Source organism: Variovorax sp. GW821-FHT10D07 (genome assembly GCF_059415325.1).
This window is the reverse complement of sequence record NZ_JBWKMZ010000004.1, coordinates 168,459-279,855: the sequence shown is the minus strand read 5'-3', so window position 1 is coordinate 279,855 and position 111,397 is coordinate 168,459. Positions and strand designations below refer to the sequence as shown.

The following is a 111,397-nucleotide window of genomic DNA, read 5'->3' as shown; positions in this document are numbered from 1 at the left end:
CCGCTGGCCCTCGCGCTGGCGCTTCCGCTGGCCTTCGGCGCCGCCTCCACCGCCCAGGCCCAGGCCTGGCCCGCCAAGCCGATCCGCATGATCGTGCCCTTCCCGCCCGGCGGCGGGACCGACATCCTGGCGCGCCTGGTGGCCCAGAAGCTCACCGAGACCAACCACTGGACCGTGGTGCCCGACAACCGCGCGGGCGCCGGCGGCACCATCGGCATCGCCGAGGCCGCGCGCGCCGCGCCCACGGGCTACGACATCGTGATGGGCCAGAAGGACAACATGGTCGTCGCGCCCTGGCTCTACAAGAACCTCAGCTACGAGCCGACCAAGGACCTGGCCGCGGTGGCCCACGTGGCCTTCACGCCCGTGGTGATCGTCACGCAGGCCAACTCCAAGTACAAGACGCTCGACGACGTGGTGAAGGCCGCGCGCGCCGCGCCCGACACCATCACCTACGGCTCGCCCGGCAACGGCACCACCATCCACCTGGCCGGCGAGATCTTCAACGGCGCGGCCAAGATCAAGATGCGCCACGTGCCCTACAAGGGCTCGAACGCGGCCATGATGGACGTGCTCGCGGGCAACGTCGACCTGATGGTGTCGTCGGTGCCCTCGGCCATGGCCCAGATCAAGGCCGGCAAGCTGCGCCCGCTGGCCGTGACCTCGGCCAGGCGCAGCAGCTCGCTGCCCGACACGCCCACGGTGGCCGAGCTCGGCTACAAGGGCTTCGACGTGAGCACCTGGTATGGCCTGTTCGTGCCGGCCAAGACGCCCAAGGACGTGATCGCCACCCTGAACGCCGAGGTCAACAAGCTGCTGGCCACGCCCGAGATGCAGGCCGCGATCATCGCGCAGGGCGCCGAGCCGCAGAGCATGACGCCCGAGCAGTTCGGCGCGCTGCTGAAGACCGACTACGAGAAGTGGAAGGGCATCGTGCAGGCCTCGGGCGCGACCATCGAGTAAGCGCGCGAGCGCCCGCGAACGAAGAAGGAGGGCGCGCTGCGCCCTCTTTTCGTTGGAGGACCGCGCCTCAACGCGCGGACACGGGCATCGGCGCGGCCGGCAGCACCAGCGATGCGCCGGAGCGCGAAGCCCGTTCCCAGCCCGGATGCTGCTGTGCGCGCTCAAGCTCGGCCGTCACTTCGGCGCGGGTCTTCGGCTTGGCATTGGTCACCGGAACCGGCGCGCCATAGGCCAGGAAGCCCTTCCATTTCGGATCGTTCTGCGCGGTCGCCAGCTCCTGGTCGACCTGGCCCGTCGACTTGCCCGCGCCGGCCAGTTCCGCATGGGTCCTGATGCCCGTTTCGTTGGCCGCGAAGTGCGAGGGTGCATCGACGTGCTGCGAGCTCTGCTGGGCGGAGGCCATGAGCGGCATGAAGCCGGCCATGGCGGAGGCGGCCGCGAGCGCGGCGATTCTTCTGTTCGACATGCATATCTCCTTGGGGTGTTCCCCGCGGCTGGATGTCAGGCGCGGGGGTGGAGATACGGCGATGCGTTCTGGCTTGCCATGGGCGGGGCGTCGATCTCTCCACGCCCACACACTAGAAACGGAAACCGACGCGGACTTATCCGCCCGGTTACGTTCTCGTCATCCGAGGCCTGGCTCAGTCCGGCACGAACTTGCGGTTGAACACCGCCACGTCCGACTCCAGCTCGAAGGCCGCGAGCTGGCCCATCTTGCCGTCGCTCAGGCGGCAGGCCGCGAACAGGCTGTGGCGGCCCTGGAAGCCGAACTCGTCCATCACGATCAGTGCGTAGGGGTACGGCACGAAGACCTGGTGCGTGAAGACGATACGGTGCTGATTCCTCGGCGAGGGAAAGAGCTTGTACTCGCCGGTGTCGATGCCCTGGGCAGTGGCCATGGCGCGGGGGCTCAGTCCGGATCGCGCACGTCGGCCACCGGCTTGGCGCCGAAGTCCGCGCGCGCGAGGTACTTGAGCACCTTCGCGGCCGCGCTCGCGGGGCTGTCGAGCAGGCCCTCGCTCTTGAGCTTCTCGAAGCGCGTGCGGTCGGGGAAGTTCTCGGCCGAGGCGCCACGCAGTTGCACCTGCATGTCGGTGTCGATCACGCCGGGCGCCAGCGACACGATGCGCGCGCCGTTCGGCAGGTTCGCTTCCTCGAGCGCGACCGCGCGCGAGTAGTGGTCCATGCCGGCCTTGGCCGCGCAGTACGGCGCCTGGCTGCCCATCGCGTTGCGGCCCAGGCCCGACGAGATGTTGAGCACCTTGCGCGCGCCGCGCCAGCCGCGCGTGCCGCCGAGGAAGGCCGCGGTCAGTAGCAGCGGTGCCTCCAGGCCGATGCGCAGCGCCTGCGACAGCTCGGCATCGACCGCGGTCGCGAGCGGCGCGGGATTGCCGACCGTGCCCGCGTTGTTGATCAGCGTGACGGCGTCGAAGCGCTGCGCGTCCTGCGCGGCCAGCCATTCGCGCAGGCGCGCGGCCGAGGCGACGGGGTCGGACAGGTCCTGTTCCCATTGCACGAGTTCGACGCCGGCCGCCTTCGCCTGTTCGGCGAGTTCGGGGCTCTGGCGGCGCGAGATGCACAGCAGGACGTGGCCGGGTTGCAGCAGCTGTTCGGCCATGGCGCGGCCGAGGCCGCGCGATGCGCCGGTGATGAGGTAGAGGTGGGAGGTGGGCATGGGGGCGATGATAGTGAAGCCCCGCGAGTTGCGTGGAATGCGGGCTGCCGAACGCAGAAATCGCGAAGGTTTCGCAGAAGTCGCAAAAGGAAAACCTGAAGGTGGGCTGCGCTCGCACCACCGCCGCGCCCGGAAGGCTTCGCATGGGGCACAACGCCCATCGAGGCACGGCCCACACATCTCCTTGGCTGTTCTTTTCTGCGACTTCTGCGAAACCTTCGCGCCCTCTGCGTACGGCTGTCCGATCCCGATTTCTACCGCGCCTTGCGCCGATCGATGAAGGCGATGATCTCGCCCATGATCCCCTTGCGGAAGGCCAGCACGCAGATCACGAAGATCAGGCCCGTGACCATGGTCACCGACTCGCCCAGCGTGTTGAACCAGTCGATGGTGGTGATGCGCGCGAGCAGGTTGCCCAGCTCGCCGATCTTGTTCTCCAGCAGCACGACCACGGCCGAGCCCACCAGCGGCCCCGACAAGGTGCCCAGCCCGCCCACCAGCGTCATCAGGATCACCTGGCCCGACGCGGTCCAGTGCACGTCCGACAGGGTCGCGAAGCCCAGCACCAGCGTCTTGAGCGAACCCGCCAGGCCCGACAGCGCCGCCGAGATCACGAAGGCCAGCAGCTTGAAGCGCGCCACGTCGTAGCCCAGCGACAGCGCGCGCGGCTCGTTCTCCTTGATGCCCTTCAACACCTGCCCGAACGGCGAGTGGATGGTGCGCACGATCAGCAGGAAGGCGGCTGCCACGATCGCGAGCGCGACGTAGTACATCGTGAGGTCGTTGCTCAGGTCGAGCAGGCCGAACAGCTTGCCGCGCGGCACGCCCTGCAGGCCGTCCTCGCCGCCGGTGAACCTCGCCTGCAGCGCGACGAAGAACATCATCTGCGCCAGCGCCAGGGTGATCATCGCGAAATAGATGCCCTGGCGGCGGATGGCCAGCACGCCGAACAGCCAGCCCAGCAGCGCACCCACCAGCGTGCCCGCGATCAGGCCCAGTTCGGGCGTGAGGCCCCAGACCTTGATCGCATGGCCGGCCACGTAGGCCGAGCCGCCGAGGAAGGCCGCATGGCCGAAGGACAAGAGCCCGGTGAAGCCCAGCAGCAGGTTGAAGGCCGAGGCGAACAGCGCGAAGCACAAGAGCTTCATCACGAACACCGGGTAGGCGCCGAAGAACGGCGCCAGCACCAGCGCGACGAGCAGCAGGCCGTAGAAGACGGTGGAGATCTTTTTCATGTTCATGCCGCCTGCTCTCACTTCTCTTTGCCGAACAGGCCGGCAGGACGCACCAGCAGCACGATGACCATGATCACGAACACGACGGTGGACGAGGCCTCGGGATAGAAGACCTTGGTGAAGCCCTCGATCACGCCCAGCCCCAGCCCGGTGAGGATGGCGCCCATGATCGAGCCCATGCCGCCGATCACGACGACGGCGAACACCACGATGATCAGGTTCTGTCCCATCAGCGGCGAGACCTGGATCACCGGCGCGGCCAGCACGCCCGCGAAGGCCGCGAGGCCGGCGCCGAAGGCATAGGTCAGCGTGATCATCAGCGGCACGTTGACGCCGAAGGCCTCGACCAGGCGCGGGTTCTCGGTGCCCGCGCGCAGGTAGGCGCCGATGCGGGTCTTCTCGATCACGAACCAGGTGGCGATGCACACGACCAGCGAGGCCACGACCACCCAGGCGCGGTAGTTGGGCAGCACCATGAAGCCCAGGTCGGTGGCACTCGACAGCGCCTCGGGCGCGTCGTAGGCCAGGCCCGAGACGCCGTAGATGGAGCGGAACACGCCCTCGATGAGCAGCGTGAGGCCCAGGGTGAGCAGCAGGCCGTAGAGGTGGTCGAGCTTGTAGATCCAGCGCAGCAGCAGCCGTTCGATCAGCACGCCAAACAGGCCGATGACGATGGGCGCCGCGATCAGCATCACCCAGTAGTTGATGCCGAAATATTCCATCGCCATCCAGGTGAGCACCGCGCCGAGCATGAACAGCGCGCCGTGCGCGAAGTTGATGACGTTGAGCAGGCCGAAGATGACGGCCAGCCCGAGGCTCAGGATGGCATAGAAGGAGCCGTTGACCAGCCCCAGGAGGAGCTGGCTCAACAAGGCGGGAAGGGAAATGGTCATAGGGGATTCAGCAAGCGCGGGCCCGAGCGGGCCCGCGGGGGTCGGTCATTTCCAGAGCGCGCACTTGCTCTCGGCCTTGGTCGTGAAGATCTGGTCGCCCGGCAGGGTCTTGAGCACCTTCAGGTAGTCCCAGGGCTTCTTCGACTCGGACGGCGACTTCGCCTCCACCAGGTACATGTCGTGGATGAAGCTGCCGTCGGCGCGGATCTGGCCCTTGCCGTAGAAGTCGTCGATCTTCATGCTCTTGAGCTGCGCCATCACATTGTCGGCATCGGTGGTCTTGGCGGCGGCCACGGCCTTCAGGTAGGTCATCGTGGCCGAGTAGTCGGCGGCCTGCACGTCGGTCGGCATGCGCTTGGTCTTCTCGTAGAAGCGGTTGGCGAACTTGCGCGTGTCGTCGTTGAGGTCCCAGTACCAGCTCGTGGTGTGCAGCAGGCCCTCGGTGTTCTTCAGGCCCAGGCTGTGGATGTCGGTGAGGAACACCAGCAGGCCGGCGGTCTTCATGGTCTTGTTGATGCCGAACTCCCTGGCGGCCTTGATCGAATTGATGGTGTCGCCGCCGGCATTGGCCAGGCCGAGGATCTGCGCCTTGGAGTTCTGCGCCTGCAGCAGGAAGGACGAGAAGTCGGAGGCGTTGAGCGGATGCTTGACGCCGCCCACCACGGTGCCGCCCTTCTCCTTGATCACCGTGGTGGTGTCGGCCTCGAGCGCGGCGCCGAAGGCGTAGTCGGCCGTCAGGAAGAACCAGCTCTTGCCGCCGCGGTCGACCACCGCCGCGCCCGTGCCCTTGGCCAGCGCGACCGTGTCGTAGGCGTAGTGCACGGTGTAGGGGCTGCACTGCTCGTTGGTGAGCGCGGAGGACGCGGCGCCGTTGTTGAAATGCACGCGCTTCTTCTCGGTGGCCACCTTCGCGGTCGCGAGCGCGGTGCCGGAGTTGGTGCCGCTGAACACCATGCTCAGGCCCTGCGTGTCGATCCACTCGCGCGCCTTCGAGGCGGCGATGTCGGCCTTGTTCTGGTGGTCGGCCGTCAGCAGCTCCACAGGCTGGCCATTGACCTTGCCGCCGAAGTCGTCGATCGCCATCTGGATCGCCATCGCGGCGTTCTTGCCCTCGAGGTCGGCGTAGAGGCCGGACATGTCGGTGATGAAGCCGATCCTGACCTTCTCCTGCGCCTGTGCCGCGCTGGCCGCGCCGAGCGCCAGGATGCCGAGGCCGATGGCGGTGGCGATGAATGGGTTGCGTTGTTTCATGGGATTGCCTCCTTGGTGGATGAATGGGGATCGCTAGACACCGAGCAGTTCGGTGAGCACGGGCATCCGGGCTTCGAGCTCGTCGGCGCCGAATGTCAGGGCGATGCGGCCGTGCTCCATCACGTAGAAGCGATCGGCCAACGGCGCCGCGAAGCGGAAGTTCTGCTCCACCATCACGATGGTGTAGCCCTTGGAACGCAAGGTCGTGATCATTCGCGCGAGCGCCTGCACGATCACCGGCGCCAGGCCTTCGGAGATCTCGTCGAGCAGCAGCAGCTTGGCGCCCGTGCGCAGGATGCGCGCCACCGCCAGCATCTGCTGCTCGCCGCCCGACAGTCGCGTGCCCTGGCTGTGGCGGCGCTCCGCCAGGTTCGGGAACATCGCGTAGATCTCGTCGACCGACATGCCCTGCCCCGCGCCCTTGAGCTCGGGCGGCAGCATCAGGTTCTCCTCGCACGACAGGCTCGCGAAGATGCCGCGTTCCTCGGGGCAGTAGCCGATGCCCAGGTGCGCGATGCGGTGCGTGGGCATCGCGATCGTTTCCTTGCCGTTGACCTCGATGCTGCCCTTGCGCGCGCCGGTCAGGCCCATGATCGCGCGCAGCGTGGTGGTGCGGCCCGCGCCATTGCGGCCCAGCAAGGTGACGACCTCGCCCGGCTGCACGACCATGTCGACACCGTGCAGCACATGCGATTCGCCGTACCAGGCCTGCAGGCCCTTGATCTCGAGTGCGGCGGTCATCAGTGGGCTCCCTGCAGTTGGCCGTCCGTGGTGCCCATGTAGGCCTCCATGACCTGCGGGTTCTTCGAGACTTCCGCATACGGGCCTTCGGCCAGCACGGCGCCACGCTGCAGCACGGTGATGGTGTCGGCGATGGTCGAGACCACGCTCATGTTGTGTTCGACCATCAGGATGGTGCGCCCCGCCGACACGCGCTTGATCAGCTCGGCCACGCGGTGCACGTCCTCATGGCCCATGCCCTGCGTGGGCTCGTCCAGCAGCATCAGCTCGGGCTCCATCGCGAGCGTGGTCGCGATCTCGAGCGCGCGCTTGCGGCCATAGGGCAGGTTCACGGTCTGCTCTTCGGCGAGTTCTTCGAGGCCCACCTCGGCGAGCAGCTCGCGCGCCCTCGCATTCAAGGGCTCGAGCGACTTCTCGCTCTTCCAGAAGTGGTACGAGGTGCCCAGCCTGCGCTGCAGCCCCAGGCGCACGTTCTCCAGCAGCGTGAGGTGCGGGAACACGGCCGAGATCTGGAACGAGCGGATGATGCCGCGCCGCGCGATCTGCGCGGGGCGCTCGCCCGTGATGTCCTGGCCGTTGAACAGGATCGTGCCACTGGTGGGTTCGAGGAACTTCGTGAGCAGGTTGAAGCAGGTCGTCTTGCCTGCGCCGTTGGGTCCGATGAGCGCGTGGATCGAACCGCGCACGACCGAGAGGTCGACCTTGCTGACCGCGGTAAAACCCTTGAATTCCTTGGTGAGCTGGCGTGTTTCGAGAATGCAGCCGCTCATCGACGGACCTCTTCGCGCGGCGTGGTCTGGTTCATGCGCGCCTCGTTCATTCGTTGACGCACGAGAAGCTCGCCGCTGCATTGACATCGCCACTGCCCTTGTACTTGGGCCAGGCCGGGTAGTCGCAAAGCGGCCGGGTGCGGCGGGGCACGCTCGCGGTCATGGTCACGGGGTCGATCGGGGCGTCGGTCACGGTCATCGCGGTCGGTGCCGTGCCCTTCTCCACCCAGTTCTCGAGCGCGCTCAGCGAATCCCAGCTGGCGTTGAACACCGTTCCCACGGCATGCGCGTAGCCCGGGATCTGGTAGTAGCGCATGAAGCCCTTCACGCGCTCCGCACCCATGGTGGCGCGCACCCGGTTGAAGTACTGGTCGGTGGCGCGCGTGCTGACCAGTTGATCGGCCGTGCCATGCGCCATCAGCAGCTTGCCGCCGTTCGCGGCGAACGCCGAGAGGTCGGCCTGGTTGATGTCCTGCAGCCCCGTGAGCTCGGCGATGCGTGCCTGCCAGGGGCCGGGATTTTCCGGGTCGAGCGTCAGCGAATCGAAAGCGGGGTTCTTCGTCACGAAGAAGCGCACCCACTGGTCCCAGAAGTTCGAGTGGAAGGGCGCGAACGCGGGCATCGGCGAGGCGGGCGGCTGCGCTCCCAGGCCCAGGTAGGCGACGGTCGTCTGGCCGATGCCGGACCGACCGAACTCGGCGCCCCAGGCATTGAAGCCCGGATACTGGTTCTCGCCGCTGCCGAGCGGGTAGTTGAAGACGGCCGACGTGTCGATCACCTTGAAGGCGGCGATCTGCGCATCCGACAGGCAGTCGTCCGCCATGTCGGCACCGCCCGGGCAGCGCAGTGGCTTTCCGTCGAGCAGCGCGGTCGCGGGATCGAAGCGCTGGTTGCAGGCGTTCTGGTTGCCGATCAGCCCGTCCTTCACGCCATCGAGGGCATCGCAGGCCTGCATCGCCGCATCGAACAGCGCGCCGCGCTTCGCGAGGCTGGGGTAGGCGCCGGGCTGGGCCAGCGCGCGCGTGATGCGGCCGAACTGCAGGTCGAGGCTGGCCGCGTTGAAGGCCGGGTAGAGCACGATGGCGCCGTTGAAATCGGTCGGCCATTTCTGCACCACCGCGAGCGCTTCGCGGCCGCCCGACGAGCCGCCCGCGAAGTAGCTGCGCTGCGGGCGCTGGGCATAGCGCTGCTCGATCAGGAACACGGCCGCGTCGCGCGTCTTCTTCAGGGCCTCGAACGAGAAGTTGCGCAAGGCCTCCGTGTTGAGCGCGAAGGCCCCGAGGTTGGCGGGATCGGTGGTCGCGTCGTGGCCCGAGTCGCTTCCGAACACCGCATAGCCGCGCCCGACCGGGTCGAGTGCGTCGACGGGACCGGCGGGCACGTTGCCGGCGACAACGGGAATGCTGCCGTCGTAGCCGCCACCGCCGTACATCATGGCCTTGCGGTTCCACTCGGTGGGCAGCAGCAGCGTCAGCTTGATCGGCGGCGCGGCCGGGTCGACCGGTGCGATCTCGGCGCTGAGCTGGCAGTACTCGCCGTGGCTCTTCGGCGCCTTGCCGCCCGCGGGCACCAGCGTGGCCGCCGTCACCTTGGCGCCGCCGGTGGCGAGCGCGATCGCCGAGGCGGGCACGGAGAGCTTCGCCATCTGCTCGCAGTTCAGCGGCGTGGCCGCGGCCGGCGCGGGTGCCGGCGCCGGTGCTGGCGCTGGCGCTGGCACCGCTGCCTGCGGGACGAAGGCCACGCCATCGCCGCTCCCGCCGCAGGCGCTCAGCAAGGCCGCGGCGGCGAGCGTCGCGGCGAAGGAGATACGTGGCACGGCGCTCTTCGCGCGGCGTTGCAATGAAAACTGGATGCTTCTGTTCATGCTTGTCTCTCTTTGTGGTGGAGTCGAGAAATCGCCATGCGTGCATGGCCTGCGGGATTCACGGCGACGGGCGCCGATCGATACGGCGGGCGCTACCGCGCCAACATGCCATGCCGGCGTTCGCGCACCGATTGCCAATGCGCGTCGGTCCATTCGTAGAAGCCGTGGCCGGTGGTCGCGCCGCATCGGCCGGCCGCCACCAGGGTCTGCAGCAGCTGCAGCACCGATTCGTTCTTCTCGAGCTGCGGCATCAGGTGGCCGCCGATGTCGAGGAAGGTGTGGAGGCCGCCGAGATCGGCCGTCTCGAGCGGACCGAAGGACGCATAGCGCTTGCCGATGCAGGCGCGCACGACCGCGTCGACGGTGGCCGCGTCGGCCACGCCGCTTTGCACCAGGTGGAGCGCTTCGCGCAGTACCGCGAACTGGATCCGGTTGCCGACGAAGCCGGGCGCCGCCTTGCTCAGCAGCACGGCCTCGAAGCCCGCGCTTTCGAGCCGGCCGCGAAGGGCCGCGCAGGCCTCGGGCGCGGTGGCTTGCGCCGGCACGAGTTCGACGAACGGGATGACGTGCGGCGGATTCCAGAAGTGCGCGACGAGAAAGCGCTCGGGATGCGCCATGCGCTCGCACAGCACGTCCGGCATGAAGCCGCTGGTGTTGCTCGCGATCAAGGCATAGGAGGGCAGCACGGCCTCGAGCTCGGCATAGAGCGCATGCTTGACTTCGAGTCGCTCGACGACGGCCTCGAACACGAGCGATGCATCGGCCAGCGCCGCAAGGTCGGCCACGACGCGAATCCGCGTGCGGGCCGCGTCGCGCTCGGCCACCGCGATGCGGCCCGCGGCCATCAATTCCTCGAAGATTTTGTCCGCCAGCGCGGGCAGTTCGGCGCGTCGCGCTTCGCTGAGATCGAACACATCGACCGCTTCACCGGCGAGTGCCAGGCAGCTCGCGATGCCCACGCCCATGAGGCCCGCTCCCACCACGGCCACGCGTCGATTGATCTCGTTCATGCAACTTGTCTCCAGCATCTTGTGGCGCCGAAATCGCTCGGCCCTTGGCGCTGGTTTTGCAGAAAGCGTGCCCGTCGATCGCGGCTGTCGCGGCGCGCGTGTTTCTCATTCGGGCGCTTCGCGTAAACCCGAATGCCGCGAGCGCGCGCGACGCTGTGCAAGCGATGTCCAATACTGTCCAGGCAAATGCACACCACGTCCAACAACTGGACATCGATTCGGAGCGTCTAAAGTCACGCCCCTGCGCGCCACCGCCGCGCGTCATGGACATTCGCACCCGCGAACCAAGGGAGTCAGCCATGCTGCAGATCAAGGGAGACCAGGCCTTCGACCTGGCGAGCATCCGGGGCCAGGCCCTGCAGTCCTTCTTCGAGCTGTTCGGCCAGCTCGCCGAGGGCGCCTTCGTGATCGGGCGCGATGGCAAGGTCATCTGGGCCAATGCGCGCTACCTGGCCTTCATCGGCCTGGAGCCCGACCGGCCGGTGGTCGGCCAGCACATCTCGACGGTGGTGCCCGCGACGCGCATGCCCGAGGTGGTCGAGACCGGCCGCTCGATCCCCTTCGACCTGGTCGAGGTCAACGGGCGCTGGGCCGTGGTGTCGCGCTTCCCGATCAAGAACGACGCGCAGGAAGTCATCGGCGGTTTCTGCTTCGTGCTGTTCGACGAGCTCGATCCGCTGCGGCCGATGCTCGCGCGCATCCAGCAGCTGCAGAACGAGCTCGAGCGCACGCGCTCGAAGCTCAACCAGCTGCGCCGCACGAAGTACGAGTTCAGCCACTTCGTCGGCTCGAGCCCGCAGGCCGCGCAGGTGCGGCGCAGCGCGCGGCAGGTGGCGGCCACCGACTCCACGGTGCTGCTGCTCGGCGAAACCGGCACGGGCAAGGAGATGGTCGCGCAGGGCATCCATGCGGCCTCGCGGCGCGCGCGGCAGAACTTCATCGGCGTCAACGTGGCGGCCATTCCCGAGGAACTGATGGAGGCCGAGTTCTTCGGCTCCGCGCCGGGCGCCTACACCGGTGCCCATCCCAAGGGCCGCACCGGCAAGATGATGCTGGCCGACAAGGGCACCTTGTTCCTCGACGAGATCGGCGACATGCCGATGCGCATCCAGGTCAAGCTGCTGCGCGCGCTGCAGGAGCGCGAGATCGAGCCGATCGGCGGCAACACCGTGATCCCGCTCGACCTGCGCGTGATCGCGGCCACCAGCCGCGACCTCCGGCAACTGGTCGAGACCGGCCAGTTCCGCGCCGACCTCTACTACCGCCTGAGCGTGGTGCCGATCCAGATTCCGCCGCTGCGCGAGCGGCTCGAGGACCTGCCCGAGCTGGTCGACCTGCTGCTGGCCGAACTCTGCGCCACGCTCGGCATGCGCGAGAAGGACATCGCGCCCGACGCGCTGGCGCTGCTCGCGAAGTTCGGCTGGCCCGGCAACGTGCGCGAACTGCGCAACGTGCTCGAACGCGCCTGCGTGGTGTCTGGCGATGCCTCGGAGCTGCGCGCAGAGCACATGCTGCTCAACGACGGCGCGCGGCCGGCCGCGACGGCCTCATCGACCGCAACGGCCACCGCGGTCCGCCACGACCTGCACGCCGCCGTGAACGAGACCGAACAGAAGGCCTTGCTCAATGCGCTGCAGGAGACCAAGGGCAACAAGCTGCTCGCGGCCCGCCTGCTCGGCATCAGCCGCTCGACGCTCTACAACAAGCTCAAGCAGATGGCGCTCGAGCGCTAGCGGCCCGCGCGTTCAGCCGCCGCGGAACTGCCCGCGCAGGAAGTTGCGGTGCCGCGCGATGTGCCCCATCTGCGCGGGCGCGATCGTGCCGCCCAGGTCGTTCTCGTCCGCGCCGTTGAGCACCGCGTTCGCATGCGCGAGCGCGCGCGCCACGATCTCCTCCTCGCTCACGCCGAGCTGCGCGCCCAGGTCCAGCGCCACGCGCCGCATCGCGCGCTGCGACAGCATCCACATCGCGCCGAAGCGGTCCCACGCGAGCGCGGACTCGCCGGCCTTCTCGTGCTCGGCGAGGATGTCCTTGAGCGGCTTGGCGAGCAGCTCGTCCATGGCCTCGAGCCGCTCGCTCAGCGCGGCATTGCGCTCGGCCAGCTGCTCGGGCGTGGGCCCCGGCTCCGCCGCCTTGGGCGCGGGCGGCGGCGGTGGCACGAAGCCGGCCACGTGGACATCGGCGGGAACGATCTGGAGTTGGTCTTGCAGGCTCATGATTTCTTTCCGTGGCCGGTGTCTGTCGAGGAAGTCTTGCGGCTCGTCATCGCCGTCGCGCGCAGCCCGGGCAGGTCGAGCACGCGCAGGCCGCCGTATTCGACGCGGATCAGGCCCTGCGCCGACAGCCCGTTGAGCGCCTCGTTCACGCGCTGACGCGACAGGCCCACCAGATAGGCGAGCTCCTGCTGCGTGATGCGCAGGACCTCACCCACGCCCGGATAGAGCACCGGGTTGAACAGCGAGACCAGGTTGCGCGCCACGCGCGCGTCGGGGTTGTTGAGGCGGTCGATCTCGAGCGCGGCGATGAACTGGCCCAGGCGCTCGTTGAGCTGGTTCATCACGAAGCGGTTGAAGCCGATCGAATGGTCGAGCAGCCAGTGGAAGCTCTCGATCGGCAGGCCCGCGACGAGGCTGCGCCGCAGCGCCTGGATGTTGTAGCGGTAGGGCTCGCGCTTCATCACCGTGCCTTCGCCGAACCAGCCGCCGGGCGGCACGCCGGTGTAGGTGACCGAGCCGCCGTCGGCGTTGTCGTTGCTCATCTTGAGCAGGCCCTCGACCACGCCGAACCAGTAGGTGGGCGAGCGCCCCACGCGGCACACCAGGTCGCCGACCTCGGCCTCGCCGACCACCAGCGCGGCCTCGGCGCGGCGGCGCTCGGGCGCGGTGAGCGTGAGCAGCCAGGGGATGCCGTCGAGCTCGGCGGCATTGGGCGGACGCACGCGGTCCTTGATCGAACTGCCCGCGGCGAGGGGGAGGTTGAGCGAGGGGCTGCCGGTCGGCATCGGGAAACTCCGGGGAGTAGTGTCCCTAGGATTGTCGTTGGAACGACAACTGGACGTCAAAGTGCGGCCCTACGATCCGCGCACCGTGCAAACAAACGCCCTCACCTTTCCCCGCCTGCTGCTTGCGCATGCGCAAGCGCAGCCCGAGTCGCCCGCGGTGCGGGAGAAGGACCTCGGCATCTGGCAGACCTGGACCTGGCGCGCCGTGGCGCAGGAAGTGCGCGAGATCGCGTGCGGCCTCGCGAGCCTGGGCTTCCAATCCTTCGACAACCTCGCGATCGTCGGCGCCAACCGGCCGCACCTGTACATGGCGGTGGTCGCGGCGCAGAGCCTGCGCGGCGTGCCGGTGCCGCTGTACCAGGACGCGGTGGCCAACGAGATGGTGTTCATGCTCGACGACGCGGCCATCGACTTCGTGGTGGTCGAGGACCAGGAGCAGGTCGACAAGCTGCTCGAATGCCGCGACCTGCAGGCCGAGCGCGTGGCGCGCGGCGAGGGCCGCCAGGGCATCCGCCATATCATCTACGACGACCCGAAGGGCCTGCGCCACTACGACCAGCCCGGGCTGATCGGCTACGAGCAGCTGCGCGAGCTCGGCCGCGCCTACGACCAGGCGCATCCCGGCGTGTTCGACGCCGCGGTGGCCAGCGGCGAGGCCACCGACGTGGGCGTGATCCTCTACACCTCGGGCACCACCGGCCGCCCCAAGGGCGTGTGCCAGACGCATGCGAGCTTCATCGCGGCGGGCCGCGGCGGCGTGGAAACCGACAGGCTCGGCCCCGGCGACAACATCATGAGCTACCTGCCGATGGCCTGGGTCGGCGACCACCTGTTCTCGGTGGCGCAATGGCTGGTGGGCGGCTTCACGCTCAACTGCCCCGAGTCGGCCGCCACGGTGATGAACGACATGCGCGAGATCGGCCCGAGCTACTACTTCGGCCCGCCGCGCACCTTCGAGGGCCTGCTCACCGCGGTGTCGATCCGCATGGAGGACGCGGCGGCTCCGAAGCGCTGGCTCTATGCGAAGTTCATGGCGCTCGCGCAGCGCGTGGGCGCCGACATCCTCAACGGCCAGCCCGTGGGCGCCGGCGACCGGCTGCTGTACGGCCTGGGCAACCTGCTGGTCTACGGCCCGCTGCGCAACGTGCTGGGCATGAGCCGCATCCGCGTGGCCTACACCGCGGGCGCGGCGATCGGGCCCGACCTGTTCCGCTTCTACCGCTCGATCGGCGTCAACCTCAAGCAGTTCTACGGCCAGACCGAGACCTGCGCCTATGTCTGCCTGCAGCAGGACGGCAAGGTCAAGCTGCAGACCGTGGGCACGGCCGCGCCGGGCATCGAACTCAAGATCGCCGACGACGGCGAGGTGCTGGTGCGCGGCGTCTCGGTGCTCAAGGAGTACTACAAGCGCCCCGACGCCACGGCCGAGGTGCTCGATGCGAACGGCTACTTCCACACCGGCGACGCCGGCGTGCTCGACAGCGAGGGCCACCTGCGCATCATCGACCGCGCCAAGGACGTGGGCCGGCTCGCGGGCGGTGCGATGTTCGCGCCCAACTACATCGAGAACAAGCTCAAGTTCTTCCCGCAGATCAAGGAAGCCGTGTGCTTCGGCCATGCGCGCGACGAGGTCAGCGCCTTCGTCAACATCGACTTCGAGGCCGTGGGCAACTGGGCCGAGCGCCGCGGCCTGGCCTATGGCGGCTACGTCGACCTGGCCGGCAAGCCCGAGGTGCTGGCGCTGATCGCCGAGTGCCTCGGCAAGGTCAACGCTGACCTGGCGGCGGAAGCCGGCATGGGCGAGACGCAGATCGCGCGCTTCCTGGTGCTGCACAAGGAGCTCGACCCCGACGACGACGAGCTGACCCGCACGCGCAAGGTGCGTCGCGGCTTCATCGCCGAGAAATACGCGGTGCTGGTCGAGGCGCTGTACGGCGGCAAGACCGAGCAGTTCATCGAGACCCAGGTGAAGTTCGAGGACGGCCGCACCGGCGCGGTGAGCGCGACCCTGAAGATCGTCGAGGCGAAGCGCTTCCCCGGCATGGCAAAGGCGGCCTGACATGGCAAGAAAAACCGGCGACGTCATCCTGGACGTGCAGAACATCTCCCTGAGCTTCGGCGGCGTGAAGGCGCTGACGGACATCAGCTTCAACGTGCGCGAGCACGAGGTGCGGGCCATCATCGGCCCCAACGGCGCGGGCAAGAGCTCGATGCTCAACTGCATCAACGGCGTGTACTGGCCCCAGCAGGGCTCGATCACCTTCCGCGGCCAGACCTTCAAGCACATGAACTCGCGCCAGGTGGCCGAGATGGGCGTGGCGCGCACCTTCCAGAACCTCGCGCTGTTCAAGGGCATGAGCGTGCTCGACAACATCATGACGGGGCGCAACCTCAAGATGAAGAGCGGCCTGCTCGCGCAGGCGCTGCGCTGGGGCCCGGCCGAGCGCGAGGAGCTCAAGCAGCGCGAGTTCGTCGAGCACATCGTCGACTTCCTCGAGATCCAGGCGCACCGCAAGACGCCGGTGGGCCGCCTGCCCTACGGCCTGCAGAAGCGCGTGGACCTGGGCCGCGCGCTCGCGATGGAGCCGCAGGTGCTGCTGCTCGACGAGCCGATGGCCGGCATGAACGTGGAGGAGAAGCAGGACATGAGCCGCTTCATCCTCGACGTGAACGACGAGTTCGGCACCACCATCGTGCTGATCGAGCACGACATGGGCGTGGTGATGGACATCTCCGACCGCGTGGTGGTGCTCGACTACGGCAAGAAGATCGGCGACGGCACGCCCGACGAAGTGCGCAACAACGAAGACGTGATCCGGGCATACCTGGGCGTGGAGCATTGATATGGGCTTTTTTCTTGAGACCCTCTTCGGCGGCCTGATGGTCGGCATGCTCTATTCGCTGATAGCGATCGGCTTCGTGCTGATCTACAAGGCCTCGGGCGTGTTCAATTTCGCGCAGGGCGCGATGGTGCTGTTCGCGGCGCTCGCGATGGCGCGATTCGCCGAATGGATCCCGCAGTGGCTGGGCTTCCAGAGCCTGATCCTCGCGAACATCCTGGCCTTCATCGCGGCGATGGCGATCATGGTGGTGGTGGCCTGGCTGATCGAGCGGCTCGCGCTCAGCAAGCTCGTGAACCAGGAAGGCATCACGCTGCTGATGGCCACGCTGGGCATCGCCTACTTCCTCGACGGCCTGGGCCAGACGCTGTTCGGCAACGACATCTACAAGATCGACGTGGGCATGCCGAAGGAACCGCTGATGGTGCTCGAGAGCACCTTCCAGGGCGGCCTGCTGCTGAGCCAGGAGGACCTGATCGCGGCGCTGGTGGCGGCGGCACTGGTGGTGGTGCTCGCGATCTTCTTCCAGAAGACCGCCACCGGCCGCGCGCTGCGCGCCGTGGCCGACGACCACCAGGCGGCGCAGTCGATCGGCATTCCGCTCAACCGCATCTGGGTGATCGTGTGGTCGGTGGCCGGCTTCTCGGCGCTGGTGGCCGGGATCATCTGGGGCTCCAAGCTCGGCGTGCAGTTCTCGCTCTCGCTGGTGGCGCTCAAGGCACTGCCGGTGGTGATCCTCGGCGGCCTGACCTCGATCCCGGGCGCGATCATCGGCGGCCTTTTGATCGGCGTGGGCGAGAAGCTCTCGGAGATCTACCTCGGGCCGATGCTCGGCGGCGGCATCGAGATCTGGTTCGCCTATGTGCTGGCGCTCGTGTTCCTGCTGGTGCGGCCGCAGGGGTTGTTCGGCGAGAAGATCATCGATCGGGTCTGAAAGATGTTTTACAGAGAAAACGGCCAGTTCAAGTCGACCTACCGCGCCGACCAGCAGATCTTCCCGATCCTGCAGGACCGCGTGGCGATCCTCGCGCTGCTCGCGGTGGCCTTCATCGCGGTGCCGCTGGGCGTGTCGGACTACTGGATGCGCGCCATCCTCACGCCCTTCCTGATCCTGTCGCTCGCGGCCATCGGCCTCAACGTGCTGGTGGGCTACTGCGGCCAGATCTCGCTGGGCACCGGCGCCTTCATGGCGGTGGGCGCCTACGCGGCCTACAACTTCCACGTGCGCATCGACGGCATGCCGCTGATCGCCTCGCTGCTGCTGGGCGGCCTGTGCGCCACGGTGATCGGCGTGCTGTTCGGCATCCCGAGCCTGCGCATCAAGGGGCTCTACCTCGCGGTGGCCACGCTGGCGGCGCAGTTCTTCACCGACTGGGCCTTCCTGCGCATCCAGTGGTTCACCAACAACTCGTCGTCGGGTTCGGTCAGCGTGGCGGGCCTCAACGTGTTCGGCATCCCGATCGAATCGCCGGTGCAGAAGTACCTGTTCTGCCTCGCGCTGGTGGTGATCTTCGCGCTGCTCGCGAAGAACCTGGTGCGCAGCGCGATCGGCCGCGAATGGATGGCGATGCGCGACATGGACGTGGCGGCCGCGGTGATCGGCATCCGCCCGGTCTACGCCAAGCTCACGGCCTTCGCGGTCAGCAGCTTCATCGTCGGCGTGGCCGGCGCGCTGTGGGGCTTCGTGCACCTGGGGGCCTGGGAGCCTGCGGCCTTCAGCATCGACCGCTCGTTCCAGCTGCTGTTCATGGTGATCATCGGCGGCCTCGGCTCGATCATGGGCTGCTTCTTCGGCGCCGCCTTCATCGTGCTGCTGCCGCTGCTGCTGAACCAGCTGCCGGGCTGGCTGGGCTTCTCGATCTCGACCGCCCTGGCCTCGCACCTCGAATACATGATCTTCGGCGCGCTCATCGTGTTCTTCCTGATCGTGGAACCGCACGGCCTCGCGCGGCTGTGGTCCACGGCCAAGGAGAAGCTGCGGCTGTGGCCCTTCCCCCATTGAGCTTTTCAAGCGTTTTTTCGGCGTTGACAACCCGGCACCGCGGTGCCCCCAAAAAGGAGACAGGCATGAAACTGAAATCGCTCGCTCTGACCGCCGCCCTGGTGGCCGGCACCCTCGGCACCGCGCTGGCGCCCTCGCTCGCACAGGCACAGGCCAAGGAGCAGTTCTTCCCGCTGCTGGTCTATCGCACCGGCCCCTATGCACCCAACGGCACGCCCTGGGCCAACGGCAAGCAGGACTACCTGAAGCTGGTGAATGCGCAAGGCGGCATCAACGGCGTGAAGATCTCGTATGAAGAGTGCGAGACCGGCTACGCCACCGACAAGGGCGTGGAATGCTACGAGCGCCTCAAGGGCCGCCCGGGCGTCGCGCTGTTCGACCCGCAGGCCACCGGCATCACCTTCGCGCTGACCGACAAGGTGCTGACCGACAAGATCCCGCTGATCACGCTGGGCTACGGCCTCGCGGCCTCGCAGGACGGCGGCGTTTTCAAGTGGAACTTCCCGCTGATGGGCAGCTACTGGACCGCGGCCGACATCCTGATCCAGCACATCGGCAAGAAGGAAGGCGGCCTCGACAAGCTCAAGGGCAAGAAGATCGCGCTGGTCTATCACGACTCGCCGTTCGGCAAGGAACCGATCCCGCTGCTGCAGGAGCGCGCGAAGCAGAACGGCTTCGAGCTCTCGCTGATCCCCGTGACCGCGCCCGGCGTCGAGCAGAAGTCGGCCTGGCTGCAGGTGCGCCAGCAGCGGCCCGACTACGTGCTGCTGTGGGGCTGGGGCGTGATGAACTCCACCGCGCTCAAGGAAGCCGTGGCCACGGGCTACCCGCGCGAGAAGATGTACGGCGTGTGGTGGGCCGGCGCCGAGCCCGACGTGAAGGACGTGGGCGCGAATGCCAAGGGCTACAACGCGCTGGCGCTCAACACCTCGGGCACGCAGCCCAAGGTGATCCAGGACATCCTCAAGCAGGTGCACGAGAAGGGCCAGGGCACGGGTCCGAAGGACGAGGTGGGCTCGGTCCTCTACACGCGCGGCGTGATCATCCAGATGCTGTCGGTCGAGGCCGTGCGCCGCGCGCAGGAGCGCTTCGGCAAGGGCAAGGTCATGACCGGCGACCAGGTGCGCTGGGGCTTCGAGAACCTCGCGCTCGACCAGAAGAAGCTCGACGCGCTGGGCTTCTCGGGCGTGATGCGTCCGGTGAGCACCTCGTGCCAGGACCACATGGGCTCGACCTGGGCCCGTGTCCACACCTGGGACGGCGCGCAGTGGGGCGGCATGTCGGACTGGTACCAGGCCGACGAGCAGATCATCAAGCCGATGGCGAAGGCCGCAGCCGACAAGTACGCGACCGAGAAGAAGCTCACGCGCCGCGACGCGGCTGACTGCCAGAGCTGACGCTCTGGCAGGTGCCAGGGACTGACGGCACCCTCCCCCTACCCCCTCCCGCCGAGCGGAAGGGGGCCTGCCTCCCCTGCACGGGAAGGCGGCATCCGCAAAGGCATCGCTTCGTATGTCTTTGCGGATGTCCGAAAGAACACCATGAGCCAACCCAACATCCTTCTCGACGTCAACGGCATCGAGGTCATCTACAACCACGTGATCCTGGTGCTCAAGGGCGTGTCGCTGAGCGTGCCCGAGGGCGGGATCGTGGCGCTGCTGGGCGGCAACGGCGCGGGCAAGACGACGACGCTGCGCGCGGTGAGCAACCTGCTGGCGGGCGAGCGCGGCGCGGTCACCAAGGGCACGATCGAATTGCGCGGCGAGCGCATCGAGGCGCTGTCGCCGGCCGAGCTGGTCAAGCGCGGGCTGATCCAGGTGATGGAAGGCCGTCACTGCTTCGCGCACCTGACCATCGAAGAGAACCTGATGACGGGCGCCTACACGCGCACCGATGGCAAGGCCGCGGTGCAGCAGACGCTCGAGAAGGTCTATGCCTACTTCCCGCGCCTGAAGACGCGGCGCACCTCGCAGGCGGCCTACACCTCGGGCGGCGAGCAGCAGATGTGCGCGATCGGCCGCGCGCTGATGGCCAACCCGACGATGGTGCTGCTCGACGAGCCCTCGATGGGCCTGGCGCCGCAGATCGTGGAGGAGGTGTTCGAGATCGTGAAGGACCTCAACACCAAGGAACGCGTGACCTTCCTGCTGGCCGAGCAGAACACCAACATGGCGCTGCGCTACGCCGACTACGGCTACATCCTCGAGAACGGCCGCATCGTGATGGACGGCGCGGCGCAGAGCCTGCGCGAGAACGAGGACGTGAAGGAGTTCTACCTCGGCGTGGGGGGGGCGGATCGCAAGAGCTTCCGGGATGTGAAGAGCTACAAGCGGCGCAAGAGGTGGCTGGCTTGATGCTCTTTCCTGCCGTCTGTGCTGTCCCTGCCGTCTACGGGTGGGGGTGGGGACGGGCTCGCGCCGACGGGGTACTCCCCTCCGCGAATGTCCCCCGCCCTTCGGGCTCCTCCTTTATTTCGCTGCGGGGAGTACCCCATCGACGCGAGCCTGGGCACGACCGTCGAACCGGCCGCACCACCCGAGCGTTTCTCGTGCACAGGGTATCGGGTGCTTCCCGCAGCGAAATAAAGGAGGAGGCCGAAGGCCGGGGGACATTCGCGGAGGGAAGTACCCGATGCCCTGTGCACGCGCCCCTGACGTCCCTCCCGAAACAAGCCAGCGGAAAAACGAACTGAACAGATGAAGGGTACGGACATGACCGACCACTACGACGCACTAGAGATCCGCGACCCTGCCGAACGCGAACGCGACCTGCTGGCCGCGCTGCCCCGACAGATCACCCAGGCCCAGACCGCCGCGCCCGCCCTCTCGAAGATCCTCGACGGCATCCAGGCCGCCGACGTCACCACGCGCGAGGCCCTCGCGAAGCTGCCGGTCACGCGCAAGTCGGAACTGCTCGAGCTGCAGAAGCAAGGCCGCGAGAACGATCCCTTCGGTGGCTTCTCGGCCATTGCGCGCGGCACCCGCATGCCGCGCATATTCGCGAGCCCCGGCACCATCTACGAACCCGAGGGCGAGGCGCGCGACTACTGGCGCACCGCGCGCGCGCTGCATGCCGCGGGCTTTCGAAGCGGCGAGCTGATCCACAACAGCTTCAGCTATCACATGACACCGGCCGGCTCCATCATGGAGAGCGGCGCGCGCGCCGTCGGTTGTACCGTGTTCGCGGGCGGCACCGGCCAGACCGAACAGCAGCTCGAGGCCATGGTCGACCTCAAGCCCGAAGGGTATGCCGGCACCCCGAGTTTTCTCAAGATCCTGCTCGAGAAGGCCGAGGAGAAGGGCCAGAAGCTGCCCTGGCTCACCAAGGCCCTGGTCTCGGGCGAGGCCTTTCCGCCGAGCCTGCACGACTGGATCGCCGCGCGCGGCGTGAAGGGCACCCAGTGCTACGCCACCGCCGACCTCGGCCTCATCGCCTACGAGACCAGCGCGCGCGAAGGCCTGGTGCTCGACGAGGGCGTGCTGGTCGAGATCGTGCGTCCTGGCACCGGCGACCCCGTGCCCGACGGCGAGGTCGGCGAGATCGTCGTGACCACCTTCAACCCCGACTATCCGCTGGTGCGCTTCGGCACCGGCGACCTCTCGGCCGTGCTCGCGGGCACCTGCCCCACGGGTCGCACCAACAAGCGCATCAAGGGCTGGCTCGGCCGCGCCGACCAGACCACCAAGGTGCGCGGCATGTTCGTGCATCCCTCGCAGGTGGCCGAGATCGCGCGGCGCTTTCCCGAGATCCAGCGCGCGCGGCTCGTCGTGTCGGGCGAGATGGGCGACGACCAGATGAACTTCCGGCTCGAATGCGCGGGCGCGCCCGAGGGCCTGGTGGTGCGCATCGCCGAGGCCGTGCGCGAAGTGACCAAGTTGCGCGGCACCATCGAGCTGGTAGCCCCCGGCAGCCTGCCGAACGACGGCAAGGTGATCGAGGACGCGCGCAGCTACAAGTAGCGCCGGTACAGCCGGCGCGTCATGGCACGCGCCAGCAGCACCGTCAGCACCGCGTAGAGCGCGATCAGCACGGCCATGAAGCCGGCCATCGCGCCGATGCCCTGCAGCGCCTTGATGGCGCCCACCGCGAGCGCGAACCACAGGAACGCGAAGACGATGCAGCCGAGCTGCACCAGCACGAAGCTCAGCACCGCGGCCGACACCGCACGGAACGGGCGCACCGGCCACAGGCCCGGCCGCGTGCCCAGCCAGCCGCCCCAGACCGCGAGCGCGCAGACCACGACCGGCGGCAGGGCCCAGGTCAGCAGCAGCGCCCAGGGCCCGCCATCCTGCGAGGCACCGGCCCAGCGCGCCACGGCGAGCGCGCTCCAGACCTGCAGCGACGCGAACAGCGCGCCCACCAGCAGCGCCACCGCCGCGCGCGGCGAGGCACCGGCCGGCACCGTCGAGACTTCATCGGGCGCGCGCGCATCGAGCGCCTCGGCCGTTGCGGAACGGCTGCGGCGCAGCGCGAAGCGGGCCGCGAGCCAGAGGCCCAGCACCAGCACCGCAAGTTGCACCAGCGACTGCAGCAGCGCCGCCAGCCCCAGGCTCAGGCGCGGCATGGCCTCGGCATAGCGCCCGCCCGGCATGAACATCAGCTGCAGCTCGTAGAACAGCGGCGTGAGCGCGAGGTGGTTGAGCACCAGCACCAGCAGCCAGGCACCGCCGAAACGCAGCCGCGCGCCGCCCGACAGCGCCACCCGCGGCACGCCCAGCCGTTCGAGCGCCTGGCGGCCATGGCTCCAGGCCAGGCCGCCGATCAAGGCCCACGACATCGCCGTGCTCGCGACCAGCAGGATCCACACGCCGGCCTGCGCATAGGCGCGGCGGATCTGCGCCGCATCGTCGGTGGTCGGCAGCAGCAGCATCGACAGGTTGAGCACCAGCAGCACGGCATCGAGGCCGACCGCGATCAGCGCGAAGTCGCGCGGCAGGCGCAGCGCGCGGGCATGGGCGGGGTCGGCGGTCGTCATCGGTCGGTACGTCGTGTCGCTGGAAATGGCAGTCGACACGAGCGTATCGGAGGACGGCGGGACCGCCGTGTAGGCTCAGTGCGCGAGTGCGGGCTCCCGCGCGGCGGGTTCGGGGCCCACGTAGACCGACTGCGGCCGGATCAGCCGCCCCTTCTTCACCTGTTCGCGCGCATGCGCGAGCCAGCCCGCGGTGCGGCCGGCCGCGAACACGCAGGTGAAGCTCTCGCGGCCGAAGCCCAGCGCCTCGAGCAGCAGCGCCGTGTAGAACTCGACGTTGGTCTCGAGCGGCCGATCGGGCTTCTTCTCGCGCAGGATCGCGAGCGCGGCCTGCTCCGCGGCCTCGGCCAGCGCGAAGCGCGCGGCATCGACCCCGCCCTCGGCGCTGAGCCGCTTCAGCGCGGCCTTGAGCGCATCGGCGCGCGGATCGCGCACGCGGTAGATGCGATGGCCGAAGCCCATCAGGCGCTGGCCCTCGTCCACGGCCGCCTCGAGCCAGGCGCGCGCGCGATCCGCGCTGCCGATGGCGTCGAGCGCATCGAGCACCGGCCCGGGCGCGCCGCCATGCAGCGGCCCCTTGAGCGCGCTGATGCCCGCGAGCACCGCCGAGGCCAGGCCCGCGCCCGTGGAGGCCACCACGCGCGCCGCGAAGGTCGAGGCATTGAGGCCGTGGTCGCAGACGGTGACGAGGTAGGTGTCGAGCGCCGCCGCCTGCGCGGCCGTGGGCGCGCGGCCATGCAGCATGCGCAGCATGTCGGCCGCGTGGCCCAGGCCTTCGTCGGGCGCGAGCGCCGGCACGCCGAGCCGCCAGCGCATCACCGCGCCGGTGTAGACCGCCGGGCCCGCGAGCAGGCGCAGCGCGGTCGCGAGGTCGTCGCCGTCGGGCAGCCGCGCGAGCAGCGCGCGCACGGCCTCGATCGCCGGCAGCCGGCGCAGCTGCGCTTCGTCGCCGGGCTGCAGCCGTTCGAAGGCCTCGCGCCGCGCGCGCCCCAGCGCGACGCGCAGGCTGGCGGCATCGGGCGCGCGTTCGAAGAAGCCCTCGAACAGCGCGGCCGCCACGTCCTCGAACTGCCAGCGGCGCGCGATCTCGTCGAGCGTGTGGCCGCGGATCACCAGCCGGCCCGCCGCGCCATCCACTTCCGACAGCACGGTGTGCGCCGCCACCACGCCTTCGAGTCCATCGTCGTTCATCGTTTCATGCTCCATCTGTGTTCACGATGCGGACGATTCTGGCGCCGCTAACATTGACGTCAATCTTGATCCATTCCATCAACATGACCCGCTCCTCGCCCTGGCTTCCCGCCGCCGAAGCGCTCGCCCTGATGCAGGTGCGGCCCCAGACGCTCTATGCCGGCGTGAGCCGCGGCCGCATCCGCGCCAAGCCCGATGCCGCCGACCCGCGGCGCAGCCTCTACCACCGCGACGACGTGCAGCGGCTCGCGGCGCGCGCGCAGGGGCGGCGCAGCAGCGAGGCGGTGGCGAGCGAGGCGATTCAGTGGGGCGAGCCGGTGCTGCCCTCGGCCGTGTCGACCGTGGCCGGCGGGCGGCTCTGGTACCGCGGGCAGGACGCCTGCGCGCTGTCGATCGAGGCCACGCTCGAGGACGTCGCGGGCCTGCTGTGGGAATGCGCGCCGCCGCGCCTGTCTTCGGATGAGGCCGAAGCGCGCGACGGCATGCCGCCGCTGCAGGCAGGCCTGCGCGCGCTCGCGCTGCGCGCGGCGATCGACCCGCCCTCGCGCGGCCGCTCGCCGCAGGCCTTGCGCGCCGAGGCCGCCGAGGTGGTGGGCACGCTGGCCGATGCGCTGATCGGCAAGGTGCCCGCAAGCGCCGCCGCGCAGCCGCTGCATGCGCGCCTCGCCGCGGCCTGGCGCCGGCCGCGCGCCGCTGCGCAACTGCGCCGTGCGCTGGTGCTGCTGGCCGACCACGAGCTCAATGCCTCGACTTTCGCGGCGCGCGTGACAGCCTCCACCGGTGCCTCGCTCGCGGCCTGCCTGCTGACCGGCCTTGCAACGCTGACCGGCCCGCTGCATGGCGGCGCGGCGCGCGCGGTGCAAGCGCTGGTGCGGCAAGCCGAGCAATCGAGCGCCGACACGGCCGCGCGCGAGTGGCTCGCGCACGACCGGCCGCTCGCGGCCTTCGGCCATCCGCTCTATCCGGCCGGCGACGTGCGCTGTGCCGCGCTGCTTGAGGAACTCGAACTACCACCGGCCTTCGCGGACCTGCGCGAGGCCGGCGAGCGCCTCGTGGGCGAGCCCGTCAACATCGACTTCGCGCTGGCCGCGCTCGCGGCCGTACACAAGCTGCCGGCCGATGCGCCACTGGTGCTGTTCGCGCTCGCGCGCAGCGTGGGCTGGACCGCGCACGTGCTCGAGCAGGCGGCCACGGGGCACCTGATACGGCCGCGGGCGCGCTACACGGGGCCGGCCGTCGCGCAGGACTGAAGCGCGGACTCAGTGGTGCTGCAGCGCCGCCTCGTGCGCCAGCTCGAACAGCCGCACCATCTCGCGGTTGAAGGCCGGCAGGTCGTCGGGCTTGCGGCTGGTCACGAGCTCATGGTCGACCACGACCTCCTGGTCGCTCCAGCGCGCGCCCGCGTTGCGCAGGTCGGCGCGCAGCGAGGGCCACGAGGTCATGCGCCGGTCCTTCACGCCGCCGGCATCGATCAGGGTCCAGGGCCCGTGGCAGATCGCCGCGATCGGCTTGCCGGCCTCGACGAAGGCGCGCACGAACGCGACCGCCTTCTCGTCGATGCGCAGGGCATCGGGATTGACGACGCCGCCGGGCAGCAGCAGCGCATCGAAGTCGCCGGGGTTCGCGGTCTTCAGCGGCACGTCGACCTCGAAGCTATCGGCCGGGTCGTGATGGTTCCAGCCGCGCACGCTGCCGTCGAGCGGCGAGACGACCTGCGTCTTCGCGCCCGCAGCCTCCAGCGCCTTGCGCGGCTCGGTCATCTCGACCTGCTCGAAGCCGTCCGACACGAGGATCGCGACCGTCATTCCGTCCAGTGAAGAGGTGGTGATGGTGGGCATGGTGAATCACTCCTTGGGTGGGTTTCTCGAGGCAATGAAACTTCACCCTAGGCCCGTGCCACGCATGCCGCATCGGCCGGCGCCGGCCGCCGTTGTCGGACAGTTCGACGGCCGGCAACCTCCGCTTACCAGTTCGTGGAGATTGCGCGTATCCGTTGAATGGATTGCTGGCGCGCCGCCGTCGACGCCCCTCGCGCTCACAGCGCAGGAATCACTTCAACGATTGCGTTCTCCGTTGGAACACGTTTCACGGCCCCGGATTCAGGGTCGTAGAGGATGAGCACCTTACTCAAGGCAAAGACAACACGCCCTTTGACTTGAAGGTCGCCTTCGGTGAAGGTAACGGATACGCATTGCACGCCAATTTCGGTGCTTCCTTGATCCGGCTTCGACTGCAACTCCAGGCGTCGGGCTCGATTTGCAAGGGAAACACATTTCTCCGGCGCGACGACGAAGTTGTCGATGTGCGTCTTGCCGGCAGACATTCCTACGATGGGAACAATCGTGAGCATCGCCGCGGCAACAAGGATCAGCACGACGCCGAGCAACATCACCAGTGGAGCGATCAGAATGCTGACCGGCATCCACCACGTCTTGTTGATGACGTATCGAACATCACTGACTTCCTGCTTCCGACTCTTCTGCTTCGTGGAACGTCTAGTGAAGATCTTTCTTTTGCGATAGAGATAGAGGACGACCAGCGCTATCAGCCAGCCCGTGAAAAGCATGCCCAATGCATATCTGGTTTCCCAGAGGGTTTTCTTATAGAAGGCGAAGGTCCCAAGAGCTTCGAATCCCTTGGTGACAACCTGCAAGATGACCCAACTCGAAAGATTCAACATATCCATCGTTGAATCGATCAATTGCGCTCTTGGCATTCCGAATCGAGCTTCCGTCGCCAGCGCAACGCCGTAGCCCAACAGTGAAAGAACCACACCTGCGAATGATGCAATCGCAAGAAAGCGCCCAATGAACGCAGAGAGGCCGATTTCCGAATCGTCACTCGCCTCTCTTCCTCGCGATTGCGCCTCCTCCTCTTGATTGCGCGTGACGCTAACTGCCTGCGCCACCCCTTTTTGCGAATCCACTCTGTTGTTCATCGATTGGCCCTCCCAAGCCTCGCATGTCCGCCCAAATCAGGCAGTTCTGCGAGTTTGCCAATCGACGACTCATCTGCAACCTATTCTTTGGCTACTTGTCCAATCCCGCGAGACAGACGTACTTGACCTCGAGGAAGTCGTCGAGCCCGTACTTCGAGCCCTCGCGCCCCAGCCCCGACTGCTTGACGCCGCCGAACGGCGCCTCGGCGGTCGACACCAGGCCGGTGTTGACGCCCACGATGCCCGACTCCAGCGACTCGGCCACGCGCATGATCCGGCCGATGTCGCGGCTGTAGAAGTACGCGGCGAGGCCGAACTCGGTGTCGTTGGCCGCGGCAACGGCCTCCTCCTCGGTGTCGAAGGCGAAGATCGGCGCCAGCGGGCCGAAGGTCTCCTCGCGCGCGAACAGCATGTCGGCGGTGGCGCCGCCGATCACGGTGGGTTCGTAGAACAGGCCGCCGAGCGCATGGCGCTTGCCGCCGGCCAGCACCTGGCCGCCCTTGGCCACGGCATCGGCCACATGCTCCTCGATCTTCTCGACCGCCTTGGCATCGATCAGCGGGCCCTGGTTGACGCCGGCCTCGGTACCGTCGCCGACCTTGAGCGCCTTGACCTTGGCCACCAGCTTCTGCGTGAAGGCCTCGAGCAAGCCGCGCTGCACGTAGAGGCGGTTGGCGCAGACGCAGGTCTGGCCGGTGTTGCGGTACTTCGAGACCATCGCGCCCTCGACGGCCGCGTCGATGTCGGCATCGTCGAACACGATGAAGGGCGCGTTGCCGCCGAGCTCGAGCGAGAGCTTCTTGATGGTGTCGGCCGACTGCTTCATCAGCGTGCGGCCGACCTCGGTGGAGCCGGTGAAGGTGAGCTTGCGCACGATCGGGCTGCGCGTCATCTCGCCGCCGATCTTGCTGGCCGAGCCGGTGAGCACCGACAGCAGGCCCGGGGGCACGCCCGCGCGCGCGGCCAGTTCGGCGAAGGCCAGCGCCGAATACGGCGTCTGCGTGGCGGGCTTGACCACCATCGCGCAACCCGCGGCCAGCGCCGGGCCGGCCTTGCGCGTGAGCATCGCGGCCGGGAAGTTCCAGGGCGTGATCGCGGCCGTCACGCCCACGGGCTGCTTGAGCGCGAGGATGCGGCGGTCGGCCTGCGGCGCGGGAATGGTGTCGCCGTAGACGCGGCGCGCCTCCTCGGCGAACCACTCGATGAACGAGGCGGCATAGGCGATCTCGCCGCGGCTCTCGGCCAGCGGCTTGCCCTGCTCGGTGGTCATGATCAGCGCGAGGTCGTCGACGTTGGCCAGCATCAGGTCGTTGAGCTTGCGCAGGATCGCCGAGCGCTCCTTGGCGGGCAGCCGGGCCCAGCCCTTCTGGGCCTTCTCGGCGGCCGCGATGGCGCGCTCGGTCTCGGCCGTGCCGCACATCGGCACGGTGCCGATGGTCTCGCCGTTGGCGGGGTTGGTCACGGCGACGGTGGTGCCGTCGTCGGCATCGATCCAGGCGCCGGCAACATAGGCCTGCTGGCGCAGCAGGGTCGGGTCTTTGAGTCGAAGGGCGGGCATCGGGCAGGGTCTCCGGGTCGTCGTTGCTGAAAGGGGAAACGACGAGGGGACCACGCCCGGGCCCGGGCCGCAAGCCGTGCGCGCCAAATCCGCGCGTGCGGCTCGGGTTTGGCGACGCCTACTTGCAGCTCGCGGGCAGCGCCTTCTCGGCCAGGCCCTCGCCCGCGCCGCAGGTCCAGCGCAGGCCGTTGCCCGAGGGCGCGGGCTCCATCAGCAGCGTGCCGCGCGCGGTCTGCACCTCGACCACCATGGTGTCGCTGTCGAGCCGCAGCGCGGTGCCGTCGGGCAGGGTCTCGGGCAGCCCCGCGGCCTCGAGGCTCTCGGGGATCTCCTCCTTCTCGCGGTAGTACTCGGCGAGCGCGAGGCGCACCGGCGCGCCCTGGGCCCAGGCCTGCGCGACCACCGCGCGCGACTGGTACTCCTGGTAGGCGGGCAGCGCCACCGCGGCCGCGATGCCGATCACGGCCACCGTCACCAGGATGCCGAGCGCGCCGCCGCCGGCGCGGCCCGCGTAGGGCACGAACAGGCCCAGCAGGTAGGCCGCGGGATTGCGCTCGGGCAGCCGCGCGGCCGGATCGATGGCGCGTGCCACGCGCTTGGTGAGCCAGGGGTAGCCGCCGACCACCTCGTGGAACGAGCCCCAGAAGCCGGCATTGGCGCGCGACTGCGCCGCATAGGCGTTCATGTCGACGTTGCGCCACTGGTGCGCACCGGCGGCCAGCGCGAGCAGCGCGCGCGGCGCGGAATCGAGCTGCTCGCAGCAGGCGGCGCCGTGCAGGTCGCAGGTGTATTCCTTGGCGCGCGCATAGGCCGCGCCCAGCAGCGGCAGCCACAGCACCGGCGCGCGCCAGAAGTGGCCCGTGAGGTGCTTGCGCCGGATGTGGCCGAGCTCGTGGCCGATGTAGAAGTTGATGCCGTCGGGCTGCGGCTCCATGGCGTCGACCACGTCCGACAGCAGGATCACGAAGTCGCGCCCGAGGAAGCGGGTGGCGAAGGCATTGAACATGCCGTCGCCGTGCAGCAGGTAGGCCTCGGGCGGCGTGGCGATGCCGAGCCTGGCGCAGCAGGCCTCGAAGCGCGCGTTGAGCTCGGGCAGCTGGGTCGGCGAGAGCTTCACGCCGGTGCCCTTGATCCAGGCGATCAGCGCCGAGTGCGCGAAGCAGTAGCCGATGAAGCCCATCAGCAGGTAGAGCAGCAGGATGCCGAAGGTGCCCACCAGCAGGGCCAGCCAGACCAGCAGGCCGAGCACGAGCGTGATCGCGCCGAGCGTGCGCTCGCGCGGATAGACCAGAGGATCCATGTGTGTTTTCCCTTCTTTTGTCGCGGCCCGGCGGGCCGCACCGTCGTTGCGGTATGCGCGCCCCCCATGGCGCGTCTCCCAGGGAAACATCATGCCCGAGCAGCGCGGCGCAACGATGGCGCCCCTCCTTCCGCAGGAGCCTCTGCCCGCATCGCCGTGTGGACTAGGGCTTGTGGGGATTCGTCAGGGCATGGTCAGCCTTTAAGATCGCGCCCGCTTTCAATTTCCCTTCATTCCTTTTTCCTCTTCCGGGGGTCCTCTCCATGAAAAAACTGCTAGCCCTGACGGCGATCGCCGCTGTTGCCATCGGCGCCCACGCCCAGGACTACCCGAGCGGCAAGCCCATCAGCATCGTGGTGCCCTTCGCCGCCGGCGGCCCCACCGACCGCGTCGCGCGCGACCTGGCCGAGGCGCTGCGCAAGCCGCTCGGCGGCGCCAGCGTGGTGATCGACAACGTGCCCGGCGCCGGCAGCTCGATCGGCGCGGCCAAGGTGGCGCGCGCGGCACCGGACGGCTACACGCTGCTGCTCAACCACATCGCGATGTCGACCATCCCGACGCTGGTGCGCAACGTGCCGTTCAAGGTCGAGAGCGACTTCGAGTACCTGGGCATCATCAACGACGTGCCGATGACGCTGATCGCCAAGCCCAGCCTGCCGGCCAACAACTACAAGGAACTGACCGACTGGATCGGCGCCAACAAGGGCAAGATCAACCTCGGCAACGCGGGCGTGGGCTCGGCCTCGCACCTGTGCGGCCTGCTCTACCAGAGCGCGATGAAGACCGAGATGACGCCCGTGCCCTACAAGGGAACGGCGCCGGCCATCACCGACCTGATCGGCGGCCAGATCGACCTGCTGTGCGACCAGACCACCAACACCTCGCCGCAGATCGAGGGCAAGAAGGTCAAGGCCTATGCCGTGACCACGCCCAAGCGCCTGACGGTGCCGCTGCTCAAAGACCTGCCCACGCTGCAGGAGTCGGGCCTGAAGGACTTCCAGGTCACGATCTGGCACGGCCTCTACGCGCCCAAGGGCACGCCGGCACCGGTGCTGAAGAAGCTCAACGACGCGCTGAAGATCGCGCTCAAGGACCCCGACTTCCTCAAGAAGGAAGAAGCGCTGGGCGCCGTGGTGGCGGTCGACGGCCGCATCGAGCCCGACGGCCACAAGAAGTTCGTGCAGGCCGAGATCGCCAAGTGGAGCCCGATCATCAAGGCCGCGGGCGTGTACGCCGACTGATCGATCGCGTCGCTCGCATCAACGACGAAGCCGCCGGCCCTCGCGGGCCCGGCGGCTTTTTTCATGGGCCGCCGAGCGCGGCCCGGCCGGTTCACTTCGGTCGGATCGCGTCGGCCGTGCCCTGGATGAAGGCCTTGATGCTCTCGATGTCGTCGGCCGAAAGCTTGCCCGTGAAGTCGGGCATGCCGCGCGCCATCGCCGGGCCCTTGAGCACGAACTTGTCGAGGTTCTCGATGTACGCGGAATCGAGGTAGCCGAGGTTCGGGATGTTGCCGCCGCGGTCCACGCCCGGCACGCCGTGGCAGAAGACGCAGTTGCTGACGTAGAGCATGGTGCCGGCCTGGACCTTGGCCGGGTCGTACTTCACGCCCTGCACCAGCTTGCTCATGCGGTACTGCACGAAGTCCGGCATCTTGGCCGTGCCGCCGACCGCGAAGGTGTAGACGGTGCCCGGGCCCTGGCGCTCGGTGGCGCGCTGCGCGAGGCCGTAGACGCCGCCCCAGCCCACGGCCACCGACACGTACTGCTTGCCGTCGACCATGTAGGTGGCGGGCGCGGCGACCACGCCGGTGCCGGTGGGCGTCTCCCAGAGCTTGTCGCCGTTGCGCGCGTCGTAGGCCACGAGCCGGCCGTCGGCCGTGCCCTGGAACACCAGGTTGCCCGCGGTGGTCAGGGTGCCGCCGTTCCACGGCGAAGCGTAGTCCACGCCCCAGGCCTCCTTCTGCTTGACCGGATCCCAGGCCACGAGGCGGCCGAAGGGCTTGCTCGTGGGCGGCTCGACGTTGGCGAACTTGCCGGTGTTCCAGCCCAGCGCGGCATGCGGGCGGCCCGGCGCGTTCTGGTCGAACTTCCAGTCCTTGTCGTCCATCAGGTTCAGCGGCACGTGTTGCGCGGGCAGGTAGGCCAGGCCGGTCTGCGGATTGAAGGACATCGGATGCCAGTTGTGCGCGCCGAAGGGGCCGGGGATGCTGTCGCCGGGCTTCTCGTTCTGGCGCGCGGCGGCGATCTCGATCGGACGGCCGTTCTTGTCGAAGCCCGTGGCCCAGTTGACCTCGACGAAGTTCTTCGCCGAGATGAACTTGCCGTTGGTGCGGTCGATGACGAAGAAGAAGCCGTTCTTCGGCGCATGCAGCACCACCTTGCGCTGCTTGCCGTCGACCTTGATGTTGGCCAGGATCATCGGCTGCGTGGAGGTGTAGTCCCAGTTGTCGCCGGGCGTCTCCTGGTAGTGCCAGACGTACTTGCCGGTGTCCGGGTTGAGCGCGACCACCGAGCCCAGGTAGAGGTTGTCGCCGCCCTTGGGGCTGCGCGCCTTGTGGGCCCAGGGCGAGCCGTTGCCGGTGCCGATGTACATCAGGTTGAGCTCGGGATCGAAGGCCATCGAGTCCCACACGGTGCCGCCGCCGCCGGCCTCCCAGTACTTGCCGTCGGGGTCCCAGGTCCTGGCGGCGCGCGCCATGGCCTCGTTCTCGAAGGGCTTGGCCGGATCGCCGGGCACGGTGAACCAGCGCCACTTCTGTTCGCCGCTGGCCGCGTCGTAGGCCGTGATGTAGCCGCGCACGCCGTACTCGGCACCGCCGTTGCCGATGATCACCTTGCCCTTGAACACGCGCGGCGCGCCGGTGATGGTGTAGCTGCCCTTCTGGCCCTCGATGGTGTTCTTCTCCCAGAGCTTGCGGCCGCTGGCGGCATCGAGCGCGATCAGACGCCCGTCGTAGGCGCCCACGTAGACCTTGCCCTCGTACAACGCAACGCCTCGGTTCACCACGTCGCAGCAGCCCCTGAAGCCTTTGGACTTATCGACCTCGGGATCGAAGGTCCACAGCTTCTGGCCGGTGCGCGTGTCGATCGCATGCACCACGCTCCACGAGGCCGTGACGTACATGATGCCGTCGACCACCAGCGGCGTGGCCTCGACGCCGCGCGTGGACTGCAGGTCGTAGGACCAGACCAGGCCGAGCTGCTTCACGTTGCCCGCGTTCACCTGGTCGAGCTTGCTGAAGCGCGTCTCGGCGTAGTCCAGGCCGATGCTGGGCCAGTCGGGCGTCTGCTTCTGCGCCGCGTTGGCGCGGATGAAGCTGCCATTGACACGCTGGGCGGCCGCGGCGGCACGGTCCTGCGGCGAGGGCCCGCTGCCCTGCGCCGCGGCGATCGATGCGACCGCGAACAACCATGCGGCAGCCAGCGCCGGCAGCCCGGAGGAATTCCTTCTTCTCGTCATCGTGGGTCTCCTTGTGCCCAGAGAATCGTCCGAGCGGCGCATGCGTTCACCTTCGGGATTTCCCCGATCCGGTGCTGTTCCATTGCGGAACACATTCGATGCTGGTCCCCGGTCCCTCACGGAGGCGATGGCACATGACCCTCGACAGGCTGGGCACGGCGAACGCGCCGCGCCAACTCTTCGCCACCACGCCGGCGCAGCGCGTGGCGCTCGCGCGGCAGCAGTTCTTCGAGGAAGGCGTGCGGCCCTCGGGCCTCGTCGGCGAGGCGGTGCTGCAGTCGTGGATGCGCTGCAGCCGCACCCACAGCGACCGCCAGCGCATCGTGCCCTTCGACCCCGTGACGCCGAGCCGGCTGCACGCCACGCTGGCGCGCAACCGCGAGCTGCTCGAGGTGGCGCGCCAGGAACTCGCGAGCATGGAGCACTCGCTCGCGGGCACCGACTGCCGCGTGATCCTCACCGACCGCGACGGCGTGGTGGTGCACGTCACGCACGAGCCCGCGCCCGCGCACCAGCCGGTGCTGCGCAAGACCGCGCGCGTGGGCGTGAACATCTCCGAGCGCGTGGTGGGCACCACCGCGCCCGGCATCGTCGCGAGCACCGGGCTGGCCTGCACGGTCGACGGCGCCGAGCACTACTTCGACGTGCTGCGCGAGATGCAGTGCGCCGCGGCGCCGATCCGCGACGTCGACGGCCGGCTCGCGGGCGTGCTCGACCTCACGGTGGAGGCGCAGCGCTTCGGCTTCGACGCGGCCTCGATGGTCGCGGTCTATGCGACCACGATCGAGAACCGCCTGCTGCAGGCGCAGTCGCGCGAGCACCTGATCCTGCGCTTCCAGGCCAGCCCCACGTTGCTGGGCACGCCGCTCGAGGGGCTGGCGGGCATCGCGGCCGACGGCACCATCGCCTGGCTCAACGGCGCGGGCGCGCGGCTGATCGGCCACCTGCCCGAGCATGCCGACGAGCGCGGCGTCGAATGCCTGCTGGGCCACGACCTCGCGAGCCTGCTGCGGCTGGGCCGGCGCGAGTCGGCGCAGCCGCTGCGGCTGGCCAGCGGGCTCGGCGTGTGGGTGCAGGCGCAATTGCAGGGCGCGAACGGCATCGACTTCCGGCATGCGGTGGCGGTGCCGCAGCGTGTCGAGGTGCCGGCGCCGGCGCAGGAGCCGGTGCAGCAGATGCAGCAGGAGGACGCAACCGTGTTGCAGTCCGCCGATGCGCCGGCCGCGCCGCAGGCGGGCACGCTGCGCGAGCACAGCCGCAAGCTGATCGAGGAGACGCTGGCCGCGCACGGCGGCAACGTGTCGCAGGCGGCACGGCAGTTGCGCGTGTCGCGCGGCACGCTGTATCGGCGGCTGCGCAGTTGGGAACAGGGGAGCGACGAGGCGGGCGACGCCTAGCTCGTTCTCCTCACTCGCCCTCGCGGCCCGAGCCCGCCTCCACCGGCTGCGATTCGAGCAGCACGCAGATCGCGCGCACCTGCTGCTCGATGATCTTCGCCACCTCGGCGCGCCGCGCCGGCCCCATGCGGCTGGAGATCGCGGCCACGCTCACGGCCGCGATCGGGTTGTCGGGCGGAAAGGCGACGCCGATGGCGGCCGCGCCCGGCGTGGCCGCGCTGTCGAGGAAGGAGTGGCCCTGCGCGCGCGTCTGCGCGATGGCTTCGCGCAGGAAGCCCGGTGCGAAGGCGGCGCCGAACTTCGCATAGCGTGCCTCGTTGGAGGCGACGATCAGTTCGGCTTCGGCCTCGGGCAGCGCGCTGAGGATCGCGAGGCCGCCCGCGCCCACGCCCATCGGCCGGCGGATGCCGACGTCGAGCGTCAGCGCCTTGATCGGATAGGCACCGAGCGCGCGGCTGGTGCAGATCGATTCGGGGCCGCGCCGCTCGCTGAGGTAGACCGTGTCCTGCGTCAGTTCGGCGATGGTGCGCAGCGCCGGCTCGCAGAGCTCGCTCAGGTGGTAGCGCGGCTGGGCCAGCATGCCGAGCTCGTGCAGCAGCGGCCCCAGGTGGTACTTGCGCGTGAGCAGGTCGCGCACCAGCAGGCCCTCGACCTCGAGCCGCTGCAGCATGCGAAAGCAGGTCGACATCGGCAGGCCGCTGAGGCTCACCACGTCGGCGATGCGCATGCCGCGCCGCCCGCGCGAGGCCACCACGCGCAGCATGCCCACCACGCGCTCGATGCTCTGCGTGCCCGAGCGCGCGCCGGCGGCGGTCGTTGGCGAATCGGTCTTGGCAGGGGTTCGGCGTTTAGTTTCCACGATGCGGCAGTAATTCGGGTTGCTCCCCAATGGGGAGGAAGTTGGCTCGACTGTAATCGGTGGATCGAAATACAAGGACTGCCACATCGTGGGAGTCGAAAGCCGAACAAGATGCCCCAGACGATGACCGAGAAGATCCTGGCCCGCGCCGCCGGCAGGCCGCGCGTGGTGCCCGGCGAGGAGATCACGGCGCGGCCCGATTTCGTGATCGCCTACGACTTCCCGGGCTACACCGACGTGTTCTTCAAGGAGACGCGCGAGGACTTCGGCATCGAGAAGGTGTCGAGCCCCGAGCGCTTCGTGCTGTTCATCGACCACATGGTGCCGGCCACCGCGCCGAAGGAAGAGGAGCTGCACAAGATCACCCGCGCCTGGGGCAAGGAACAGGGCGTGCCGGTGCACGAGCGCGAGGGCATCGGCCACCAGGTCGCGGCCGAGCTCGGCTATGCCACGCCGGGCGCCTTCGCCGTGCACTTCGACGGCCACGTGAGCCAGCTCGGCGCCTTCGGCACCTTCGCCTTCGGCGCGCGCAAGGGCGTGCTCGAGTCCTTCGTGACCGAGACGCTGACCCTGACCGTGCCCGCGACCGTGAAGGTCGAACTCACGGGCACGCTGCAGCCCGGCGTGATGGCGCGCGACGTGTTCCATCACATGGTGCGCGTGATGGGCCCGGCCTCCTGCCGCTTCAAGGTGGTGGAGCTCTGCGGCCCCGTCATCGACGCCATGAGCATCGAGGGCCGCCAGACCCTCTGCGGTCAGGCCATGTTCCTGGGCGCGACCACGATGCTGATCGCGCCCGATGCGAAGACCCTGGCCTACGTGCAGGGCCGCTCGAAGATCGCGCTCGATCCGGTCTACCCCGATGCCGATGCCGCCTACGAGCGCGTGGTGACGATCGACGTCTCGGCGCTCGAGCCCATCGTCGTGATTCCGCCGAGCCCCGCCAACACGCGCGACCTCAAGGACTACACCGGCATCGAGGTGCACACCGGCTACCTGGGCTCGTGCGCCAGCGGCCGGCTCGAGGACCTGCGCATCGCGGCCGAGGTGCTGCGCGGGCGCCGCATCCAGCCGGGCTTCCAGCTGCACGTGGTGCCGACCTCCAAGGCCATCATGGCGGCGGCCGCGCGCGAGGGGCTGATCGAGGTGCTGGTCGAGGCCGGCGCCTTCATCAGCTCGCCGAGCTGCGACTACTGCTTCGGCCGCATCGCCACCATGAGCGACGGCCAGCGCGCCGTGTCCACCGGCACGCTCAACACGCCCGGGCGCATGGGCAGCGTGGATTCGGAGATCTACATCTGCAACGCGGCCGTGGTCGCGGCCTCCGCGCTCGAGGGCCGCATCGCCGACCCGCGGCCCTACCTGGCGGCGGCGCGCGAGGGAGTTTCCGCATGAGCCTCGAGAACCTGCGCGGCCGCGCGGCCTGGGTCTTCGAGGAAGACGACTACGACATCGACCTGATCGTCGGCGTGCGCAACATCAAGATCACCGACGTGAAGGAACTGGCCGCGCTGGCCATGGCCGACTACATGCCCGGCTTCGCGGCCGGCGTGCACAAGGGCGACCTGCTGATCGGCGGCCACAACTTCGGCTACGGCCATCCGCACTACCCGGCCATGCGCGCCATGCGGCACCTGGGCATCGCCGCTGTGATCGCCGAGTCCTTCTCGCCGGGCTTCTTCCGCGGCGAGACCAGCATGGGCTTTCCGCTCGTGAGCTGCCCCGGCATCCGCGCGGCCACGGCGCGCGGCGACGAGCTGACGGTCGACTGGGACACGAACGAAGTGAGGAACCTGCGCTCGGGCCAGACGCTGATGCTGCAGCCCTTCTCCGAATCCGAGCGCGGCATGCTCGACGCGGGCGGACTCATTCCCTACCTGAAGCGCCGCGTGGTCCCCGCGAGCTGAGCCCTTCTTCTTTTCCCTTGCAGTGAGTTCATGGCGCAGCGCCCATGTCGGGTCGCCACGCCCTTTTTCTGGAGACACACGATGACTTCATCCCGCCAGGCCCTGCGCCAGCGCATCACCCACGGCCCGACGCTCTGGTTCGGCGGCGCGCAGGACGCGCTGTCGGCCCTGCTGGTCGACCAGTCGGAATTCGACGGCATCTTCAGCACCGGCTTCGGCGTTTCCGCCGCGCTGCTGGGCCAGCCCGACATGGAGCTCTACACGCTGAGCGAGAACGTCGCCACCGTGAACCGCATGGCGAACGTGGTGCGCAAGCCGATCTTCGTCGACGCCGACACGGGCTACGGCAGCGTGCTCAACGTGGGCCGGGCGGTGCGAGAGTTCGAGAAGGCCGGCGCCGCGGCGCTGCAGCTCGAGGACCAGGTCAGCCCCAAGCGCTGCCCGGCCGCCGCGGCGCCCTCCACGCTGGTGTCCATCGACGACGCGGTGGCGCGCATCAAGGCGGCGCTCGATGCGCGCCTCGACCCCGACCTGCTGATCGTCGCGCGCACCGATGCCCAGGACCCGGGCGAGGCGCTCGAGCGCGCCGCGCGCTATGCCGAGGCCGGCGCCGACCTGATCCAGCCGATCTCGCGCACCTTCGAGCGCCACGAGCAGCTGGTGCAGCTGCGCGAGGCCTGCGGCCGCCGGCTGTCGCTGATGCTGATGGCCGGCACCTGGATGACGGCGCTGACGCGCGAGCAGATCGAGAGCGTGGCCGCCTTCGCGAGCTATCCGATCGCGGGCCTGCTGACCACCGTGCACACGGTGCAGGCCAACCTGCGCGAACTGGCGCGCCGCCGCTCGGGCGACTTCGCCGACCTGCCCTTCGCCCAGACCTCGATGGCCGACTTCAAGCACATCATCGGCTGGCATGCGCTCGAGGAACGGCAGGCGCACTACGAGGTCCGCTGAGCCGGCCCCACCCGTTTTCCCATCAGAAGAATCAGGAGCACACGTGCGTACCCTCACCCTCATCGGCCGTGTCCTCACGGCGGGATCCCTGGCCCTGGGCCTGGGCGGCGCCGCCCTGGCGCAGGACGCGGCCTATCCGACCAAGCCGATCCGCCTGGTCGTTCCCTACCCGCCGGGCGGCGCCACCGACGTGGCCGCGCGCATGCTGGGCCCGCGCCTGCAGGAGGAGCTGGGCCAGACCGTGCTGGTCGACAACCGGCCCGGCGCGGGCGGCAACATCGCCATGGTCAACGTGGTGCAGAGCCCGCCCGACGGCTACACGCTGGCGGTGACGCTCACGGGCATGCTGTCGATCAACCCGGTCATCTACAAGAAGGCGGGCTTCCAGGCGTCGGACTTCGTGCCGGTCGCGCGCGTATCGCTGGCGCCGCTGCTGCTGGTGGTGCCCGAGAAGTCGCCGTACAAGAACGTGCAGGAACTGCTGGCCGCGGGCAGGAAGGCCGGCAAGGGCGGCATGCCCTACGGCTCGGCCGGCGCGGGCGGGCTCTCGCACCTGGCGTCGGAAGCCTTCAACGCCAACGCCGACGGCAACTTCACGCACGTGCCCTACAAGGGCGGCGCGCCGCTGGTGCAGGCGCTGATGGCCAACGAGGTCAGCTGGGGCCTGCTGGGCACGGGCGACGTGCGCAGCTTCATCCAGTCGGGCAAGCTCAAGGCCATCGGCCAGCTGCGCAACGGCCGCTCCGAGCTGTGGCCCGAGGTGCCGACGCTGACCGAGCAGGGCGTGCCCGGCGGCGTGGACTTCGACGTCTGGTTCGGCGTGGTCGCGCCCGCGAAGACGCCGCCCGCGGTGGTCAAGCTGCTCGGCGAGAAGATCGCCAAGATCACGGCCGAGCCGGCCTTCCGCAAGCGGCTCAACGACCTCGGCGGCGTGGCGCCCGCGACCGGCAACACGCCCGAGGCCTTCGCCGAGGTGCTCAAGCGCGAGCTCGCGATCCTGCCGAAGGCGGCGCAGGACGCGGGGCTGCAGCTGGACTAACGCTTGGGCAGCGCGTACGCGATCACGTGGTCGCCGGTGCGCGTGCCCAGCGAGCCATGGCCGCCCGCGGCCACCACCACGTACTGGCGGCCGTCGCCGCCCTCGTAGGTCATCGGCGTGGCCTGCCCGCCCGCGGGCAGGCGGCTGCGCCAGAGTTCCTTGCCGCTGTTCACGTCGTAGGCGCGCAGGAAGTAGTCGAGCGTGCCCGAGAGGAAGGCCACGCCGCCGCCCGTGAGGATCGGGCCGCCGAGGCTGGGCACGCCCATCGCGAAGGGCAGCGGCAGCGGCGAGCTGTCGCGCACGGTGCCGTTCTTGTGCTTCCAGAGGATCTGGCCGCTGCGCAGGTCGGCGGCGGCCACGTGGCCCCAGGGCGGCGCCTGGCACGGCAGGCCGAGCGCCGAGGTGAAGGGATGGAGCTTCACCGCGAAGGGCGCGCCGAAGTTCTCGTTGAGCGCGGGCAGGCTGCCCTCGGGCGGCTTGCCGCCCTGCACGTAGAGCGTGCTGTCGTCGGCGCGCGGGATCAAGGTGGAGACGAAGGCCAGCGAGGCCGGCGTGGCGAACGCGATCTGGCGCTGCGGATCGACCGCCACGCCGCCCCAGTTGAAGACGCCGAAGTTGCCCGGATAGATCAGCGAGCCCTGCGTCGACGGCGGCGTGAAGCGGCCCTCGTAGCGCAGCCGGTGGAAGGCGATGCGGCAGGCCAGCTGGTCGAACACGGTGGCGCCCCACATGTCGGCCGGCCGCAGCGCGGGCGGGTCGAAGGACAGGCCCGACACCGGCTGCGTCGGCGCCGTGCGGTCGCCCTGCGCGGCGCCCTGCGGCGCGGCCTGCTCGCGCACCGGTACCACGGGCTGGCCGGTGCGGCGGTCGAGCACGAACAGCTCGCCCTGCTTGGTCGGCTGCACCAGCGCCGGCACGCGCACGCTGCCCACGCGCAGGTCGACCAGGCTGGGCTGCGCGGGCACGTCGTAGTCCCAGAGGTCGTGGTGCACGGTCTGGAAATGCCAGCGCACGCGGCCGGTCGCGAGGTCGAGCGCAACCACCGAGGAGGCGTAGCGCTCGGCCCCCTCGGTGCGCTTGCCGCCCCACTGGTCGGGCGGCTGGTTGCCCATGGGCACGTAGACCATGCCGAGCTTCTCGTCCACGCTCGAGATCGACCAGCTGTTGGGCGAGTTGACGGAGTAGGTCCGGCCCGGACCGATCGGCGCGGTGTCCTCGGGCCGGCCCGAATCCCAGTTCCACACCAGCGCGCCGGTCTCGATGTCGAAGGCGCGGATCACGCCCGAGGTCTCCTGCGTCGAGACGTTGTCGAGCACGGTGCCGCCCACCACGATCAGCGAGCGCGTGACCACCACCGGCGAGGTCGAGTAGTACGAGCCCGGCTTCACGTTGGGCATGTTCTTCCACAGGTCGATCTGGCCGCTGCCGCCGCCGAAGCGCGCGCAGGGCTTGCCGCTCTCGGGATCGAGCGCGAGCACGCGGCCGTCGGCCGTGGGCATGAACAGCTTGGCGGCGCAGGCGCCGTCGGCCGAGAGGTTGGGCGATGGCGCCGCGGCCGGCGGCGGCTGGTACGAGAGGCCGCGGCAGGTGAGATGCTGCAGCGCGAGCGAGGGCGCGATCTTCGGCGTGTGGCGCCACAGCTCCTGGCCCGTGGTCGCGTTGAGCGCCACCACCGACTGGTGCGGCGTGCAGAGGAACAGCCGCTCGCCGACCTTCAGCGGCGTGACCTCGAAGGTGGTCTCCTCGGGATCGCCGGGCTGGCCGCGCACGTCGCCGGTGCGGTAGTGCCAGGCCTCCTCGAGCTGCGACACGTTGACCGGCGTGATCTGGCCCAGCGTCGAATAGCGCTGGCCCATGGCGGTGCCGCCGTAGGCGGTCCAGTCGGCGCCGGCGGGCGGCAGCGCCTCGCCGGTGAAGGGCGGATCGGCCTGCGGCGCGATGCCCTCGAGGCGCTCGTCGCCGCGCACCCACGACAGCACGGCCGCCACCGCGAAGGCCGCGAGCACCAGGCTCAGCGCCCGGCGCGAGGCCACGATGCCGGCGCCGTCGCGCCGCGCGAGCGCACGCGCGACCCAGGGCGTGAGCAGCAGCAGGCCGAGCAGGAAGAACAGGTCGCCGCGCGCGGCCATCGGCCACCATGCGAGCCCCACCTCCCACAGCGCCCAGGCCAGCGTGAACGCGACCACCAGCGCATAGACCATCAGGCCGCGCCCGCCGCCGCGCGGCAGCAGCAGCGCGGTGGCGACGAGGCCCAGGCCCGCGAGCAGGTAGTACCAGGAGCCGCCGAGCGCGATCAGCCAGCCGCCCGCGACGACGAGCCCCAGGCCGGCCAGTCCGATCAGCAGCGCGAGGACGAGGAGCAGCGCGCTGGCGCGGGGACGGGTGGACGAGGGCATGGCAGGGACTCCGGAACGGCGGGCAAGCTCCCACCGTAGTCCTGTGCGCGCCCCGCCGGCGTAGGCGGTTCGCGCATGTGCCTCCCGGCGCAGCGCGGCAGATCGCGCGCACGGGGACCAAGGTATGCAGCGCGCGGGCGCGGCGTGGACGAAGGTACTCGCGAACTCAGACCCGCGCGCTCAGGCCCGCGCGCGCATGGGCCAGCGCCGCCCGCGCGCGCCGCGCCCGCGCATCGGGCTGCAGCGGCCGCAGGTACTCGTGCAGCGCGAGCGCGGCCGCGCCCACGGCGGGCGCGAGCGCGTCGTAGCGCGCGGTGCGCAGCTCGGGCGCGGGCATGCCGGCGCCGTCGGCATGGTGCTTGACGCTCGCGAAGGCGGCCTGCGCGAAGCCGCGGTGCTCGGCGCAGGACTTGCCGCCGAGCACGATGGCGCGCGGATTGAAGGTGACCCAGAGGTTCTGCAGCAGCACGCCGAACAGCGCGGCGGCGCGCTGCATGTCCACGCCCTCGCGCGCCAGCACGCGGGCGCCGAAGAAGGCCTCGGCGCAGCCGCGCCGGCCGCACGAGCACGGCGGGCCATCGAGTTCGAGGATGGTGTGGCCGATCTCGCCGGCCATGCCCTGGGCGCCGGTGAACAGGCGGTCGTTGAGCACCACGCCCGCGCCCACGCCGACGTCGCAGTTGACGAAGATCAGCGGGTCCTCGCCCTCGCCCGCGGCGAACTCGTACTCGCCGAGCGCGGCGGCATCGGCATCGTTCTGCAGCTGCACCGTGACGCCCGTGAGGCCGGCCGCGGCCAGCGCGTCCTCGAGCATCGGCAGCAGGCGCACGTTGCGCCAGCCGAGGTTGGGCGCGAAGCGGACCTCGCCGGTGCAGTCGTCGACCGCGCCCGGCACGCACACGCCGATGCTCGACAGCCGCAGCCCGCGCTCGGCCAGCCGGCGGTGCGCGGCCGCGGCCATGCGCGCGACCTGCGCGCAGGTGCCGGCCGGCGCGCTGTCGGCCAGCGCCTGCTCGTCGGAATGCAACACCTCGCCCTGCAGCGAGACGCAGGCCAGCCGCGCCGTGTCGACCGCGATCTCGATGCCCATGAGCGCGCGCACGCCGACATTGATCTGCAGCGGAGTCGAGGGCCGCCCGAGCCCGTCGGCCACCGCGGCGCCCGATTCGCTGAGCCAGCCCTCGTCGAGCAGCTCGCGCACCAGCAGGCTCACGGTCGACTTGGTGAGGCCGCTCTCGCTCGCGAGCCGCGCGCGCGACAGCCCCGGCTGCGCACGCAGGAGCCGCAGCAGCACGCTGCGGTTCATGCGCTTGAGCAGCTGCTGGTCGCCGATGGTCTTCATGCGCGGGGCCGGATGGAAAGCCTCAGGCCGCGGCCACCGCCGTCGCCGCGTGCGGCGCCTGCTCGCGGCCCTCGGGCCGCTTGCCCGCGATGATCATGCCGAGCACCTCGTCCTCGGTGACGTCGGCGGTGCGGTAGGTGCCGACCAGCTTGCCGTTCTTCATCACCGCGAGCCGGTCGCTCAGCGAGAACACGTCGGGCATGTCGTGGGTGATCAGGAAGATGCCCACGCCGTCGTCCTTGAGCTGCTTCACGAGCCGGCCGACCATCGCGGTTTCTTCGGGGCCGAGCGCGGCGCAGGGCTCGTCCATGATCAGGATGCGCGCGTTGAAGTACAGCGCGCGCGAGATCGCCACCACCTGGCGCTGGCCGCCCGAGAGGCGGCGCACCGGGATGCGGATGTTGGTGAAGTTCTTGTTCAGGCGCTGGAACACCTTGCGCGCCTGCACTTCCATGAAGTGGTCGTCGAGCGTGTTCCAGGCCGTCATCTTCTCGCGGCCCAGGAACAGGTTGGCCACCGAGTCGAGGTTGTCGGCCAGCGCCAGCGTCTGGTAGATGGTCTCGATGCCCTGCGCCTGCGCCTCGGCCGGGGTGCGGATGTTGACCCTGTCGCCCGCGATGCGCACCTCGCCCGAATCGATCGGGTAGGCGCCCGCGAGCATCTTCATCAGCGTGGACTTGCCGGCGCCGTTGTGGCCCAGCAGCGCCACCACCTCGCCCGGATAGAGGTTGACGCTCACGCCGTCGACCGCCTTCACGCCGCCGAAGGCCTTGCGGATCTCCTGCAGCTCGACCAGCGGCCGGGTCTTGTCGATCTCGGCCATCTTCAGTTCTCCCCGAATTTGCGGCGATAGAGCACGTCGAACACCACGGCCACGATCAGCACCTGGCCGATGATCACCATGCGCTTGCCGATCGGCACGTCGAGCAGCAGCATGCCGCTGTCGAGCGACTGCATGATCAGCGCGCCCAGCACCGAGCCGAAGATCGAGCCGCTGCCGCCGGCCAGCGCGGTGCCGCCGATGACGGCCGCGGCGATCACGTAGAGCTCCATGCCGGTGCCCAGCGAGTTGGTGCCGGCGTTCAGGCGCGCGATCGAGACGATGGCCGCGATGGTCACCAGCACCGCGAGCAGCGCGAACAGCATCAGCGTGACGCGCTTGACCGGAATGCCCACCAGCGCCGCCGCATCGGGGTTGCCGCCCATCGCGAAGACGTAGCGGCCGAAGCGCGTGCGGTGCACGATGAACGACAGCACGATCGCCACCACGGCCCAGATCAGCACCGGGATCGGGATGCCCTGCGGCGCGTCCTTCGAGTCGATCTTGTAGTGGTTCATCACGGCCGCGAACAGCAGCACCACGGCCGCCGGCACCGCGGTCAGCAGCAGCTCGATCCACAGCGGCTCGTTGGGCATCTCGTGGCGCGTGCGCGCGCGGCGCTTCTGCACCATGCGCGCGAACAGCACCACGGCCACCAGCCCCGCGATCACCCAGCTGGCCGTGACGCCGATGCCGCCGTCGTAGCCGCCGCCCAGGCGCTGGAAGAACTCGTCGTTGACCGGCTGGGTCTTGCCGTCGGCCACCAGGAAGGCCGCGCCGCGGAACGACATCAGGCCGCCGAGCGTGACCACGAACGAGGGCACGCCGAGCACCGCCGTGAGCCAGCCTTGATAGATGGCCACCAGCAGCGCCACCGCGAGCCCCGCGAGGCAGGCCGTGGGCCAGGACCAGCCCGAGGTGTACTGCAGGTAGGCGATCAGCACGCCCACGAAGCCCATCACCGAACCGACCGACAGGTCGATGTGGCGCGCCACGATGATCAGCACCATCACGGTCGAGACGATGCCGACCACGGCCGTCTGCTGGGCCACGTTGTAGAGGTTCTCGGGCGTGAGGAACACGCCGCCCGACATGAGGTTGAAGGCGATCGCCAGCACCGCCAGCAGCACGCACATCAGCACGAGCCGCAGGTCGATGCCGGTGCGGCGCCACCAGCCTGGGGTTGGATTGCTCATTGGAGGACTCCCTCGGAGAAAACGGGATGGGCGGCGGCGGTCACGGCCGGCCCGTCGGGGACGGGGCCCGCGCCCTGCCGCGGATCGCGCGCGGCGCGGCGGGACGCACCGCGCGGTGCGCCCCCTGCCCTGTTCTTACTTGCAGGCCGCCGGCGCGTTCGCGCCCGAGACGCCCTTGCAGAGTTCGTCCTTCTTGATCCAGCCGGCCTTGACGACCACGTCGAGGTTGTCGCGCGTGACCGGCACCGGCGTCAGCAGGCGCGAGGACAGCGAGACCTTCTTCGGGCCCGAGTTCCAGGTGCCTGCCTTCTCCACCGGCTTGCCCTGCGACAGCGCCAGCGCGGCGCTGGCGGCCTCGCGGCCGAGCTCGCGCGAGTCCTTGAAGATGGTGGCGGTCTGCGTGCCCAGCGCGATGCGGTTGAGCGCCGCGAAGTCGGCGTCCTGGCCCGACACCGGGATGCCGCGCAGGCCCTTGGCCGTGAGCGCGGCCACCGCGCCGCCGGCCGTGCCGTCGTTGGCGGCCACCACGGCATCGACCTTGTTGCCGTTCTTGGTGAGGATCTGCTCCATGTTCTTCTGCGCCACCTCGGGTTTCCAGCCCTCGGTGTATTCGTCGCCGACGATCTTGATGTCGCCCTTCTTGATGGCGTCGGCCAGCACTTCCTGCTGGCCCGCGCGCAGGAAGTCGGCGTTCGGGTCGCTCGGCGAGCCCTTGATGATCACGTAGTTGCCCTTGGGCTTGACCTTGAGCACCTCGCGCGCCTCCATGCGGCCGACCTCGACGTTGTCGAAGGTGATGTAGAACACGCCGGGCGCCTCGATCAGGCGGTCGTAGGCCACCACGGGCACCTTCTGGCGCGTGGCCTTGGTCACGGCGGGCAGGATCGCGTCCTTGTCCATCGCCAGCACGATCAGCGCCTTCGCGCCCTTGGCCATCAGGCCCTCGATGTCGCCGAGCTGCTTCTCGGGCGAGCCGCCCGCATCGGCACTGATGTACTTGGCGCCGAGCTTCTCGAGCTGCGCCTTGATCGCGGCCTCGTCGGTCTTCCAGCGTTCTTCCTGGAAGTTGGACCAGCTCACGCCGACCACGGTCTGGGCCATGGCGCCCACGGCCGTCAGACCGAAAGCCATGGCGGCCAGGGTGTGTTTCAGTTGCATCGATGTCTCTCCAGTGTTGAGTCGCCCGGTGCAGGCGGCCTGTGCTTCGGGACCGGCGCGCGAAGGCCGGAACCCGCCCCATGCCACGCCTGTGGTTCGCCGCGGACCCGATTGAGAACCTTGGCGCTACTTAGTTTGGCTGGCGAACTAACTATCCCATCGCAGGCGCGGCGGGGGCATCGGGGAATTCCCCGAGCGGGTCGGACGGACGGGGGAAAAGGAGGCGCCGCGGCTCAGGGCGCGGGTGCGTTCGCCGGCGCGGGGGCCGGCCAGGCGACCTCGCTGGCCACGCGCGGCTTGCCCATCGGCGCGCCGGCCTTGCCGATGCGCACGGCCGCCATGTCGGCCTCGCTCGGGTACTGGTCCGAGAGCCAATAGTCGAACACGCGGCGCGCGATCGGCGCGGCGGCGCCGGCGCCCCAGCCGGCGTTCTCGACGATCACGGCGAGCGCGATCTTGGGATCGTTGACCGGCGCGAAGGCCATGAACAGCGCGTGGTCACGCTGGTGCTCCTCGAGCGCGCGCGCGTTGTACTTGGTGTTCTGCGCCTGCGTCACGGCCTGCGCCGTGCCGGTCTTGCCGGCCGCCTGGTAGCCCGCGCCCGCGAACACGCTGCGCGCGGTGCCGCTGGTGACCACGCTGGTCAGGCCCTCGCGGATGACCGCGATGTTGGCCGCCGTGAGGCCCAGGTTCACGCCCGGCGGCTGCGGCAGCGGCACCACCTGGCCGCTGACGGTGTCGCGCGTGGCGAGCGCGAGGTGCGGCTTGTGCTTGATGCCGCCGTTGGCCACGATCGCGGTGGCCTGCGCGAGCTGCAGCATGGTGAAGGTGTTGTAGCCCTGGCCGATGCCCAGCGAGATGGTCTCGCCCGCATACCACTTCTTCTGCTCGGGCCGCTTGTAGGTGTTGCGCTTCCACTCGGTGCTCGGCAGCACGCCGCGCACCTCGCCGCCGAGGTCGATGCCGGTGATCTGGCCGAAGCCCAGCGGCTTCATGAAGTCGTGGATCATGTCCACGCCCATCTCGTTGGCCAGCGAGTAGTAGTAGATGTTGCTCGACAGCTGGATCGAGCGGCGCATGTCGACGCCGCCGAGGTTGCCCTCGGGGCTGCCGAAGCGGTGGCCGCCGAAGTTGAAGTAGCCGGGGTCGTTGACCACCACGCTGGCGCCGCGCTTGCCGGTCTGCAGCGCGGCCAGCGCCATGAAGGGCTTGTAGGTAGAGCCGGGCGGGTAGGTGCCGCGCAGCGCGCGGTTGAGCAGCGGCTTGTCGATCGACTCGGTCAGCGCCTGCCAGCTCTCGGTGTCGATGCCCTCGACGAACAGGTTGGGGTCGAAGGTGGGCTTGCTCACGAAGGCCAGCACCTCGCCGGTCTTGGGATCGATCGCCACCAGCGCGCCGCGCCGGTCGCCGTACATCTCCTCGACCAGCTTCTGCAGCTTGATGTCGATCGACAGCATGACGGTGTTGCCCGGCGTGGCCGGATGGCTCGCGAGCCGGCGCACCGCGCGGCCGCCGGCCGAGGTCTCCATCTGCTCGACGCCGGTCTGGCCGTGCAGCGTCTTCTCGTAGCTCTGCTCGATGCCGAGCTTGCCGATGTAGTCGGTGCCCTTGTAGTTGGCCTGCTCTTCCTCGTCCCAGTCCTCCATCGCGATCTTCTCGCGCTGGTTGATGCGGCCGATGTAGCCGAGCACGTGCGAGCCCAGCTCGCCCTGCGGATAGTTGCGGAACAGCCGCGCCTTGATCTCCACCCCCGGAAAGCGGTAGCGCTGGGCCGCGAAGCGCGCGACCTCCTCGTCGCTCAGGCGGGTGCGGATCGGGATCGAGTCGAAGCTGCGCGAGTCCTCGCGCAGGCGCTTGAAGCGGCGCCGGTCGCGCGGCGAGACCTCCACCACCTGCGTCAGATCGTCGATGGTCTGCTCGACGTCGCCCACCTTCGAGGGCGTGATCTCGAGCGTGTAGGCCGAGTAGTTGGAGGCCAGGATGATGCCGTTGCGGTCGAGGATCAGCCCGCGGTTGGGCACCACCGGCACCACGGCCGTGCGGTTGCTCTCGGCCTGCTCGGCCAGGTCCTCGTGGCGCGTGACCTGCAGGTAGATCAGCCGCGACGACAGCAGCCCGAAGGCGAACAGCACCGTGAGGCCGATCACGATCACGCGGCGCTTGAAGCGCGCGAGGTCGGCGGCGACGTTGCGGATTTCGGTCATGGGCGGCGAACGGTCAATGGATGAGCTTAGGCTTCATGCGGTGGCGAGGCAACCGGCCCGGTATCGCCGGTGCCGGCGGGCACGAAGTCCACCGTGGCGCCGAGCGCGCGCAGGCTGCGCAGGTCGGCTTCCAGATGAGTTTGGAAACCGCTGCACAGTTCCAGCGGCAGCGCCTTGAGCAGCGCGAGCGCGCGCGCCGGCGCGACGCCGAGCAGCCGCACCAGGCATTGCGCGACCTCGACGCGGCGCGCGCCCGCGTCGCGCAGCACCAGCGCGCCGCGCGTCCAGCGCGCGGGGTCGACCGGCGCGGACGCTTCTTCCGCTTCGGGCGCGTCCATGGCCTCGGCGAGGTTGGCGCGGATCTCGCGCCAGGGCGCGCCCTCGGTGCCGGGCTCGCGCTCGATGCGCGCGAGCATCGCGCCCGGGTCGTCGCCCAGCGCCGCCAGCGACTGCAGCAGCGCGCCGAAGCGCTCGATCGACGCGGCCACGGGCGACGGCGTCCAGCGGCCGGCCGAGGCCGGTGCCCACCAGACCGGATAGCCCGCGTCGGCCTCGCGCAGGTCGATGAAGTAGGGATCGCGAAAGTAGTTGGCCGCCACCGCGAGCCAGGCGGGATGCCACTGGCCCGGCGCCTCGCCGCTCAGGTCCTCGCCGGTGTGGCCGTGCGAGCGGTAGCCGACCTGGAAGGCATCGATGCCGCCGGGCTCGGGATACCACTGCGGCAGCCCGAGGTCGCCGACCACGAGGGCGGCATCCACGAAGGCCTGCACGGACGGCGGCAGGGAAGGCCCGGCGGCGGACATGGTCACAAGGGACGGTTTTCGTCGGGCTCGGGCGTGCGGCGCTGCGGCGCCAGCAGCACGAAGGTGGCCAGCGGCCACAGCGCGGCCTCGACGGCCGGCGAGATCAGCACCGACCAGCCCGGGAACACCCCGCCGCCGAGGATGCGCGTGACGATCTCGATCAGCTGCGACAGCGCGAACAGCGGCAGCACCTGCAGCGCCTGCGACAGCACCGGGTACCAGAGCAGGCGGCGGTGGATGGTGATCGCGAAGAAGCCCAGCGTGGTGTAGGACAGCGCATGCTGGCCGAGCATCGAGGCCTGGTGCACGTCCATCAGCAGCCCGAAGACGAAGGCGGCGCCGATGCCCACGCGCATCGGCTGGTGCACGCCCCAGAACACGATCGCCAGCGCGAGCAGGTCGGGCATCCAGGCGGCGCGGCCGATCGGCACCATGTTGATCAGCAGGGCCACCACCAGGCTGCCCCACATGAACACGGGGCTGACGGGCAGCAACAGCTGCTGCTGGCCGGGTCGCTTGATCATCGCGCGGCCTCCGCGGGTTTCTTGGCAGCGGCGGCGGCGCCGTTCTTCTCGGATGCCCTCTCCGCGCCCTTGACGGCCGCGCCCGCCTTGCCCTCGGCCTTCTTCGGGCGCGGTGCCGGTGCGGCGGCGGCCGCCGGCGGCGGTGCCGAGGGCGCGCCCGTGGGCTGCAGCACCAGCACGTAGCGCGCGGCCGTCACGTGCGCGAGCGGCACGCAGTAGATGCGCGCGAAGGCCGAGTCGGCGCGGCGCTCGATGCGCTCGATCTTCGCCACCGGCAGGCCGGCCGGATAGATGCCGTCGACGCCGCTGGTCGACAGCAGGTCGCCCTCTTGGAGGTCGGCGTTGGCGGCCATGAAGCGCAGCTCGAGCCCGCCGCCATGCGCCGAGGCATCGCCGAAGGCCACGCTGCGCACGCCGGTGCGGGTGTTCTGCACGGGAATGGAGAGGTCGCGGTCGATCACCAGCGTGACCTCGCTCGTGAAGGGCTGCACCGCCGTCACCTGGCCGAGCACGCCCTGCGCGTCGATCACCGGCGAGCCCGGCGCCACGCCCTGGGCCAGGCCCTGGTCGATGACGATCTTGCGCGTGTAGGGGTCGGCCGCGTCGTACAGCACCTCGGCCGCGCGGCCCGGCGTCTGCTGCAGCTGGCGCAGCTCGAGCAGCGCACGCAGCCGCGCGTTGTCCTGCGCCAGCGTGTCGGCCTGGCTCGCGCGCTCGGCCTGCAGCATCAGCGCCTTGCGCGCGTCGGCCTCGTTCTTCTGCGCGGTCTGCAGGTCCTCGAGGTAGCCGCCGGCGCCCACCACGAACTGCACGGGCTTGAGCGCCACCCATTGCACCGGGTAGAGCACGGCCGCGATGGCCTGGCGCACCGGCTGCACGATGTGGAAGCGGGCGTCCGCCACCATCAGGAAAAGCGCGAGCGTGCTGAAGAAGATCAGCTTGCTCAGCGCCGATGGCCCCTGGTTGAACAGGGGTGGCGCGGTGCGGTCGAGCGTGCCCAGGGGCATGGGATCAGGTCGGGTGCTGCGGCATCAGATGACAAAAGGCCGGCCCGCGCAAGCGGGGGCCGGCCGATGGAGGCGGCGCTGCATTCACTCGCTCGTGAAGATGCTTCCCAGCCGGTCCATGCGCTCGAGGGCGATGCCGCAGCCGCGCACCACGCAGGTCAGCGGGTCCTCGGCGACCAGCACCGGCAGGCCGGTTTCCTCGGCCAGCAGGCGATCGAGGTCGCGCAGCAGCGCGCCGCCGCCGGTGAGCATCATGCCGCGCTCGGCGATGTCGGCGCCGAGTTCGGGCGGGGTCTGCTCGAGCGCGTTCTTGACGGCCGAGACGATGTTGTTGAGCGGGTCGGTCAGGGCTTCCAGCACTTCGTTGCTGCTGATCGTGAAGCTGCGCGGCACGCCCTCGGAGAGGTTGCGGCCCTTGACTTCCATTTCCTTGACCTCGGAGCCCGGGAAGGCCGAGCCGATGCTCTTCTTGATGACTTCGGCCGTGGGCTCGCCGATCAGCATGCCGTAGTTGCGGCGGATGTAGTTGATGATGGCCTCGTCGAAGCGGTCGCCGCCGACGCGCACCGAGCCCTTGTAGACCATGCCGCCGAGGCTGATGACGCCCACCTCGGTGGTGCCGCCGCCGATGTCGACCACCATCGAGCCCGAGGCTTCGCTCACGGGCAGGCCGGCGCCGATGGCCGCGGCCATGGGTTCCTCGATCAGGTAGACCGAGGTCGCGCCCGCGGCCTCGGCCGCGTCCTTGATGGCGCGGCGCTCGACCTGGGTGGAACCGCAGGGCACGCAGATGATGATGCGCGGGCTCGGCGTGAGCAGCGTGCGCGGGTGCACCATCTTGATGAACTGCTTGATCATCTGCTCGGTGATCACGAAGTCGGCGATCACGCCGTCCTTCATCGGGCGGATGGCTTCGATGTTGCCCGGCACCTTGCCGAGCATGGCCTTGGCTTCGCGGCCGACGGCCTGGATCACCTTCTTGCCATGCGGACCGCCTTCGTGGCGGATGGCGACGACCGAGGGTTCGTCCAGCACGATGCCCTTGTTGCGGGCGAAGATGAGCGTGTTGGCGGTGCCTAGGTCGATCGCGAGGTCGGTGGAGAAATACCGACGGAAAGCTCCAAACATGTGCGGAATCCTCTGGAGCACGGGCTGCGCATCGGCAGAACGTCGCTCACTCTATGGGTGTTTTGGGGGTGCTGGAAGGGTGAATTTGATCGTTTTTGCAGCAAAAGCCGGCGCGTTCGCGGGGGTTGCGGCAAAGGCGGGATAATACCCGAATCCCCTCTGAATCCCGTGTTGGCGGCCCTTGCGGCGCGCTATTTACCTCCGGTTTTTCGGCCGGTTCCACCATGTCCCTTTCCGCTTCCGATATCGTCCGCATCGCCTCCCTGGCGCGGCTGCAGCTCGCCCCCGACGAAAGCGAGCGCATGCTCAGCCAGCTCAACGGCTTTTTCGACGTGGTCGAGCGCATGCGCTCGGTCGACACCACCGGCGTCGAGCCCCTGGCCCACCCCGTGGCCGCCATCGAGGACATCGTCCTGCGCCTGCGCGAGGACGTCGTGAGCGAACCCGACAACCGCGAGGCCAACCAGCGCAGCGCCCCCGCCGTCGAAGCCGGCCTGTTCCTCGTGCCCAAGGTGATCGAATGAGCGGCGCCAAGGACCTGCACCAACTCGGGGTGGCCGCGCTGGCGAAGGCGCTGGCCGGACGCGAAGTCTCGGCCGTCGAGGCCGCGCAGCACTTCCTGGGCCGCATGAAGGCGCACCAGGCGCTCGGCAGCTTCGTCGAAGTGAACGAGGACGCCACGCTGGCCCAGGCCCGCGCGGCCGACGCGTCGATCGCTTCCGGCAACGCCCCGGCGCTGGCCGGCGTGCCGATCGCGCACAAGGACATCTTCGTCACCACCGACTTCGCCACCACCGCCGGCTCGAAGATGCTCGCGGGCTACCGCTCGCCCTTCGACGCCACCGTGGTGCGCCGCCTCGCCGAGGCGGGCACCGTCACGCTGGGCAAGCTCAGCTGCGACGAGTTCGCGATGGGCTCGGCCAACGAGAACGTGGCCGTGCCCGCCGTCGGCCACGACCGGGCCGTGCCGGTGCGCAACCCCTGGAACCTCGAGCGCATCCCGGGCGGCTCCTCGGGCGCCAGCGCGGCCGCCGTGGCCGCGCGCCTCGCGCCGGCCGCCACCGGCACCGACACCGGCGGCTCGATCCGCCAGCCGGCCTCGTTCTGCGGCGTGACCGGCATCAAGCCCACCTACGGCCGCGCCTCGCGCTACGGCATGGTGGCCTTCGCCTCCAGCCTCGACCAGGCCGGCCCGATGGCCCGCTCGGCCGAGGACTGCGCGCTGCTGCTGTCGGCCTTCTGCGGCCCCGACCTCGACCGCGACTCGACCTCGCTCGACCGCCCGGCCGAGAACTTCGGCCGCTCGCTGAACGACTCGCTCGAGGGCCTGCGCATCGGCGTGCCGAAGGAGTTCTTCGGCGAGGGCGTGGCGCCCGGCGTGCGCGCCGCCATCGATGCAGCGCTGTTGCAGTACGAGAAGCTCGGCGCCAAGCGCGTCGAGGTCTCGCTGCCGCGCACCGAGCTGTCGATCCCCGTCTACTACATCATTGCCGCGGCCGAGGCCTCGAGCAACCTGAGCCGCTTCGACGGCGTGAAGTTCGGCCACCGCGCCAAGGACTTCCTCGACCCGGCCAGCAAGAAGACCGCGCTCACGCAGATGTACGAGCGCACGCGCGCCGAAGGCTTCGGCGACGAGGTCAAGCGCCGCATCATGATCGGCACCTACGTGCTCTCGCACGGCTACTACGACGCCTACTACCTGCAGGCGCAGAAGGTGCGCCGCATGATCGCCGACGACTTCCAGCAGGCGTTCGCGCAGTGCGACGTGATCGCCGGCCCCGCCGCGCCGACCACCGCCTGGAAGATCGGCGAGCACGGCGACGACCCCGTGGCCGACTACCTGGCCGACATCTTCACCTTGCCCGCCTCGCTGGCCGGCCTGCCCGGCATGAGCCTGCCGGTGGGCTTCGACGGCGGCATGCCCGTGGGCCTGCAGCTGATCGGCAACTACTTCGGCGAAGCGAAGCTGCTCAACGCGGCGCACCGCTTCCAGCTGGCCACCGACTGGCATGCGCGCACGCCGGAGGGCTTCTGACATGAGCGAGACAGTGAACACCTTCGAAGCACAGCAACAGGGCCGCCCGACGGGCCCGCTGGTGCGCGGCTATGAAGTCATCATCGGCTTCGAGACCCACGCCCAGCTCTCGACCGCGAGCAAGATCTTCAGTCGCGCCTCCACGGCCTTCGGCGCCGAGCCCAACACGCAGGCCTGCGCGGTCGACCTCGCGCTGCCCGGCACGCTGCCCGTGATGAACAAGGGCGCGGTCGAACGCGCGATCCGGCTCGGCCTCGCGCTCGGCTCGCACATCGCGCCGCGCAGCGTGTTCGCGCGCAAGAACTACTTCTATCCCGACCTGCCCAAGGGCTACCAGATCAGCCAGTTCGAGATCCCCGTGGTGCAGGGCGGCTCGGTGAGCTTCTTCGTCGGCGAGGAACAGAAGACCGTGCGCCTGGTGCGCGCCCACCTCGAGGAGGACGCGGGCAAGTCGCTGCACGAGGACTTCGTGGGCCAGAGCGGCATCGACCTGAACCGCGCCGGCACGCCGCTGCTCGAGATCGTGACCGAGCCCGACATGCGCTCCACCGCCGAAGCCGTGGCCTATGCGAAGGAGCTGCACAAGATCGTGACCTGGATCGGCATCTGCGACGGCAACATGCAGGAAGGCAGCTTCCGCTGCGACGCCAACGTCTCGGTGCGCCGCCCCGGCGAGAAGCTCGGCACGCGCCGCGAGATCAAGAACCTGAACAGCTTCAAGTTCATGCAGCAGGCGATCGACTACGAGATCAGCTGGCAGATCGACACGCTCGAGGACGGCGGCAAGATCGAGCAGGCCACCGTGCTGTTCAATCCCGACACCGGCGAGACACGCGCGATGCGCGCCAAGGAAGACTCGTCCGACTACCGCTACTTCCCCGACCCCGATCTGCCGCCGCTGGTGATCGCCGTCGACTGGATCGAGCGCGTGAAGGCCGAGATGCCCGAGCTGCCGCGCGTGATGGCCGAGCGCTACGTGCGCGACCATGGCCTGTCGGCCTACGACGCCGCGCAGCTCACGCAGGGCCCCGCGCTCGCGCGCTACTTCGACGACGCGGTGAAGGCCGGCGCCACGCCGAAGCTCGCGAGCAACTGGATCACCGGCGAGATCGCACGCCGCCTCAATGCCCAGGAGATCGGCATCGAGGCCGCGCCGGTCAGCGCGGCGCAGCTCGGCCAGCTCGTGAAGCGCATCGCCGACGGCATCTTGCCGAACAACGCCGCGCGCCAGGTCTTCGAGGCGCTGTGGACCGGCGAAGGCAGCGACGTCGACGCGATCATCGAGGCCAAGGACCTGAAGCCGATGAACGACGCCGGCGCGCTCGACGCGATCCTCGACGAGGTGATCTCGAAGAACGCCAAGAACGTCGAGGAATACCGCGGCGGCAAGGAAAAGGCGCTCAACGGCCTCGTGGGCCAGGTCATGAAGGCCAGCGGCGGCAAGGCCAACCCGGCGCAGGTCACAGAGCTGCTGAAGGCCAAGCTGGCCTGAGCCCGGGCTTCGGCCCGAGACGACGGTGAAGCGGGCCCCGCGCGGGCCGCTTCACCGTTTTTTCTTTTGGGGGATGCCGGTCAGCGCGCGGTGGTCGCGGTCTCGCCCGACCACAGCTGCTTGAGCCGCACGCGCTCCTCGTCGAAGCGCGCGTTGACGCGCTTCTTCTCGTCTTCCTGCTCGCCGATGAAGCGGTTCTGCACCGCCACGCTCTTGGCGTTGTCGTCGAGCCGGCGCCGCAGCACGCCGGGTGCCTTGCTCGCGTCGCCCTTGTAGAACTCGAGTTCCTCGTCGATCTTCTTGCGGTCGTCGGCCAGTTCGGACAGCCGCTTGCGCGCCGCCTGGATCACCGCATCGACCTGCACCAGCGCCTCGCCGCGCTCGCGCTCGTGGGCGGCGGCGTTCGGATAACGGATCAGCAGCGCGCGCTCGCGCCGGCGCTCGTCGGCGATGCGCGCGGCCTGCACCGCGGCCTCGCGCGCGCGGTCCTCGCGCTCGGCCTGCTCGCGCGCCGTGTAGGTGGGCTCGAGCCGGCGCCGCGTCATGCCGCTCGGGCTCAGCTCGCGCTGCTCGCGGTCGCTGCACTCGGCGATCGGCCGGTCGGCGGTCAGGGTGCGGCCCTTGGCATCGACGCACGAATAGATGCCCGCGGCACTGGGCACCGGCGCGCCCTTCTGCGCCTGGGCCAGCGCCAGCGTGCAGCCGGCGGCGAGCACCGCGGCCAGCGCGGCACGGGCGTTTCCGATGGCGCGGAATCGGCTGTGGCGGGCGCGGCGCGGCAGGCGGTGCATCGGGCGTGTCCTTCAGAGGGCGCCGTAGCGCGTGCGGTAGGCGAGCACGCGCTCGCGGTGGGTGCCGAGGTCGGCGGCAGCGCCGCCCGAGAGGTAGCTCAGCAGGTCGTCGAGGGTGGCGATCGCCACCACCTGCAGGCCGAGCTGGTTGCGCACGTACTGCACGGCGCTGTGGTCCACGTCGACGCCGTTCTCGGTCGCCTTCTCCTGCCGGTCGAGCGCGATCGCCACCGCGTGCGGCACCGCGCCCGCGGCCTGGATCGCGGCGATCGACTCGCGCACCGCGGTGCCCGCGGACATCACGTCGTCGACGATCAGCACCCGGCCCTGGAGCGGCGCGCCGACCAGGTTGCCGCCCTCGCCGTGCGCCTTGGCTTCCTTGCGGTTGTAGGCGAAGGGCACGTTGCGGCCGCGCCGCGCGAGCTCGGCCGCCACCGTGGCGCCCAGCGGGATGCCCTTGTAGGCCGGGCCGAAGATCATGTCGAACTCGAGCCCGCTCTCGATCAGGCGGTCTGCATAGAATCCCGCGAGCCGCGCGATCTTGGCGCCGTCGTCGAAGAGGCCCGAATTGAAGAAATAAGGACTCATGCGGCCGGCCTTGGTCTTGAACTCGCCGAAGCGCAACACGCCCGCGTCGAGCGCGAACTGGACGAAGTCCTGCGCCACCGCACTGCTTTTCTCACCATCTACAGCCATCGGAATTCCTTGTGTTCAAACTGACCAGTCTCAATCTCAATGGCCTGCGTTCGGCCGCCACCAAGGGCGTTGCCGACTGGGTGGCCGAATTGGCGCCGGATTGTATTTGCATGCAGGAGATCCGGGTCCAGGCCAGCGACATCGAAGGCCGCTTCGAGGAGATGGCCGGCCTCAAGGGCCACTTCCATTTTGCCGAGAAGAAGGGCTACGCGGGCACCGCGATCTACACGAAGCACGTGCCCAGCGAGGTGGTGGTGGGCTGGGGCGATGCCGAATTCGACGCCGAGGGCCGCTACCTCGAGCTGCGCTTCGACACGCCGAAGCGCAAGTTTTCGGTCATCAGCTGCTATTTCCCGAGCGGCAGCTCGGGCGAGGAGCGCCAGCAGGCCAAGTTCCGTTTCCTCAAGGGCTTCTTCCCGCACCTGGTGGCGCTGAAGAAGCAGCGCGAGTTCGTGCTGTGCGGCGACATCAACATCGCCCACAAGGAGATCGACCTCAAGAACTGGCGCGGCAACCAGAAGAACAGCGGCTTCCTGCCCGAGGAGCGCGCCTGGATGACGAAGCTGCTCGACGCCGGTGCCGAGGACGCGGGACTGGTCGACGTCTACCGCATGCTCAAGCCCGACACCACCGGCGAGGCCTACACCTGGTGGAGCAACCGCGGCCAGGCCTATGCCAACAACGTGGGATGGCGGCTCGACTACCACCTCGCCACGCCGAAGACCGCCGCGCTCGCACGCACCGAGCAGATCTTCAAGACCATCAAGTTCAGCGACCACGCGCCGATCACGCTGGAGTACGACTTCACGCTCTGAGCGCCGTCTGGGCGCTGGCAGTCATATCCACAGGCGCGCACCCGAGGGCCGGCCCCAACGCGCAATGACAAACCGCTATCAAACCACCGGCCCCGAAGGCGAGTTCGAGCCGGGCTCGAACGGACAGGTGCTGCGCAATCTGGTCGGCATCGCGTCCGCCGACGACATGAACGACCTCGAACTGCAGCTGCTGAGCGCGCTGTACGACGAGGTGCTCCTGCGGGATCTGCCTGACCGCCCGTTGACGGTGGCCGACCTTCGGCGCTGGCACCGCGTGTGGCTGGGCAATGTGTATCCATGGGCGGGGCAGGAACGCTCGGTCAACCTGGGCAAGGGCGGCTTCCAGTTCGCCACCGCCGCGCTGCTGCCGGGCTTGCTGAGCGACTTCGAACGGGAGTGCCTGACGAGATGGACGCCCTGCGGCGAGCTGGCGCCCGACGAACTGGTACATGCCATTGCCGTGACGCATGTGGAGCTGATCGTGATTCACCCGTTTCGCGAGGGCAATGGACGCTTGTCACGCCTGCTGGCCGATGTGATGGCCGTGCAGGCCGGCCATGAGCCGCTGGACTACAGCAGTTGGGAGCAGAACAAGCCGGCCTATATCGGCGCGATTCACTCTGGTTTTTCAGGGGACTACGGCCCCATGGGTCAGCTCGTGGCCCGGGCTATCGCCGATGGCGATGCCAACCTCAGCGAGCCAGCTTGATGTGGGGAAAGCGCACGGCGGGTTGCTGCAATCTGCGCTCGAGCTGCGCGACGTCCTGACCTGTTTCCACCGCCGTGGAACTGGCCACCGAACGCAGCACGGCCTTGCGGCTCGGTGCTTTGCGTTGAGGTACGGCGGGTTTGGTCATGCTGTGATTTCGCCAGGCGAAGGCTTGAATTTTATCGGAATCACATGCGTTGCGCCTCCCCTTGAGCACGGCCTTCAGCCGCAACAGCGCCCGATCCGCCCCTCGCGGTACAGCGGCCCTAGGTCCTCCGCCAGCGCACCCAACGTGCGCCGCCATTGCGCATGCGAAGGATCGGCCGCCAGCGCCGCGCGCATGCGCGCCAGCAGCTCGGCGCGCAGGGCGGGCTCGTCGATGCCCAGCACGCGCCCGGCATCGACCACCAGCCGCCCGCCGACCAGCACCTGCGCCACGTGACGGCCGCTGGCGCGGGCCAGCACCAGCTCGAGCGGATCGATGTCGTCGAACAGCGCATCGTCGTCGAGCGCCTCGAGGTCCAGCAGCACCAGGTCGGCCGGGGCGCCGGTCGCGATGCGGCCGCCCGACACCAGCGCGCCGCCCACGCTGCGCGGGCCGTGGCCGGCCGCGAAGGACCAGAGCTGGGCCGGGGTCATCGCGCGCTCGTAGCCCCAGCCGCGGTGCAGCGCGTAGGCCAGGCGCATCTCGCGCAGGGCGTCGTCGTCCTCGTCGAAGGCCATGCCGTCCAGCCCCATGGCCACGCGGCAGCCCTGGCGCAGCATCTCGGCCAGCGGCGCGATGCCCGACTGGAGGCCGAGGTTCGAGCTGGTGTTGACGGCGATGGTGGCGCCGCGCTCGGCGATCAGTGCGAGCTCGTCGGGCCGTGCCCAGGTGCAGTGGGCGAGCGTGAGGCGCGGGCTCAGGAGGCCGATCGCATCGAGGAAACGCACGATGCCGCCCGGATGGTGGGCATCGGCCCAGTCGCGCTGGTAGCGCGTCTCGAGCAGGTGCATGTGGACCGGCCGGCCGGTATCGGCCGAGGCGCGCGCGATGGCCTCGAGCAGCGGCGTGCCGCACCACTGGACCGCGGTCGGGCCGTACTGCACGGTGACGTGCGCGCCCAGGCCCTCCTCCTCGACCATGCGCGCCACGGCGTCGACCTGCGCGAGCTGCCGCGCGGGCTCGACCGGCTGCACCGCGAGGCGCCGCGCGACCGCGTCGCGGATGCCGGGGCGCAGCAGGGCCAGCACGGCGGCATCGTCGTCGTAGGCGATGCCATGGCGGTCGCGCATGGCGACCGCGAAGCCGATGCGCACGCCGACGTCGCGCGCGGCACGCGCCACCGCCCTCGCCTCGTCGACGTAGTCCATGCCGCCCTGAACGCGCGTGTAGTGGACCATCAGGTTCGTCACGCCATGGCGCAGCGAGCGCGCGAACGAGGTGGCGGCGCAGAGGTAGGGATCCATGCCCGGCACCGTGCCCAGGAAGGGCAGCCAGCTCTCGAGCGGCTGGCCGAAGGCGCCGAGCGTGGCGCTGCGGAAGGTGCGCGCATGGTCGTGCGCATTGGCCAGCGCCGGCAGCGCGAGCCGGCGCGGCGCGGGGCCGGCGGCATCGCGCGGCGCGATCGCGCCGAAGCGCTCGCCCTCGAGCGCGATGCGCATGCCGGCCTGCGCGGGCCGCAGGCCCGGCTCGGCCAGCAGCCAGGCGCAATCGATGGCGTCGGAATGCGGAGCGAGGCTCATGCCAGGCCTCAGCTCGCCACCACCCGGCGCGCGGCCGCGGGCGGCAGGAAGCGCCGGTCGAACACCTCGCCGGGCGCGGGCCCGCGCGGCAGCTCGAAGGCGGTGCGCAGTTGCGCGATGGCGCGGCCCATGCGCGCGTCGTCGACATCGCCGATGCCGGCCTGCACGACCGCGGGCGTCAGCATCACGGTGCGCAGCGTGTAGAGCAGGCGCCGCTTCTCGAGCGCGACATCGAGCAGCGGCTCGCGCTTGGCGAGCGCGGCGATGGCCGCGTCGGGATCGGCGATCGTGTCGAGCACCGCGCGGTGGATCGCGCGCACCAGCCCGGCCGCGGCCTCGGGTCTGTCGCGCAGTAGCGCGCGCGACACCATCACGCCGTTGCCGTAGAGGTCCACGCCATGGTCTGCATAGTGGAACCAGCGGATGTCGCGGTCGGGATCGACGCCCTGCGCCACCAGGTTCATGTAGCTGGTGACCGAGAACACGGCCGAGCCGTCGACGTGGTCCTTGAGCAGCATCTGCTCCTGCAGGTTGGGTGCCATGCCGGTCCACTGCACCTTGGCGGGATCGATGCCCGCGCGCGCCGCGATCACCGGAAACATGCGCGCCGCGGCGCCGCCGGCCGGGCTGCCGAGCGTGCGGCCCTCGAGGTCCTTGAGCGTCTTGATGGGCCCGCCCGCCTTCACGATCAGCGCGAAGGGCGCGCGGTCGTAAAGCATGTAGACCATCACGGGTGCGTCGGCCGGCCGCGTGGCGGCGTTCTGCACGATGGCGTTCATGTCGCCGAAGGCCGCCTGGTAGGCACCGTTCATCACCTTGGTGACGGCGGCCGCCGAGCCGTCGCCCTGGTCGATGCTCACGGCCAGCTTCTCGGCCGCGAAGTAGCCGCGGTCCTGCGCGAGGTAGTACCAGGCATGGATGCCCTGAAGCTTCCAGTCGAGCACGAACTTGATCGGCGTGGGCGCCTGCGCGAAGGCACGTGGCGCGCCGAGCGCGGCCGCCAGCGCGGGCAGGGCCGCGAGCGCGCCGCGGCGCGAGAGGGTTTGCAGCATCGAAGCTCCTTGGTCTTGCGTGGGATTCAGGCGGCCTCGAAGCGCACGTCCTGCGCGCCCTCCCACAGCACCCGCCGGCCGAGTTCGCGCAACTGCTCGCGCCCCTCGACGATGCTCAGGAAATGGTTGCCCGCGAGCTGGCCCATGCGGCTCGAGAAGCTGCAGGCGCCATAGGCCAGGATGATCTCGGTCTCGCTGTAGCCGCCCGGGTAGAACAGGATGTCGCCCACCGAGGGATGGCTGGTGTGGTTCTCGAAGCCCACGCCGAGCTGGAAGTCGCCCAGCGGCACCCAGCAGCCCTCGCCGCTCCAGCGCACGTGGATCAGCTTCTGCCGGTAGGGCAAGAGCTTCGAGAACGCGGCCACGGTGAGAGGCGCGTCGGGATGGGTCTGGGCGACGAAGCGCAGGTCGCCCGCGGTGATGAGGATGCGTGTGGAAGTCATTGGAGGTCGTCCCTGGTTCAGGCCATGGCCATGTCGGTCTTGCGCTGGGCCCAGCCCGTCATGCGCCGTTCGACGAGGGCCGACACCGCATACAGCAGCACGCCCATCGCCGCGAGCAGGAACAGGCCCGCGAACACCATCGGCACGTCGAAGTTGCCGCTGGCGATCATCATCACGGTGCCGATGCCCTTGTTGGCCGCCACGGTCTCGCTGAGCACCGTGCCCACGAAGGCCAGCGTGATCGCGATCTTGAGCGAGGCGAACAGGTAGGGCAGCGTGCGCGGCAGGCCCACGTTCCAGAGAATGTCGCGCTTGCGCGCGCCGAGCACGCGCAGCACGTCCTCGAGCTCGGGCTCGGTGCTCGCGAGGCCGGTGGCCACGTTGACCACCACCGGGAAGATGCTGATGACCATCGAGGTCAGGATCGCGGGCACGGTGCCGGCCCCGAACCACACCACGAACAGCGGCACCACCGCCACCTTCGGGATGCTCGAGAAGCCCACCAGCAGCGGATAGGTCACGTCATAGGCCAGCTTCGAGGAACCGATGGCCACGCCGATCAGCACGCCCGCGGCCACGCCCAGCACGAAGCCCGCGAGCGTGGTGTAGAGCGTCTGCACGGTGTGCGGCCACAGCAGCGGCATCTTCTCGAGCAGCACATGGGCGATCTGGCTCGGCCGCGGCAGCACCAGGTCGGAGATGCCGCCGGCCAGGCAGGCCAGCTCCCACAGCACGAAGAAGCCGAGCAGCGCGCCGGTCGACAGCAGGCGCTGGCGCAGCACGGGGGAGATCGCGTTCATGCCGCCACCTCCGCGACCAGTGGTTCGGCCGCCACGGCCTCGGGCACCGCGTCGCCGCCGCGGCGCGCCTGCGCGATGCGCATGCGCAGCTGCTGCACCAGCGCCGCGAATTCGCTCGCGTAGCTGCTCTCGAGCGTGCGCGGCCGCGCGAAGCCGACCTCGCGCGTCTCGAGGATGCGCCCCGGCCGCGCGCTCATCACGCAGATGCGGTTGGCCAGGTAGGCCGACTCGCGCAAGTCATGCGTCACCAGCAGCACCGTGGGCCTGCGCGCGATCCACAGCGACTGCATGATGTCCCACAGTTCCTCGCGCGTGAACTGGTCGAGCGCGCCGAAGGGCTCGTCGAGCAGCAGCAGCTCGGGCTCGTGCACCAGCGCGCGGCACAGCGAGGCGCGCTGCAGCATGCCGCCCGAGAGCTGCCAGGGCCGCTTGTCGCCGAAGCCCTTCAAGCCGACCTGGGCCAGCAGCGCGTCGGCGCGCTCGGCGTATTCGCCGCGCTTCTTGCGTCGGTAGTCCTGGCGAAACGGCTCGACGATCTTCAGCGGGATCATCACGTTCTCGCGGATCGTGAGCCAGGGCAGCATGGTCGGGTTCTGGAACGCGAGGCCGATGCGCAGCCGCGGCGCGGCCGAGGCATGGCTGCCCGCGGGCGTGCGCACGCCCACGGCGCCCACCTCGCGCCCGCCCGCGATCACGGCGCCGGCGCTGGGCCGCAGCAGCCCGGCCACCAGCTTGAGGATGGTCGACTTGCCGCAGCCGCTGGGGCCGACCAGCGCGACGAAGTCGCCCTTGTCGATGCCCAGCGTGGTGTGGTCCAGCGCGATGGTGCCGCCGCCGTAGCGCAGCATCACGTCCGACAGTTGGATGAAGGCTCGTTCCATGGTCGCTTTCAGGAAGAAGGAGAGGACGCGTGCGCGTCCTCGACGCGCACGATCGCGGCCACCGGACCGCCGCCCGCGGGCCCCTGGTGCTCCGCGCCGCCCGAGACATAGAGCGCGGTGTGGCCGGCCAGCGAGGCCAGCACGCCGCCGACCACCGCGCGCGCATGGCGCGTGGCATGGATGTCGGAGTCGTTGAGCATGGTGTGGCGCTCGCCGCGCACGCGGCCGTCGGGGCTGGCCTCGGCCTTGGCGAGCAGGTTCACGAGCCGGCGCGAGACGGCCTGCGCATCGCGCTCGGCATCGAGGCCGAAGGCATCGCGCAGCAGCGCACGCACGCTGTGGCCGTCGATCGCGTCGCGCATCACGCCATGGGCGATGCGCAGCGCCGAGGCGCTGGCGCGCGCCTCGCCGAGCACGATGACCACGTTGCCCTCGAGCTCGATGCCGGCCGAGGCCGAGGCGCGCGCCGAGTAGGCGCTCCAGTCGGCCATCACGCTGGCGTCGCCGATATCGGCGCGCGCCACCTCGCCGAGCGCCACCGCCACGCCGAGCGCCGAGGCGCCGCGCGAGTAGCCCATCGACTCGTAGCTGTCGTGCGTGACCGGTGCGGCACCGCGCGCGAGCGCGGCCGCCACCTTGGCCGAGGTCAAGAGCGGGCACTTGACCTGCACGAAGTGCACGTCGTGCGTGCCGTCGATGCCCGCGTCGCGCATCGCCGCGGCCACGGCCTCGGCGGTGGCGTCGATCTGCGCGGCGCGGCCCATCTCCTCGGGCAGGAAGTCGCGCGTGTGCGCCACGCCCACCACCAGCCGCTTCTCGCCATGCGTGGGCGCTGCCTCGTCGCGCCAGCGCCGCGCGAACACGGTGAAGTGCGGCGAGAGCACGCCCTCGGTGCCGCCCGACATCACGAGCGCCACCTGGCGGTGCACGGCCTCGGGCGTGCAGCCGAGCGCGCCCGCGAGCAGCTGGCACCAGGCCGCGGAGGCGTACTCGCGCGTGAAGTCGTTGACGCAGCCGTTGCCCTCGGTCTTGCCCATCACCGCGACGATCTCGGAGGGCACGAGCTCGCCCGCCTCGATCAAGGCTCGCGCGCCGCGCAGGTCGCCGGGCCCGCTGCACGGGATGCGCCAGACGCGCACTTCCTGGATACGGCCGCCGCTCATGCCGCGTTCCAGTCGATCTCGCCGACCGGCACCGCATTCGCGGGCACGCCCGGCGGCGTCTCGAGGATCGCGCTGCTGTAGTGCTCGGTGTTGCGCGGCTTGGCCAGCGGCATGCGCTGCACGCCCTTCACCGAGCGGCCCCAGCCCGCGGCCTCGGCCACCAGCCGGCCGTCGCGCATCACGAAGCGCCCGCGCAGCAGGGTGTGCAGCGGATAGCCGCGCACCGCGCGCCCGTTCCACGGCGAGATCTTGCTGATGCTCTGCAGCTTGTTCTGCGACAGCACGCCCGCGCGATTCATGTCGACGAAGGCGATGTCGGCATGCGCGCCCGGCGCGATCACGCCCTTGGTGCCGTACAGGCCCCAGGCCTTGGCCGGGTTGACCGAACTCCAGCGCACGTAGTCCATCAGCGAGGCGCGGCCGCGGTTGACCTCGGTCAGCATCAGCGGCATCTGCGTCTCCACGCCCGGGAAGCCGCAGTCGCAGTCCCAGATGCTCTCGCGCGTCTTCTCCTCGGGCGCGTGCGGCGCGTGGTCGGTGGCGATCATGTCGAGCGTGCCGTCCATCAGCGCGTCCCACAGCGGCTGGTTGTGGCGCGGCTCGCGGATCGGCGGGTTCAGCCGCATCACGCCGCCGAGCGTGCGCATGTGGTCGGTGTTGAGCAGCAGGTACTGCGGGCAGGTCTCGGCCGTCACGTCGACGCCGCGCGCGCGCGCCGCGCGCAGCAGGTAGAGCGAATCGGCCGCGCTGTGGTGCGCGATGTGCACGCGCGCGCCGGTCCATTCGGCCAGGGTGAGCACGCGGCCGATGGCCTCGATCTCGGCCACCGCGGGCCGCGCCGCCAGGTGCGCCATCGCGTCGATGCGCCCGGCCGCCTGCATCTTCTTCTGGCGCCGGAACAGGATCGAGGAGTTCTCGGCATGCACCACGGTGCGGATGCCCAGCGGCGCGAGCTTCTCGAAGCCCTCGAGCAGCGCGCCGTCGGTGGGTGCGGGCAGGTTGCCGAAGGTGTTGCCGACGAAGGCCTTGAAGCTGGTCACGCCGGCCTCGAGCAGTTCCTCGAGCCGCTCGACGGTGTCGTCGCCGAGCAGGCCGTGGATGCCGAAGTCCACGTACGAGGACTCGGCCGCCTTCTGCTTGAGGCGCAGCGCCTCGACGGTACCGGTCGGCGGGTTGGTGTTGGGCATCTCGAACACGGTGGTCACGCCGCCGAGCGCCGCGGCCGCCGAGCCGGTCTTCCAGGTCTCCTTGTTCGGATAGCCGGGGTCGCGGAAATGCACATGGCTGTCGATGGCGCCCGGCAGCAGGTGCAGGCCGTCGGCGCGCATCTCCTCGCGCGCGCTCGGCATGGTGTCGTCGTGGCCCACGGCCACGATGCGCTCGCCGGCGATCGCGACGGCGGCTTCGAAGATGCGGTCCGGCGACACCACCTGGGCGCCGCGGATGACGAGGTCGACTTCCTTCATGGTTCGTTCCCCCGCGTTCAGAGCATGGCCCAGCCGCCATCGACCGGCAGGTCGACGCCGGTGATCTGGCGCGAGACCTCGCTGGCCATGAACAGGCAGGCGTTGGCCACGTCGGCGTCGGTGGAGACACGGCGCAGCGCGTAGTCGGCCGCATGGCGCGTCATCGCCTCCTCGAGCGTGATGCCCAGCTTCTCGGCCATGTTGGCGCACACCTTCTCGCGAAAGCGCGGCCCGTCGACCATGCCCGGCGCGACGCAGTTGACGTTGATGCCGTGCGGGCCGGCCTCGAGCGCGAAGCTCTTGGTGATGCCGCGCAGTCCCCACTTCGAGGCCGAGTAGGCGAGCCGGCCGGCGCGCCCGCGCATGCCGAAGGTGCCGCCGACGTTGACCACCTTGCCGCTCTTGCGCTCGATCATCGAGGGCAGCACCGCGTGCATGGTGTTGAAGCAGCCCGTCATGTTGAGCTGCACGATCTCGTCGAACTCCTCGCTCGTGGTCTCCCAGCCGGTCTTGCCGATCGGGCCCGAGCCGCCGGCCACGTTGACCAGGATGTCGATGCGGCCGAAGGCCTCGAGCGCATGCGCGGCCAGCGCCTCGGTCTGGGCGCTCTTCGTGAGATCGCAGGGCACCACGATGGCGGCCACGCCGAGCGCGCGCGCCTCGGCGGCCACGGGCTCGATGGCGGCGGTGTCGCGGCCGGCCAGCACCAGCTTCGCGCCTTCGCGCGCGAAGGCCAGCGTCACGGCGCGCCCCATGCCCTTGGCGGGGCCGGTGATGAGCGCCACCTTGTCCTTGAGTTGCAGGTCCATGTTCGTGTCTTTCTCTGTTCGTGTCGTTGTGGCGGGGTTCAGGGTTGGCGGTCCAGGCTCGAGGGCCGCTCGGCGCGCGCGGGCAGGAAGCCGCGGTCGAAGACCTCGGCCACCGTGGGCTTGCGCGGCAGCTTGTTGGCATCGGCCACGATCTCGATCGCGCGCTGCATGCGCGCCTCGTCGATGTCTCCCAGGCCGATGCGCGCGATCTCGGGATGGCTCATGTCGTTGCGCAGGGTGGCGAGCAGCTTCTCCTTCTCGACCTCGCGCTTGAGCAGCGGCTCGCGCTTCATCACCGCGGCCACGCCGGCATCGGGATCGGCGATCACGTCCTTGATCGCGCGGTTGAGCGCCTTCACGAAGCCCTGCACCGCCTTCGGGTTGTCCTTCACGAAGGCGCGCGAGAAGAACACGGCGTTCGAATAGAGGTCCATGCCGTGGTCGCCGTAGCGGATGAAGCGCAGGTCCTTCGCGGGATCGAGGCCCATGGCCTTGGCGCTGAAGCTCACGGTGGTCACGTAGCCGAAGGCGGCGTCGATCTGGCCGCGGCTCAGCATCTGCTCGCGCAGGTTGGGCGCCATGTTGGTGATGTTGACCTTGGCGGCGTCGACGTTGGCGATCTTCGCGAAGGCCGGGAACAGCTTGAGCGCGCCGTCGTTGGCCGGGCCGCCGATGGTCTTGCCCTCGAGGTCCTTGGGCGCGCGGATCGGGCTGTCCTGCTTCACCACCAGCGTGAAGGGCGGCGTGTTGTAGAGCATGTAGACCGCCACCGGCGCATCGGCCGGGCGCTTGGAGGCCAGGTCGATCAGCGCGTTCACGTCGCCGAAGCCGGCCTGGTAGGCGCCCGCGGCCACCTTCGGGATCGAGGCGGCCGAGCCCTCGCCCTGGTCGATCTCGACGTCGAGGCCCTCGGCCTTGAAGTAGCCCTTGTCCTGCGCGGTGAAGAACCAGGCCTGCGCGCCTTCGTACTTCCAGTTGAGGACCATCTTGACCGAGGTCTGGGCGGCGGCGCCGGTGACGGCCAGTGCGAACGCGCAGGCCGAGAGCAGCGCGGGCATGGGGAGGCGGAAGAGGGACATGTCAGGACTCCTGGTGGGGCGGGGTGGATGCGGTGCGGCGCGAACGCTTCGGCAGCGAGGCCATGAGCGCTTCGGCCGTGGCGACGAAGCCGTGCAGCTGCTGCACGATGAAATGGATGCCGCGCGTGACGTAGGCCGGCGACGGCGTGTTGCAGGCGTCCTTCAGCAGCACGCAGTCGTAGCCGAGGAAGGCCGCGTCCTGCAGCGTGGAGAACACGCAGCGGTCGGTGTTGATGCCGGCGAACAGCAAGGTGGTGATGCCCTGCTGGCGCAGCAGGCTGTCGAACTCGTTGTCCCAGAAGCCGCTCAGGCGATGCTTGTGCACGGTGATGTCGGTGGCGGCGACCTCGAGTTCGTCGACCACGCGCGCGCCCCACTCGCCGCGCACCAGCGAGGGGCCGCGGTCGATCGGCGAGCGCTCGGCATAGCCCACGCCGTCGGCGCTGCGCTTGCCCTTGAAGTGGATGGTCGGGCTGAGGTTGCGCGCGTCGGCGCGGATGCCCCAGTTGAGCCACACCACCACGCCGCCGGCCGCGCGCCAGGCGGGCAACAGGCGCGCGATGACGGGAATGGGCTTGCGCGCGGCCTTCGTGCCCAGGCCCTTCTGCGCGAACCAGCCCTCGGGGTGGCAGAAGTCGTTCTGCATGTCGACCACCACGAGCGCGCTGCGCGCGAGGTCGAACTGCACCGGCTGCGGCTGCGCATCGATGCGCACCGGAACGGGTCGCCTTGGTGCGCGCACCAGGCTCACGCCCTGCGCGTCGAGCGTCCAGGCGTTGTGCGCGGCGGGGCCGAAGCGTGCCGGCTGTTCGTCTTTGGTGCGCGGGATATCGGATCGGCGTTTCATGCCCGACCACCACGCAGTCACCGTGCCAGAAGGTGCTCCGAATCCATACCGTTTCGCGGACCCTGCGTTGCCGCAACGGCAACGCAGCCATGGCCCGGATCATGCAACCGGTCGCGGCCACATCCCTTTGACCAGCGATCCACCATGAACCACCTGCGCTTCCTGCGCTATGCCGACGAGGTCGCCCGCGCGGGCTCGATCCGCCAGGCCGCCGAACGGCTGCATGTCGCGCCCTCGGCCGTGAACCGCCGCATCCAGGACATCGAGGAGGAGCTCGGCACGCCGATCTTCGAGCGGCTGCCGCGCGGCATGCGGCTGACCACCGCGGGCGAGCTGTTCATGCGCTATGTGCGCGGGCGCGCGGCCGACCTCGAGCGCGTGCGCTCCGAGATCGAGGAGCTCAAGGGGCTGCGCCGCGGCACGGTGCGGGTGGTGGCGAGCCAGGCGCTGGCGCCGCGCTTCCTGCCCGCGGCGATCCACGACTTCCGCCGGAGCCATCCGCTGGTGGCCTTCGAGGTGCGCATCGGCGACCACGTGCAGGCCGCCGAGGCGCTGCGCAGCTTCGGCACCGACCTCGCGCTGGTGTTCAACCTCGCGCCCGAGAGCGACATCGAGCGCCTGACCTCGGTCGAGCAGCGGCTGATGGCGCTGATGCATGCGCGCCATCCGCTGGCCATCGCCACCGGCACGGCCACCGGCGTGCGGCTGCGCGACTGCGCCGAGTACCCGGTGGTGCTGCCCAACCGCGACACCGGCGGGCGCCAGCTGATCGAGCGCTTCCTCGCGCGCAGCTCGATACGCATCGACGCCATGGTGGAGAGCAACAGCTTCGAGTTCCTGCGCGGCTGCGTCTACGACCGGCGCTCGATCTCGTTCCAGATGGCGATCGGCGCGCTGCCCGACGACCGCGAGGTGGTGGTGCGCGAGATCGAGGACCGCGGCTTTCCGCGCGGCGAGCTGGTGCTCGCGAACCTGCGCGGGCGGCAGCTGCCGGTGATCGCCTATGCGTTCGCGGAGTTCCTGGGGAAACGGCTGGCGGCGCTCGACTGACTCAGTGCGAGAGCGCCGGCAGCGCCTTCCTCAGCGTCTCGCTGAAGGCGCGCAGCGCCTCGGTCTCGTGCGCGCCGCGCTTGGTCACGCGGAAGAAGTCCATGCCCACGCGCGGCTTCACGAGCACGTCGGTCCGCACGCGGTGGCGGCGGCAGGCCGCGAGCGCGAAGGTGGGCATCACGGCGGTGCCGAAGCCGGCCTCGACCATCGAGATCAGCGTGCCGAAGAAGTTGAAGGCGGGCCGCTGCGCGTCGGCCAGGCCCATCTCGCCGAGCTGGCGGTCGATCACCTTCTGGATCGGGTTGCCGGGCGGCAGGCCGATCAGCGCGGCGCCGCGCAGCGCCGACCAGGGCGCGCTGCCGACCGGCTCGCCATCGGCCGCGGCCTGCGTCACGCGCATCAGCTCGAAGCGGCCCACGGGCGTGCGGTCGAGGCTGGGCGCGGCCCTGAAGAAGAAGCCCAGGCCGAGGTCGGCATCGCCCGCCTCCACCATCGCCTCGACGTCGCGCAGGTCGGCATCGAACAGCCGCAGCGCGACCTGCGGATGCGCCTCGCGAAAGCTCGCGAAGACCCAGGGCAGCAGGTGCGAGGACACCAGCGGCGTGGCCGCGATGCGCAGGGTCTGGCGCGCCGCGTCGCCCTCGGCGCCGAGCTCGGCCGCCACGTCGTCGAGGTCGGTCAGCAGCCGCTCCACCACCGGCAGCAGGCGCCGGCCGGCCGGCGTGAGGCTCACCATGCGCGTGGTGCGGTCGAACAGGCGGCAGCCGAGCTGCTTCTCCATTTCGCGGATCAGGATGCTCAGGCCGGCCTGGGTGATGTGCGCCTGCTCGGCCGCGCGCGTGAAGTTGCCGATGCGCGCCACCTGCAGGAAGGCGCGCATCTGGCGCGTGCTCAGGTTCATAAGGATTCATGATAAATCCATATCACATCTAAATTTCCCCTATGGCTCGTTTCAGGTCCCAATACGGCCCCCATGAGCACCGCATCCAACGAAGTCATCATCCTGGGCGCCGGCATCGGCGGCCTGACCCTCGCGCTGAGCCTGCACCAGGCCGGCATCGCCTGCCGCGTCTACGAGGCCGTGCCCGAGCTGCGCCCGCTGGGCGTGGGCATCAACCTGCTGCCGCACGCGGTGCGCGAGCTGTCCGAGCTGGGCCTGCTCGAGGCGCTCGACCGGGTCGGCGTGCGCACGCAGGAAGCCGTGTTCTTCACCGAGCACGGCCAGTTGGTGTTCCGCGAACCCGCGGGCCGGCATGCGGGCTACGACTGGCCGCAGTACTCGATCCACCGCGGCGACCTGCAGACCGTGCTGCTCGAGGAGACGCTGAGGCGCCTCGGCCCCGACAGCGTGCGCTGCGGCCACCGCTGCACCGGCATCGAGCAGGACGACGCGGGCGTGACGGTGCATTTCGCCGACGGCCGCGCGCCGGTGCGCGGCGCGGTGGCGATCGGCTGCGACGGCATCCACTCGGCGCTGCGCAAGCAGCTCTATCCCAACGAGGGCGCGCCGCGCTACTCGGGCATCAACATGTGGCGCGGCACGGCCGCTTGGCAGCCGTTCCTGTCGGGCGGCAGCATGGTGCGCGCGGGCTGGCTCACGGTCGGCAAGATGGTGATCTACCCGATCCGCAACGACATCGACGCGCAGGGCCGCCAGCTCGTGAACTGGGTGGCCGAGATCCACGCGCCGCAGCCCGCGATGCGCGACTGGAGCCGCGCCGGCCGGCTCGAGGACTTCCTGCCCGCCTTCGCCGACTGGCATTTCGACTGGCTCGACGTGCCGGCGCTGATCCAGGCCTCCGACACCATCCTCGAGTACCCGATGGTCGACCAGGACCCGCTGCCGCGCTGGACCCACGGCCGCCTCACGCTGCTGGGCGACGCCGCGCACCCGATGGTGCCGCGTGGCTCCAACGGCGCGGGCCAGGCGATCATCGACGCGCGTTATCTCGCCGGCGCGATGAAGCGCGAGGGCGTCGGCCAGGCCGCGCTCGAGAGCTACGACCAAGTGCGCGTGAAGGCCACCACCGAGGTGGTGCTGACCAACCGCAGCAACCCGCCCGACACCATCCTGCGCGAGGTGTTCGAGCGCTCGGGCGGCAAGCGCTTCGACAAGCTCGACGAGATCGTGACGCAGCAGGAGCTGCAGGCGATCTCGGACCACTACAAGCGCGTGGCCGGCTACGACCCGGCCGCGCTCAAGCAGCGCGCCTCGTACCTTTGAACCCATCCCACAAGAACATGCACACGGAGACACCATGCGCCTTCTGACCAAGACCCTCGCCACCCTGCTCACCGCCGCCAGCGCCATGGCCGCCCATGCCTGGCCCGACCAGGCCGTGACGCTGGTCGTGCCCTACACGCCCGGCACCGGCATCGACCTGATCGCGCGTCAGCTCTCGGCGCGGCTGCCCGCGGCGCTGGGCCAGCCGGTGGTGGTGGAGAACGTGGCCGGCGCCAGCGGCAACATCGGCAGCGAGAAGGTGGCGCGCGCCAAGCCCGACGGCTACACGCTGATGGTGCAGGTCAACACGCTGGTGATGAACAAGAGCCTCTACAAGACGCTGGCCTACGACCCGGTGGCCGACTTCACGCCGGTGTCGCTGACCTCCTGGGGCACGCTGCTGCTGGTGACCAACCCGAACACGCAGAAGGCCACCACGCTCGCGCAGCTCGTGGCCGCGGCCAAGTCGCATCCGGGCCAGCTGACCTACGCCACGCCCGGCGTCGGCACGCCGCACCACCTGTCGATGGCGCTGCTGATGCAGGGCACCGGCACCGAGCTGCTGCACGTGCCCTACAAGGGCACCGCGGGCGCCGTCACCGACCTGCTCGGCGGGCGCATCGACGCGATGTTCCTGCCGGTGCACGTCGCGCTGCAGCACATCCAGGCCGGCAAGCTCAAGGCGCTCGCCACCGGCAGCAGCCACCGCCTGCCGCAGCTGCCCGACGTGCCCACCCTGGCCGAGGCCGGCGTGACCGCCGACAACGTCGACATGTGGTACGGCGTGCTCGCGCCCAAGGGCACGCCGGCCGACGTGGTGGCGCGGCTCAACAAGGAGATCGCCGCGGTGCTGAAGTCGCCCGAGGTGGCGAAGTCCTTCGAGTCGCAGGGCATGGTGCCCGCGAGTTCGACGCCGGCGGAGTTCGGCACGCTGATCCAGAAGGATGCGCAGCGCTGGGCGGCCGTGGTGAAGAAGGGGAACATCACGGCGGATTGAGCCGCGCGGTCGGCCGGCCTCGCCGCGATTCAGCCCCTCCAAAAGGAGGATGGCACAACAACTTTCGGCACGAAGCGCCCCGGCATTCGCGCCCCCGAACTCGCTCTCACGCACCTCGACCCGCGACCGCTCCCGCCCGCGCCTGGCGATTCGCGTACTCCTCGCCCATCGCGCAGCGCCTCGACTTCGATCGCTCGCAAAGCTGAGATACTTTGCGGAATAAGTATTAACCGCCGTGCATGCGTCAATGCATCGCTGCGCGGCTTCGAGCGACAGAGGAAAAGAGGGGCGAGGGAATGAAGCTGAAATTCACGGCCATTGTTGGCTTTTGTCTGGCATTGGCCGCCTGCGGGGGCGGTGGAGGCGGCGGCGGTGGGGGAGGATTCCCCGGCCTCGTGGGTGGTGTTCCCGGCGCCACGGGTCAACCGGAAACGCCTGCGTCCAACCCCGTCATCACCTTCTCGCCATCCACGCTCACCGGTAACCAACAGACCGGCACCAGCGCCAGCTATGTGGTGAAAGTCAACGTCACCAACCCCGACGTGTTCACTGGCCCTGTCTATGCAGTGGTCCTGGATCGCGAGCAGATCCTGAGACAGGCCGACGGCCTGCGTCTCGTCGCCATTGACAAAGTCACCTTCGCCGCGACCCTGAATACCTCTGGCAGCCTGACGCCAGGCCGCCACAGAGGCACGTTCTCCGTGTCCCTGTGCAAGGACATCGCGTGCATCGGCCAGTACGCAGGCTCTCCGGTTTCGCTTCCCTACGACCTCACGGTCACGCCAAAGCCGCTGTCGGCTCTCGCGCCGACCGGTACGCGTGCAACCGTTCATGTGGGCGCCGCCAACCCGCCCGAGGTCGACGTCCACGTCGGCGGCCCCGACGGCACCTGGAAGGCCACCACGAGCAGCAGCTGGCTGAAGGTCGCGCAGGCGGAAGGCCAGCTGCCGGCCACGCTCAAGGCCCGCTTCGTCACGCAGGGCATGACTGCCGGCATCTACCAGGATGAGCTGGTGGTGCGTTCCGCCGACGGTCAGGAAGCCAAGGTCGGATTCACGCTCGAAATGCTGGCCACGCAGTTCCAGGTCAGCACCGACTCCTTCACCTTCACCGGGGTGAATGGCGCGACCATCCCGCCACAAACACTGAATTTCGAGCTGGACAACGGCACGCCCGCGAGCTGGACGGCCAGCGCCGCCTCGCCATGGCTGCTGCTCCAGCCGGGCACGGGCACCACCCCGGGCTCGCTGACTGCCCGCGTCGATGCCAGCAAGTCCAACCTGGCCTCTGGCGACTACACCAGCAGCATCGTGCTGGCTTCGGCGGGTTACCCGAGCAAGACCGTGGGCACCGCGCTCACGCTCACGAAGCCCACGCTGTCCGCTCCATCCATGGCAGTCATCCTGGGCGGCGCCAAGGGACGGGATGAGGTCGCGCAATCGCTCTCCATGAGCCTGAACACGGGCACCAACAAGTGGCCCTGGACGCTCTCGACGCCGCTGCCCAACTGGGTCAACGCCGCCGCCACGTCCGGCAGCGTCGATGCGAACGGCACGCCGCTGAGCTTCTCGCCGATCTTCAATGGCATCACGCCAGGCACCCATTCCGGCCTCGCGACCGTGACGGCGAAAGTCAACGGCGACACGGTCACGCTGCCTGTGAGCCTGGTCCTGAATCGGGACAAGCGGCAACTGCTTCCCTCCGAGTGGGGCATCGGTTTCGCCAGCGTACCTGACGGATCCGTGCTCACGCGAACGGTGCGGGTCACCGACAACTTCGGCGGCGCACTGCCCTGGACCGCCACCTCCAGCGCCCCCTGGCTCTCCGTGACGGGCAATGGCACGACAGGAACCAGTCCGGGCCTGGTGCTCACTGCGGATCCGAAGCTGGCGCCCACGGGCCAGACAAGCTATGCGACCGTCACGCTGAAGACATCCAATCCGGACGTGGCTGCCGCGGTCATCAACGTCGGGTTGTGGAAGGCCACCAGTGGATTGACCGCCTTGACCACGCTGCCGGCCGAGTACACAAACATCGTCGCCGACAAGATCCGCCCTTACGTCTACGCGCATAGTGGTGGCACGTCGATCGATATCTACAACGCGCACCTGGGCACCAAGGTCGGCAGCATCGCCAACGTCGGAGGCTCGCTGGCGGAGATGACCGTTGCACCCGATGGAAGCAAGCTCTATGCGGTGGATACGGGTGGCCAGGCCATCGCCGTCGTGGACCTCGCGACCGCATCGAAGATCGAAGCTTGGCCGCTGATATCGAGCGCCGATCCGTACCTGAGCTTGCTGGCGATCCGCACCAACGGCAAAAACATCGTCATCGCGGGTGACGGCAATGCGTACGTGGACGGCCTGAGCATCAACACACTGTCGCCCGGCGGCATTCGCCTGGTCCTTGCCGCCTCGTCCGACGGCCGGAGGGTTTTCGCGCAGGACACGGGCTTCAGTCCCGCCGGCTTCATCGCGTTCGATGTCGACTATTCCGCCATGGGTGGCGGCACCCTGCTGGTGACGAACACTGCATCGGGGGCCGTCAACGGTGCCGCGAATGGGCAGGATATCGCCGTGAATGCGGACGGCACCGCTCTCTACACCGCGTCGGGCGCGCCCTACCGCTGTTCTTCCGTGAATCCCATCAGTCTGGCGTTCATTGCCAGCCTGCCGGGCGGAGAGGCCTATCCCAACAATGTCAAGGTCACCAGGGACGGCCGTGTGATATGCGGCGTGGATGGCGGACTTGCGAATGCGGACGTCTGGGTCCATTCCGCCAACGGAACGCTGTTGAAGTCCTTCAAGTTCGGCGGTCTTCTCCGGCGCCAGTTGGCGGTGACACCGGATGGAATGACGGCCGTGGGCCTGACAAGCCTTCCCCAGATGGTGTTCGCCCCCCTCGGCGCGCCGTAATCGCACGGCACCTGAAGCAGGTGCATCAACTCAGCGCGGCGCGCGCCCCGCGTGCCGCGCCAGGTGCACCTGGTGCAGCGTGATCTTGCGCACCTCGGCCTGGCTGGTCTCGATGTGGGCGCGCAGCAGCATCGCGGCCTGGTCGCCGCGGTTGGCGCGCACGGCCTTGAGGATCTTGGCGTGCTCGTCGTAGGTGGCGTCGATGCGCGGCTGCTGCGTGAAGTCGAGGCGGCGGATGATGCGGATGCGGTCGGTGACGTCGCGGTGCACCCGCGCCATCTCGGCATTGCCCGCGGCCGCGACCAGCGAGCAGTGGAAGGCCTCGTCCCAGGCCGCGACCTGCGCCATGTCGGTGCTGCGCTGCGCGGCGGGCACCAGCCAGATGGCCGCGAGCTCGTCGAGCAGGCTGCGGTCGACGCGGCGGTCGGCCTCGCACAGGCGGTGCACGGCCGATGTCTCCAGGATCATGCGCAGGTCGTAGAGCTGCTCGAACTGCTCGAAGTCGAAGGGCAGCACGCGCCAGCCGCTGCGGAACAGCACCTCGACGAAGCCCTCCTGCTGCAGTCGGAACAGCGCCTGGCGCACCGGCGTGCGCGAGACGCCGAGGCGGTCGCTGATCTCGTTCTCGGTGAAGCGGTCGCCCGGCACGAGGATGAACTCGGCCACGTCGCGCTTGAGCTGCGCATAGACCTCGTCGGCGCGCGTGCGGAACACGACCGCGTCGGCGGCCACGGGCGTGGACGCGGGGGCGCTGGGTTCGGCGGCTTCGGTGCCGTGGCGGGGACGGGCGATGGTCGACACGGGGCGAATGGTAGTCGCTGCGGCGCGCTTCATGCGCCGCCGAGCGCTTCGATGAGCTGGCCGCCGGTCGCGGTCCAGCCGACGATGCCGCCCTGGGCGCGCACCATCTCGACGGTGGCGGCCTTGAAGGCCGGGAAGTAGCTCTCGGTGCAGTCCTCGAGCAGCAGGCCATCGTAGCCGCGGTCGTTGGCCTCGCGCATGCTGGTCTGCACGCAGACCTCGGTGGTGACGCCGCCGAACAGCAGGTGGGTGATGCCGCGTGCCTGCAACAGTTCGTGCAGCTCGGTGGCATAGAAGGCCCCCTTGCCGGGCTTGTCGATCACGATCTCGCCGGCCACGGGCGCGAGCGCCTCGATGATCTGGTTGCCGGGCTCGCCGGCCACGAGGATGCGGCCCATCGGCCCCTCGTCGCCGATGCGCAGCGTGGGATTGCCTCGGTTGCGCTTGGCCGGCGGGCAGTCCGAGAGATCGGGCCGGTGCGCCTCGCGCGTGTGGACGACGAGGCCGCCGGCCGTGCGCCAGGCGGCGAGCACGCGCTGCGTGGCCGGCACGATGGCCTCGAGCAGCGAGACGTCGTTGCCCAGGGTCTCGCCGAAGCCGCCGGGCTCGATGAAGTCGCGCTGCATGTCGATCAGCACGAGCGCGGTGGTCTTTGGGTCGAAGGTGTAGGGAAAGGGAAGTGCGTTCGTGATCTGCATGTTCGATGTCCTTCTAGTGCCCACCGCCCATGTGCGCCCCGATCACGTGGCGCTCGGCGCCCGCGGCGGCGGTCTCGTGGACCACGCGGCCCTCGCTCATGACGACGATGCGGTCCGACAGCTCGAGCAGCTCGTCGAGGTCCTCGCTGACCAGCAGCACGGCCCCGCCCTTCTCGCGCACCTGCACGATGCGCGCATGGATCTCGGCCACGGCCGCGAAGTCGAGGCCGAACACGGGGTTGGCCGCGATCAGCACGTTGATGTCGCCCGCGAGTTCGCGCGCGAGCACGGCGCGCTGCACGTTGCCGCCCGAGAGGCTGCGGATGGGGGCGCCTTCGCCCTGCGTCTTGACGCCGTACTCGGCGATCCATTCGCGCGCCCGTGCGCGCCAGCGCGAGAAGCGCAGCAGGCCGCCGGCCGCGAGCGGCGCTCGGTCGAAGTCGCGCAGCGCCATGTTCTCGGCCACGCTGAGGTCGCCCACGCAGGCGTTGCGCAGCGGCTCCTCGGGCAGGCTGCGCACCTTGAGTTCGCGGTTCTCGGCGCGGCTTGCGCGGTAGGGCGTGCCCATCACGCGCACCCGGCCCGCGAGCCGCGGGCGCTGGCCGACCAATGCCTCGACCAGTTCGCGCTGGCCGTTGCCCGAGACACCCGCCACGCCGAGGATCTCGCCCGCGCGCACCGACAGGCTGAGGTCGTGCAGCGCGAGCGTGCCGCGATCGCCGAGCGCGCGCAGGCCCTCGACCTCGAGCGCGACGGGCGCATCGGCGGCCGGCGCGCGGCGCGTGGAGGCAGCGGCCTGCGCCGGGGCCACGGCGGTCTGCTGCGCGCCCATCATGGTCGCGGCGAGCAACGCCGGGCTGGTGTCGGCCACGCGGCCGTGGTGCACGGCCTTGCCGCGCCGCAGCACCGTCACGCCGTCGGCATAGGCCATGACCTCGCGAAACTTGTGCGTGATGATCAGCACGGTGCACAGCCCGCTGCGCGCGAACTCGCGCACATGGCCCAGCACCTCGTCGGCCTCCTGCGGCGTGAGCACCGAGGTCGGCTCGTCGAGGATCAGCAGGCGCGGCTTCAGGTAGAGCTGCTTGAGCAGCTCGAGCTTCTGCTTCTCGCCCGCGGCCAGCTCGGACGGCCGCGCATCGAGGTCGAGGCGGAACGGCGTCGTGGCCAGGAAGGCCTCGAGCTCGGCGCGCTTGGCCTTCCAGTCGATCACCGCGGGCGTGCGGCCGCCGGCCAGCAGCAGGTTCTCGGCCACGGTCATGCCCGGCGCCAGCGTGAAGTGCTGGTAGACCATGCCGATGCCGAGCGCGCGCGCGACGATGGGGTTGGCGATGTCCTGCTCGCGGCCGTCGATCAGGATGCTGCCCTCCTCCGCGCGCTGGAAGCCGGCCACGCACTTGACCAGCGTGCTCTTGCCCGCGCCGTTCTCGCCGAGCAGCGCATGCACGCTGCCGGGTTCCACCCGCAGGGTCACGCTGTCCATCGCGGTGAAGGCGCCGAAGCGCTTGGTGAGGCGGTAGGTGTCGAGCGCGAGCGCGCCGGTGCCTGGGGGGAGGCCGCCGATGGCGTGGGTGCTCATGTCCGTGCTCCAGCTTCGTTGGCGCCCGAGAGGTTTCGTTCGGGGCGCGTGCACAGGCCGCCGGGTACTCCCCTCCGCGAATGTCCCCCGCCTTCGGCTCCTCCTTGATTTCGCTGCGGGGAGTACCCGACGCCCTGTGCACGAAGAGCGCAGCGGTGGTGCGGCCCGCACAGGCACTGCGCCCCTCGATCACGTCGCTGGGGTGCCTTGCGCAGCGAAATCAAGGAGGAGGCCGAAGGCCGGGGGACATTCGCGGAGCAAGGCACCCCAGTGGCGTGATCGCGCCCCGGCCGTTGAAAGCCCGTCCCCATGACACGAACCGAATGACCCGTCCTCATAACGCCGCCAACAAAGCCTGCGACGAAGCATGCGCCCCGAACACCCCGCCCTGCATCGTGATCATTTTGAGCGCCGCGAGATGGTTGCCATGGTCGGTCGCCGCCGTGCAGTCCGACAGCAGCAGGCATTCGAAACCGCGGTCGTTGGCGTCGCGCATGGTGGTGTGCACGCAGACGTCGGTGGTGATGCCCGCGAGGATCAGGTTCTCGATGCCGCGCGTGCGCAGGATCAGCTCGAGGTCGGTGGCATAGAACGAGCCCTTGCCGGGCTTGTCGATCACGGTCTCGCCGGGCAGCGGCGCGAGCTCGGGAATGATTTCCCAGCCCGGTTCGCCACGCACCAGGATGCGCCCGCAAGGACCGTCGTCGCCGATGCCCACGCCGTTGGCGCCGATCTGGCGCGAGCGCCAGCGCTTGTTGGCCGGCAGGTCGGCGAGGTCGGGTCGGTGGCCCTCGCGCGTATGGATCACGTGATAGCCCAACGGCCGCAGCGCCGCGAGCGTGCGCGCGATCGGCTGGATCGGCGCCTGCACCAGCGACAGGTCGTAGCCCATCACGTCGACATAGCCGCCCTTGCCGCAGAAGTCGGTCTGCATGTCGATCACGATCAGCGCCGTGTTGTCGGGCCGAAGCGCGCCGTTGTAGGGCCAGGCATAGGGTTCGGCCGCGACGTGGCGCTGCACGGCGGCGGTATCGGTGGCGCTCATTGCTCGGGTCCTGCGTAGCTGCGTTCGGGCGGCGCGAAGCCGCAAGGCGTGCCGTCGGTCACCTTCACCTCGGCGCTCCAGGGCAGGCGGTAGGTGCCAGCGGCCATGTCGCGCATGTAGGTGTAGGGACAGTCCTGCGCCCCGCCCTTCACCGCCACGTAGCCGCGGTGGTAGAGCTGGTAGATGTTGTTCTCCACGCCCCAGCCGGTGCGCGCCTCGCGCACCAGGTCGGGCCGCAGCTCGGCCGTGACGATCTCGTCGACGCGGCCGCCGCCCTCGACCAGCACCGTGCCGTCGAAGTTGCAGAACATGCCCTCGCCCATCGAGTCGAAGCTGCCGTCGCTGCCGCTCAGGCACACGCTGGCCGTGTAGGCGAGATTGCAGAAGGCGTTGGCCTGGTTGGTGATCTTCCAGGCATGGCGGATCGGCGCCGTGTAGCCGGCCGTGCGCAGGATGATCTCGGCGCCCTTGTACGCGGCCTCGCGCGCCATCTCGGGGAACATGCCGTCGTGGCAGATGATCAGCGCGAGCTTGCTGCCGTTGGGGCCGTCGCACACCGGCACGCCGAGGTTGCCGGGCTCCCAGGGCTCGACCGGCACCCACGGATGCAGCTTGCGGTAGTAGAGCCGGATCGCGCCCTGGTCGTCGATGATCAGCCCGCTGTTGTAGGGGTTACCGCGCGGGTTGGCTTCCATGATCGAGAAGCAGCCCCAGATGCGGTGTTCGATGCAGGCCTGTTTGAAGGCCGCGACCTCGGGGCCGTCGAGCGTGCACATGATCTCGGGGTTGGTGTCCATCGAGAGGCCGTGCAGCGCGTACTCGGGAAACACCACCAGGTCCATGGTCGACTGGTTGCGGCGCGCCTTGCCCACCAGCGCGCAGATGCGCGCGGTCTGGGCCGCGAGCTCGGCGCGCGTCTTCACGTTCGGCAGCTGCAGCTGCACCAGGCCGACGACGACGCCGTTGGCCGATTTGTTGAGTCCGCCGAGGCCGCTCATGGGCGTTGTCCTTGTGTGATGGGTTCTGTGGTCATGTCGAAGCTCAGTTCCTGGTGGCCGACAGCTCGCCGGGGCTGCCCGCGGCCGCGCTGCCGGGACGGCAGGTCAGCACCAGGATCGCCAGCGTGAGCACGTAGGGCACGGTGTTGAAGAGGTGGTAGCCCCAGCCGATGCCGATCGACTGCAGCGCGGGACCGATGGCGCCCGCGCCGCCGAAGAGGAAGGCCGCGCCCACGCAGCGCAGCGGGCTCCAGCGCGCGAAGATCACCAGCGCCACCGCGATCAGGCCCTGGCCGCTCGAGATGCCCTCGTTCCAGCTGCCCGGATAGAACAGCGTGAGCGAGGCGCCACCGAGCCCCGCGATGAAGCCGCCCGCGGTGGTGGCCGCGATGCGCAGGCCCGACACCGAATAGCCGAGCGCGCGCGTGGCCTGCGCCGAATCGCCGGCCATGCGCACCAGCAGGCCGATGCGCGTGCGCGCGAAGCCCCACCACAGCAGCAGCGCGAGCGCCAGGCCCGCCGGCACCAGCGCATTGAGCTGGAGCGCCGAGCGCACCACCGGGTTGTCGCTCCAGAAGCCCAGCGGGATCGCGGGAATCTGCGGCGCCTGCGGCTGGATCAGCGGCTTGCCGAGGTAGAACGCGAGCCCGGTGCCCAGCAGCATCAGCGCGATGCCGGTGGCCACGTCGTTGACGCGGTCGAGCGAACACAAGAGGCCGTGCAGCAGCGCGAGCGCCGCGCCCGCCGTGGCGCCGATCAGCACGCCGAGCCAGGCCGAGTCGGTGAGGTAGGCACCGCCGAAGGCCGCCATGGCCGACAGCACCAGCACGCCTTCGAGGCCGAGGTTGATGCGGCCCGATTTCTCGGTGAGGCACTCGCCCAGGCTCACGAACAGGAAGGGCGCGCCCACGCGCAGTGCGCCGCCGACGATGCCGGCCACGAGCGCGATCCACTGGTCGGCGGTCATGCTGCAGCGCTCCTGTCGTACTGCTTGGCTTCGGGCAGCATGCGGTCGCCGAACTTCTTCCAGTTGACCGTGCGCAGCCCCTCGCTCGCGAGGATCAGCACGAAGGCGATGCCCTGCAGCACCAGCACCGAGGCATCGGGCAGGCCGACGCGCCGCTGCAGCAGGCTGCCCGCGGCGCCGAAGCCGCCGAACAGGATCGCCACCGGCACGATGGCCGCAGGGTTGTGGCGCGCGATGAAGGAAACGAGGATGCCCGCGTAGCCGTAGCCCGCGATCAGCGAGGCGTTGGCGTTGGTGTGCACCGCCGCCACCTCGATCGCGCCGGCCACGCCCGCGCAGGCGCCGCCGAGGCCGCAGGCGCCGAGGATCAGCCGCGTGGCCGGCAGCCCCACGAGCTGCGCGGTGCGCGGGTTGCCGCCCACCACGCGCACCGAGAAGCCCGAGGGCGTGGCGCGCAGCCAGGCCGCGAGCCCGAGGCAGGCGACGATGCCGACCACCAGGCCCCAGTGCACGTCGGAGCCGCCGATGCCGCCGATCAGCAGGCCGTCGGGCAAGGTGTGGGTCGAGGGCTTGTTGAGGCTCGCGGGATCGCGCAGCGGCCCTTCGACCAGGTGCTTGAAGATGCCGATCGCGATGTAGGCCAGCAGCAGGCTGCTGATGGTCTCGTTGATGCCGCGGTACTGGCGCAGCCAGCCCGCGAGCATGATCCACAGCGCGCCGACCGCCGCGCCCGCGATGCACAGCAGCGTGATGCCGGCCACGCCCGAAGGCAACGGCAGTGCATGCGCGAGCGCCGCGCAGGCCAGGCCGCCGAACACCAGCGCGCCCTCGCCGCCGATCACGATCAGCCCGGCGCGCGCGGGCAGCGCCACGCACAGGGCCGTGAGCATCAGCGGTGCCGCGCGCTGCAGCGTGTTCTGCCACGAGAACCAGTCGCCGAAGGCGCCCTTGAACAGCGTGGTCCAGACCTCCACCGGATCGACGCCCGCGAAGGCGACGACCAGGCCGAAGACCAGCAGCGCCGCCGCGATGGCGAAGACCGGGAGGGCGAATTCCTTGAGCGCGTTGCGCATGGCGATGCGATGGACGGCGCTGCGCTCAGACGGAGCCGAGCACGCCCTCGACCAGGTAGTTCATCTTCTCGAGCTCGAGGTCGGTCTGCTTGAGCACCTTGCCCGCGGGCACCACCACCGCGCCCTTGTTGTCCTTGATGCCGTCCTTGAAGATGTCGAAGGTGCCCGCGATCATCTTCGCCTTGATGTCGTCGGCCTGCTTCTTCGCGGCGTCCGGCACCATGGGGCCGTAGGCCGACATCTTCACGTAGCCTTCCTTCAGGCCGCCGCGCAGGAAGTTGGGATGCGGCTTGCCGGTCTGCGCGGCCTCGATCGCGGTCTTGTAGGCGGTGAGCCAGTTCCACTCGGCGCCCGTGAGGTAGGCGTTCGGCGCGAGCTTGGCCTGGCTCGCGTGGTAGCCGCAGACCATCTTGCCGCGCTTGGCGGCCGTCTCGACCACCACCTTGGGGCCGTCCACGTGCATCGTGAACACGTCGCAGCCCTGGTCGGCCAGGCTGTTGGTGGCCTCGGCCTCCTTCACGGCCATCGACCAGTCGCCGGTGAAGATCACGCTGCAGGTGATGTTCGGCTTGACCGAGCGCGCACCGAGCGTGAAGGCGTTGATGTTGCGCAGCACCTGCGGGATCGGCTTGGCCGCGACGAAGGCGATCTTGTTGCTCTTCGTCATGTGGGCGGCGATCACGCCGTTGAGGAACTGGCACTCGTCGATGTAGCCGAAGAAGCTGCCGACGTTCTTCGGATGCTTGCCCTCGGTCCAGAGGCCGCCGCAGTGCGAGAAGCGCACGTCGGGGTTCTTGGGCGCGACGGCCAGGATGTGCGGATCGAAGTAGCCGAAGGAGGTCGGGAACAGCAGCTTGGCGCCGTCCTGCGCGATCATGCCCGACATGGTCTTCTGCACGGCCGCGGTCTCGGGCACGTTCTCCTCCTCCACCAGCTTGATGCCGGGCAGCTTCCTGATCTCGGCCGCGGCCTGCGCGTGCGCCTGGTTGTAGCCGTAGTCGTCGCGCGCGCCGACGTAGATCACGCCGACGGTGAGCGGCTTGGCCTGCGCGCGAGCGAAGGGGCTCAGCGCACCGAGGGTGCCGGCCGCGCCGAGGGCGGCCAGGGTCTTGAGGGAATCGCGGCGATTGGGTTGGCTCGTCATGCTGTGCTTTCGGGTGGGTGGAGGTGGGGGTGCAAGAAATGGGCCTCAGGCGCCGAGCAGGCTCACGTGCGCGGCGACCACGCGCCAGCCCTGGTCCGTGCGCATCCAGGTCTGGCTCTGGCGGCCGGTGCGTTCGCTGCCTTCGCGGCGGAACTCGCAGTTGGCGGTCGCGAAGTCGCGGCCGTAGGTGGTGACGACGACGCGCAGCAGCTCGCGCGCGAGCCCCTGCGCGGGGCGCGAAGCGCGGAAGGCCTGGATCGCCTCGTAGCCGTAGAGGTTCTCGGTCGCGCCGTAGCGCAGCGTGGTCGGGCTGGCCCAGAACAGTTCGTCGAGCACCTCGACCTCGTTGTTCACCAGCGCGTGCTCGTAGCGCGCGAACACGGCCTCGACTTCGGCGAGCACGTCGGGCAGGTTGATCTCGGGGGTGGTCATGAAGCGGGGTGTCCGTCGGTCGTCAAAGGGTGGCCACGGGCGCGCGCGCCACGCCCGCGTCCTCGAGCGCCGCGGCCACGCGCAGCGCGAGGTCTTCGCGCCAGGGCGCGGCGATCAGCTGCACGCCGATCGGCAGCCGCGCATGCGCGCCCCACACCGGCACGCTGCACACCGGCAGGCCGATGCACGAGATCGGCTGGGTGAGCAGCCCCATGTTGGGCCGCACCGGCAGGCTCTGGCCGTTGATCTCGAAGCGCTCGGCGCCCACCGGCGTGGCGGCGCTCGGCGTGGCGGGCGCGAGCAGCACGTCGAAGCGGCCGAACAGGCGCGCCACCGCCTCGGCATAGACGCGGCGCACGCGCTGGGCGCGCGCGATCCAGGCGGCGGGCAGCAGCGCGCCCGCGAGGAAGCGGTCGCGCGACAGCGGCTCGAAGTCGTGCGCGCGGCGGCGCAGGTCGTCGAGGTGCAGCGCCGCGCCTTCGGCGTTGGTGATCAGGAAGGCGGCCGCGCGGCCGGCCTCGACCAGCGGCAGCTCGACGCTGGCGTGCGCGGCCAGCGCATCGGCCACGCGGTCGACCGCGGCGTTGGCCTCGGCGCCGGCGTTGGCGCGGAAGTAGCCGCCGAGCACGCCGATGCGCAGGCCCTGCGTGCCGCGCACCAGCAACGGCGCCACCGGTTCGACCGCGCGCTGCGTGCAGCCGGGGTCGCGCCGGCCGGCGGGATCCTCCGGCCCCTGCATCGCGTCGTAGGCCAGCGCGAGGTCGCGCGCCGAGCGCGCGAAGGGCCCGAGGTGGTCGAGGCTCGAGACGAAGGGATAGCTGCCGCTGCGCGGCAGCCGGCCGAAGGTGGGCTTGAGCCCGAACACGCCGCACAGCGAGGCCGGCACGCGGATCGAGCCGTTGGTGTCCGAGCCCAGCGTGAGCGCGACCTGCCCCGCGGCCACGGCCGCGCCCGAGCCGCCCGAGGAACCGCCCGCGATGCACGAGAGGTCGTGCGGATTGCGCGTCGGGCCCTCGTGGCTGTTCTCGGTGGTGAAGCCGTAGGCGTACTCGTCCATGTTGAGCGCGCCGACCAGCACCGCGCCCGCGCGCTCGAGCCGGCGCACCAGCAGCGCGTCGGCATTCGCGGGCGCGGCCTCGCGCTCGATCTTCGAGCCGGCCAGCGTGGCGATGCCCGCGATGTCGAACAGGTTCTTGACCGCGAAGGGCACGCCGAGCAGCGGCAGTTCGCGCGTGCGCTCGGCCGTGGCCGAGGCCAGCGAGGCGTCGACCTGCGCCGCGCGGCGCAGCGCGCGTTCGCGCAGCACGGCGGTGAAGGCGTTGACGCGGCCGTCGGTGGCCTCGATGCGCGCGAGGCTGGCTTCGGCCAGCGCGCCGGCGCTGACCTCGCCGCGGCGCACCGCCTCGGCCATGGCGCTCGCGTCCCTGGCGATCAGGCTGGCGGCGTTCATCGGCCGGCCTCCGAAGGCGAGACCGGAACGAACTGCACCGCGGCCTCGTCGTGCACCGACAGCGGCACCGCCTCGACGGTGGCCGCGAAGCCGGCCGCGAGCGCGAAGTAGCGCAGCACGCCCTCGCGGTGGGCGGGCGAGAGCGGGAGGCCGAGCGCGGCCGCGGCCGCGTCGACGTGGCGTTCGATCTGTTCGGGCGTCATGGCGTCGGCTCCTCTCAACGGCGCACTTCGCGCTGGAAGATGTCGAGGCTGAGCTTCTTCATCGCGACGAAGCTCTCGGTGCTCAGGGTCTCGACCGTGCGCGGGCGCGCATCGCCATAGCGCAGGATCTCTGCCACCTTGGTCGGGCGCTTGGTCAGCAGCAGCACCTCGTCGGCCAGGTACACCGCCTCCTCGAGGTCGTGCGAGACCAGCAGCATGGTGGTGCCGGTCTGCATGAACACTTCCTGCAGCTTCTCGCGGATGAACAGGGTCATCTCGAAGTCGAGCGCCGAGAAGGGCTCGTCGAGGAACAGCACCTCGGGGTTCGGCGCGAGCGCGCGCATGATCGACGCGGTCTGTTGCTGGCCGCCCGAGAGCTCGTAGGGAAAGCGCTTGAGGTCGAACTTGACGTCGAAGGAAGCGACCAGCTCCTCCATGCGGCGATCGACCTCGGCCTTGCTGCGGCCTTCCAGCTTCAGCGGATAGGCGATGTTGTCGATGGTGCGCATCCACGGGAACATCGCCTCGCGGTAGTTCTGGAACACGTAGCCGATCTTGGTGTCCTTGCGCTGTTTGCCGTCGAACAGGATCTCGCCGCTGTCGATGGGGATCAGGCCCGCGATCATGTTGATCAGCGTGGACTTGCCGCAGCCGTTGGGCCCGAACACCGAGACGATGCGGTGCTTGGGGATGTCGAGGTCGAAGTTCTCGTACAGCGGCCAGCCCGCGAAGTACTTGGTGAGGCCGCGGATGGTGATGTGGGTGCCCGCCGGGCCGGGCTTGAACACCGGCTTGGGCACGTCGGCATACACGGGGCCGTTGACGACGATGTCGGGCGTGGCTTTCATCGGCCGCTCCAATGAACGATGCGGCGCTCGGCCACGAGGAAGAGGATGTTGAGCACGTAGCCCAGCGCGCCGGCCGCGAGGATGGCCGCATACATGCTCTTGACGTTGAGCACCTGCTGCGCGTCGATGATGCGGTGGCCCAGGCCGTTGTCGGAGCCGATGAACATCTCGGCCACGATCACGATCACCAGCGCCATCGAGACCGCCGAGCGCAGGCCCACGAAGCTGGGCTGCAGGCTCTCCCACACCAGCACGTCCTTGAAGATCTGCCAGCGCGAGGCGCCCATCACGCGCGCCGCCATCACGCGCTGCTTGCGCGCGTTGATGACGCCGTAGGCGCTGTTGAACACCACGATCAGCAGCGCGCCGAAGGCCGCGATCGCCACCTTGTTGATGTCGGACACGCCGAAGATCAGCAGGAACAGCGGGATCAGCGCCGACGAGGGCGTGGAGCGGAAGAAGTCGATCAGGAACTCGACGCTGCGGTAGGCGCGCTCGTTGCTGCCCAGCAGCACGCCCAGCGGCATGCCGACGACGGCGGCGATCGCGAAGGCCTGCACGGTGCGCCACACGGTGACGGCGAAGTCGAGCAGCAGCGGCCCGCCGGCCAGGCCGGTGATGAGCGCGGCCACGGTGTCGGCCGGCGAGGGCAGCAGGATCGGCTTGATGAAGCCGAGCCGCACCACCAGGTCCCAGACGATGAACAGGACGACCGGCCCGATGGCCGGCAGCCAGCGCTCCCAGGCGGGCGCCTTCGGTGCCGCGGAAGCGGCGGCGTTGCCCGCGGGTGGCGCCCACGGGGAGACGGTGGTGCTGCTGTCGGCCATGGCGTCAGGCCTTGTAGAGCAGGCCGTCCACCAGGACCTTCTTCTCGAAGATCCCCTTCTCGGTGAACAGGTCGTAGAACTTCTGGAAGTAGGCGACGTCGCTGGGCTTGAACTCGTTGTAGAGCATGTACGAGGCCAGCGGCACCTCGGCCGTGAGCTTGCCCTCGATGGCGGTGTAGCCCTTCATGTACTGGCGCGCCTCGTCGGGCTGGCCGCGCACCAGCTCGACGCCGCGCGCATAGGCGGCGATGTACTTCTTCGCGGCGTCGGGGTTCTTCTTGAGGAACTCGGTCGTGAGGCTGGCGGCGCCGCCGTGCCAGGGCGCCATCGGGTCGCCGAGGATGTAGCGCGCGACCACGCCGGCCTCGAGCACGCGCGTGGTGCCGTTCATGCGGCCCACGGTGCCCGTGGGCTCGAGCGTGTAGCAGGCATCGACCTGCCCCGCCACCAGCGCGGCCACGTGCTGGCCGATCGGCAGCTCGCTGACCGACACGCCCTTGGCGCCCGCGCGCTCGAGCATGGTCTTGCACAGCGTGACGTTCTGGATGCCCGGGCCCGAGGCCACCTTCTTGCCCGCGAGCTCGGCCATGGCCTTGATCGGGCTGTCCTTGGCGACGATGAACTCGTCGAGCACGAACTTCGCGTTGCTCGGGTTGGTGCAGAAGATCTTGAACAGGCCCGGCTGCGCGATCTCGCCGATCGCGAGGTTGGCCGAGCCGGTGCCGTTGGCGCTGCCGTCGCAGCGGCCCGCGAGCATGGCTTCCATCACCTGCTGCGCGCCCGCGAACTTCTGCGGTTCCACGTCGAGCCCCGCTTCCTTGAAGAAGCCGCGCTCGACCGCCGCGAAGAAGGGCAGGCCCGCGGCCACCGGCCAGAAGCCGACGCGGATCTTCGGTGCCGCCTGGGCGCGCACGATCGCCGGCGCGGCGAGCACCGCGAGGCCGGCGGCGCCGGCCTGCAGCAACTGTCGGCGCGAGGCGGTGGAAGGGAAGTCGGAGATGGACATGGAAGACTCCTCGGTCGGGGTTCGAAGACAACAGGGATTCAGGCGGCGCGGCTCGCGAGGTAGGCGCGCCAGCCGCCATGGCGCGTGACCTCTTCGGCGCCGGCCAGCGCATGGCCCTCGCAGATGAAGCCGTGCACCCAGCGGCCGTCGGCCAGCTCGACGCTGCCCAGGCCCAGCGGCGCGGGGATCAGCGCGAGGAAGCCGCCGACCTCGGCCAGCGGCAGGTCCCACACCTCGAGCGCGATCGCGGCGCCGCCCTCGGCGCTGCGCTGCAGGCCGGGCTTGGGCGGCACGGTCCCGGGCAGTGCGTACAGGCGGTAGCGCGGCGCGGTCTGGATCGCTTCGCGCAGCACGGCGCCGCGCTCGGTGAGCTGGCCGTTGAGCGGCATGCCGCTGAGGTGCGCGCCGACCACCGCGATCGGCAGCGTGGCGGCCTGCGCCGACGCGAGGCCACGGATCGGCCGCGGCGCGGGCAGCGGCTCGCCGGTCGCGCCCTGCGCGAGGCCGGTGGCATGGTGGTAGCGCTGGCCCAGCTCGGCCAGCGCGAGGTCGCTGCCGCAGCGGCCGATCAGCGTGATGCCGAACGGCAGGCCGTCGGGCCGCAGGCTGCTGGGCACCGAGAGCGCGGCGTAGTCGAGCAGGTTGACGAAGTTGGTGTAGGCGCCGAGGTTGCGGTTGAGCGCCACCGGGTCGGCGCGCATCGCGTCGCGCGTGTAGTGCGTGGGCGCGGTGGGCACCAGCAGCACGTCGATGTCGCGCCACATCGGCTCGGCCTGCTGCGCGAGCGCGCGCAGCCGGGTCTGGGCCTCGAACACGTCGGCCGCGTTGTAGCCGCGGCCCTGCGCGAGGATGCCGCGCACCGGCTCGACGACCTCGGTCTCGTGGCGGTCGAAGAAGGCGCGCACCGCGGCATAGCGCTCGGCCACCAGCGCGCTGTCGTAGAGCAGCGCGGCGGCTTCGGCCAGCGGCGCGAAGGGCACGGTGACGGCCGTGCCGCCCAGCGCCTCGAGGCGCCGGCGAGCATCGGCGAAGGCGGCCTCGGCGAGCGTGTCGCCGAAGAAGGCGAGGCGGTCGGGCACGCCGAAGCGGAAGGCGGCGGGGAAGGGCCTGGCATCGAGCGCGATGTCGCGCGAATAGGGATCGCGCGCATCGAAGCCGAGCGCGGCCTGCAGCACCTCGACCGCGAGCGCGACCGTGCGCGCGAAGATCGAGACGCAGTCGACGCTCTGCGCGGCCGGCACCACGCCGGCGGTGCTCAGCAGCCCGCGCGAGGGCTTGAGGCCGACGATGTTGTTGAGGCCCGCGGGCACGCGGCCCGAGCCGGCCGTGTCGGTGCCGAGCGCGAAGTCGGCCTCGCCGGTGGCGACCACGCGCGCCGAGCCCGAACTCGAGCCGCCGGACACGTAGCGTGCATCGAAGGCATTGCCGACCTCGCCATAGGGCGAGCGCGTGCCGTTGAGGCCGCAGGCGAACTGGTCGAGGTTGGTCTTGCCGAGCAGCGACGCACCGGCGTCGAGCAGCCGCTGCACCACGGCCGCATGGGCGGCCGGCAGGCGCTCGAAGGCCGGGCAGGCGGCGGTGGTGGGCACGCCGGCGACGTCGATGTTGTCCTTGACGGCGAAGCGCAGGCCCGCGAGCGGGGCGGAGGCGGAAGCGGGCGCGGCCTCCCGCGTGTCGTCGTTCTCGCGCGTCAGCGGCTGCGCGAAACGCAGGATCCACGCCGCGGCGGCCAGGTCTTTCTCGTCATGCACCATGATCAGGCATCCAAACTTGTGTACAAGTCGAGATGCAAGCGGCGTGCCAGCGCGCACGGGCTGCTGCCGATGCGCCTATGTCATCAGCCGCTCAGGTATTTATGTATGGCTCCCTCCCCCGCTGGGGGAGGGTTGGGGTGGGGGCGCCGGGCCTTGCAACAGCGCTGACCGTGTCCACCGCCCGGAGCCCCCATCCCGGCCTTCCCCCAGAGGGGGAAGGAGGAAGACAGGGCGCTCAGCTCTTCTTCGCGTCCCGGTACAGGTTCTCCACCTTCGGCAGATTCGCCTGCAGCTTCGCGATCCGGTCCGGCCCGCTCGGGTGAGTCGAGAGGAAGCTCAGCCCGCCCTGGTTCTTCGAGGCCGTGGCCATCTTGTTCCACAGCGACACCGAGGCCTTCGGGTCGTAGCCGGCGCGCGCCGCGAGTTCCAGGCCGACGAGGTCGGCCTCGGTCTCGTCGCCGCGGCTGAACTTGAGCGTGAGCAGCTGGGTGCCCGCGCGCGCGGCGAGGTCGCCGACCTGCCCCAGGCCGAGCAGCTGCGCACCGATCGAGAGCGCGGCGCCGGTGCCCGCGCTCTTGGCCATGCGGGCGCGCGCATGCTCGCGCAGCGCATGGGCCATCTCGTGGCCCATCACCATCGCGACCTCGTCGTCGGTGAGCTTGAGCTGGTCGAGGATGCCGGTGAAGAAGGCGATCTTGCCGCCCGGCAGGCAGAAGGCGTTGATCTGCTTGCTGCCGATCAGGTTGACCTCCCACTTCCATTGCCGCGCGCGGCTGTTCCAGGGCGTGGCGAAGGGGATCAGCCGGTTGGCGATGGCACGCAGCCGCTGCAGCTGCGGATTGCCGTCGCCCGCGAGCGCGTTCTTGGCGCGCGCCTGCTGCAGCAGCTCGCCGTACTGCTGGCCGCCCGCGGCCTCGATGCGGTCGGCCGGCACGAGGTTGCGCGCCACCGAGGCATTGCCGACGTCGACCTGCGCGAGTGCCGGCCCGCTCAATGCCGCGCCGGCCGCGGCCAGCAGGAAGGCGCGCCGCGGCTGCCAGGCCGAGGCATGGGAGGGGACCGGGGCGGAGCGATCGCAGCGTGTGCACATATGGGGCCGGATGATAGGAACAAATGAAGACGTCTTGGTGGATGACCCGGCGGCCGACAGGCGCGGCGCTCATGGACAATCGCCCCCACATGTCTTCCGTCCCGCCCGCCGAATCCACCGCCGCCGGTTCGCCGCCCTGGCGCGACGCCCTGAAGGTCTACCTCGAACCCGCCACCTTGCGCATGCTGGCACTGGGCTTCTCGGCCGGGCTGCCGCTGCTGCTGGTGCTGGGCACGTTGAGCTTCCGGCTGCGCGAGGCCGGCATCGACCGCGCCACCATCGGCTACCTGAGCTGGGTCGGGCTGGCCTACGGCTTCAAATGGGTCTGGGCGCCGCTGGTCGACCGGCTGCCGCTGCCGCCGCTGACCACGCTGCTCGGGCGCCGGCGCGGCTGGCTGCTGCTGGCGCAGGGGATGGTGATCGCGGGGCTGGTCGGCATGGCGGTCAACGATCCGCGCCAGGGGCTCATGCCGATGATCTGGTGCGCGCTGCTGGTGGCCTTCGGCTCGGCCACGCAGGACATCGCGCTCGACGCCTTCCGCATCGAGTCGGCCGAAACCCGCAAGCAGGCGGCGCTGGCGGCCGCCTACCAGACCGGCTACCGGCTCGCGATGATCTGGGCCGGGGCCGGGGTGCTGTGGGTGGCGGCCTGGGCCGAGGTCGCGCCGGCCGCGGCAGCGGTGGGCGCGGCGGCCGGCGCGGCCTACCAGAACGGCGCCTGGAAGACGGCCTACCTCGTGATGGCCGGCTCCATGTTCGTGGGCGTGCTCACGGTGCTGCTGTCGCCCGAGCCCGCAAAGCGCTCGCTGTCGGCGCCGCGCAATGCCGCCGAATGGCTGCGCGACGTGCTGGTCGAGCCCTTCGCCGACTTCATCCGCCGCTACAAGTGGCAGGCGGTGCTGATCCTGTCGCTGATCGCGATCTACCGCATCAGCGACGTGGTGATGGGCATCATGGCCAACCCCTTCTACGTCGACATGGGCTTCACCAAGGACGAGGTGGCCACGGTCAGCAAGATCTACGGCGTGGTCATGACGCTGGTGGGCGCCTTCGTCGGCGGCGTGCTGTCGATGCGCCTGGGCGTGATGCGGGTGCTGATGCTGGGCGCGGTGCTCAGCGCGGCGAGCAACCTGCTGTTCGCCTGGCTGGCCTCGCGCGGCCACGACCTGACGGCGCTGATCGCCGTGGTCTCGGCCGACAACCTCGCGGGCGGCATCGCCTCGGCGGCCTTCATCGCCTACCTCTCGAGCCTCACCAACATCAGCTACTCGGCCACGCAGTACGCGCTGTTCAGCTCGCTGATGCTGCTGCTGCCGAAGTTCATCGCCGGCTACTCGGGCGTGTTCGTCGACGCCTACGGCTACAGCACCTTCTTCTATGCGACCGCCCTGCTCGGCGTGCCGGTGCTGGTGCTGGTGGCGCTGGCCTCGCGCACGCTGGCCGCGCGTGCGGACAGCGGGAAATCCTGACCCGGCCCCATAGGAAACCGCCGACACGGCCCCACCCCCGCAACTGGTAGGCTTTGCGCTGCTTTCCCCAGACCCGACCACAAGAACTACTCCTCCAACCGCGTCACCGCCCAGCCACGCCCACACCGTGCCCGCCCGCATTCCCCCCCTCCAGATCAGCGCCTACACGGCCACCTCGGCCGTCGGCGTCGGCAAGGAGCCGCTTGCCGAAGCGCTCGAACATTCGCGCAGCGGCCTGCGCGCCAACGACTTCGGCCCCGCGCCGCTGCCGACCTGGATCGGCCGCGTCGACGGCCTCGAAGAGATCCGCCTGCCCGAGGCCTTCGCGCGCTGGGACTGCCGCAACAACCGGCTGGCCTGGCTCGGCCTGCAGGCCGACGGCTTCCTCGAGGCGGTGGCCGCGGCGCGCGGGCGCCATGGCGCGGCGCGCATCGCGCTGATCCTCGGCACCTCGACCTCGAGCATCGGCGAGACCGAGCTGGCCTACACCCAGCTCGACGCCGACGGCCATTTCCCGCCCGCGCAGCGCCGCCCGGCGGTGCACACGCCGCATTCGCTCGCGATGTTCGTGCAGGAAGTGCTGGGCCTCGAGGGGCCGAGCGAGACCATCTCCACCGCCTGCTCGTCGAGCGCCAAGGTGTTCGCCTCGGCCGAGCGGCTGATCCGCCTGGGCCTGGTCGACGCGGCCGTGGTCGGCGGCGTCGACACGCTGTGCGGCAGCGTGCTGTTCGGCTTCAACTCGCTCGAGCTGGTGTCGGGCGGGCCCTGCCGGCCCTTCGATCCGGAGCGCGACGGCATCAGCCTGGGCGAGGCCGCGGGCTTCGCGCTGCTCGAGCGCGCCGATGCTTCTTCCGCCACCGGGCTGCAACTGCTGGGCTACGGCGAGGCCAGCGACGCGCACCACATGTCGACGCCGCATCCCGAGGGCCTGGGCGCCGAGCGCGCGCTCGACGAGGCACTGGCGCGCGCCGGCCTCGCGCCCGAGGCGATCGACTACATCAACATGCACGGCACCGCGAGCCAGAAGAACGACGAGGTCGAGGGCGCGCTGGTGGCACGGCGCTTCCCGGCGCGCACGCATGCGAGTTCGACCAAGGGCTTCACGGGCCACACGCTGGGCGCCGCGGGCATCGTCGAGGCGGTGATCAGCCTGCTGGCGATCGAGCGCGGCCTGATGCCGGGCACGGTCAACTCGGCCGCGCTGGACCCGGGCTTCGGCCCGCAGATCCGGCTCGCGCCGGCGCACGGCGAGGTGCGCTACGCGCTCTCCAATTCCTTCGGCTTCGGCGGCAACAACTGCGCACTGGTGTTCGGCAAGGCGATGGGCGCATGAGCACGACACCGACGATCTACATCGAGGGCCCGGCCTTCTGGGCCCCGACCCTGCCCGGCTGGGAGGCCGCGCGCGCGGCCTTCCGCGGCGAGGGCGCGCTCACCGATCCGCCGGCCAAGCGCCCGGCGCCGCAGGTGCTGGCCCCGGCCGAGCGCCGCCGCGCGCCCGACACCGTGGCGCTGGCGCTCGAGGTGGCGGCCGCCGCCATCGCCGGCTCGGGCCGGCAGGCCGCCGACCTGCCCTGCGTGTTCGTCTCGGCGCACGGCGACCTGTCGATCAACGACTACATGTGCAGCACGCTCGCCACCGATCCCTCGGTGCTGTCGCCCACGCGCTTCCACAACTCGGTGCACAACGCCGCCGTGGGCTACTGGACCATCGGCACCGGCTGCATGGCCGCGAGCAATTCGATCTCGGCCTACGACAGCAGCTTCGGCGCGGCCCTGCTCGAGGCCGCGGCGCAGTGCGCGGCCGACCGCGAGGCGGTGCTGCTGGTGGGCTACGACGCGCCCGCCTCCGGCCCGCTGGCGGCGGTGACGGGCAGCCAGGGCCAGCTCGCGCTGGCGCTGGTGCTGGCGCCCGAGCCCACCGAACGCACGGTGGCGGCGCTCGACTGGTCGCTGGCCAGCGACGGCGCGGTCGGCACGGCGCCCACCTCCGAGGCGGCGAAAACGCTCGCGCAGGTCAACCCGATGGCGCAGGCGCTCGGCCTGTTCGAGGCGCTGGCGCGGCTCGACGGCCGCACCGATGCGCCGGTGACGCTGCCGCTGTCCCCCACCCTCTCGCTGAGACTGCTACTGCGGCCCGGCGGGCATTGACGGAAAACCCCGAATGAAGCCGACCGCCCCTCGTTACGACGCAGTGATCATGGGTGGCGGTCTGGCAGGGCTCACGCTCGCGCTGCAGCTGCGCCAGCGCTTCGACGACCTCTCGGTGCTGGTGCTCGAGCGCCGCGCGCACCCGGTGCCGCATGCGGCGCACAAGGTGGGCGAATCGTCGGTCGAGATCGGCGCCCACTACTTCGACACCGTGCTGGGCCTGAAGCCGCACTTCGAGAACGCGCAGCTGCGCAAGTTCGGCTTCCGCTTCTTCTTCAGCGAGGGCCGGACCGACATCGACGGCGTGACCGAGATCGGCGCCAGCCGCTACCTGTCGGTGCCCAGCTACCAGATCGACCGCGGCATCCTCGAGAACTACCTCGCGCAGGAGGCCGCGCGCCACGGCGTGCACTTCGCCGACGACGCCTTCGTGCGCCGCATCGAGCTGGCCGAGGACGGCGCCACCCACCACCGGCTGCAATGGACCCAGGGCGGCGAAACGCGCGACACCGAGGCGCGCTGGCTGATCGACGCCTGCGGGCGCGCCGGCCTGCTCAAGCGCAAGCTGGGGCTGGCGCAGCCCAACGACCACGACGTGAACGCCGTGTGGTTCCGCATCGGCGAGCGCATCACCATCGATCACTGGAGCGACGACGAGGCCTGGCGCGCGCGCTGCGATCCGCAGGCGCGCTGGCTGTCGACCAACCACCTGGTGGGCGCGGGCTACTGGGTGTGGCTGATCCCGCTGGCCTCGGGCTCGCACTCGGTGGGCATCGTGGCCGACCAGAAGCTGCATCCGCTGGCCACCATCGACACCTTCGACAAGGCCATGGCCTGGTTCGCGACCTACCAGCCACGGCTTTACGAGGCGCTCGACGGCAAGCGCCACCTGCTGCAGGACTTCGCGTTCCTGCGCCACTTCTCGTACGGCTGCAAGCAGGTGTTCTCGGACCGGCGCTGGGCACTGACCGGCGAGGCCGGCCTGTTCCTCGATCCCTTCTATTCGCCGGGCAGCGACTTCATCGCGATCGGCAACACCTACATCACCGACCTGATCGCGCACGACCGGCGCGGCCGCTCGATCGAGGCGCGCGCGCAGCTCTACGACCAGATCTACCACTCGTTCTACGAGAGCACGCTGGCGCTCTACCAAGACCAGTACCCGCTGTTCGGCGATCCCGAGGTGCTGCCGGTGAAGGTGATCTGGGACTATGCCTACTACTGGGGCGTGCTGTCGCAGATCTTCTTCCAGGGCCGGCTCACCGACCTGGCGCTGCTGGGCAGCGTGCGCGACGAGCTGCAGCACTGCCAGCGCCTCAACCTCGCGGTGCAGGCGCTGCTGCGCGTCTGGTCGGGCGCGAGCGACAAGCGCAACCGCGCGGCGATGCTCGACCAGGCCGCGATGCCATGGTTCGCCGAGCTCAACCGCAGCCTCAACGACCGGCTCGACGACGCGGCCTTCAAGGCGCGCATCCGGGCCTCGACCGCGCAGCAGCGCCGGCTGGCCGGCGAGATCCTGGCGCGGGCGCGCGACTGCGACCCGGCGCTCGAGGCCGCAGCGCTCGAGGCCCTGCTCGCGCAGCCCGAATACCGCGGCGCGGAGCGGCTTTCGGCGGGCGCGCAGGACGACGGCGCTATGCTTTTCGCAGTGCCGGCCGGTTGACACCGCGGCACCAGGTTTACCCAACTTTACGGAGCGTTCAAGCCAGCTTGCTCCCGGTGGAACACCATGAAGCGCATGAGCACCCCCCAACTCCTGATGATCGAAGACGACCAGCGCCTGGCGCAGATGGTCGGCGAATACCTCACCCAGTCGGGCTTCGGCTTCAACCATGCCGGCGACGGCGCCAGCGGCCTCGAGCAGCTGCAGCAGCACGCGCCCGACCTCGTCATCCTCGACCTGATGCTGCCCGACACCGACGGCCTCGAGGTCTGCCGCCGCATCCGCGCGCTGCCGGGCGCGATCTCCAAGGTGTCGGTGCTGATGCTGACCGCCAAGGGCGACCCGATGGACCGCATCATTGGCCTGGAGATCGGCGCCGACGACTACCTGCCCAAGCCCTTCGAGCCGCGCGAGCTGCTGGCGCGCATCCGCGCCGTGCTGCGCCGCCGCGGCGAGAGCAGCACCGAGGCCGAGGCCGCGTCGATGATGCGTTTCGGCACGCTCGAGATCGACCGCAACGCGCGCACCGTCTCGGTGGCCGGCCAGGTGGCCGACCTCACCTCCTACCAGTTCGACCTGCTGGTCGCGATGGCCGAGCGCGCGGGCCGGGTGCTGACGCGCGACCAGATCATGGAAGCCGTGCGTGGCCGCGAGCTCGAGGCCTTCGACCGCTCGATCGACGTGCACATGGGCCGCATCCGCGCGGCGATCGAGGTCGACGCGAAGAATCCGAAGCGCATCCTCACGGTCCGCGGCGTGGGCTACGTGTTCGCCAAGCAGCAGGACTGAACGGCCGACGGGTGATTTCCGTCCCGCGCGTGGCACCTCTCCAGAAAAAGCGGCCGGCCCCGGCCGCCGCACTCCCCACCTCCCCATGATCAATCTGTACTCCCGCCACCTCTACGTGCGCATCTGGCTCGCGGTGGTCGGCGGCGTGGTGATCCTCACGCTGATGGCCAACTGGATCGTGCGCGTGGCGGCCGAGGCCGAGCGCGAACGGCTGGCGCCGGTGCCGCGCGAGGTGGTGGTGCTCGACGCGCAGGACAAGCAGATCGGCGCCGGCAAGGCGCTGCGCGTGCCGGGCCAGGGGCTGGAATTCGACGTGACGCTCAGCGACGGCAAGGAGATCACGCTGCGCGTGGCGCCGCGCGAGCGCGCCACCGGCACCAGCGGCTTCGCGCCCTGGCGCACGCCCTTCGGCCTGGGCTGGATGATCGCGCTGGTCGGCGTGGCGGTGGCGCTCGGCGTCTATCCGATCGTGCGCCGGCTCACCAAGCGGCTCGAGACGCTGCAGCGCGGCGTGCAGCGCTGGGGCGAGGGCGATCTGTCGGTGCGCGTCACCGAGGAAGGGCAGGACGAAGTGGCCGATCTCTCCAAGCGCTTCAATGCATCGGCGGTGCGCATCGAACAGCTGGTGCGCTCGCACAAGTCGCTGCTGGCGAATGCCTCGCACGAGCTGCGCTCGCCGCTGACCCGCATCCGCATGAGCCTGGAGCTCATGGGCGACCAGCCGAGCCCCGCGGCGCGCGCCGAGATCTCGCGCAACATCGCCGAGCTCGACCAGCTGATCGACGAGATCCTGCTGGCCAGCCGGCTCGACGCCAGCGAGGCCGACATGGGGACCATCGAGGCGGTCGACCTGACCGGCCTGGCCGCCGAGGAATGTGCGCGCGTCGATGCCGAGCTCGACCTGGTGGAAGGCACCGACAACGCCGCGCTGACCGTGCCGGGCGTCTCGCGGCTGCTGCGCCGCGTGATCCGCAACCTGCTCGAGAACGCGCGCCGCTACGGCGCCGGCGAGATCTCGGTCGAGCTCGGCAGCGCCGACGGCCAGGCCACGGTGCGCGTGAACGATCGCGGCCCGGGCGTGCCGGCCGCGCTGCGCGAGCGCATCTTCGAGCCCTTCTACCGGCTGCCGGGCGCGAGCGAGCGCAACGGCGGCGTCGGCCTCGGGCTGGCGCTGGTCAAGTCGATCACCGAGCGCCACGGCGGCACGGTGCGCTGCGAGGACCGGCCCGGCGGCGGCGCGAGCTTCGTGATCCGGCTGCCGCGCGGCTGAAGCACGGCGCGGCCAAGCCCCGCGCGCCCCGGGGTGAAGTCAGGTTGCGCCGGAATCCGGCCCCCTAGAATTCGCGCCCTATGCAGAGATCGCACATCGTCCGGCCCGCGGCCATGTTCTGGGGGCTCGCGGTGTACATGCCGGTCGGCGTCACCTACCTCTCGGCCCTGCTGCTGCTGGTCGCCCTGCTGGTCGCGGGCAGCGGCCGCGAACGCATCGCGCGGCTGCGCGCCAATCCGCTGTGGTGGCCGGTCGTGGCCTATGTGGCCTGGACCCTGATCGTGCTGGCCATCCGGCCGCACTACCCCGAGACCCCCTCGAACCTGGTGCACGGGCTGCGCATCGCGGCCACGCTGCTGATGGCGATGGCGCTCGCGCGCGACGAGGCGATGTGGGCGCTGCGCGGCTTCCTGCTGATCTCGGCGCTCAACCTGCTGCTGGTGGTGGTGTTCTACGCGGTCGGCGGCTTCCACATCTGGGCGCCGCTGCGCGGCGTGGTGATGGAGGTCGGCAACAAGTCGATCAGCAATGCGCTGCTGTTCAGCGTGGTGGCATCGACGGCGGCGGTCTGGGGCCTGTCGCAGATCGCGGCGCACCGGCCGCTGCGCGCGCTGCCGGCTTTCGGGCTGGTGCTGCTGCTGATGGCGGTGGTGGCGCTGCCGCTGACCTCGCGCACCTCGGTACTGGCGCTGCTGCTGGTGCTGCCGCTGGTCTGCATCCACCAGTGGCGCAGCCACCTGAAGGCGCTGTCGGCGGCGCTGATCGTGGGCGCCGTGGTGCTGGGTGCGGGCCTCTACCAGCTGCCGCAGCTGCAGCAGAAGGTCGAGGTCGGCATCCAGGAGATCGAGAAGGCGCAGGCCGGCGAGATCTTCCACGGCAGCATGGTCATCCGCTATTTCATGTACCGCGACACCGGCCGCATGATCGCCGACCGGCCGCTCACCGGCTGGGGCATCGGCGGCTGGACCGAGCAGTGGCACCAGCGCGGCCCCGCGTTGTTCGCCGACTCGAACATGCCGCACAACGACTTCCTCTGGATGGGCGCGCAGGGCGGCCTGCCGGGCCTCTTGAGCCTGCTCGCGATCATGGTCGCGGCCGTCTGGCAGGCCTGGAAGCGGCCCGACATCGCGGGCCGCTATGCGCTGGCCGCGACCCTGATCGCGCTGATCGCCTCCTGCGTGAACTCGGCGCTGCGCGACGCCCAGATCGGGCTGGCGCTGCTGTGGATCGCGATGGTCTACCTGCGGCTGGCGCAGGAGCGGCAGGACCCCGAGCCCTGGCGCGACCTCTGGCCGGGCCGGCGGATCGGCAGCGAATCCGAGGCCTCGAAGCGCGCGGCGGCACCGGGCTGACTCCGGGATTTCGTACTAGACGACTGGTCTAATCGGCGCTAGAGTCCGGCGCCATGACTGCCGTCGCCACGCCTCCCGACGTTCGCCGCCACATCCTCGACGTGGCGCATCCGCTGCTGCTGCGCAAGGGCTTCACGGCCGTCGGGCTGGCCGAGGTGCTGAGCCTGGCCAAGGTGCCGAAGGGCTCGTTCTATCACTACTTCGGCTCGAAGGAGGCCTTCGGCGAGGCGGTGCTCGAGGCCTATTTCAGCGACTACCTCGCGCGCACCGACGCCCTGCTGGCCGAGTCGGGCACGGGCGCGCAGCAGCTGGTCGCCTACTTCCAGGACTGGCTCGACTCGCAGACCGGCGATGACGCCCAGAGCCGCTGCCTCGTGGTGAAGCTGGGCGCCGAGGTCTGCGACCTGTCCGAGACCATGCGCGCGGCGCTGGACCGCGGCATCCGCCAAATCACCGACCGGCTCGCGCGCTGCATCGAGACCGGCCGGGGCGACGGCTCGCTGCCGGCCGCCGAAACTGTCGATCCCGCGCAGACTCAGGCCGTCTCGCTCTACCAGAGCTGGCTCGGCGCCAGCCTGCTCGCGAAGATCGCGCGCGACCGCGCGCCGCTCGACCGCACCATGGCCGGCACCCGGCAGGCGCTGGGTCTGGCCCCCGTTCCCACCCCGGTCGGCTGAAAGGCGGGACGACCGATGTCGCTCCCGCTTTTTTGCGGCCCTTTTCTAGACGACCGGTCTAATTACCTGCCAGGTCATCGCCCTTCCACCACCCAGGAGCCCCTGCCCATGCCCCAAAGCGACACCGTCAACCGCCGCCTCGTCCTCGCCGCGCGCCCGCGCGGACTGCCGACGCCCGCGCACTTCCGCCTCGAGGAGGGCGCCGTGCCCGTGCCCGCCGAGGGCCAGGTGCTGCTGCGTACGCTGTACCTCTCGCTCGACCCCTACATGCGCCAGCTGATGGACGAGGTCGCACCGATCTACGCGGCCTCGGTGCCGCTGGGCCAGCCGATGGTGGGCGGCACGGTCAACCGCGTCGTGGCCTCGAAGCACCCGCAATTCCGCGCCGGCGAACTCGTGCTCGGCAATGCCGGCTGGCAGGACTACGCGCTGTCCGACGGCCAGGACCTGATGCCGCTGGGCGACATGGCGCGCCCCTCGCTCGCCCTGGGCGCGCTCGGCATGCCGGCCTTCACCGCCCACGTGGGCCTGCTCGACATCGGCCAGCCGAAGCCCGGCGAGACCGTGGTCGTGGCCGCGGCCACCGGCGCGGTCGGCGCGATGGTCGGCCAGATCGCGCGCCTGAAGGGCGCACGCGTGGTCGGCATCGCGGGCGGCGCGGACAAGTGCCGCCACGCGGTCGAGGCGCTGGGCTTCGACGCCTGCCTCGACCGCCACGATCCCGCGCTGGCCGAGCGCCTCGCCGCGGCCTGCCCGAAGGGCATCGATGTCTATTTCGAGAACGTCGGCGGACCGGTGTTCGATGCGGTGCTGCCGCTGCTCAACATCGGCGCGCGCGTGCCGGTCTGCGGCCATATCGCCGACTACAACGCCGACGGCGAAACCCAGGGGACGAACCGCCTGCCGCTGCTGATGGCCTCGCTGCTGCAGAAGCGCATCCGCATGCAGGGCTTCGTCATCCTCGACCACTACGGCGATCGCTTCGAGGCCTTCCGCCGCGAGATGGGCGACTGGATCGCACGCGGCGAGGTGCAGCCGATGGAAGACGTCGTCGAGGGCCTGGAGAACGCGCCGGCCGGTTTTATCGGCCTGCTGCAGGGGCGCAACTTCGGCAAGCGCGTGGTGCGCGTGGCCGAGGCCTAGTTCGAAAAAAGCGCTCTGATGCGCGCGTCGTGCGCCTCGATATTCGGCGCGTGCGCCGGATCGAGCGTGCGCAGGAAGGCCGCGTTGGCTTCGGCCTGCACGGCGAGCTGCGCATCGTGCGTCTCGGCCGCGCGCTCGATCGCGGCGGCCGCCTCGAAGACCTCGAACTCGGGGTAGTAGTAGCCCACCTCGCGCAGGAACGGCGAGTTGTGCACCAGCGCGTAGTTGCCGTAGAGCGCCTCGTACAGCAGGTAATTGAGGCCGTTCTCCCACTGGTGCGACACCACGATGTCGGTGTGGTGCGCGGCCCATTCGACGAAGGGCCCGCGCGGGTCGGCCGTGGCCTTGCCGTCCTGCACCATGCGCAGCCCCAGCGCGATGTGCTTGAAGGCCGTGTTCTCCTTCTTGTCGAAGGTGTTCGTCATGTACACGTGCTGCACGAGCTCGGGCCGCCGCACGTGGCATTCGTTGGCCGCCAGCATCGGGATCAGCGAGCTCTTCACCACGTTGAGGTTCGGCTCGAAGAAGGCGATGCGCTTGGCCCGGCCCTGGTTGCGGTAGCCGAAGCGCGCCTTGAGTTCGGCATTGGCCGCGAGGCTCTGCTCGAGGAAGTACGGCGACCACACGTGCGGCAGCACATGCACCGGCGCGCGGTACACGGCCTCGAAGTAGCTCTTGCAGGTGTGGGCGTGCTGCGGGTTGGTCCAGAGCTCGTCGAACTGCACGCGGTGCGGGTTCGGCAGCCAGGGATTGGCCTGGAAGTTGATGGTCTCGACCGCCACCACGTAGTCGTTGCCGAAGCGGTACGACACGCAATGCCCGCCGCGCTGGCGCACCGCCTCGACGTGCGTCGGGTGCACCAGCGCATTCATCTCGATCAGCAGGTCGGTCTGGTGGACCACCGCCGAGAGCGGCCGCAGCGCGCCAGCCAGTTCGCCGAGCATCATGCCCTCGGCATAGGCGGCGACGCCGTCGCCGTGCACCAGCCAGACCTCGCCCACCAGCGGCGAGCGCTTCAGCAGCATGTAGAGGTACACGCAGTGCTGGTTGGCGCCGTTGAACCAGATCGATTGCCGTGCATCGGCCCGGATCTCCATCGTGATCGCGACGTTGATCTTCATGGATGTTCCGGGCCTCCCCCGGTCTCTTTTTCTAAGGTTGCGTCAGTGCCGCGCCGACACCACCTCGCCGGCCTTGAGCCGGTAGGTGGTGCCGCAGTACGGGCACCTGGCCTCGCCGGTGCGCGCCACGTCCAGGTAGACCTTGGGGTGGCTGTTCCAGAGCTTCATGTCGGCCTTGGGGCTGGGGCAGAACACGCCGCCCTGGTGGTTGAGCTCCTTCGCGAGGAGTTCGACGACTGCAGTGGTGGACATGTTCTTCAGACCTTCGTGAGCCAGTGGGCGTACTTGGGGTTCTTGCCGTTCACGATGTCGAAGAAGGCCGCCTGGATCTTCTCGGTGACCGGGCCGCGCGCGCCGCCGTCGCCGCGGTTGCCGATCTCGACGCGGTCGAGTTCGCGGATCGGCGTGACTTCGGCCGCGGTGCCGGTGAAGAAGGCTTCGTCGGCGATGTAGACCTCGTCGCGCGTGATGCGCTTTTGCACCAGCTCGATGCCGAGGTCCTTGCACACGTGCAGGATGGTGTTGCGCGTAATGCCGTTGAGGGCGCCGGCCGACAGGTCGGGCGTGTAGACCACGCCGTTCTTGACCACGAACACGTTCTCGCCCGCGCCTTCGGACACGAAGCCGCTCGCGTCGAGCAGCAGTGCCTCGTCGTAGCCGTCGTCCAGCGCTTCCATGTTGGCGAGGATCGAGTTGGTGTAGTTGCTGACCGTCTTGGCCTGCGTCATCGTGATATTGACGTGGTGGCGCGTGTAGCTCGAGGTCTTCACGCGGATGCCACGGCGCATGCCTTCCTCGCCGAGGTAGGCGCCCCAGGACCAGGCCGCGACCATGGCGTGGATCTTGTTGCCCTTGGGGCTCACGCCGAGCTTCTCGGAGCCGATCCAGATCAGCGGGCGCAGGTAGCAGCTCTCGAGCTTGTTCTCGCGCACGACCTGCTTCTGGGCCTCGTTGAGCTGTTCCTGCGTGAACGGGATCTTCATGCGCAGGATCTTGGCGCTGTTGAACAGGCGCTCGGTGTGCTCGGCCAGGCGGAAGATCGCCGTGCCGCCGTCGGCCGTCTTGTAGGCGCGCACGCCCTCGAAGGCGCCGCAGCCGTAGTGCAGCGTGTGGCTCAGCACGTGGATCTTGGCGTCGCGCCAGTCCACGAGTTCGCCATCCATCCAGATCTTGCCGTCACGGTCGTCGAGCGAGGGGGGGATCGAGCTCATTTCCTGATTCCTTTGGGAGCTTTTGCAGAAAGCCTTCAGCGGGGGGAGGCTGTGGGGTGCGGCCTGAAGGCCGCCAAAGCCGCCGATTTTACGGCGCCGTGCCACGCTTGCCTGACCGGCGCCCCGGGCCATGCACCGCCGGTGGCGCGAACCGGCCCGGGGCCGCGACAATGGCCGGTTCCGCCAAACAAGCGATTGAAGGGAAAGATTCTCCGTGTCCGTATTCAAGAACGTCATCGTCTACCGCATCGAGCCCGGCTGGTCGCAAACGCTGGCCGAGGCCGAGGAAGGCCTGGGCAAGCAGCGCTTCGAGCCCTGCGGCGCCTCGCAGGAGAAGTCGGCCGGCTGGGTCGAGCCGCGCGGCGAGGCCCACGGCCCGCTGGTGGAATCCATCGACGGCCAGTGGCTGCTCGAGTACATGATCGAGAGCAAGTCGGTGCCGGGCTCAGTGGTGCGCCGCAAGCTCGACGAGCGCTGCGCGCAGATCGAGGCCACCACCGGCCGCAAGCCCGGCAAGAAGGAAAAGAAGGACCTCAAGGAGGACATCACGCACGAGCTGCTGCCGATGGCCTTCACGCGCACCGCGCGCGTCACGGTCTGGGTCGACCAGGCCGAGCGCCGGCTGGTGGTCAACAGCTCCAACGCGGCGCGCGCCGACGAGGTGGTCAGCAGCCTGGTGCAGAACTTCACGGGCTTCGGCACCATGCAGCTCAACACCCAGATCGAGCCGGCCGCCGCCATGTCCGAATGGCTGGCCTCGCAGGAGCCGCCCGCGGGCTTCACCATCGACCGCGAGTGCGAGCTCAAGGCCACCGACGAGTCGAAGGCCGTGGTGCGCTATGCCAAGCACCCGCTCGACATCGACGAGGTCAAGCAGCACATCGCCGACGGCAAGCGCCCGACCCGCCTCGCGCTGACCTGGGACGACCGCGTGTCCTTCGAACTCACGCACGGCCTGCAGATCCGCAAGATCGTGTTCCTCGAGGGCACCGACGAAGGCGCCGGCGGCGGCAAGAAGGAAGACAACTTCGACGCCGACGTGGCGATCGCCACCGGAGAGCTGGGCCAGCTGGTGCCGGCGCTGCTCGACGCGCTCGGCGGCGAGGCGGCCTTCACCGCGGCGCCGGCCGAGGAAGCGCCGAAGGCCGCCGCCAGCGCGACGGCCGTGACCACGGCCGAAGAGGAAGACGCGCCGTTCTGAGCCGGCGCGGCCGGCGTCAGGCCACCAGGTAGGTCTGCGCCAGCCGCACCCAGCAGGCCGCGCCCAGCGGCAGCACCTCGTCGTTGAAGTCGTAGCCGGGGTTGTGCACCATGCAGCCGCCGAACTCGCCTTCGCCGTTGCCCAACAGCACGTAGCAGCCGGGCAGCTCGGCCAGCATCCAGGCGAAGTCCTCGCTGCCCGCGAAGCCGCGCGGCACCGTGGCCGCCACCTTGTCCGCGCCCACCAGCTTGGCGCACACCTCGGTCATCAGCCGGCTCTCGGCCTCGGTGTTGACCACCGGCGGCACCAGTGGCCGGTAGTCGATGGAGGCTTCCACGCCATGCGCCTGCGCGGTCAGCGCGACGATCTCGCGGATGCGCGACTCGACCAGCGCGCGCGTCTCGGGCCGGGCCGCGCGCACGTTGAGCCCGAGCGCGACCGATTGCGGGATCACGTTGTGGGTGGCGCCGCCGCGGATGAAGCCGACCGACAGCACCGCCGTGTCGTCGGGCGCGACGTTGCGCGCCACCACGCTCTGCAGCGCGGTCACGGTGGCGGCGGCCGCCACCACCGGGTCCTGCGCGCGGTGCGGCATCGCGCCATGGCCGCCCTTGCCCTGGATCGTCACGTCGGCCACGTCGGACGAGAGCGTGACCGGCCCCGCCTGCACGATGAAGCTGCCGGCCGGCACGCCGGGCGCGTTGTGCAGCGCATAGACCGCGTCGCAGGGAAAGCGCTCGAACAGGCCGTCCGCGATCATCGCGCGCGCGCCGCAGAGGTTCTCCTCGTCGGGCTGGAAGATCAGGTTCAGCGTGCCGTCGAAGTCGCGGCTCTTGGCGAGCGCCTTCGCGGCCGCGAGCAGGATCGCCGTGTGGCCGTCGTGGCCGCAGGCATGCATGCGGCCGTGCTGCCGGCTCGCATAGGGCAGGCCCGTGGCCTCGACGATCGGCAGCGCGTCCATGTCGGCGCGGATGCCCAGGCGCCGCGTGCCGCTGCCGAGCCTGAGCTGCCCCACCACGCCGGTCTTGCCGATGCCGGTGTGCACCTCGTAGCCCCATTCGCGCAGCAGCCGCGCGACCAGGTCGCTGGTCGCGCTCACCTCGAAGCCGAGTTCGGGCTCGGCATGGATCCGGCGCCGGATGTCGACGAAGGCCTCGGTGTCGATCTCGATCGGCGGCAGCAGGCGGGACAGGAGCTTGGTGGTCTGGAGGCTGAGTTCGCGGGTCATGGGAAGGAATCGTTTCGCGGAAAAAGGGAGAGGAAGGCGGCGCTCAACCGACGCGCCGCTCGCGCAGGCTCAGCAGCGCGCCGATGCTCAGCACGCCGCAGGCCATCATGTAGAAGGCCGGCGAGAGCGGGTTGCCGGTCTGCGCCAGCAGCCAGGTCACGATGAACTGCGAGGAGCCGCCGAAGATCGTGACGCCCACGCTGTAGATCACCGAGATGCCGCTGGCGCGCACGCCGATCGGCAGCATCTCGAGCAGCATCAGGAACATCGGCGTGGTGCCGATGTTCACGCTCGCGGTCAGCAGCGCCGACAGGCACAGCACCAGCGGCACGCTCGGATGGTGGCTGATGAGCCAGAACACCGGCCCCACCGCGACCAGGCTGAACAGCAGCGAGCCGATCGCCAGCGGCTTGCGGCGCTCGAGCCGGTCGGCCAGCCGGCCCGCCACCAGCGACACCACGAACAGCGTGATGCCGGTGACGCAGCCCGACAGCAGCGACAGCGAGGGCGGCATGTGGAGCACGCGGATCATGTAGGTGGGCATGAAGAACACCACCAGGTACATGGTGGCCGTGCCCGCGGTGGTCGCGAGGATGCCCTTGAACACGGTGCCGCCGTGGGCGCGCAGCAGCCGGCCGATCGGGCTGGCTTCGTGGCTCTCGGCCTGGTGCGTTTCCTCGAGGTGCGAGCGGATGTACAGGCCCACCGGCGCGATCAGCAGGCCCAGCAGGAAAGGCAGGCGCCAGCCCCAGCTCTCGAGCGAGGCCTGCGGCAGCAGCGCATACAGCAGCGCACCGGTGAGCGCGCCGGCCAGCGCCGACAGGCCCTGGCTCGCGAGCTGCCAGCTGACGCGGAAGCCGCGGCCCTTGACGCCGCCGGCCTCCATCAGCATCGAGGTCGCGGCGCCGACCTCGCCGCCGAGCGAGAAGCCCTGCAGCAGCCGGCCCGCGACGATCATCAGCGAGCCGAACACGCCGGCCGAGGCATAGGTGGGCGCGAGCGCGATGCACAGCGTGCCGGCCACCATCAGCGCGATGGTCAGCGTCATCGCGGCCTTGCGGCCCTTGCGGTCGGCGTAGTTGCCGATGATCACGCCGCCCAGCGGCCGCATCACGAAGCCGATGCCGAAGGTCGCGACCGCGAGCAGCAGCGAACCGAACGCGCTCTCGGAGGGAAAGAACAGCTTGCCGATCAGCAGCGCGAAGAAGCTGTAGACGGTGAAGTCGTACATCTCGAGCGCGTTGCCGATCGAGCAGGCGGCGATCAGCCGGAACTGGCTCTGGCCGCTCTTGGCGGCGGCAGCATTGGCGGGCGGGGCGGAACCCAGCACGGGGCTGGCAGGCAGGGCGGCGGCTTCGCTCATTCGATCTCCACGGGGCGTTGTTGCGGACGACGGATTCGCGAAGCGCGAACTTCATGCGGCGCATGGCACCCCGAACCCGTGGCGGCGGAGTATTCAGGCAAAGCGCGGTGGCGAGGAATCACATATTTTCATGCCGATAACCAAAAGGCATCCCCCGCAGAAGCAGGACCGCGAAGCCATCGGTGGAACTACCGAGATGGCGCATCGCGCGCCATTCGCGGGCATGGCGCCTTCACAATGGCGCGTCGGCGCCCTGCCGCTTCCCAGCCCTCGAGAAAAAGGACAACACCATGAAGCTCATCCGCCACTGCCTCTGCCTGCTGGCCCTCGCGCCCTGCTGCATGATGGCCGCCTCGGCCCAGGGCAGCCGGCCCGTCGTGCAGTTCATCGCCACCGGCGGCACCATCGCGATGAAGGTCGACCCCGTCACCAAGGGCGTGGTGCCCGCGATCTCGGGCGACGACCTGATGCAGACCGTGCCCGATGCCGGCAAGTACGCCACCATCGAGGTCAACAACTTCTCGGCCATGTCGGCCAACTACGTCGAGCCCAAGTGGTGGACGCGCCTGACCAAGGCGGTGGACGACGCGCTCGCGCGCCCCGAGGTGGCGGGCGTGGTGATCGCGCACGGCACCGACACCATGGAGGAGACGGCCTACTGGCTCGACCTCACGGTCAAGTCGAACAAGCCCGTGATACTGATCGGCGCGCAGCGCAATGCGTCCTCGAGCGACTTCGACGGCCCGCGCAACCTGCTCAACGCGATCCGCATCGCCACCACGCCCGAGGCCGTGGGCCAGGGCGTGATGCTCGCGATGAACAACCAGATCAATGCCGCGCGCACCGTGACCAAGACCCACACCGGCAACGTCGAGACCTTCAAGTCGGGCGACTTCGGCTTCATCGGCGAGGTCTGGGACGACAAGGTGGTGTTCTCGCGCACCGCGCTGCGCCGCCAGCACATCGACATCGGCAGCGCCGAGATGCCGCGCGTGGAGATCCTCGCGATGTTCGGCGGCGCCGACGGCTCGCTGCTGCGCTACGCGGTGGACCAGGGCGCCAAGGGCATCGTGGTGCAGGCCGTGGGCATGGGCAACATGAACGTCTCGATGTACGAGGCCGTGAAGTACGCGCTGTCGCGCGGCGTGCCGGTGGTGATCGCCACCCGCGTGCCCAATGGCCGCACCATGCCGCTGTACGGCTTCGTGGGCGGCGGCAAGACCACCTTCGATGCCGGCGCCGTGATGGCCGGCGACCTGAGCCCGCAGAAGGCGCGCCTGCTGCTGATGCTCAAGCTGCACCAGGGCGTGAGCGACAAGGCCGGCCTGCAGGCGGCCTTCGACCGTTGAGGCCCGGGCGCGCGCGATGAAGCTGCAGCAGTTGCGCGTGCTGCTCGCGGTGGCGCAGCACGGCAGCATCCACGAGGCGGCGCGCAGCCTGCACACCACCCAGCCGGCGCTGTCGAAGGCGATCGCCGAGCTCGAGCGCGAGCTCGGCGTCACGCTGATGTCGCGCTCCACGCGCGGCGTGAGCCTCACGCCGTACGGCGCGGCGCTGGTCAAGCGCGCCAGCGTGGTCGAGCAGGAGCTGCGCCATGCGCTCGAGGACATCGAGGCGATCCGCGGCCACGACGAGGCGCGGCTCGACATCGGCTTCACCGCGGTGGCCTCGAACGGCCCGCTGCCCGAGGCCATGGCCGCGTTCCGCCAGCGCTTTCCCAACGTGGCGCTGCGCGCCTTCGAGATGCGGCCGCAGCAGATGCTCGAGGGCCTGCGCGAGGGCCGGCTCGACCTCGGCCTGATCTCGACCTGCAGCGGGCCCGGTTCGAACGTGTTCCAGTGGGAGCCGCTGTTCTCGGTGGCGATGCACCTGTCGGTGCGCGCCGGCCATCCGCTGCGCCGCGTGCGCAAGCTGCGGCCGCTGCTCGATGCCGACTGGCTGGTGCTCGACCCGGTCGACGATCCGTTCAGCCCGCTGGTCAGCACCATGCGCCTGCACGGGCTCGAGATGCCGCGGCGCATGGTGCAGAGCGCCTCCAACCTGCTGGGCCTGCAGCTCGCCACGCAGACCGACCTGGTCAGCATGTGGTCGGACGCGGTGTTCCACGGCGCCGGGCCGCTGCGGCTGAGCGGCGACGCGCTCGAGCGGCTGCCGATCACCGACGAGCTGCCCGACTTCGAGGTCTACCTGGTCTACCGCTCGGCCGACCTGATGACGCACGTGTGCACCGAGTTCGCGAAGGAGGCGCGCCACCATGCGCGCATCAACCCGCCGTGGCGCGCGCCGCGCGGCGCGCGCAAGAGCGTCGATTAGGCCGACGGAGAGGCCGGCGCCTCGGGCTCGTCGTCCTGGACTTCGGGCCGCGTCAGCGTCCAGCTCTGCAGCCGGCCGCCGTTGAACACCGTGTCGACGTACGAGCCGCCGGCATCGGTCCAGCGGTAGTGCTCGGGCTGCT

The 111,397-nt window shown here is 69.8% G+C and carries 103 protein-coding genes (2 of these 103 only partly in view); 37 read left to right on the top strand and 66 right to left on the bottom strand.

Going from position 1 to position 111,397, the window contains the following annotated elements:
• A protein-coding gene (locus AC07PU_RS15715; protein WP_495318654.1) for a Bug family tripartite tricarboxylate transporter substrate binding protein crosses the window boundary here: on the top strand, window positions 1-963 show its 3' portion. 21 nt of this gene lie to the left of the window's left edge; only the last 963 of its 984 coding nucleotides appear in the window; the start codon falls outside the window, past its left edge; it ends in the stop codon at window positions 961-963.
• Window positions 964-1,030: 67 nt separating this feature from the next.
• Here the strand turns inward: AC07PU_RS15715 and AC07PU_RS15710 are convergent, their stop codons facing one another.
• The 10 genes from AC07PU_RS15710 to AC07PU_RS15665 form a co-directional block, all read right to left on the bottom strand.
• On the bottom strand, window positions 1,031-1,429 hold the full coding sequence (locus AC07PU_RS15710; RefSeq protein WP_495318652.1) for a hypothetical protein: 399 nt from the start codon (window positions 1,427-1,429) through the stop codon (window positions 1,031-1,033).
• Window positions 1,430-1,604: 175 nt separating this feature from the next.
• Window positions 1,605-1,862 (bottom strand): hypothetical protein, encoded by a 258-nt coding sequence (locus AC07PU_RS15705; protein WP_203203827.1) that lies wholly within the window; start codon window positions 1,860-1,862, stop codon window positions 1,605-1,607.
• An 11-nt stretch (window positions 1,863-1,873) separates the two neighbouring features.
• Window positions 1,874-2,638, bottom strand: coding sequence for an SDR family NAD(P)-dependent oxidoreductase (locus AC07PU_RS15700; protein WP_495318650.1), 765 nt, complete (start codon window positions 2,636-2,638; stop codon window positions 1,874-1,876).
• A gap of 254 nt (window positions 2,639-2,892) precedes the next feature.
• On the bottom strand, window positions 2,893-3,879 hold the full coding sequence (locus AC07PU_RS15695; RefSeq protein ID WP_495318648.1) for a branched-chain amino acid ABC transporter permease: 987 nt from the start codon (window positions 3,877-3,879) through the stop codon (window positions 2,893-2,895).
• A gap of 11 nt (window positions 3,880-3,890) precedes the next feature.
• The gene (locus tag AC07PU_RS15690; RefSeq protein WP_203201892.1) at window positions 3,891-4,766 is read right to left on the bottom strand and encodes a branched-chain amino acid ABC transporter permease; all 876 of its coding nucleotides are present in this window, start codon (window positions 4,764-4,766) and stop codon (window positions 3,891-3,893) included.
• Window positions 4,767-4,811: 45 nt separating this feature from the next.
• Window positions 4,812-6,017: an ABC transporter substrate-binding protein gene (locus tag AC07PU_RS15685; RefSeq protein WP_495318646.1), complete on the bottom strand. Its 1,206-nt coding sequence runs from the start codon at window positions 6,015-6,017 to the stop codon at window positions 4,812-4,814.
• Between the two features lie 33 nt (window positions 6,018-6,050).
• Window positions 6,051-6,758, bottom strand: a complete 708-nt coding sequence (locus tag AC07PU_RS15680; protein WP_495318644.1) for an ABC transporter ATP-binding protein — start codon at window positions 6,756-6,758, stop codon at window positions 6,051-6,053.
• Window positions 6,758-7,528, bottom strand: a complete 771-nt coding sequence (locus AC07PU_RS15675) for an ABC transporter ATP-binding protein (protein WP_057598721.1) — start codon at window positions 7,526-7,528, stop codon at window positions 6,758-6,760. The genes AC07PU_RS15680 and AC07PU_RS15675 overlap by 1 nt, the downstream gene beginning before the upstream one ends.
• Window positions 7,529-7,574: 46 nt before the next feature.
• Window positions 7,575-9,392 carry a tannase/feruloyl esterase family alpha/beta hydrolase gene (locus AC07PU_RS15670; protein ID WP_495318642.1) on the bottom strand — a complete coding sequence of 606 codons (1,818 nt, stop codon included), beginning with the start codon at window positions 9,390-9,392 and terminating at the stop codon, window positions 7,575-7,577.
• A gap of 92 nt (window positions 9,393-9,484) precedes the next feature.
• On the bottom strand, window positions 9,485-10,402 hold the full coding sequence (locus AC07PU_RS15665) for a 3-hydroxyacyl-CoA dehydrogenase family protein (RefSeq protein ID WP_495318640.1): 918 nt from the start codon (window positions 10,400-10,402) through the stop codon (window positions 9,485-9,487).
• A 299-nt stretch (window positions 10,403-10,701) separates the two neighbouring features.
• Here AC07PU_RS15665 and AC07PU_RS15660 point away from each other — a divergent pair, with 299 nt between their 5' ends.
• Entirely contained in the window at window positions 10,702-12,135 is a 1,434-nt protein-coding gene (locus AC07PU_RS15660; protein ID WP_495318638.1) for a sigma-54 interaction domain-containing protein, read from the top strand.
• A 12-nt stretch (window positions 12,136-12,147) separates the two neighbouring features.
• On the opposite strand, the gene AC07PU_RS15655 is transcribed toward AC07PU_RS15660, so the two are convergent.
• Complete coding sequence (locus tag AC07PU_RS15655) at window positions 12,148-12,618, bottom strand: hypothetical protein (RefSeq protein ID WP_495318636.1); 471 nt, start codon at window positions 12,616-12,618, stop codon at window positions 12,148-12,150.
• Window positions 12,615-13,403, bottom strand: coding sequence for a Crp/Fnr family transcriptional regulator (locus AC07PU_RS15650; protein ID WP_093344129.1), 789 nt, complete (start codon window positions 13,401-13,403; stop codon window positions 12,615-12,617). The genes AC07PU_RS15655 and AC07PU_RS15650 overlap by 4 nt, the downstream gene beginning before the upstream one ends.
• Window positions 13,404-13,488: 85 nt before the next feature.
• Between AC07PU_RS15650 and AC07PU_RS15645 the strand changes: the two genes are divergently transcribed.
• From AC07PU_RS15645 to AC07PU_RS15615, 7 genes are all read left to right on the top strand, one after another.
• On the top strand, window positions 13,489-15,462 hold the full coding sequence (locus AC07PU_RS15645; RefSeq protein ID WP_093344192.1) for an AMP-dependent synthetase/ligase: 1,974 nt from the start codon (window positions 13,489-13,491) through the stop codon (window positions 15,460-15,462).
• Between the two features lies 1 nt (window position 15,463).
• Window positions 15,464-16,246 carry an ABC transporter ATP-binding protein gene (locus AC07PU_RS15640; protein WP_093344128.1) on the top strand — a complete coding sequence of 261 codons (783 nt, stop codon included), beginning with the start codon at window positions 15,464-15,466 and terminating at the stop codon, window positions 16,244-16,246.
• Between the two features lies 1 nt (window position 16,247).
• Window positions 16,248-17,177 (top strand): branched-chain amino acid ABC transporter permease, encoded by a 930-nt coding sequence (locus AC07PU_RS15635; protein WP_093344126.1) that lies wholly within the window; start codon window positions 16,248-16,250, stop codon window positions 17,175-17,177.
• Window positions 17,178-17,180: 3 nt separating this feature from the next.
• Window positions 17,181-18,245 carry a branched-chain amino acid ABC transporter permease gene (locus tag AC07PU_RS15630; RefSeq protein ID WP_057597141.1) on the top strand — a complete coding sequence of 355 codons (1,065 nt, stop codon included), beginning with the start codon at window positions 17,181-17,183 and terminating at the stop codon, window positions 18,243-18,245.
• A gap of 65 nt (window positions 18,246-18,310) precedes the next feature.
• Window positions 18,311-19,642 carry an ABC transporter substrate-binding protein gene (locus AC07PU_RS15625; protein ID WP_093344125.1) on the top strand — a complete coding sequence of 444 codons (1,332 nt, stop codon included), beginning with the start codon at window positions 18,311-18,313 and terminating at the stop codon, window positions 19,640-19,642.
• Window positions 19,643-19,786: 144 nt separating this feature from the next.
• The gene (locus tag AC07PU_RS15620) at window positions 19,787-20,599 is read left to right on the top strand and encodes an ABC transporter ATP-binding protein (RefSeq protein WP_093344123.1); all 813 of its coding nucleotides are present in this window, start codon (window positions 19,787-19,789) and stop codon (window positions 20,597-20,599) included.
• 357 nt (window positions 20,600-20,956) lie between these two features.
• Window positions 20,957-22,204: a phenylacetate--CoA ligase family protein gene (locus tag AC07PU_RS15615; RefSeq protein ID WP_431511084.1), complete on the top strand. Its 1,248-nt coding sequence runs from the start codon at window positions 20,957-20,959 to the stop codon at window positions 22,202-22,204.
• On the opposite strand, the gene AC07PU_RS15610 is transcribed toward AC07PU_RS15615, so the two are convergent.
• Both AC07PU_RS15610 and AC07PU_RS15605 read right to left on the bottom strand, forming a co-directional pair.
• Entirely contained in the window at window positions 22,195-23,220 is a 1,026-nt protein-coding gene (locus AC07PU_RS15610; protein ID WP_495318632.1) for a hypothetical protein, read from the bottom strand. The two genes, AC07PU_RS15615 and AC07PU_RS15610, sit on opposite strands and share 10 nt — an antisense overlap.
• Before the next feature lie 75 nt (window positions 23,221-23,295).
• A complete protein-coding gene (locus AC07PU_RS15605; RefSeq protein WP_495318630.1) occupies window positions 23,296-24,408 on the bottom strand; it encodes a citrate synthase/methylcitrate synthase in 1,113 nt (370 codons plus the stop codon).
• 83 nt (window positions 24,409-24,491) lie between these two features.
• On the opposite strand from AC07PU_RS15605, the gene AC07PU_RS15600 reads away from it, so the two are divergent.
• Window positions 24,492-25,658, top strand: coding sequence for a citrate synthase (locus AC07PU_RS15600; RefSeq protein ID WP_495318628.1), 1,167 nt, complete (start codon window positions 24,492-24,494; stop codon window positions 25,656-25,658).
• Window positions 25,659-25,667: 9 nt separating this feature from the next.
• Here the strand turns inward: AC07PU_RS15600 and AC07PU_RS15595 are convergent, their stop codons facing one another.
• The 4 genes from AC07PU_RS15595 to AC07PU_RS15580 all read right to left on the bottom strand — a co-directional run bounded on the left by AC07PU_RS15595 (window position 25,668) and on the right by AC07PU_RS15580 (window position 30,204).
• On the bottom strand, window positions 25,668-26,246 hold the full coding sequence (locus tag AC07PU_RS15595; protein WP_495318626.1) for a type 1 glutamine amidotransferase domain-containing protein: 579 nt from the start codon (window positions 26,244-26,246) through the stop codon (window positions 25,668-25,670).
• Between the two features lie 197 nt (window positions 26,247-26,443).
• Window positions 26,444-27,346, bottom strand: a complete 903-nt coding sequence (locus AC07PU_RS15590; RefSeq protein ID WP_495318624.1) for a hypothetical protein — start codon at window positions 27,344-27,346, stop codon at window positions 26,444-26,446.
• A 91-nt stretch (window positions 27,347-27,437) separates the two neighbouring features.
• On the bottom strand, window positions 27,438-28,904 hold the full coding sequence (locus AC07PU_RS15585) for an NAD-dependent succinate-semialdehyde dehydrogenase (RefSeq protein ID WP_495318622.1): 1,467 nt from the start codon (window positions 28,902-28,904) through the stop codon (window positions 27,438-27,440).
• Between the two features lie 118 nt (window positions 28,905-29,022).
• A complete protein-coding gene (locus tag AC07PU_RS15580) occupies window positions 29,023-30,204 on the bottom strand; it encodes a M48 family metalloprotease (RefSeq protein WP_495318620.1) in 1,182 nt (393 codons plus the stop codon).
• Between the two features lie 263 nt (window positions 30,205-30,467).
• On the opposite strand from AC07PU_RS15580, the gene AC07PU_RS15575 reads away from it, so the two are divergent.
• Window positions 30,468-31,445: a tripartite tricarboxylate transporter substrate-binding protein gene (locus tag AC07PU_RS15575; protein WP_495318618.1), complete on the top strand. Its 978-nt coding sequence runs from the start codon at window positions 30,468-30,470 to the stop codon at window positions 31,443-31,445.
• A 91-nt stretch (window positions 31,446-31,536) separates the two neighbouring features.
• Here AC07PU_RS15575 and AC07PU_RS15570 read toward each other — a convergent pair whose 3' ends face one another.
• Window positions 31,537-33,666 (bottom strand): PQQ-dependent dehydrogenase, methanol/ethanol family, encoded by a 2,130-nt coding sequence (locus tag AC07PU_RS15570; RefSeq protein ID WP_495318616.1) that lies wholly within the window; start codon window positions 33,664-33,666, stop codon window positions 31,537-31,539.
• 134 nt (window positions 33,667-33,800) lie between these two features.
• On the opposite strand from AC07PU_RS15570, the gene AC07PU_RS15565 reads away from it, so the two are divergent.
• Window positions 33,801-35,063 (top strand): helix-turn-helix domain-containing protein, encoded by a 1,263-nt coding sequence (locus AC07PU_RS15565; protein ID WP_495318614.1) that lies wholly within the window; start codon window positions 33,801-33,803, stop codon window positions 35,061-35,063.
• Window positions 35,064-35,073: 10 nt separating this feature from the next.
• Here the strand turns inward: AC07PU_RS15565 and AC07PU_RS15560 are convergent, their stop codons facing one another.
• Window positions 35,074-35,922, bottom strand: a complete 849-nt coding sequence (locus tag AC07PU_RS15560) for an IclR family transcriptional regulator (RefSeq protein ID WP_495318612.1) — start codon at window positions 35,920-35,922, stop codon at window positions 35,074-35,076.
• A gap of 123 nt (window positions 35,923-36,045) precedes the next feature.
• Between AC07PU_RS15560 and AC07PU_RS15555 the strand changes: the two genes are divergently transcribed.
• The 4 genes from AC07PU_RS15555 (at window position 36,046) to AC07PU_RS15540 (ending at window position 39,822) form a co-directional block, all read left to right on the top strand.
• Window positions 36,046-37,317, top strand: a complete 1,272-nt coding sequence (locus tag AC07PU_RS15555) for a 3-isopropylmalate dehydratase large subunit (protein WP_495318610.1) — start codon at window positions 36,046-36,048, stop codon at window positions 37,315-37,317.
• Window positions 37,314-37,829: a LeuD/DmdB family oxidoreductase small subunit gene (locus AC07PU_RS15550; protein WP_495318608.1), complete on the top strand. Its 516-nt coding sequence runs from the start codon at window positions 37,314-37,316 to the stop codon at window positions 37,827-37,829. Before AC07PU_RS15555 ends, AC07PU_RS15550 begins: the two co-directional genes overlap by 4 nt.
• A gap of 81 nt (window positions 37,830-37,910) precedes the next feature.
• Complete coding sequence (locus tag AC07PU_RS15545; protein WP_093344104.1) at window positions 37,911-38,783, top strand: isocitrate lyase/PEP mutase family protein; 873 nt, start codon at window positions 37,911-37,913, stop codon at window positions 38,781-38,783.
• Between the two features lie 43 nt (window positions 38,784-38,826).
• Window positions 38,827-39,822: a Bug family tripartite tricarboxylate transporter substrate binding protein gene (locus AC07PU_RS15540; RefSeq protein ID WP_093344103.1), complete on the top strand. Its 996-nt coding sequence runs from the start codon at window positions 38,827-38,829 to the stop codon at window positions 39,820-39,822.
• Here the strand turns inward: AC07PU_RS15540 and AC07PU_RS15535 are convergent.
• The 10 genes from AC07PU_RS15535 to AC07PU_RS15490 form a co-directional block, all read right to left on the bottom strand.
• Window positions 39,819-42,218 (bottom strand): membrane-bound PQQ-dependent dehydrogenase, glucose/quinate/shikimate family, encoded by a 2,400-nt coding sequence (locus AC07PU_RS15535; RefSeq protein WP_495318605.1) that lies wholly within the window; start codon window positions 42,216-42,218, stop codon window positions 39,819-39,821. The genes AC07PU_RS15540 and AC07PU_RS15535 overlap by 4 nt on opposite strands.
• Window positions 42,219-42,384: 166 nt before the next feature.
• Entirely contained in the window at window positions 42,385-43,560 is a 1,176-nt protein-coding gene (locus tag AC07PU_RS15530; protein WP_093344100.1) for an ROK family transcriptional regulator, read from the bottom strand.
• Between the two features lie 22 nt (window positions 43,561-43,582).
• On the bottom strand, window positions 43,583-44,383 hold the full coding sequence (locus tag AC07PU_RS15525) for an ATP-binding cassette domain-containing protein (RefSeq protein WP_093344099.1): 801 nt from the start codon (window positions 44,381-44,383) through the stop codon (window positions 43,583-43,585).
• A gap of 2 nt (window positions 44,384-44,385) precedes the next feature.
• Entirely contained in the window at window positions 44,386-45,576 is a 1,191-nt protein-coding gene (locus AC07PU_RS15520; protein WP_093344098.1) for a sugar ABC transporter permease, read from the bottom strand.
• A 135-nt stretch (window positions 45,577-45,711) separates the two neighbouring features.
• The gene (xylF, locus tag AC07PU_RS15515) at window positions 45,712-46,734 is read right to left on the bottom strand and encodes a D-xylose ABC transporter substrate-binding protein (RefSeq protein WP_093344096.1); all 1,023 of its coding nucleotides are present in this window, start codon (window positions 46,732-46,734) and stop codon (window positions 45,712-45,714) included.
• A 233-nt stretch (window positions 46,735-46,967) separates the two neighbouring features.
• Window positions 46,968-48,938, bottom strand: a complete 1,971-nt coding sequence (mrdA, locus tag AC07PU_RS15510) for a penicillin-binding protein 2 (protein ID WP_203203792.1) — start codon at window positions 48,936-48,938, stop codon at window positions 46,968-46,970.
• 26 nt (window positions 48,939-48,964) lie between these two features.
• Entirely contained in the window at window positions 48,965-49,741 is a 777-nt protein-coding gene (locus AC07PU_RS15505) for a hypothetical protein (RefSeq protein ID WP_495318601.1), read from the bottom strand.
• A 2-nt stretch (window positions 49,742-49,743) separates the two neighbouring features.
• The gene (mreD, locus tag AC07PU_RS15500) at window positions 49,744-50,265 is read right to left on the bottom strand and encodes a rod shape-determining protein MreD (RefSeq protein WP_093344091.1); all 522 of its coding nucleotides are present in this window, start codon (window positions 50,263-50,265) and stop codon (window positions 49,744-49,746) included.
• Window positions 50,262-51,272 (bottom strand): rod shape-determining protein MreC, encoded by a 1,011-nt coding sequence (gene mreC / locus AC07PU_RS15495; RefSeq protein WP_495318599.1) that lies wholly within the window; start codon window positions 51,270-51,272, stop codon window positions 50,262-50,264. The genes mreD and mreC overlap by 4 nt, the downstream gene beginning before the upstream one ends.
• Window positions 51,273-51,356: 84 nt before the next feature.
• Window positions 51,357-52,400: a rod shape-determining protein gene (locus tag AC07PU_RS15490; RefSeq protein WP_057591261.1), complete on the bottom strand. Its 1,044-nt coding sequence runs from the start codon at window positions 52,398-52,400 to the stop codon at window positions 51,357-51,359.
• Window positions 52,401-52,624: 224 nt separating this feature from the next.
• Here AC07PU_RS15490 and gatC point away from each other — a divergent pair, with 224 nt between their 5' ends.
• The 3 genes from gatC to gatB are packed head-to-tail and all read left to right on the top strand — an operon-like array spanning window position 52,625 to window position 55,927.
• Window positions 52,625-52,924 (top strand): Asp-tRNA(Asn)/Glu-tRNA(Gln) amidotransferase subunit GatC, encoded by a 300-nt coding sequence (gene gatC, locus AC07PU_RS15485; RefSeq protein ID WP_203203789.1) that lies wholly within the window; start codon window positions 52,625-52,627, stop codon window positions 52,922-52,924.
• Complete coding sequence (gatA, locus tag AC07PU_RS15480; protein WP_495318596.1) at window positions 52,921-54,435, top strand: Asp-tRNA(Asn)/Glu-tRNA(Gln) amidotransferase subunit GatA; 1,515 nt, start codon at window positions 52,921-52,923, stop codon at window positions 54,433-54,435. The genes gatC and gatA overlap by 4 nt, the downstream gene beginning before the upstream one ends.
• A gap of 1 nt (window position 54,436) precedes the next feature.
• The gene (gene gatB / locus AC07PU_RS15475; RefSeq protein ID WP_495318594.1) at window positions 54,437-55,927 is read left to right on the top strand and encodes an Asp-tRNA(Asn)/Glu-tRNA(Gln) amidotransferase subunit GatB; all 1,491 of its coding nucleotides are present in this window, start codon (window positions 54,437-54,439) and stop codon (window positions 55,925-55,927) included.
• 80 nt (window positions 55,928-56,007) lie between these two features.
• Here the strand turns inward: gatB and AC07PU_RS15470 are convergent, their stop codons facing one another.
• Both AC07PU_RS15470 and pyrE read right to left on the bottom strand, forming a co-directional pair.
• The gene (locus AC07PU_RS15470) at window positions 56,008-56,718 is read right to left on the bottom strand and encodes a DUF4124 domain-containing protein (protein ID WP_296774658.1); all 711 of its coding nucleotides are present in this window, start codon (window positions 56,716-56,718) and stop codon (window positions 56,008-56,010) included.
• 12 nt (window positions 56,719-56,730) lie between these two features.
• On the bottom strand, window positions 56,731-57,414 hold the full coding sequence (pyrE, locus tag AC07PU_RS15465) for an orotate phosphoribosyltransferase (RefSeq protein ID WP_093344081.1): 684 nt from the start codon (window positions 57,412-57,414) through the stop codon (window positions 56,731-56,733).
• A gap of 11 nt (window positions 57,415-57,425) precedes the next feature.
• Here pyrE and AC07PU_RS15460 point away from each other — a divergent pair, with 11 nt between their 5' ends.
• Together AC07PU_RS15460 and AC07PU_RS15455 are read left to right on the top strand one after the other, a co-directional pair.
• Window positions 57,426-58,229, top strand: a complete 804-nt coding sequence (locus tag AC07PU_RS15460) for an exodeoxyribonuclease III (protein ID WP_495318591.1) — start codon at window positions 57,426-57,428, stop codon at window positions 58,227-58,229.
• Between the two features lie 64 nt (window positions 58,230-58,293).
• Window positions 58,294-58,938 (top strand): Fic/DOC family protein, encoded by a 645-nt coding sequence (locus tag AC07PU_RS15455; RefSeq protein WP_495318589.1) that lies wholly within the window; start codon window positions 58,294-58,296, stop codon window positions 58,936-58,938.
• Here the strand turns inward: AC07PU_RS15455 and AC07PU_RS15450 are convergent.
• The 11 genes from AC07PU_RS15450 to AC07PU_RS15400 all read right to left on the bottom strand — a co-directional run bounded on the left by AC07PU_RS15450 (window position 58,922) and on the right by AC07PU_RS15400 (window position 69,203).
• Window positions 58,922-59,086: a hypothetical protein gene (locus AC07PU_RS15450; protein ID WP_177239353.1), complete on the bottom strand. Its 165-nt coding sequence runs from the start codon at window positions 59,084-59,086 to the stop codon at window positions 58,922-58,924. The two genes, AC07PU_RS15455 and AC07PU_RS15450, sit on opposite strands and share 17 nt — an antisense overlap.
• A 74-nt stretch (window positions 59,087-59,160) precedes the next feature.
• Window positions 59,161-60,663: an amidohydrolase family protein gene (locus AC07PU_RS15445; RefSeq protein WP_495318587.1), complete on the bottom strand. Its 1,503-nt coding sequence runs from the start codon at window positions 60,661-60,663 to the stop codon at window positions 59,161-59,163.
• An 8-nt stretch (window positions 60,664-60,671) separates the two neighbouring features.
• Window positions 60,672-61,715, bottom strand: a complete 1,044-nt coding sequence (locus AC07PU_RS15440) for an ABC transporter substrate-binding protein (protein ID WP_495318585.1) — start codon at window positions 61,713-61,715, stop codon at window positions 60,672-60,674.
• A 26-nt stretch (window positions 61,716-61,741) separates the two neighbouring features.
• On the bottom strand, window positions 61,742-62,158 hold the full coding sequence (locus tag AC07PU_RS15435) for a DUF3830 family protein (RefSeq protein WP_203203782.1): 417 nt from the start codon (window positions 62,156-62,158) through the stop codon (window positions 61,742-61,744).
• A 17-nt stretch (window positions 62,159-62,175) separates the two neighbouring features.
• Window positions 62,176-62,958, bottom strand: coding sequence for an ABC transporter permease (locus tag AC07PU_RS15430; protein ID WP_093344073.1), 783 nt, complete (start codon window positions 62,956-62,958; stop codon window positions 62,176-62,178).
• Window positions 62,955-63,839, bottom strand: a complete 885-nt coding sequence (locus AC07PU_RS15425; RefSeq protein WP_495318582.1) for an ABC transporter ATP-binding protein — start codon at window positions 63,837-63,839, stop codon at window positions 62,955-62,957. Before AC07PU_RS15425 ends, AC07PU_RS15430 begins: the two co-directional genes overlap by 4 nt.
• Before the next feature lie 8 nt (window positions 63,840-63,847).
• Window positions 63,848-65,002 carry a cyanuric acid amidohydrolase gene (gene atzD, locus AC07PU_RS15420; RefSeq protein WP_495318580.1) on the bottom strand — a complete coding sequence of 385 codons (1,155 nt, stop codon included), beginning with the start codon at window positions 65,000-65,002 and terminating at the stop codon, window positions 63,848-63,850.
• A complete protein-coding gene (gene allB / locus AC07PU_RS15415; protein ID WP_495318578.1) occupies window positions 64,999-66,468 on the bottom strand; it encodes an allantoinase AllB in 1,470 nt (489 codons plus the stop codon). The genes atzD and allB overlap by 4 nt, the downstream gene beginning before the upstream one ends.
• Before the next feature lie 17 nt (window positions 66,469-66,485).
• Entirely contained in the window at window positions 66,486-67,277 is a 792-nt protein-coding gene (locus AC07PU_RS15410) for an SDR family NAD(P)-dependent oxidoreductase (RefSeq protein WP_395349350.1), read from the bottom strand.
• 38 nt (window positions 67,278-67,315) lie between these two features.
• Entirely contained in the window at window positions 67,316-68,356 is a 1,041-nt protein-coding gene (locus AC07PU_RS15405) for an ABC transporter substrate-binding protein (RefSeq protein WP_495318576.1), read from the bottom strand.
• 1 nt (window position 68,357) lies between these two features.
• Window positions 68,358-69,203, bottom strand: coding sequence for a cysteine hydrolase family protein (locus AC07PU_RS15400; protein ID WP_495318574.1), 846 nt, complete (start codon window positions 69,201-69,203; stop codon window positions 68,358-68,360).
• 144 nt (window positions 69,204-69,347) lie between these two features.
• On the opposite strand from AC07PU_RS15400, the gene AC07PU_RS15395 reads away from it, so the two are divergent.
• The gene (locus AC07PU_RS15395) at window positions 69,348-70,253 is read left to right on the top strand and encodes a LysR family transcriptional regulator (RefSeq protein WP_413761773.1); all 906 of its coding nucleotides are present in this window, start codon (window positions 69,348-69,350) and stop codon (window positions 70,251-70,253) included.
• A 1-nt stretch (window position 70,254) separates the two neighbouring features.
• Here the strand turns inward: AC07PU_RS15395 and AC07PU_RS15390 are convergent, their stop codons facing one another.
• Entirely contained in the window at window positions 70,255-71,154 is a 900-nt protein-coding gene (locus AC07PU_RS15390; protein WP_296774636.1) for a LysR family transcriptional regulator, read from the bottom strand.
• Between the two features lie 72 nt (window positions 71,155-71,226).
• Between AC07PU_RS15390 and AC07PU_RS15385 the strand changes: the two genes are divergently transcribed.
• The 3 genes from AC07PU_RS15385 to AC07PU_RS15375 all read left to right on the top strand — a co-directional run bounded on the left by AC07PU_RS15385 (window position 71,227) and on the right by AC07PU_RS15375 (window position 76,389).
• Window positions 71,227-72,477, top strand: coding sequence for a flavin-dependent oxidoreductase (locus AC07PU_RS15385; protein WP_495318571.1), 1,251 nt, complete (start codon window positions 71,227-71,229; stop codon window positions 72,475-72,477).
• 34 nt (window positions 72,478-72,511) lie between these two features.
• Window positions 72,512-73,474, top strand: a complete 963-nt coding sequence (locus AC07PU_RS15380; RefSeq protein WP_208508761.1) for a tripartite tricarboxylate transporter substrate binding protein — start codon at window positions 72,512-72,514, stop codon at window positions 73,472-73,474.
• A gap of 296 nt (window positions 73,475-73,770) precedes the next feature.
• Window positions 73,771-76,389, top strand: coding sequence for a YncE family protein (locus tag AC07PU_RS15375; RefSeq protein WP_296774632.1), 2,619 nt, complete (start codon window positions 73,771-73,773; stop codon window positions 76,387-76,389).
• A gap of 30 nt (window positions 76,390-76,419) precedes the next feature.
• Here AC07PU_RS15375 and AC07PU_RS15370 read toward each other — a convergent pair whose 3' ends face one another.
• The 16 genes from AC07PU_RS15370 to AC07PU_RS15295 all read right to left on the bottom strand — a co-directional run bounded on the left by AC07PU_RS15370 (window position 76,420) and on the right by AC07PU_RS15295 (window position 92,304).
• Window positions 76,420-77,223: a GntR family transcriptional regulator gene (locus AC07PU_RS15370; protein ID WP_093344051.1), complete on the bottom strand. Its 804-nt coding sequence runs from the start codon at window positions 77,221-77,223 to the stop codon at window positions 76,420-76,422.
• Window positions 77,220-77,888 carry a cysteine hydrolase family protein gene (locus AC07PU_RS15365; protein WP_495318568.1) on the bottom strand — a complete coding sequence of 223 codons (669 nt, stop codon included), beginning with the start codon at window positions 77,886-77,888 and terminating at the stop codon, window positions 77,220-77,222. Before AC07PU_RS15365 ends, AC07PU_RS15370 begins: the two co-directional genes overlap by 4 nt.
• A 13-nt stretch (window positions 77,889-77,901) precedes the next feature.
• A complete protein-coding gene (locus AC07PU_RS15360; protein ID WP_495318566.1) occupies window positions 77,902-79,467 on the bottom strand; it encodes an ABC transporter ATP-binding protein in 1,566 nt (521 codons plus the stop codon).
• Between the two features lie 334 nt (window positions 79,468-79,801).
• Window positions 79,802-80,512 (bottom strand): biuret amidohydrolase, encoded by a 711-nt coding sequence (biuH, locus tag AC07PU_RS15355; protein ID WP_495318564.1) that lies wholly within the window; start codon window positions 80,510-80,512, stop codon window positions 79,802-79,804.
• A complete protein-coding gene (locus tag AC07PU_RS15350) occupies window positions 80,509-81,510 on the bottom strand; it encodes a formamidase (RefSeq protein WP_495318562.1) in 1,002 nt (333 codons plus the stop codon). Before AC07PU_RS15350 ends, biuH begins: the two co-directional genes overlap by 4 nt.
• 43 nt (window positions 81,511-81,553) lie before the next feature.
• The gene (locus tag AC07PU_RS15345; protein ID WP_495318560.1) at window positions 81,554-82,477 is read right to left on the bottom strand and encodes an ABC transporter permease; all 924 of its coding nucleotides are present in this window, start codon (window positions 82,475-82,477) and stop codon (window positions 81,554-81,556) included.
• The gene (locus tag AC07PU_RS15340) at window positions 82,474-83,550 is read right to left on the bottom strand and encodes an ABC transporter permease (protein WP_495318558.1); all 1,077 of its coding nucleotides are present in this window, start codon (window positions 83,548-83,550) and stop codon (window positions 82,474-82,476) included. Before AC07PU_RS15340 ends, AC07PU_RS15345 begins: the two co-directional genes overlap by 4 nt.
• A 25-nt stretch (window positions 83,551-83,575) precedes the next feature.
• Window positions 83,576-84,694, bottom strand: coding sequence for a BMP family ABC transporter substrate-binding protein (locus AC07PU_RS15335; RefSeq protein WP_203203766.1), 1,119 nt, complete (start codon window positions 84,692-84,694; stop codon window positions 83,576-83,578).
• A 45-nt stretch (window positions 84,695-84,739) separates the two neighbouring features.
• Entirely contained in the window at window positions 84,740-85,126 is a 387-nt protein-coding gene (gene hpxZ, locus AC07PU_RS15330) for an oxalurate catabolism protein HpxZ (protein WP_495318556.1), read from the bottom strand.
• A 22-nt stretch (window positions 85,127-85,148) separates the two neighbouring features.
• Window positions 85,149-86,576 carry an AtzE family amidohydrolase gene (locus AC07PU_RS15325; protein ID WP_495318554.1) on the bottom strand — a complete coding sequence of 476 codons (1,428 nt, stop codon included), beginning with the start codon at window positions 86,574-86,576 and terminating at the stop codon, window positions 85,149-85,151.
• Window positions 86,573-86,779, bottom strand: coding sequence for a DUF4089 domain-containing protein (locus AC07PU_RS15320; RefSeq protein ID WP_296732973.1), 207 nt, complete (start codon window positions 86,777-86,779; stop codon window positions 86,573-86,575). Before AC07PU_RS15320 ends, AC07PU_RS15325 begins: the two co-directional genes overlap by 4 nt.
• A 14-nt stretch (window positions 86,780-86,793) precedes the next feature.
• The gene (locus AC07PU_RS15315) at window positions 86,794-87,627 is read right to left on the bottom strand and encodes an ABC transporter ATP-binding protein (RefSeq protein ID WP_203203762.1); all 834 of its coding nucleotides are present in this window, start codon (window positions 87,625-87,627) and stop codon (window positions 86,794-86,796) included.
• Window positions 87,624-88,454 carry an ABC transporter permease gene (locus AC07PU_RS15310; RefSeq protein WP_495318551.1) on the bottom strand — a complete coding sequence of 277 codons (831 nt, stop codon included), beginning with the start codon at window positions 88,452-88,454 and terminating at the stop codon, window positions 87,624-87,626. The genes AC07PU_RS15315 and AC07PU_RS15310 overlap by 4 nt, the downstream gene beginning before the upstream one ends.
• A gap of 4 nt (window positions 88,455-88,458) precedes the next feature.
• Complete coding sequence (locus AC07PU_RS15305) at window positions 88,459-89,460, bottom strand: ABC transporter substrate-binding protein (protein WP_495318549.1); 1,002 nt, start codon at window positions 89,458-89,460, stop codon at window positions 88,459-88,461.
• 38 nt (window positions 89,461-89,498) lie between these two features.
• Complete coding sequence (gene atzF / locus AC07PU_RS15300) at window positions 89,499-91,214, bottom strand: allophanate hydrolase (RefSeq protein WP_495318548.1); 1,716 nt, start codon at window positions 91,212-91,214, stop codon at window positions 89,499-89,501.
• A gap of 235 nt (window positions 91,215-91,449) precedes the next feature.
• Window positions 91,450-92,304 carry a M48 family metallopeptidase gene (locus AC07PU_RS15295; protein WP_495318547.1) on the bottom strand — a complete coding sequence of 285 codons (855 nt, stop codon included), beginning with the start codon at window positions 92,302-92,304 and terminating at the stop codon, window positions 91,450-91,452.
• Window positions 92,305-92,393: 89 nt separating this feature from the next.
• Here AC07PU_RS15295 and AC07PU_RS15290 point away from each other — a divergent pair, with 89 nt between their 5' ends.
• The 9 genes from AC07PU_RS15290 to curA all read left to right on the top strand — a co-directional run bounded on the left by AC07PU_RS15290 (window position 92,394) and on the right by curA (window position 102,818).
• On the top strand, window positions 92,394-93,773 hold the full coding sequence (locus tag AC07PU_RS15290) for an AmpG family muropeptide MFS transporter (RefSeq protein WP_495318545.1): 1,380 nt from the start codon (window positions 92,394-92,396) through the stop codon (window positions 93,771-93,773).
• A gap of 127 nt (window positions 93,774-93,900) precedes the next feature.
• A complete protein-coding gene (locus AC07PU_RS15285; protein ID WP_495318543.1) occupies window positions 93,901-95,106 on the top strand; it encodes a beta-ketoacyl-[acyl-carrier-protein] synthase family protein in 1,206 nt (401 codons plus the stop codon).
• The gene (locus AC07PU_RS15280; protein ID WP_495318541.1) at window positions 95,103-95,924 is read left to right on the top strand and encodes a beta-ketoacyl synthase chain length factor; all 822 of its coding nucleotides are present in this window, start codon (window positions 95,103-95,105) and stop codon (window positions 95,922-95,924) included. Before AC07PU_RS15285 ends, AC07PU_RS15280 begins: the two co-directional genes overlap by 4 nt.
• A gap of 13 nt (window positions 95,925-95,937) precedes the next feature.
• On the top strand, window positions 95,938-97,587 hold the full coding sequence (locus AC07PU_RS15275) for an NAD(P)/FAD-dependent oxidoreductase (protein ID WP_495318539.1): 1,650 nt from the start codon (window positions 95,938-95,940) through the stop codon (window positions 97,585-97,587).
• 66 nt (window positions 97,588-97,653) lie between these two features.
• Window positions 97,654-98,376, top strand: coding sequence for a response regulator (locus AC07PU_RS15270; protein WP_093344026.1), 723 nt, complete (start codon window positions 97,654-97,656; stop codon window positions 98,374-98,376).
• Between the two features lie 85 nt (window positions 98,377-98,461).
• Window positions 98,462-99,646, top strand: coding sequence for an ATP-binding protein (locus AC07PU_RS15265; RefSeq protein ID WP_395349371.1), 1,185 nt, complete (start codon window positions 98,462-98,464; stop codon window positions 99,644-99,646).
• A gap of 80 nt (window positions 99,647-99,726) precedes the next feature.
• On the top strand, window positions 99,727-100,998 hold the full coding sequence (locus AC07PU_RS15260; protein ID WP_093344023.1) for an O-antigen ligase family protein: 1,272 nt from the start codon (window positions 99,727-99,729) through the stop codon (window positions 100,996-100,998).
• Window positions 100,999-101,051: 53 nt separating this feature from the next.
• Window positions 101,052-101,675 (top strand): TetR/AcrR family transcriptional regulator, encoded by a 624-nt coding sequence (locus AC07PU_RS15255; RefSeq protein ID WP_495318536.1) that lies wholly within the window; start codon window positions 101,052-101,054, stop codon window positions 101,673-101,675.
• A gap of 108 nt (window positions 101,676-101,783) precedes the next feature.
• Window positions 101,784-102,818, top strand: coding sequence for an NADPH-dependent curcumin/dihydrocurcumin reductase (gene curA, locus AC07PU_RS15250; RefSeq protein ID WP_495318534.1), 1,035 nt, complete (start codon window positions 101,784-101,786; stop codon window positions 102,816-102,818).
• On the opposite strand, the gene AC07PU_RS15245 is transcribed toward curA, so the two are convergent.
• Genes AC07PU_RS15245 through AC07PU_RS15235 form a run of 3 tightly spaced genes read right to left on the bottom strand, consistent with a single transcriptional unit; the run spans window position 102,815 to window position 105,150 of the window.
• A complete protein-coding gene (locus AC07PU_RS15245) occupies window positions 102,815-103,939 on the bottom strand; it encodes a DUF2827 family protein (protein ID WP_495318532.1) in 1,125 nt (374 codons plus the stop codon). The genes curA and AC07PU_RS15245 overlap by 4 nt on opposite strands.
• 42 nt (window positions 103,940-103,981) lie before the next feature.
• A complete protein-coding gene (locus tag AC07PU_RS15240) occupies window positions 103,982-104,191 on the bottom strand; it encodes a zinc-finger domain-containing protein (RefSeq protein WP_057592770.1) in 210 nt (69 codons plus the stop codon).
• 5 nt (window positions 104,192-104,196) lie between these two features.
• A complete protein-coding gene (locus AC07PU_RS15235) occupies window positions 104,197-105,150 on the bottom strand; it encodes a branched-chain amino acid transaminase (RefSeq protein ID WP_093344017.1) in 954 nt (317 codons plus the stop codon).
• A 214-nt stretch (window positions 105,151-105,364) separates the two neighbouring features.
• Here AC07PU_RS15235 and AC07PU_RS15230 point away from each other — a divergent pair, with 214 nt between their 5' ends.
• Complete coding sequence (locus tag AC07PU_RS15230; RefSeq protein ID WP_296774595.1) at window positions 105,365-106,351, top strand: recombination-associated protein RdgC; 987 nt, start codon at window positions 105,365-105,367, stop codon at window positions 106,349-106,351.
• 16 nt (window positions 106,352-106,367) lie between these two features.
• Here AC07PU_RS15230 and AC07PU_RS15225 read toward each other — a convergent pair whose 3' ends face one another.
• Window positions 106,368-107,579, bottom strand: a complete 1,212-nt coding sequence (locus tag AC07PU_RS15225; RefSeq protein WP_495318529.1) for a M20 aminoacylase family protein — start codon at window positions 107,577-107,579, stop codon at window positions 106,368-106,370.
• A 43-nt stretch (window positions 107,580-107,622) separates the two neighbouring features.
• Window positions 107,623-108,942: an MFS transporter gene (locus AC07PU_RS15220; RefSeq protein ID WP_495318527.1), complete on the bottom strand. Its 1,320-nt coding sequence runs from the start codon at window positions 108,940-108,942 to the stop codon at window positions 107,623-107,625.
• A gap of 290 nt (window positions 108,943-109,232) precedes the next feature.
• Here AC07PU_RS15220 and AC07PU_RS15215 point away from each other — a divergent pair, with 290 nt between their 5' ends.
• On the top strand, window positions 109,233-110,291 hold the full coding sequence (locus tag AC07PU_RS15215; protein WP_495318525.1) for an asparaginase: 1,059 nt from the start codon (window positions 109,233-109,235) through the stop codon (window positions 110,289-110,291).
• 16 nt (window positions 110,292-110,307) lie between these two features.
• Entirely contained in the window at window positions 110,308-111,255 is a 948-nt protein-coding gene (locus AC07PU_RS15210; RefSeq protein WP_296774586.1) for a LysR family transcriptional regulator, read from the top strand.
• On the opposite strand, the gene AC07PU_RS15205 is transcribed toward AC07PU_RS15210, so the two are convergent.
• Window positions 111,252-111,397: the 3' portion of a glycerate kinase gene (locus tag AC07PU_RS15205; protein ID WP_495318523.1), read on the bottom strand. The gene runs 295 nt beyond the window's last position; only the last 146 of its 441 coding nucleotides appear in the window; its start codon lies beyond the right edge, outside the window; it ends in the stop codon at window positions 111,252-111,254. The two genes, AC07PU_RS15210 and AC07PU_RS15205, sit on opposite strands and share 4 nt — an antisense overlap.

Excerpts from the sequence above, each read along its gene's own strand:
- AC07PU_RS15600 (WP_495318628.1), top strand. The coding sequence starts at position 24,492 with ATGACCCGCTCCTCGCCCTGGCTTCCCGCCGCCGAAGCGCTCGCCCTG.
- AC07PU_RS15630 (WP_057597141.1), top strand. The coding sequence starts at position 17,181 with ATGTTTTACAGAGAAAACGGCCAGTTCAAGTCGACCTACCGCGCCGAC.
- AC07PU_RS15575 (WP_495318618.1), top strand. The coding sequence starts at position 30,468 with ATGAAAAAACTGCTAGCCCTGACGGCGATCGCCGCTGTTGCCATCGGC.
- AC07PU_RS15220 (WP_495318527.1), bottom strand. The coding sequence starts at position 108,942 with ATGAGCGAAGCCGCCGCCCTGCCTGCCAGCCCCGTGCTGGGTTCCGCC.
- AC07PU_RS15345 (WP_495318560.1), bottom strand. The coding sequence starts at position 82,477 with ATGACCGCCGACCAGTGGATCGCGCTCGTGGCCGGCATCGTCGGCGGC.
- AC07PU_RS15605 (WP_495318630.1), bottom strand. The coding sequence starts at position 24,408 with ATGAACGACGATGGACTCGAAGGCGTGGTGGCGGCGCACACCGTGCTG.
- AC07PU_RS15380 (WP_208508761.1), top strand. The coding sequence starts at position 72,512 with ATGCGCCTTCTGACCAAGACCCTCGCCACCCTGCTCACCGCCGCCAGC.
- AC07PU_RS15650 (WP_093344129.1), bottom strand. The coding sequence starts at position 13,403 with ATGCCGACCGGCAGCCCCTCGCTCAACCTCCCCCTCGCCGCGGGCAGT.
- mrdA (WP_203203792.1), bottom strand. The coding sequence starts at position 48,938 with ATGACCGAAATCCGCAACGTCGCCGCCGACCTCGCGCGCTTCAAGCGC.
- AC07PU_RS15530 (WP_093344100.1), bottom strand. The coding sequence starts at position 43,560 with ATGAAGACCATCGGCGACCAGCAGCTGCTCAAGCGCATGAACCGCAGC.
- AC07PU_RS15270 (WP_093344026.1), top strand. The coding sequence starts at position 97,654 with ATGAAGCGCATGAGCACCCCCCAACTCCTGATGATCGAAGACGACCAG.
- atzF (WP_495318548.1), bottom strand. The coding sequence starts at position 91,214 with ATGGTGCATGACGAGAAAGACCTGGCCGCCGCGGCGTGGATCCTGCGT.
- AC07PU_RS15470 (WP_296774658.1), bottom strand. The coding sequence starts at position 56,718 with ATGCACCGCCTGCCGCGCCGCGCCCGCCACAGCCGATTCCGCGCCATC.
- AC07PU_RS15710 (WP_495318652.1), bottom strand. The coding sequence starts at position 1,429 with ATGTCGAACAGAAGAATCGCCGCGCTCGCGGCCGCCTCCGCCATGGCC.
- AC07PU_RS15665 (WP_495318640.1), bottom strand. The coding sequence starts at position 10,402 with ATGAACGAGATCAATCGACGCGTGGCCGTGGTGGGAGCGGGCCTCATG.
- AC07PU_RS15505 (WP_495318601.1), bottom strand. The coding sequence starts at position 49,741 with ATGTCCGCCGCCGGGCCTTCCCTGCCGCCGTCCGTGCAGGCCTTCGTG.
- gatC (WP_203203789.1), top strand. The coding sequence starts at position 52,625 with ATGTCCCTTTCCGCTTCCGATATCGTCCGCATCGCCTCCCTGGCGCGG.
- AC07PU_RS15555 (WP_495318610.1), top strand. The coding sequence starts at position 36,046 with ATGACCGAGAAGATCCTGGCCCGCGCCGCCGGCAGGCCGCGCGTGGTG.
- gatB (WP_495318594.1), top strand. The coding sequence starts at position 54,437 with ATGAGCGAGACAGTGAACACCTTCGAAGCACAGCAACAGGGCCGCCCG.
- AC07PU_RS15325 (WP_495318554.1), bottom strand. The coding sequence starts at position 86,576 with ATGAACGCCGCCAGCCTGATCGCCAGGGACGCGAGCGCCATGGCCGAG.
- AC07PU_RS15625 (WP_093344125.1), top strand. The coding sequence starts at position 18,311 with ATGAAACTGAAATCGCTCGCTCTGACCGCCGCCCTGGTGGCCGGCACC.
- AC07PU_RS15290 (WP_495318545.1), top strand. The coding sequence starts at position 92,394 with ATGTCTTCCGTCCCGCCCGCCGAATCCACCGCCGCCGGTTCGCCGCCC.
- AC07PU_RS15315 (WP_203203762.1), bottom strand. The coding sequence starts at position 87,627 with ATGAAAGCCACGCCCGACATCGTCGTCAACGGCCCCGTGTATGCCGAC.
- AC07PU_RS15675 (WP_057598721.1), bottom strand. The coding sequence starts at position 7,528 with ATGAGCGGCTGCATTCTCGAAACACGCCAGCTCACCAAGGAATTCAAG.
- AC07PU_RS15410 (WP_395349350.1), bottom strand. The coding sequence starts at position 67,277 with ATGGACCTGCAACTCAAGGACAAGGTGGCGCTCATCACCGGCCCCGCC.
- AC07PU_RS15455 (WP_495318589.1), top strand. The coding sequence starts at position 58,294 with ATGACAAACCGCTATCAAACCACCGGCCCCGAAGGCGAGTTCGAGCCG.
- AC07PU_RS15615 (WP_431511084.1), top strand. The coding sequence starts at position 20,957 with ATGACCGACCACTACGACGCACTAGAGATCCGCGACCCTGCCGAACGC.
- biuH (WP_495318564.1), bottom strand. The coding sequence starts at position 80,512 with ATGAGCGCCACCGATACCGCCGCCGTGCAGCGCCACGTCGCGGCCGAA.
- AC07PU_RS15440 (WP_495318585.1), bottom strand. The coding sequence starts at position 61,715 with ATGCTGCAAACCCTCTCGCGCCGCGGCGCGCTCGCGGCCCTGCCCGCG.
- AC07PU_RS15660 (WP_495318638.1), top strand. The coding sequence starts at position 10,702 with ATGCTGCAGATCAAGGGAGACCAGGCCTTCGACCTGGCGAGCATCCGG.
- AC07PU_RS15685 (WP_495318646.1), bottom strand. The coding sequence starts at position 6,017 with ATGAAACAACGCAACCCATTCATCGCCACCGCCATCGGCCTCGGCATC.
- AC07PU_RS15310 (WP_495318551.1), bottom strand. The coding sequence starts at position 88,454 with ATGGCCGACAGCAGCACCACCGTCTCCCCGTGGGCGCCACCCGCGGGC.
- AC07PU_RS15565 (WP_495318614.1), top strand. The coding sequence starts at position 33,801 with ATGACCCTCGACAGGCTGGGCACGGCGAACGCGCCGCGCCAACTCTTC.
- AC07PU_RS15305 (WP_495318549.1), bottom strand. The coding sequence starts at position 89,460 with ATGTCCATCTCCGACTTCCCTTCCACCGCCTCGCGCCGACAGTTGCTG.
- AC07PU_RS15450 (WP_177239353.1), bottom strand. The coding sequence starts at position 59,086 with ATGACCAAACCCGCCGTACCTCAACGCAAAGCACCGAGCCGCAAGGCC.
- AC07PU_RS15525 (WP_093344099.1), bottom strand. The coding sequence starts at position 44,383 with ATGGCCGAGATCGACAAGACCCGGCCGCTGGTCGAGCTGCAGGAGATC.
- AC07PU_RS15240 (WP_057592770.1), bottom strand. The coding sequence starts at position 104,191 with ATGTCCACCACTGCAGTCGTCGAACTCCTCGCGAAGGAGCTCAACCAC.
- AC07PU_RS15490 (WP_057591261.1), bottom strand. The coding sequence starts at position 52,400 with ATGTTTGGAGCTTTCCGTCGGTATTTCTCCACCGACCTCGCGATCGAC.
- AC07PU_RS15695 (WP_495318648.1), bottom strand. The coding sequence starts at position 3,879 with ATGAACATGAAAAAGATCTCCACCGTCTTCTACGGCCTGCTGCTCGTC.
- AC07PU_RS15580 (WP_495318620.1), bottom strand. The coding sequence starts at position 30,204 with ATGGATCCTCTGGTCTATCCGCGCGAGCGCACGCTCGGCGCGATCACG.
- AC07PU_RS15370 (WP_093344051.1), bottom strand. The coding sequence starts at position 77,223 with ATGAAGCGCGCCGCAGCGACTACCATTCGCCCCGTGTCGACCATCGCC.
- AC07PU_RS15260 (WP_093344023.1), top strand. The coding sequence starts at position 99,727 with ATGCAGAGATCGCACATCGTCCGGCCCGCGGCCATGTTCTGGGGGCTC.
- AC07PU_RS15210 (WP_296774586.1), top strand. The coding sequence starts at position 110,308 with ATGAAGCTGCAGCAGTTGCGCGTGCTGCTCGCGGTGGCGCAGCACGGC.
- AC07PU_RS15520 (WP_093344098.1), bottom strand. The coding sequence starts at position 45,576 with ATGAGCAATCCAACCCCAGGCTGGTGGCGCCGCACCGGCATCGACCTG.
- AC07PU_RS15435 (WP_203203782.1), bottom strand. The coding sequence starts at position 62,158 with ATGACTTCCACACGCATCCTCATCACCGCGGGCGACCTGCGCTTCGTC.
- AC07PU_RS15255 (WP_495318536.1), top strand. The coding sequence starts at position 101,052 with ATGACTGCCGTCGCCACGCCTCCCGACGTTCGCCGCCACATCCTCGAC.
- pyrE (WP_093344081.1), bottom strand. The coding sequence starts at position 57,414 with ATGGCTGTAGATGGTGAGAAAAGCAGTGCGGTGGCGCAGGACTTCGTC.
- AC07PU_RS15360 (WP_495318566.1), bottom strand. The coding sequence starts at position 79,467 with ATGAGCACCCACGCCATCGGCGGCCTCCCCCCAGGCACCGGCGCGCTC.
- AC07PU_RS15445 (WP_495318587.1), bottom strand. The coding sequence starts at position 60,663 with ATGAGCCTCGCTCCGCATTCCGACGCCATCGATTGCGCCTGGCTGCTG.
- AC07PU_RS15405 (WP_495318576.1), bottom strand. The coding sequence starts at position 68,356 with ATGTCCCTCTTCCGCCTCCCCATGCCCGCGCTGCTCTCGGCCTGCGCG.
- mreD (WP_093344091.1), bottom strand. The coding sequence starts at position 50,265 with ATGATCAAGCGACCCGGCCAGCAGCAGCTGTTGCTGCCCGTCAGCCCC.
- AC07PU_RS15640 (WP_093344128.1), top strand. The coding sequence starts at position 15,464 with ATGGCAAGAAAAACCGGCGACGTCATCCTGGACGTGCAGAACATCTCC.
- AC07PU_RS15390 (WP_296774636.1), bottom strand. The coding sequence starts at position 71,154 with ATGAACCTGAGCACGCGCCAGATGCGCGCCTTCCTGCAGGTGGCGCGC.
- AC07PU_RS15690 (WP_203201892.1), bottom strand. The coding sequence starts at position 4,766 with ATGACCATTTCCCTTCCCGCCTTGTTGAGCCAGCTCCTCCTGGGGCTG.
- AC07PU_RS15335 (WP_203203766.1), bottom strand. The coding sequence starts at position 84,694 with ATGACGAGCCAACCCAATCGCCGCGATTCCCTCAAGACCCTGGCCGCC.
- AC07PU_RS15265 (WP_395349371.1), top strand. The coding sequence starts at position 98,462 with ATGATCAATCTGTACTCCCGCCACCTCTACGTGCGCATCTGGCTCGCG.
- AC07PU_RS15430 (WP_093344073.1), bottom strand. The coding sequence starts at position 62,958 with ATGAACGCGATCTCCCCCGTGCTGCGCCAGCGCCTGCTGTCGACCGGC.
- AC07PU_RS15595 (WP_495318626.1), bottom strand. The coding sequence starts at position 26,246 with ATGCCCACCATCACCACCTCTTCACTGGACGGAATGACGGTCGCGATC.
- curA (WP_495318534.1), top strand. The coding sequence starts at position 101,784 with ATGCCCCAAAGCGACACCGTCAACCGCCGCCTCGTCCTCGCCGCGCGC.
- atzD (WP_495318580.1), bottom strand. The coding sequence starts at position 65,002 with ATGAGCGGCGGCCGTATCCAGGAAGTGCGCGTCTGGCGCATCCCGTGC.
- AC07PU_RS15350 (WP_495318562.1), bottom strand. The coding sequence starts at position 81,510 with ATGAGCGGCCTCGGCGGACTCAACAAATCGGCCAACGGCGTCGTCGTC.
- AC07PU_RS15550 (WP_495318608.1), top strand. The coding sequence starts at position 37,314 with ATGAGCCTCGAGAACCTGCGCGGCCGCGCGGCCTGGGTCTTCGAGGAA.
- allB (WP_495318578.1), bottom strand. The coding sequence starts at position 66,468 with ATGAAGGAAGTCGACCTCGTCATCCGCGGCGCCCAGGTGGTGTCGCCG.
- AC07PU_RS15215 (WP_495318525.1), top strand. The coding sequence starts at position 109,233 with ATGAAGCTCATCCGCCACTGCCTCTGCCTGCTGGCCCTCGCGCCCTGC.
- AC07PU_RS15385 (WP_495318571.1), top strand. The coding sequence starts at position 71,227 with ATGAGCACCGCATCCAACGAAGTCATCATCCTGGGCGCCGGCATCGGC.
- xylF (WP_093344096.1), bottom strand. The coding sequence starts at position 46,734 with ATGCAACTGAAACACACCCTGGCCGCCATGGCTTTCGGTCTGACGGCC.
- AC07PU_RS15705 (WP_203203827.1), bottom strand. The coding sequence starts at position 1,862 with ATGGCCACTGCCCAGGGCATCGACACCGGCGAGTACAAGCTCTTTCCC.
- AC07PU_RS15545 (WP_093344104.1), top strand. The coding sequence starts at position 37,911 with ATGACTTCATCCCGCCAGGCCCTGCGCCAGCGCATCACCCACGGCCCG.
- AC07PU_RS15340 (WP_495318558.1), bottom strand. The coding sequence starts at position 83,550 with ATGCGCAACGCGCTCAAGGAATTCGCCCTCCCGGTCTTCGCCATCGCG.
- AC07PU_RS15535 (WP_495318605.1), bottom strand. The coding sequence starts at position 42,218 with ATGCCCTCGTCCACCCGTCCCCGCGCCAGCGCGCTGCTCCTCGTCCTC.
- AC07PU_RS15275 (WP_495318539.1), top strand. The coding sequence starts at position 95,938 with ATGAAGCCGACCGCCCCTCGTTACGACGCAGTGATCATGGGTGGCGGT.
- AC07PU_RS15635 (WP_093344126.1), top strand. The coding sequence starts at position 16,248 with ATGGGCTTTTTTCTTGAGACCCTCTTCGGCGGCCTGATGGTCGGCATG.
- AC07PU_RS15375 (WP_296774632.1), top strand. The coding sequence starts at position 73,771 with ATGAAGCTGAAATTCACGGCCATTGTTGGCTTTTGTCTGGCATTGGCC.
- AC07PU_RS15610 (WP_495318632.1), bottom strand. The coding sequence starts at position 23,220 with ATGACGACCGCCGACCCCGCCCATGCCCGCGCGCTGCGCCTGCCGCGC.
- AC07PU_RS15670 (WP_495318642.1), bottom strand. The coding sequence starts at position 9,392 with ATGAACAGAAGCATCCAGTTTTCATTGCAACGCCGCGCGAAGAGCGCC.
- AC07PU_RS15585 (WP_495318622.1), bottom strand. The coding sequence starts at position 28,904 with ATGCCCGCCCTTCGACTCAAAGACCCGACCCTGCTGCGCCAGCAGGCC.
- AC07PU_RS15620 (WP_093344123.1), top strand. The coding sequence starts at position 19,787 with ATGAGCCAACCCAACATCCTTCTCGACGTCAACGGCATCGAGGTCATC.
- AC07PU_RS15655 (WP_495318636.1), bottom strand. The coding sequence starts at position 12,618 with ATGAGCCTGCAAGACCAACTCCAGATCGTTCCCGCCGATGTCCACGTG.
- AC07PU_RS15225 (WP_495318529.1), bottom strand. The coding sequence starts at position 107,579 with ATGACCCGCGAACTCAGCCTCCAGACCACCAAGCTCCTGTCCCGCCTG.
- AC07PU_RS15365 (WP_495318568.1), bottom strand. The coding sequence starts at position 77,888 with ATGCAGATCACGAACGCACTTCCCTTTCCCTACACCTTCGACCCAAAG.
- AC07PU_RS15570 (WP_495318616.1), bottom strand. The coding sequence starts at position 33,666 with ATGACGAGAAGAAGGAATTCCTCCGGGCTGCCGGCGCTGGCTGCCGCA.
- mreC (WP_495318599.1), bottom strand. The coding sequence starts at position 51,272 with ATGCCCCTGGGCACGCTCGACCGCACCGCGCCACCCCTGTTCAACCAG.
- AC07PU_RS15395 (WP_413761773.1), top strand. The coding sequence starts at position 69,348 with ATGAACCACCTGCGCTTCCTGCGCTATGCCGACGAGGTCGCCCGCGCG.
- AC07PU_RS15295 (WP_495318547.1), bottom strand. The coding sequence starts at position 92,304 with ATGTGCACACGCTGCGATCGCTCCGCCCCGGTCCCCTCCCATGCCTCG.
- AC07PU_RS15590 (WP_495318624.1), bottom strand. The coding sequence starts at position 27,346 with ATGAACAACAGAGTGGATTCGCAAAAAGGGGTGGCGCAGGCAGTTAGC.
- gatA (WP_495318596.1), top strand. The coding sequence starts at position 52,921 with ATGAGCGGCGCCAAGGACCTGCACCAACTCGGGGTGGCCGCGCTGGCG.
- AC07PU_RS15235 (WP_093344017.1), bottom strand. The coding sequence starts at position 105,150 with ATGAGCTCGATCCCCCCCTCGCTCGACGACCGTGACGGCAAGATCTGG.
- hpxZ (WP_495318556.1), bottom strand. The coding sequence starts at position 85,126 with ATGACCACCCCCGAGATCAACCTGCCCGACGTGCTCGCCGAAGTCGAG.
- AC07PU_RS15700 (WP_495318650.1), bottom strand. The coding sequence starts at position 2,638 with ATGCCCACCTCCCACCTCTACCTCATCACCGGCGCATCGCGCGGCCTC.
- AC07PU_RS15680 (WP_495318644.1), bottom strand. The coding sequence starts at position 6,758 with ATGACCGCCGCACTCGAGATCAAGGGCCTGCAGGCCTGGTACGGCGAA.
- AC07PU_RS15425 (WP_495318582.1), bottom strand. The coding sequence starts at position 63,839 with ATGGAACGAGCCTTCATCCAACTGTCGGACGTGATGCTGCGCTACGGC.
- AC07PU_RS15400 (WP_495318574.1), bottom strand. The coding sequence starts at position 69,203 with ATGAAACGCCGATCCGATATCCCGCGCACCAAAGACGAACAGCCGGCA.
- AC07PU_RS15245 (WP_495318532.1), bottom strand. The coding sequence starts at position 103,939 with ATGAAGATCAACGTCGCGATCACGATGGAGATCCGGGCCGATGCACGG.
- AC07PU_RS15280 (WP_495318541.1), top strand. The coding sequence starts at position 95,103 with ATGAGCACGACACCGACGATCTACATCGAGGGCCCGGCCTTCTGGGCC.
- AC07PU_RS15320 (WP_296732973.1), bottom strand. The coding sequence starts at position 86,779 with ATGACGCCCGAACAGATCGAACGCCACGTCGACGCGGCCGCGGCCGCG.